Raw genomic sequence first — 114,549 nt, forward strand, 5'->3', positions numbered from 1 at the left:
TAAGCCAAAAGGGGTTCGTTGATCAAATCCGTGGAAGAATTTGCGCTGTTATTCAAGCGAACCGCCACGGCCGGTGCAGCCACAGCAACCACGCGGTCTTGAAAAATCACTTCCCCCTTTAAACGTGGATCGGTCACCGGATGTGCCGTCACGCCGAGATCACAGTGCCCTTCAATCACCATCTGCGCGACTAGCGGACCATCACCGCTGTGCATATGCACGCGAATACCGCTTTCAAGCAAAGGAAGCAACTCTGCTGATAATTTCTCCGCCATAAAATCCGCATGTCCGATGATCTGCAACGTACCACTCACATCCATGGATCGGGCTCGTGCCGATGACAAGGCGGATTCAGCAGTATCGAGTGAGTGGCCTATATCAGCGGCCAAATCGTCGGCAGCGGCAGTGGGTGTTACACCATGAGCCTGACGTTCAAACAGCGGTCGACCCACTGCGACTTCCAGGCCGCTAATGTGTTGCGAAACCGCAGGCTGCGTCAGATTCAGTGCGCGTGCCGCACCGGAAATTGAGCGCTGGCGATACACTTCCATAAACGTTCGTAAGCGAACCAGTGACATAGTGACCCATAAATTATTTTATACCCCTGCCAAAATAGCCTTGTTAGCCGTCAAACACCAGCGCGAGTAAGCTGCCCACATCTTGAAACGCACGGGAAAAAAATCATGTCACTTCAGCAAGAATTACTGCATGTGCTGCACACAATGAAACAGGCTCACCTGCAGAACGAACCTGCTAGCGCCGAACTTCGCCACGATCGCCTATTACGCAGCGTGGCATTAATTCGTGAGAATCATGCCGCGTTTACTGCGGCTATCAGCGCCGATTTCGGTCATCGTAGCGCCTATCAAACCCAGGCGGCCGACCTGATGACCACCATCAGTATGTTGCAGCACTCCGCTGAGCATCTGGAGCAGTGGATGCAGCCGGAGATCGCCGAGGTCCCGGTTGCGGGTATGCAGGCGCGTATCGAACCGCAACCCTTAGGCGTAGTCGGTATTATCAGCCCGTGGAATTTCCCGATTAACCTGGCATTTGGCCCATTAGCCGGTGTGTTTGCTGCGGGCAACACCGCGATGCTGAAACCCTCTGAGCTGACACCTCACACCTCAGCATTACTGGCGGAGTTAGTCCCGCGTTACTTCTCCGCTGATGAGCTCAGCGTGGTTTTGGGTGACGCCAGCGTGGGCCAAGCGTTTAGCGCTCTGCCATTCGACCATCTGGTCTTCACCGGCAGCACCGCCGTCGGTAAGCATGTGATGCGTGCAGCGGCAGAAAATCTGGTGCCTGTTACGCTGGAATTGGGCGGAAAGTCGCCGGTGGTGATTAACGCTGATGCTGATGTGGCAATGGCTGCAGCCCGGACTCTGACCATAAAAACCTTCAACGCCGGTCAAATCTGTATCTCACCGGATTACCTGTTACTTCCGCATGTCGCTGAAGCGGAATTTATCACCGCGTCGCAACAGTTCATGCTGCAGACGTACCCAACGCTGCAAAGCAACGAGGATTACACTGCCATTATCAGCGCTCGACACTATCAGCGACTGATCGATCTGATCGAAGATGCGCGTGTTAAAGGTGCTCGGATCGTTAGCCTGGCCCCTGCGGGCGAGCCGGACTTTGATGCACAAAGCCGCAAAATCGCGCCGCATTTGATCCTCGATGTCACCGAAGAGATGGCGGTAATGCAGGAAGAAATTTTTGGCCCGCTGCTGCCGATCAAAAGCTATAGCGGAGAGGTGAAGGAAGCGATTCGCTATATCAATGCGCATCCACGTCCATTGGCCGCCTACTATTTTGGTCACGATGAACAGCATCAGCAGTTGATGGCCCAGCACACCACTTCGGGTGCACTGGTGATAAATGATGTCATGACCCATGCTTCTCTCGACAGCCTGCCATTTGGTGGCGTAGGTGCTTCCGGTATTGGCGCGTATCACGGGATTCACGGATTCCGTCGTTTCAGCCACGCCAAGCCGATTGTGATCCAGGATAAGGCGGGTACCACAAATTTACGGCTGCGTGCGCCCTATCAGGACAAAAGCGCAGCATTAACCGCATTACTGAATAACCAACATTAATCGAGGACAGAAAATGAAAATTTTGATGGTTCTGACATCGCATGACGAGCTGGGCAACACTGGCAAAAAAACTGGATTCTGGCTGGAAGAGTTCGCCGCACCCTACTTCGTGTTTAAAGATGCGGGCGCCGAAGTGGTCTTAGCGTCTCCGGCGGGTGGACAACCGCCGCTGGATCCAAAAAGTGATTTACCTGAATTCCAGACTGCAATGACCGCACGCTTCAAATCTGATGCGGCGGCACAACAAGCGCTGGCCAATACCGTAAAGCTGGCAGGCATCGATCAGCAGGATTTCGATACCGTCTTTTATCCCGGTGGCCACGGTCCCTTGTGGGATCTGGCGGAGTCAGCAGACTCCATCCAACTGATTGAATCTTTCGAGCGTGCCGGTAAGCCGATTGGTTTTGTCTGCCATGCACCTGGCGCGTTGCGTCATGTAAAAGCAGCGAGCGGTGCCCCGTTAATTCAAGGCAAACAGGTCACTGGTTTCACAAACAGCGAAGAAGCAGCCGTTGAACTCACCGATGTGGTGCCTTTCCTGATTGAGGATGAGTTCATCAAACTGGGCGCGCATTATCAAAAAGGCGCTGACTGGGCACCTTTTGTCGTAGAAGACGGTAAACTGATCACCGGGCAAAATCCGGCCAGCTCAGAAGATGTTGCGAAAGCACTGCTACTGCAACTGGCAGCACAACAGCCTTAATCGCTTTAAAGCACATCACTGCACTGGCGGTGATGTGCCTTCGTCTTATTAGCCATCCCATTTATGAAATTTTCTCATAGGTGCTAGCAGACTGGCGCACCTAATCAATCCCTTCTGCCTTTGTTAAGCTACTCCGCAACCCCTTTTCCATCATTGTATTCAAGTCCTGGCATCGCACAGGTCCTTTCCTTTCCTCATAAAAAGACACTATGGATATCAAAACTGCAACGCATCCTCCGGATATGAAAACCGGCATCGCCTTTATTATTATTCTTAGCGCGCTGATGGCATTTACCTCACTCTCAACCGACATTTATCTGCCGGCCATGCCCGCGATGTCAGCAGCGTTACACGGCGATTCGGAACTGACGGTCACCGGATTCCTGATTGGCTTTGCCATCGCGCAGTTAATCTGGGGCCCGATTAGCGATCAACTCGGCCGAAAAACACCGTTATACATCGGGATGATTATCTTTGCTGTCGGTTCTGCGGGATGCGCACTCTCCAGCGACATGCCTCAGATTGTCTTTTGGCGCGTCATTCAGGCGGCGGGCGCCTGTACCGGCCCGATGCTGGCGCGTGCGATGATCCGCGATCTGTTTACCCGCACGCGTGCTGCACAGATGCTGTCAACGCTGATCATTGTCATGGCGATTGCCCCTATCGCCGGACCATTAATGGGTGGCCAAATCATTCGTTACTCGCATTGGCCGGTGATTTTCTGGTTTCTGGCGGTGGTCGGCGCATTGATGTTCATTTCACTGCTCTGGCTTCCTGAAACACTGCCGGCAGAAAAACGGGTAACGGCGTCACCTCGGCAAGTAATGCACAATTATCGCACGCTGCTGCAAAATAAAAACTTTATGCGATTTACCCTGTGCGTGACTTTTTATTACGTTGCCGCTTACGCATTTATAGTCGGATCGCCTGCGGTGTATATCAGCTATTTCGGTATCGATCCGCAGCATTATGGTTGGCTGTTCGCCATTAATATCCTTGGACTGGTGACGGTCAGCACCGTCAATAAACGTTTAGTGCAAAAGGTCAGGCTTGAGACGCTGCTGAAATCCGCCTCTTTTATCGCCGCGCTGATGACATTAGTGATGTGTTTTGTACTGAAAACGCATCCGGCAGCGTTGGCGGGATTGGTCATCTGTATCTTCATTTTCTTCTCAATGAACGGAGTTATTGCAGCCTCTGCTACCGCAGCCGCGCTGGATGCCGTGCCGAATGCCACGGGTTCAGCCTCCGCGCTGATAGGATCATTGCAATACGGTAGTGGGATTGTCTCCTCACTGCTGCTGGCAGGACTTAACAACGGTACACCCTGGATCATGGTGAGCATTATGACAGTATTCACCCTGCTCAGTTTTCTCATCACTCTTGGCGGTGGGAAATCTCAGCCAAAAATGGCAGAAATTTAATGCTACGGTGAAACATTAAATAGGGTATTAAACATTTGGTGCGGTGAAATCAGCATGCAATTGCTAAATTTAAAATAGTCGGTAACGTCGTGGCTTCATCTGCTAATAACAATCAGCGAGCTTAATTAATGAGCAACATCCAGTCTTCAATCCTTTCTTACACCGTGGACAATGCACCCTTTGAAGGTTATTTAGTTTACGCGACTGATAATAACGCCGCTCAGCCGGGCGTGGTTATTGCACCCAACTGGATGGGTGCCACTGCGGATGCCGCAGAGCAGGCCAAGGCAATTGCGGCCAAAGGTTATGTGGTGCTGGTTGCCGACCTTTATGGTCAGGGCCAACGTCCCACCAACGGCGAAGAAGCCGGTGCACTGATGATGGCGGTGAAAGATACCCCGGCCGAAGTGGCACGTATGCAGGCCGCTTTGGACGCGTTACGTACGCAAACCATCGCGCCAGTGAATGCTGATAAAGTCGCGGCTGTGGGGTTCTGCTTCGGTGGACACTGTGCACTGGAGCTGGCACGCAGTGGCGCAGATATCAAAGCGGCCGCTTCATTCCACGGTACGCTGGATACCAAAGGCGCTTATGATGACAACGTTATTCAGGCTTCACTGCTGGTACTGGACGGCGCGGCCGATCCGCTGGTACCACGTGAGCAGCTAGCGGCCTTTGCCAATGAAATGAACAGCAAAGGTGTTGACTGGCAGCTGGTGAGCTTTGCCGGTGCGGTGCACTCATTCACCGATCCAAAAGCCGATAATGCTGGCGTGTCGCAATACCATCCAGAAGTCACGCAGCGCGCTTTCAAACGCCTGTATCAACTGCTGGACGAAGTGTTCTGATACCGGTGCGGGAGGCCCCATAGCCCCCCGCGTTTTTATCGCCCTCGCAGGATCCCCGCATCAATCGCTGCCACACTGGTTTTGCCACAAAACGCCATCGACAGGTCAAATTCATTACGGATGATGTTCAGCGCAGTGCTCACCCCTTCTTCACCCAGCGCACCTAAGCCATACAACATGCTGCGCCCGATATAAGTGCCTTTGGCACCTAGCGCCATTGCCCGCAACACATCCTGGCCGGAACGAATGCCGCCATCAAAGTGCACTTCTATCCTATCGCCCACCGCAGCCACAATTTCTGGCAACAGCGTAATCGACGATGACACACCATCAAGTTGACGTCCTCCGTGGTTGGAAACGATCAGCGCATCTGCGCCGGCTTCCACAGCCAGCCGCGCATCGGCGACGTCCATGATGCCCTTCACAATTAACTTTCCGCCCCAGCGCTGTTTGATCCACTCAATGTCTTGCCAGGAAAGCCGCGGGTCATATTGTTGCGCGGTCCACTCCACCATGGAATCAATGTTATCCACGCCGCTGACATGCCCGATGATATTGCCGAAGTTTCGATTGCGGGTGGCCAGCATTTTCCCCCACCAGCGCGGTTTACTGGCAATATTAAGCACATTACGCAGCGTCATTTTGGGCGGCGTCGATAGCCCATTTTTAATATCTTTATGCCGTTGACCAAATACCTGCAAATCCATGGTCACCACCAACGCGCTGCAGTTGGCCGCCCTGGCGCGCTCAATCAGATTCGACACAAACTGCCGGTCGCGTAATACATAGAGCTGGAACCAAAAAGGATGCGCGTCCGTTGCCTGCGCCACGGTTTCCAGCGAACAGATGCTCATTGTAGAGAGCGTAAAAGGGATGCCAAATTTCTTCGCCGCACGCGCTGCGTGGATCTCGCCATCAGGATGGATCATGCCTGTCAGTCCTGTTGGGGCAATTGCCACCGGCATCGCCACATTTTGCCCAATCATCTGGCTAGCGGTACTGCGGGTGGTGATATCTACCGCGACACGCTGTCGAAACTCAATGCGGCGTAAATCAGATTCATTGGCGCGATAGCTATATTCGGTCCAGGAGCCTGCATCAACGTAGTCATAAAACATTTTTGGCACACGTTTACGTGCCAGCTGTCGCAACTCTTCAATACAGGTAATCGTCATTTTCCCACCTAATAAAAAGCGGCTAAATAAAAGGGTATTTAGCGCCTGCGATCACGCAAACACACACACAGATTTATTCAGGCTTGCTGTAGTCGGTATACGCATTTTGCAGCACAATATGATCGGCAATATATTTTGCATCATGCCATACGCCATAAATAAATGATGAAGCCCGATTCACAAGATTAGGTAAGCCGAGGAAATAAATGCCACGCTCTGCAGAAATGCCGCGCTTATGGAATGGCACACCCTTTTCATCAAAAGCTTCGACCTGTAGCCAGCTGAAATCAAATTTGAAACCCGTGGCCCAAATGATCGAGGTTATACCGGCGGCGGCCAGATCCAATTGCGTCAACGGATTCTCTAAACACTGGGGATCAGGTAATAATTCCCAGGCCTGTGGCTCGAGAGGAAGATCCAGTCCGTTACGTTCAATATAGGCATCTGCATCGCGCAATACATCGAAATAGGCTTTGTCACCAGCTGCGATGTTTTCAGCCAGGCCATCGGCAAAGCTCAACACGCCGTTATTCCATTGTTGGGTGATGCCCACCAGTGAAATTCCCATGTGGGCCAAACGGCGAAAATCAACGGTCTTACCGCCTTCATATCCGCTGACGGCAAAGGCAACATGCTCTTTTTTCGGTTTGATTTTCACTTCATCCCACAAGCCCAATGCACCCAGCCACCAGCAATAATCACGGTCACGGTAAGCACGCGGCGGACGGTAGTGTTCGCCGACTGACAAATACACCTTGCGGCCTGTTTTGCCCAGTTCTTCTGCAATCTGCGAGCCTGAAGCACCTGCGCCCACCACGAGCACCCCGCCTTCAGGCAGCTGCTGTGGATTCTTGTAAGAAGAAGAGTGAATCTGATGCAGGTTGGCGCTTTCCGGCACGATTTGTGGGAAAGACGGCTTCTGAAACGGCCCCGTAGCAGCCACCACATTATCCGCTTCAAACTCTCCAATAGAGGTCAGCACTTTAAAACCGCTACGTCCCGGCAAACGTTCAACCTGGTGAACATCAACGCCGGTGCGAATCGGCGCATTGAGCATGTGGGCATAATCCTCGAAATACTTTGCCATACGCTCTTTAGGGGGAAACGCTTCCTGAGAAATATTATCAAATTTCATCGAGGGAAAACGATCGTGCCAGGCCGGGCCATTGGCGACCAGCGAGTCCCAACGCTCTGAGCGCCAGCGTTCTGCAATTCGGCTACGTTCAAATACGATGTGCGGTACGCCCATCAATGAGAGATGTTCACTCATGGCAATACCGGCCTGGCCAGCGCCGACAATCACGGTATTAATTTTTTCTACTGACATGTTTGATCCCTAAATAGAGTCGACCTCGATCTTCATCGCTGAGCATAATCAAGTGTCGTATTAATGATAATCAGGATATTTAAATGCAGCGCTTCGGAAAAACCAAAGCGCGTTAATCAATAATTAATGGCTCGCTTCGACGTTGAGCACCTTACCCAAACCTAAATACTTATTAGCAATAATTAACATCCCAGCGGTAACAGCAATATATATCACTGATAACGCGGCCAAGGTGGGATCAGCAAATTCACGCACATAGTTGTACATGGCTACCGGCAATGTTTGCGTTGCCTGAGTGGTAATAAACAGCGAAGCGGTAAATTCATTAAATGAGAGAATTGCAGCAAACATCCAGCCACCAAACAGACCGGGTAAAATTAACGGCACCGTGATAGTCCACACCACCCGCAGAGGCGATGCGCCAAGACTGGCTGCTGCCATCTCAATACGTTGCTCAAGATTTTTCAGCGACACATAAACACTGCGCAATACAAACGGCAACACCAGCACGACGTGACAGAAAATCACCAACGGATAACCGCGCCCCAGGCCGAGTTGTGACACCAACATCAGCAACCCCAAACCAATGGTGAAGTGCGGGATAAACAGCGGTGACAGCAAAATGCCTTCCAGCACTCGCTTGCACGGAAAGGCGTAGCGCTCGATGGCAATCGCCAACGTTGCACCCACGATCACCGCCAGTGATGATGCCCATGCCGTCACAATCAATCCGGAGTAAAAGCCATGACGAAAATCGTCATAGTTCACCGCGCGCTCAAACCAGCGCAGAGACCAGCCTTTCGGTGGGAAGAACAATACCGAGGTGCTGCTAAACGAGGAGATAAACACCACGATAGTCGGCAGCATCACAAAAATCAGAATGGCGGCGACCAGTAAGCGCCCGGCCAGTGTGACCAGTTTATCGGTCATCGAACGAGTCATATTAGTGTTCTCCCATCGCGTGCAGGAAGCGAGTCATTCGTTTCAGCGCCAGCAGCAGCAGCACGGTCAAAATCAAACCGGCAATACTCAGGGCGGCGGCAAACGGGAAGTTCATCGACGAGAAACCCAGTTGATACACCATGGTTGCCACGGTGCTTACGCGTCCACCGCCAATCAGTTGCGGCGTCGCAAAGGCACTGAACGTCCAGGCAAACGCGGTGGTCAGGCTGGCAACGATACCGGGGATGGATAACGGAATCGTCACGGTTAACAAAGTGCGTACCGGCCCTGCGCCCAAGCTGGTAGCGGCTTTTTCATAATCAGGATTGATGTGTGACAACGCCGTGGCCAGCATCAACACCATGATCGGCATCGTGACGTGCACCAGGGCCACCACCACCCCACTTTGGGTGAACATAAATTGAATGGGCTTCGAGATGAGGCCCATTGCCAGTAACAGGCTGTTCAGGAAGCCACTGTTGCCCAACACAATAATCCACGAGTAGGTGCGCACAACTTCACCGAGGAACAGTGGTGTGATGGCAATGATCAAAATCGTGGATTTAATCCATGTTGTGCGTGTCCGTACCAGCGCATAGGCCAACGGGTAACTCATCAACAAGCCAAAAATGGCGGTCTTGGCGCTTAACACTACGGTGTTGATGAACGCATCGGCATAGATGGTTTTCAGCAGTCCGTTGAAGTTTGCCAGGGTAAATCCGCCCACGTCGAGCGAACCGGGAATATAAGCCCGCACGCTAAACTGCATCACCGCGAACATGGCCACAACCAGTCCCAGTGCCGTCAGTGTGGCGGGGATAATGAACCAGGGTAAGAATGTCGGTTTTCTCGTCATAGACGTTGCTGCCTGAATAAAGTGTTGCTTGTGGGCGACCCGCAGGCCGCCCGTGATGAGTCAATCAATGAGACATGATGTTTTCAGAGAACCACTGGCGCCATTCGGCCGTTTTCTCGGCACGCAATTGCGGATCGGTATTGATGGTGGCATTCCACTGTGCCGGCGTGGTCAACATGCCAGGGAGTTTCGCAAGTTCAGGATCGATGTGCGCGTTAGTTACCGTTGGGCTACCGCGATAGATCTTGGCTACCTGCTCCTGAATTTCCGGTTTCAGGGCAATGTTCATAAATTTGTAGGCGAGATCCGCGTGTTTGGTGCCTTTGTTGATGCCGACGGTATCAACACCCAAAATCGCACCCTCTTTCGGGATCGCCAGTTTGATGTTTACCCCTTCCGCAATCATGCTGTAGGCGTTCATCGACAGCATGACCTGCACAGGCGTTTCGCCCGTCGAGATCAACTGCTGGCTGTTGGCGTCATCGGTATAGAAGGATTTGATGTTCGGGATTAATGCTTTCATCTTCGCTTCGCCCTGCTGCCAATGAGCGGCATCCGCACCTGAAAGCTTGGCGGAAACGGCGATGATATGGCTCGGATCCCAATCTGGCAGAGCAGCGTGCCTTTCAGCTCCGGCTTCCACAGATCGTTCCAACTGCTAAAGGTTTCACCTTTTGGTACCAGGTCTGGACGATAACCGATGGTGTACACGTAACCCCAAACACCAAGGTGATACGGGCTCACTTTCGCCTGCTCAACCAGATTCACCGCGTTGGGGATTTTGCTCATATCGAGTTTTTCAAACAGGCCGCTGTTGGCATACAGATATCCGACGTGCGCTGTGGTAAAGGTCACATCTGTTTCTGGGGTGCCACCTGCCAGTTTTGCCTTGTTGAGACGGTCGATGGTGCCACCGGTAACAAACTGCACTTCTACACCGGTCTCTTTAGTAAATTCTTTCGCGATGGTTTCATCGATCAGGTCTTTAAAGCTGCCGCCCCAGGTGCTGACAATCAGCTTGTCGGCGGCCATGGCATTACCTGCACTTAATACACTCGTCGTCAGCAACGTTAAGGCAAAAATCTTACGCAACATATTATCGTCCCCAATGAATGAAATGGCGGTTGGTGCTGTGTGGAACGCAACGCACCAAAACGGTGCGATGGATATTCCCTGGTGTTGAAACGATAATGCCGCTGCGCGTTGATTCGGTAAAACAGCCTTTTCCTCGCCGTTGCATCAGGATTTCTGACGCTAACAATCGTGCTGCTTTGCAACGGATTTTCTTAATCATTGATGAGGAAGAAGCGAATGGGCGTGACCTGACAGGCAGGCGATTATGCTAATAACCGGTCTTTGGCATGATAAATGCAGGATAATCGGCACTATTAGAATGACTGGCGCGACATGAGCGCGTCGGCAATCTCAGGAGAATCTGCATGCTCAGTCGCATCACCCAGCGTCAGCTGGAATACTTTGTCGCTTCCGGTGAGGCCGGAAGTATTATTGGCGCTTCGGAACGCATCCACGTTTCATCGCCCTCCATTTCAGCGGCTATCACACACATCGAATCCGAACTGGGCGTACAGCTCTTTGTTCGCCATCACGCTCAAGGCGTGTCATTGACCGCCATTGGTCATCAGGTTTTAAAAGAGGCGAAGCTGATCCTCGACCAGATGTCGAATTTGTATACCATCGCCTCAGAGTCAATGAATAATGTGCGCGGTCCGTTGCGCGTGGGCTGCCTTGACACGCTGGCCCCGATGCTGACGCCCGAGCTGGTGTTTGGCTTTGGCCGCGCCTTTCCTGGCGTGCGCATCACGCTGGTCGAAGGCAACCACGAGCAGCTACTGAAACAATTGCGTTCAGCGGATATTGATATCGCCTTAACCTATGATTTGGTGCCCGCTAACGATGTGGCGTTTAAATCACTGGCGCAACTTCCGCCGTACGTGATGGTGGGCGAACACCATCCGCTGGCGACACAGTCTGCGGTGACGATCCAGGACCTGGCGACAATGCCGATGGTGTTACTGGATATGCCATGGAGCCGCGAATATTTTCTGAGTTTATTCAGCGAAGCCGGTGTTGCGCCTAACATCGTGATGCGTTCAAGCAATATGGAAGTGGTCCGTGCGATGGTCGCCAATGGCGTGGGATTTGGTATCGCTAACGTGCGCCCGAAGGCGCATTTATCGCAGGATGGAAAACGCTTGATCCGCGTCCGCCTCGCGGGCGTCAACAAAGCGATGCAGCTCGGTTATGCCACCCTCGCCAATACCCAGCACTCGATGGTGGTGAGTGCATTTGCCGAACGTTGTCAGATGTTTATTTCTGATCAATACATTCCCGGCATGGCGGCACCGAGTTATTTCGATCCGCAAGTGGTGCGCGTGGCGTAAGCGTTGTTAATAGCCGCGCTCCGGGAAAACCTGATTCGTCACAGGTTCGCCGCGTGCGGCGCGTTGGATGTTTTCGGCCACCTGCTGGGCAGCGCTGGCAGGAATCGCCACCGAAGCCAGATGTGGCGTGATCAGCACATTTTCCATGCGCCACAGCGGATCTTGTGGCGGCAAAGGTTCGCGGTCAAAGACATCCAAAGTCGCTTCGGCAATGTGCCCCGCTTGCAGTGCAGCGGTCAACGCGGCCTGATCAACTACGGCCCCACGTGAAACATTGATAAACGCCGCCCCTTTTGGCAGCCGCGCCAGACGTGATGCGCTGAGTAAACCCGCGGTACTTGGGGTTAGCGGCAGCATCACCACCAAAATGTCATTTTGGCCGAGGAAATCATCCAGGGATGCCAATCCACTGCAACAGTGAATGCCGGCAAGGGCTTTTTGTGAACGCGACCAGCCACTGACAGTAAAGCCCTGGCGCGCCAGTTCCTGGGCTGCATATGCGCCCAACTCGCCTAATCCCATCACGCCAACACGCACGCTTGATGGCTCACGAGGATGAAGATAGTGCCAGCGCTGTTCACGTTGTGCGCGCTCAAAGGCAGGAATGTCCCGCGCATAACGCAGCACCGCAAACAGCACATATCCGGCCATCATCCTTGCCATGTCGGGGTCAGACAGCCGAATGATTGGGATGTCTGGTAAATCATCGCGGCCCACCAGCGAATCCACACCGGCGCCCAGATTCACTAACAGTTTGAGATTGCGATAAGATGCAAAAAACCCCTGCGGCGGTTTCCACGCCAGCGCAAAATGCACATCGTTAGCGTCCTGAACGTCTTCTGCCCGGCATAGGGTGACGCCGGGCAAATGCGGGGCCAATAACGCCGACCACTCTTCAAAACTGTCAAACTCGCTGTAAAATACCAACGTTGTCATGCCACATCCGCCTTGATTAACGCCACCACCGCATCGATGGCCAGCTCATACCCCAACGCCCCAAGCCCCAGCAATGACGCCGGTTGCGGCTTTAGATACCATCGAATGGTGGCGGAACGGCTCGCGTTTCCAGATATTGCTCATATGCGCTTCGATAATCGGACCCTCAAACATCAGCAGCGCATCTAAAATCGGCACCGAGCGGTAGGTCAATCCCGCCGCATTAATGATCAGCCCCGCTGCGTTTTGGCGCGCTTCCTGAATCCAGTCAACCAGCACGCCTTCATGATTACTTTGGCGAAACTGAAGCGCTACGCCAAGCGACTCAGCCCGACACTCACAACGCTCGCCAATACTGACAAAACTTTCGCTGCCGTAAGTTCCGTTTTTATCCAGGCCATATAAATTGGCGTTAGGTCCGTTAAGAAAATAGATCTGCTGTGACATGCTCACTCCTGATTAAACGTGCGGGCGCGTGGCAGCCATCGCCGGATGCGCATCAAACATGGCAAACCATGCGGCAGTCAGCGGATGGCGGGCGCGCCAGTCGAGTTCGGCAAAACGGAAGTCGAGATAGCCTAATGCACAGCCAATCGCAATCAGTCCAATATCATCCGGATGACGGCTAAAACCGCTGACCTGCCGTTCAATTTCGGCTAGCGCCGCTGAGACTTTTTCAATTGCGCATCCGCCCACTCCTGCCACTGTTTCTCAAGCGGACGTGCGCTAAACTCATAGCGCGCTAATAGCGCAGCATCAATTAATCCATCAGCCAAAGCCTGACGCGTCAGGCTGGTCCAGCGCGCTTCACCTGAAGTGGGAAACAGCGGACCCTGTGATAATGTGTTGAGATACTCACAAATGACGCGGCTGTCATACAGACACAGTCCACTCTCGGTGCGCAGTGCCGGTACTTTCGCTAGCGGATTAAACGCCGCAATACGTTCATCGCGTTCGATAGGATGTGCCGCTGAATCCAGCCGCTCAATGGCTTCGTCGACACCCAATACCTGTGCACACACCAGCACTTTACGGACGTAGGCCGACGTGCTGGCATAAAAGAGTTGCATCATGACGCCACCTGCAGCAGCACTTTGCCGATATTGGCATTGGCTTCAAGGATGCGATGGGCATCAGCAGCCTGCGTTAACGGCAATGTTTGAAAAATGGTGGGGGCGATTCTACCGCTAGCCAGTAACGGCAGCAGGTGTTTACTGATGTGTTGCGCCAGCCGCGCTTTTTCAGCCGCGCTTTTGGGCCGCAAGGTGGACGATGTCAGACTCAGCCCTTTGCGCATCACGCATTGCAGATCGAGTTCTATCTTCGCGCCCTGCATAAACGATAAACTGACATGACGCCCGCCGGATGCTAAAACGCTGAGATTACGCGCGACGTAGTCGCCTCCCACGTTATCCAGTACCACATCCACACCGCGCCCTTGTGTTTCATCGAGGATCACCGCGACAAAATCTTCACTGTGGCGATCAATCGCGCGCCATACGCCCAGTTTTTTCAAGGCGGCAATCTTATCGGCTCCCCCAGCGGTGGCGATGACCTGTGCTCCACACGCCTGCGCGCATTGAATGGCGAAGGTGCCGACACCACTGGCAGCGCCGTGGATCAGTACGCTTTCACCCGGCTGCAGCCGCCCGAGTTCGAATAAATTGTGCCACACGGTAAAAGCCGCTTCCGGAACGCCGGCCGCCTGCGCCAGTGGCAGATTAACCGGCACGATCAAACAGAGTTCAGCGCGCGCCACGCAATACTCGGCGTAGCGCCGCCATTCAGTAATGCCATCACGGGCGTACCGACTGCAGGGAATTCAACCCCCGCACCCAGTGCCACAACGGTGCCTGACACTTCCAGCCCGAGGACGTCGGTGGTCCCCGGCGGCAGCGGCATGCCATTGCGTTGCAGGATATCGGGGCGATTGACCCCGGCACAGCGCACCTGAATCAACACTTCACCGGCAGAGGGTTGTGGAACAGGTCGGGCGACGCATTCAAGGACGTCAGGACCGCCCGGCTGGCGGGCAATAACGGCATTCATCATTTCAGGAATCATCGATTATGCCTGCTCCGCTGCGCTGAAGGCGCAAACGCCTTCATCATCAACACTGACGCCCACGACACTGCCAACTGGCCAACGGGTCAGGGAATCCAGTCCAGACTGGCGGGCAAACAGTGAGGCACTGCCCAATGCCGGCACATCAAGATGGACATCAACATGATCGCCCTGGAATACATGCGTTATCACTGTCGCACTGAATAAAGAATGCGGGCCAAGCGGCGCCAGTTTCAGGTTTTCGGGACGCATATACACATCAACACGCTCGCCCACGGTGGCATTAACGCGCTCTGCTGGCAGGCGCAGCTGATTCCCCCCAATTCGAGCACTGCGGTGCTGTCGCGGCCCGCATAACGACCCGGTAAAATATTCACATCGCCGACAAAACTCGCGACAAAAGGATCCTGCGGGCGACGATAAATATCATCGGGTGTGCCGATCTGGCGTACATGTCCGGCTGACATCACCACCACGCGATCGCTCATGCTCAATGCTTCACCCTGATCGTGCGTGACAAATACCGTCGTGACCCCGAGTTTGCGCTGAATGGCTTTGAGTTCCACCTGCATCGATAAGCGCAGATTTTTATCCAACGCGGAGAACGGTTCGTCCAGCAGCAGGACTTTGGGTCGAATCACCAAAGCGCGCGCCAGTGCGACACGTTGTTGCTGCCCTCCCGACAGCTCACGCGGTTTGCGCTGACCGTAACCTGATAATTTGACCAGCGCTAATGCCTGCTCAACGCGTTCGGCGATTTCCGCTTTGGCTACGCCACGCATGCGCAGGCCGTATCCCACGTTCTTTTCAACGGTCATGTGCGGGAACAGGGCGTAGTTCTGGAAAACGATACCGATTTCACGCTGATAAGGCGGGATTTCAGTGACCAGGTCGCCATCAATGAAGATTTCGCCGCCATCCGCCTCGGCAAAACCTGCCATTAAATTCAGCAGCGTGGTTTTGCCGCAGCCCGACGGGCCAAGCAGGGTGATAAATTCGCCTTCTTCGATGGTTAATGAAATTTTGTGTAGGGCGATAGCATCGCCAAAGCGTTTCAATACGCCATCAAGTTGCACAGCAACATTGGCTTTACTTGCCGCAGGATGCAGCATTTCGGGCTGCGGGAATGAGGTGACTTCTGCACTGACCATGGACTCTCCAAAAAACGGGCTATCTTTGCTTGTTACCAGCATACGGTGAATATGCGCACCATGCGGTTAGTGCTTCCTGAAGCTGGCGTTTGGAAAAGATAAAGCAGGTAATGACCGGCGTTCAAAAAAGTGACGTCGTCACTTTAAACGCACATCCACGCCGCCAAACGCTGTAGCATCGCGTCACAGGCTGCTAGCTGATGGGTGCTGATAAACTCATCAGGTTTGTGGCCTTGTGCCATGCTGCCCGGCCCACAGATCACACTGGGAATTCCGGCCTGATGGAACAAACCGCCTTCAGTGCCAAATGCCACCGTGCTGAAGTCAGCCGATTCGGTCAGATGCGCTATCAACCGTGCGGCAGGACTTTCCGCTGTGGTGTATAAAGCGGGATAGCCACTGATGGGGGTGAAACGTATCGAAGTTTGGCTATTTACCGCCTGCATCTGCGGCAGTAGTTCACGATGTGCATAGCTTGCCAATTCATCAGCACCTGCTGTGCATCATCATGAGGCAGCGTTCGTACTTCAAAATCAAAAGTACACTCTGCGGGCACGATGTTCAGTGCTCGTCCGCCATGAATCACACCCGTTTGCACGGTGGTAAACGGCGGATCGAATCGGGCATCCTGACGTTCTGGCGCAGCCAGTCGTTCACTCATCATTGTCAGCCGATGAATCAGTTTCGCCGCATACTCGATGGCATTGACACCCTGCGGAGCATAAGCTGAGTGGCACGCCGCGCCCTGCACTTCGCAGCGCACGCCCAGTTTGCCTTTATGGCCTAATACCGGTTTGAGTTCTGTGGGTTCACCAATCAAACAGATATCGGGTTTTTCCGGACGCTGGGCTAATGCATCAAGCAATGTTCTGACACCAAGGCAGCCCACCTCCTCGTCATACGAAATCGCCAAATGCAGCGGCTGCGTTAAAGGCTGAGCCAGGAAGTGCGGCACAGCAGCCAACATACAGGCGATAAAGCCTTTCATATCCGCGGTACCGCGCCCGAAAAGCTTGCCATCGCGCTCGGTAAGGGCAAATGGCGGTACGCTCCAATTTTGCCCATCAACCGGCACCACATCGCTGTGACCTGAAAGCATCACGCCGCCGTTTCCCGCCGGGCCAAGCCGTGCGTAAAGATTGGCTTTACTGCGTTCAGCATTATGAATCAGTTCGCAACTCACCCCGAGATCGGTCAGGTAGCGCCAGACAAAATCGATCAGGGCAAGATTGGATTCACGGCTGGTGGTATCAAAGGCCACCAGCTGCGCAAGAATTTGACGACTGCTCACCATGGAATTTCCTTGTATTACTCGTCGCCGGGCACGCCATAACGGGGGGCTTTGGTGGGATCAAGCGCGCGTATCACATAATCCTGCATTTGGGGCTGATAGGCCTGCCACAGCGCATCAAGTGCATCAATAGGGTCTGAATCGGTCCAGTCCACACGCAGATCGACAATCGGCCAAATCGGTTCACCGACTATCGACAGCGCCGCCGAATGCACCGGTCCGGCTTCGCCTCCTGCACTCATACCGGCCTGCATCGCACCAATCAGACGATCGGCCAGCGGGCCCTCACGCTGTTCAAAAGCGTTCACCATGGCAACGATCACTTCGGGGTTGGCCAGCAAATTCCCAGCGGCAACGCAGTCGGTACCGCTCAACGCGTTGTTCACGCCTAGCGTTTTTTCCCCGCTGAAACAGGCTGTTTGCCCATCGGCAGACAGCACGGTTACCTGGCGGTATGGGTGATGATCATCGGATGCCAGTCCCGCCGCTAACGCTGCACTTGCAGATTCACCCTGCTGCAACAGATCGAGGATGCGAGGGCCCAAAGCAGGCAAAGTGATGTTTTGCGTTGAGACGGCACCCACCTGGCTGCGCAGCCACGGACAACGTGCCCCTACCGCAATGCTTGATGAGCTGATGGCGATGCCCATTTGACCGGTTTCAGCGCAGCGTCCAACAATCGATAACGTCATGCTGATGCTCCTGTTTGCGGCTGCCAGTCGTCCGGAATTACGGCGATCACATCAATTTCCATCAGCCACTGCGGCTGGCCCAGGCCGGAAATCACCAGACCGGTTGAGATGGGAAATACGCCCTTCAGCCATTTTCCGACCACTTGATAGACCGGCTCGCGATAACGTGGATCGATGATGTAGGTGGTGGTTTTGACGATGTGTGACAGGTCACTGCCCGCCTCTTCCAGCAGCTGCTTCACGTTCTTCATAGCCTGTTCGGCCTGCGCAGCCGGATCGCCCAATCCCACCAGATTGCCTTCAAAGTCGGTACCAATCTGGCCACGCACATAAACGGTATTACCGGCACGAACGGCCTGGCATAGATCGTTGTCCAGCGACTGGTTCGGGTAAGTTTCTTTGGTATTAAATTTGCGGATGCGCGTATGTGTGCTCATGTCTGCCTGCAAGAGTGGATGGATGTCTCGCAAGGTATACCGCGCAGCGCGCGGCAGACAAAACAGCATTAACCGAGGTGTTGGTTAAGAAAATCCTAACCCATTAATAGAGTGAAGAGTGATCCCTCACCCTTCAATAGAGTGCTGAGTGATCCTTCACCCTTCACGTTCGAACATCATGCTTAGCCGGATGGACCTTGGGAATAACCGGCGAGCGTAGCTCCCCGGCCACCTCAACAATCAACCGTGCAAACAATATAAAAGCACCCACGCCGAATTTATTCGACTTAGCCACGCTCTAAAGATTGTTCATGTTGATTAACGTCTTTAACGCCTTCCGTCAGGTTTTCAATAACGTCTTTTTTAATCACGCGTAAGATCACTGCGGTTAATAGTGCACCCGCGGCAATGGCAAAGAGATACGCCACCACGTGGGTGATAACATTAGGAATAAATAAGACAAACACCCCGCCATGTGGTGCACGAGAAGCACAACCCAGTCCCATTGAAATGGCCCCTGCTAATCCTGAACCCGCACAAATGGCAGGAATAACGCGCAGAGGATCGGACACGGCGTAGGGAATCGCGCCTTCAGTAATAAATGAGAGTCCTAATACATACGTCACTTTACCGGTCTCACGCTCTTGAGCGGTAAACTTCCCTTTAAATAACGTTGTTGCCAATGCAATGCCTATCGGCGGGACCATTCCTGCAGCCATACAGGCAGCGATCGGTTCATAAATTCCTGTAGACATTAATCCGATGGCAAACATACAGACGGTTTTATTCAACGGGCCGCCCATATCAAAGGCGACCATCACGCCAATAATCAGTCCCATCACAGCGGCATTCATATTCCCCATGCTTTGAAGAAACGTGGTTAGCGCTTCCAGCAAAACTTTTATTGGCTGCCCGACCACAAAAATCATTAACGCGCCAGTCAAGAGCACTGACAGCAAGGGAACAATAAGAATCGGTTTGAGGCCCGCCAGAACTTTCGGCAACTGAATATATTTCACAATCAGTAGCGTAATGTACCCGGCGAGAAAACCCGCGAACAGTGCGCCTAAGAAACCCGCGCCAGTATGCACCGCTAACATCCCTCCCACTGCGCCAGAGACAATGCCAGGGTTTCCGCTAATTGATTTACTGATGCCGAGTGAAAGGATCGGGAGCATCAAAGCGAATGCCGCGCCTCCGCCCACGTCTGATAACATTTTAGCAATAGGACTAAAGTTCGCATCGCCGGGGGTCGCGGCAGTAATGCCAAATGAAAAGCTCAGTGCAATAAGAATTCCTCCGGCGACGACAAAAGGAATCATCAGGTTAACGCCCGTGATCAGATGAATATACAGCTGAGAAAAAACAGAATCACCGTGAACAGCGTTAGATGGTTTTTCTGTCGACGCAGTTAAATTATCGCCAGAATATTCGGGTTTAATGGCTCCGGTGAGAATATTATTTAACAGCCCAGTGGCGTCTTTGGCAGCACGTGCCACCGGCACTTTGAAAATGCGTTTTCCTGCGAAACGACGCATATCAATAACTTTATCTGCTGCGATCAATACTGCATCGGCGTTATTAATATCATCATCCGTAAAATGATATTCACTTTCAACGGCACCGTGGGTTTCAACCACAATATCAATACCCATCTTAGCTGCGCTCTTTTTCAGATTGGCTTCCGCAATGTAAGTATGGGCTATGCCTGTTGGACAGGCGGTTATCGCAATCAGTCTCATTGATAAACTCCAGGTGGAAAGTTTATACTCCGGTGTTGTTGACCATTAATCGGTACAGTGCCTCGCGGGTTCCGGCCTGCATCAATTGTTCAACAACTTCTTCGTCGCTAAAAGCAACAGAAACACTGGCTAATACATTTATAAAGACAATGCTGCCATCCATTCTCATCAAAAATAAATTTTTCGAAAATTCGCGCAATCGATTTCATTGAAAAAGTGCTGATACGTAAGCGACGGTTAAATCAAAGTTGTTAATGAATAAAGTTATAAAATAATTCATCTGAAGGTGAAATACTAAATGATGGGCAGTTCGTGGACATAACGCTGTACACTTTACTGTATCTCAATAACAACAAGCCTCATCACAATTAAGTAATAGGCGTCTTTCAATATTCCCCGATGCTAAAAGATGACCCGAACGGCATTTCTGTAATTTATGTTTAAAAGGTGTGATGATTTGAATTCAAAAATGTGAGATTAGCACTGGCACGTTTATACAAAACCCACTACCCATGCCAATGACTCAACCCAGATAACATAAACAATGTTTATATTATTTACCGGGTGATTTGAAGATTAAGGCCGCAGGGCGTGCGACCTTCAGCACATCAGCTTGCCTGCCACTCGGTGACGAAGGTTTTGATCAATTCGCCGGCTGGCATTTCTCGCGCCAGCGCTGCGCCCTGTCCTGCCCACTGCGCGCCAAAACCGTGCTGGTTTTTTGCGGCGGCGGCGGCAGCCAAAGCCTTACCCAGCGAGTAGGTTAATGGGTAATCCGGGATGGTGTGAGCGGCGAAATCACGACTGAAATCGCAGAAATCATTACGTAGGCAGCGAGCCTGGCGACCTGAAATTGCGGCAGTGATGGCGGTGCCGCTTTCACCAGCCTGCTTTAAGGCCGTGCGGTAAGCGCTGTTCGCGGCGGATTCCGGGCACAATACAAAAGCCGTGCCTAACTGCACACCGGTTGCGCCAAGTTGCAGCATAGCGGCGATACCTGCACCATCCATGATGCCACCCGCCGCAATCACCGGATGCGCAGTTTGCTGACGAATCGCCTGCAGCAGCGTGAAGGTCGACATTTGAGGGTCGAAAGCCTGAGGATCAAAATGTCCTCGATGCCCGCCTGCTTCAATCCCCTGCGCCACGATGAAATCAATGCCGCTGCGCGCGATGGCCAACGCTTCTGCCACACTGGTCGCGGTGGCCAGCAACACAATCCCACGTTCCTTGAGTCGTTGAATCACTGCCGCAGAAGGGATGCCAAAATGAAACTCATTGCTGCCGGCGACGCCTGCTCAATCACGTTCAGCATTGCGTCATTATTCTGGAAGGTTTGATAGATCTCTGAGAGAGCTGAAGGTAACTCGGCTTCATAACGCGCAAACAACGGCGCAAAGCGGTCGATCCATGCTTGCTCGCGCTCAACGTCGCGTTTAGCTGGCGCGTGGCAAAAGACGTTAACGTTGATTGGCCCCTGAGTGAGCGCCTGAGTGTTAGCAATCATCATCATCGCCTGTTCTGGCGTGGATGCGCCAACGCCGATGGAACCCAGCGCGCCGGCTTCGGTCACGGCAGCGGCCATCTCTGGCGTGGATACGCCTGCCATCGGCGCCTGAATGATCGGGTATTGCAGCTGAAGCGCCTGGCAAAGAGCGTTCGTCATGTTGTTATTCCTTTGAGTGATCTGTTGGGCAGAACTAAAGTCCCCTTCTGCGGCAGATAAATCAACCCAAAGGTTGGGGGAAAAATGTCAACAGCGTCGGACACAACGCGGAGCGGCAAACTGGGTGGGTAAGGCGGAAAGCAGGTAACCGGAGCAGAAAAAGCAGAGAGGGCAACATCAGCCCTCTGGAGAATTAATAATTAAACTTTCTTTTCTCCTGGTCTTTTGCGTTGGGGGCGGTAATTAACGTCCACAGCGCTTTGCAGAGACGAAGGATACTTTTACCGGGTTTGATGTAAGAATTTTCAATGATGCCGTTACTCACCGCACAGAATATCACATCAATTTTCTTCACATTTCCTTTCGTGCGATGTCTTCCATACGCCTTATGAGGAAGTGCCGTGCGCGCTATCAGATTACAGGTTGACCCTTTCATTTCAGCCTCACAGTATATCCGTGAATTCGTAAGGGAATAATTGCACCACCCCTTGCACCGGTCAACCTGACGCCTAAAGGCAAATAATATGAAAAACCACGATGATAGAACATTTCAGCGAGGAGAACCGCCACATACTATAAAAATCAACAAGTTGGTGAGTTAACATTTTATTCATATCCTTTTCTTATTTTTGTGAAATGGGACATCAATGGTGATTAAATCCCTGTCCATTACACATCCGCGCTTAATTCAAACAATAAAGCCCAGCGCACGATAAATAAGCGCATGGGCTTTACAGTGGATAACGGTTCAAGCTACTGAATTAAGCGCTCGACCTCCCTGCGTCGCTTACGATAATCCGCTGGCGTTTCACCATATTGTTTCCGGAACCACGAAATAAGGTGTGAGGCATCAGAGAAACCACATGACTTCGCTACGCTATTAATACTGACATTACTACTGGTCATTAATTTACGCGCATGATCCAGCCGCATTTTGCGCCAATGTACTGCCGCCGTATCACCGGTGCTATGTAAAAAAGCCTGATTCAATTGGCGCAGATTAATCTGCATAGCGTTGGTCATGTTTTGCAGCGTTTCAGGGGACGCCAGATGCAGCTGCATGTAAGCAATGGTGCGCTGCACTAAATCGTCATCATAGTTTTTTAGCTCCCCGCCAACCGGTGCTCGGCCAGGGCTGGACTGGCGCTTTTTACTCGATTCCATCAACAGATATTTTTGTACTTTTTTGGCGCGCAGTTCGCCGCAGTGTTGCAGGATGATATCCATGGCTAAATCCCGCGCGGTACCCACCGGACAGGAAATGACCCCACCGTCACTGAGGTAGGTTTGGTCAATCACCGGCGTCACCGTGGGGAAGCGCTGCCGAAACTCATCACGCGTAGTGAAGTGAATCGCACACTTTTTGCCTTCGAGCAAACCCGCCTGAGCCGCCATAAAGGTCGCGCTGCACAGGGTGATGATCGGGATTCTTTGCGCCTGCAATTCCCGCATGGCCTGCAGCAACCACGCTGGAGAATCTCGCGTCTCATCGAGCAACCCACCGGCAAACACCACGTAGTCCCATTGATCATTCAGATTGAACGGCGCGGTCGGCGTTATCTGCAATCCACAACTGGATGTGACGGGCTGATTATCGCAACTCATCCACTCCCACTGACAGTAAATCTGCCGGCTGAGAAAGGAAACATCCGCTGCAAAGCGGATCGGTTCAATCAGCACTGAAACGCAGTGCAGCGTGAATTTGTTGATCAGTACAAAGCCAATACGGATATCAGGCCGCACGGGCAATGCCTCTGCGATGTTCAACTGATTGGGGTCATTGTCCATCAGAGCCGCACCTTACCGTGAGAACACCACGGTGCGATTTTCGTACAAGAAGACGCGGCGCTCGGCGTAACAGGAGACCGCATGCGCCAGGGTTAAACGCTCAATATCGCGTCCTTTATCCACCAGATCGTCCGCGTAATCCGCGTGGCTCACCACTTCGACCTTTTGGCTGATAATCGGTCCTTCATCAAGATCTTCATTGATAAAGTGCGCGGTAGCGCCCACCAGCTTCACCCCTTTGTCGTACGCCTGATGGTAAGGCTTGGCCCCTTTGAATCCAGGTAACAGTGAGTGGTGGATGTTAATGGCACGGCCTGAGAGCTTTTTGCACATATCCGCCGACATCACCTGCATGTAGCGCGCCAGCACCACTAACTCGGCACCGGTTTCCTGCACCACCTGCCAAATCTGCTGCTCCTGTTCTGTCCGATTCTCAGCGGACACCGGGAAATAGTGATAAGGCAAACCGTGCCACGCAACTATCGGCTCCAGCAGCGGATGGTTGGAAATCACCGCTTTGATATCAATCGCCAGCTTGCCAGCGCGATGGCGATACAGCAGGTCATTCAGGCAGTGATCGGTTTTCGACACCATGATCACCACCGGCACTTTGTAGCCCGGCTCGGTAAGTTCAAACGACATCGCGAAATCGGCTGCGCGCAGGCTGAACTCATCGCGAAACGCCACCGGATCAAGGGTTTCATTCTGCGGTTCAAACACGGTGCGGATGAAAAAACGTTGCGCACATTTGTCATCAAACTGTGTTGTTCATTGATGTAACACCGCTGCTCTTTCAGAAAGCGCGTCACCACATCCACGCTGCCCAACTTACTCGGGCATTGTGCCGTTAAAATCCAGTTAGCATTATTGCGACTCATAGAAAACCCTCAAAAAAATAGCAGACTGAGCCGAAAGAAGGCGACCTCATGGCCACCTTCACAGCGGGTGATGAGATCAAACCAACACGGTGATGCCGTATTCCGCGCCCGCGTCCAGCAGCCAGCGGTAGCTGTAATCGGCGAAGCTGCGGCGAACCACTAACTCCCAGCGATCTTGCGTCGGGCGACGAAGGATCACGGTGACGGTGGCAAAGCAGGTCATCACGCCTTTGCCCGGTGGGAAGTTTTTCGGATGGACGTCATACACCACCGATTTCTTCAGCACATTGATCGCCTGTTCTCCGCTCAGCTCCAGCAACATCTGCCCGCCGCCCACGCTTACGATGGCGTAATGGGCCGCACCCATTGCAGCGCGTAACTGCTGCTCAATCGCAAACTCCTCGCCCTGTGGCACGATCAGCAGCCACTCATCAGGGGACATCCACTGCGCGCTGTATTCACCGATTTGCGTCAGCGATAAAGGTTGTGACGGCAGTGACAGTTGCAGAACTTCGCGCAGCGCTTTATCCAGTTCAATGGCCGCACCACGGAGTGTCAGATGGGCGAAGTCAGACCGCTCGCGCAGCGTGATACCTGAATTGTTTGCCACCTTCGGCACACCAGTTTGGGCATAGCTCCACACCAGTGGCGATTCGCTGGCCACGGCAGCTGAAGGATGCGCATTAAATACGTTGCAGGTTAAGGTCTCAGACATTCTGGCGCTCTCCTTTGGGATCAACGAACACCGAGCTTACGATTTCGGCTTCAATAAATTTACCGTCAGTGCTGGAAAGCCAGACGGTTTCGCCCATACGGTGATGACCACGTGTCAACACCGCCAGCGCAAAGCCGCTATCGAGCGTTGGGCTGTAGTAGCTGGAGGTGACATGACCGTACATCGGTACAGGAATGGCATGATGAGGATCGAGCACCACCTGCGCGCCCTCTTCCAGCACCACGCTGGGATCCTTGGGTAGCAGACCGACCAGCTGTTTACGATCCTCACGCAGCACATCGGATCGCGTGTGCGATCGTTTGCCGATCCACGAGAACGGTTTGTCGTTGCCGACGCACCACTCCATCCCGAGGTCGTGTGGCGTCATCGATCCATCGGTGTCCTGCCCACCAATAATGAAACCCTTCTCGGCACGTAATACGTGCATGGTTTCGGTGCCATAAGGGGTGAGGTTGTACTTTTTGCCGTGTGCGAACAGCACCTGCCAAACGTGAAGCGCGTAATTGGCTTGCACGTTGATTTCATACGCCAGCTCACCAGTGAACGAGATACGGAACACGCGCGCCGGCACATCGGCCACCTTGCCTTCTCGCCAGTCCATGAACTTGAAGCTGTCACGCGCCAAATCGATATCGCAGAACTCCGCCAGCAGATCGCGGGCTTTTGGCCCGGTGACAGTGATGGTGGCCCAGTGATCGGTGACCGAGTTGAAGTAAACCTGCAGTTCCGGCCACTCGGTTTGATGCCAGAGTTCCAGCCACTCCAGCACGGTGGCGGCATTGCCGGTGCTGGTGGTCATCAGGAAGTGATTCTGGCCGAGACAGCTGGTGGTGCCGTCATCAAACACCATGCCATCGTCGCGGCACATCAGGCCGTAGCGCACACGCCCCACCGGTAGTTTGGCCCACTTATTGGTGTAGACACGTTCGAGGAATTCACGCGCATCCGGCCCCTGAATATCGATTTTGCCGAGGGTTGAGGCATCCAGCACGCCCACGCTTTCACGCACGGCGCGGCATTCACGCACCACCGCCTGATGCATTGTTTCCAGTTGGCCATTCTGGCGTTGCGGGAAGTACCATGGGCGCTTCCACTGCCCGACATCTTCGAACATCGCACCATTCTCCACATGCCACTGATGCAGCGCGGTGTAACGCTCCGGCTGGAACAGTTCATTGCAGTGGCGTCCGGTCACTGCGCCAAAGGCCACAGGCGTATAGTTTGGCCGGAACATGGTGGTGCCGACCTCTGGAATAGTACGGTTCAGCACACGAGCCGCTATCGCCAGGCCATTAATATTGCCCAGCTTGCCCTGATCGGTCCCAAAGCCCATGACCGTGTAACGTTTGATATGTTCAATCGATTCAAAGCCTTCACGCGTGGCCAGCTCAATGGAAGCAGCGGTGACGTCGTTCTGCAGATCGACAAACTGCTTCGGTGCGCGCATGGTGGTTTTCATGTGCGGCACTTGATATAGCGCCAGCGCCGGACCATCGCGACGCGCCCGTGTTTGCGGTAGCGCCATCGTTTGAGGTGCGCCTCCGGTTTCTTCAGCAGCACGCTTTCCAGCCTCGAAACCGCTGCTGAGCACGTCAGGCAAGCTATAGATGCCCTGCGCGCCCCCAACTACCATCATCCCTTTTACCTGCGGCGCTACAAAACCGAGGATATCGTCACGCCACTGCGGGCGCCCGCCGGTATGTGATGCGAGATGGATGACCGGACTGTAGCCACCAGAGCTGGCTACGGTGTCGCACACCAGGCGCGTGGGGCTACCGACCACCTCAAAGCTTTCGCTGTTGATGCGGGCGATATCCACACTGCGCACGCGCGTTGTGCCTTGTGCTTCAATCACCGCGCTTCCGGTCATGAGGGTAATGCCTTTCAGGCGCGCCTGTTTCACCCATTCGCCGTCCGGGCTCGGACGCGCATCAGCTATCGCCACCACTTCGCGCCCGCTCTCCAGCCAATCCAGCGCTGCGCGGTAGCCGTCATCATTGCTAGTGGAAACCACCAGTTTGTTGCCCGGCACGACACCATAGCGATGGATGTAGGTGGAAACCGCACCTGCCAGATAGTTGCCGGGAATATCGTTGCCGCTGTATACCAATGGACGTTCATGCGCACCAGTAGCCAGCACCACCCGCCCGGCACGCACCCGATGCATACGCTGCCGCGCCTGCTTATGACCGTTTTTTACTGGTGCGGTGATCGACAGATGATCGGTTCGGCGCTCAAGCAGCGTGACGAAATTATGGTCGTGATAGCCATTGGCGGTGGTTTTTGCCAGCAGCTGTACGTTGTCCAGCGCCTGCAAGGTTTGCAGCACATCGCGGGCCCACAGCGCGGCACCTTTCTCATCAATGATTTCGCGGCTATCCAGCAGACTGCCGCCCATCTCTTCCTGCTCATCCACTAACATCACGCGCACGCCGCTGCGACCGGCAGCCAGCGCGGCGGCCAGTCCCGCCGGGCCTGCGCCAATCACCAGTACATCACAGTGCTGATTGAAGTGATCGTAAATATCCGGATCGGCGACCGTTGGACTGCGTCCGAGACCCGCACCTTTACGAATATATTTCTCGTAGGTTTTCCACATCGACGCAGGCTGTTTGAAGGTTTTGTAGTAGAAACCCGGCGGCATAAAGCGCCCACCGATCTTGCCTACCACGCCCATCAAATCGCGATCGACATTTGGCCAGCCATTGGTACTGGCCGCTTCAAGTCCCTGATACAGCGCCTGTTGAGTGGCCCGCACGTTAGGAATCTGTTCCTGCTCGGCACCGCCAAGCTGTACCACTGCGTTAGGCTCTTCCGCGCCAGCCGCAACAATGCCGCGTGGACGGGAGTATTTAAAGCTGCGATTGACCACATCAATGCCGTTGGCGATCAGCGCTGATGCCAGGGTGTCACCGACAAAACCTTCCAGCGTTTTGCCATTGAAGGTGAAATTGATCTTGCGGCTGCGATCGACCCGGCCGCCCTGTTTGAGGCGATTGACCTGGCTCATGATGCGCCTCCTGCCTGCACTTTCACGCTTTCATTCGCGGCTTCCCGCGCTTCCTGACGCAGCGGCAAGGTCACCACTTCTGCCTGCACACTTTTGCCTGGCTGCTCACCAATTTTGTAGGTTTCCAGAATCTCGTAGGTCACGGTGTTACGCGTGATGTTGAAGAACTTGCGGCAACCCACCGCATGCACCCACAGTTCGTGGTGCACGCCGCGCGGGTTATCGCGAAAGAACAAATAGTCTCCCCACTCTTCGTCGCTACAGGCTTCCGGATCTTTCGGGCGCGCCAGATGTGCCGGGCCTTTTGCATGAAACTCTTCTTCTGCGCGATGCTCCTGGCACCACGGACAATAAATATGAAACATGTCGTCTTCTCCCGAACAATAATCAGTGCGCAACCGCCGCCGCGCCGTGTTCATCCACTAAGGCACCGGTATGGAAACGGTCAATAGAGAACGGTGCCGCCAGTGGGTGCATCTCACGCTTCGCCAGACTGGCGGCAAACACGTGTGCTGAACCCGGCGTTGCCTTGAAGCCACCTGTGCCCCAGCCGCAGTTGAAATAGAGACCTTCAACGTTGGTTTTCGAGATGATCGGGCTGGCATCCGGCGTGGTATCCACGATGCCGCCCCACTGGCGGTTCATGCGCACGCGCGAGAAGGCCGGGAACATCTCAACAATCGCCTGTAAGGTGTGCTCGATAATCGGATAGCTGCCGCGCTGGCCGTAACCGGTATAGCCATCAATGCCGGCACCAATCACCAGGTCGCCTTTGTCGGACTGGCTGATATAGCCGTGCACGTGGTTGGACATCACAACGGTATTGACCACGGGCTTGAGCGGTTCAGAGACCAATGCCTGCAGAGGATGTGATTCCAGCGGCAATTTGATCCCCGCCATATTGGCCAGCACACCTGAATTGCCCGCGACGACACAACCGACGGTTTTCGCTTCGATATCACCGCGATTGGTGTGCACGCCATAAATCTGACCGTCACGAATCATCAATCCGGTGACTTCTGTTTGTTGCAGGATATCCACGCCGTGGGCATCCGCACCGCGCGCAAAGCCCCATGCCACAGCATCGTGACGCGCCACGCCACCGCGCGGCTGCCAGGACGCGCCCATAATCGGGAAGCGTGCGCGGGCGGAGCAGTCCAGCAGCGGCTCAAGATCCTGAACGCCGCGCGCATCCAGCACTTCACCGTCGATGCCGTTCAGGCGATTGGCATTCACTCGGCGCTGAATATCACGCATATCTTGCAGCGTGTGGCCGAGGTTGAGCACGCCACGCTGCGAGAACATCACGTTGTAGTTCAGCTCCTGTGTCAGCCCCTCCCACAATTTCACGGAGTGTTCAAACAGCGCGGCCGCTTCATCCCACAGGTAATTCGAGCGCACAATAGTGGTATTACGCGCGGTGTTACCGCCGCCTAGCCAGCCTTTCTCGATCACCGCTACATTGCGGATACCAAACTCTTTTGCCAGGTAATAAGCCGTGCCTAATCCATGTCCACCTCCGCCGATAATGATCACGTCGTAAGACTTCTTCGGCGTGGGATTGCGCCACATGCGCTGCCAGTTTTCGTGATAACTCAATCCGTGGCTAATCAGCCCAAAGCCAGAAAAACGTTGCATACTCGTCTCCTAAAACGCCCGGCAAGCACCGGGAAAAATGGTCAGGCAATGGCTTTTTTAGCGATAACCTGCTGCGGGTGTTCGCCATATACCGGATGTCTGGCACACAACTCTGAAACGTTAAAACGCACCCAGGCTTCGATGTTGTCGCTGTTCTGCTTGAGGGCCAGCACATCGAGGATGTCGCAAATCCAGCCTGCCAGGGTTTCGCACTCTTTCTCACCAAATCCACGGGTGGTTACCGCTGGCGTGCCGATGCGTAAGCCGGAGGTGACAAACGGACTCTGCGGATCATTAGGGACTGAGTTTTTGTTAACGGTGATATGGGCACGACCCAGCGCGGCATCAGCTTCTTTGCCCGTAATTTCCTGACCAATCAGTGAGACCAGGAACAGATGGTTGTCGGTGCCACCTGATACGACGTCATAGCCGCGTTTGATAAACACCTTCGCCATGGTTTTGGCGTTATCGATGACTTTGGCTTGATAGTGAACAAAGTCCTGTTCCATCGCCTCGCGGAATGCCATTGCTTTGGCGGCAATCACGTGCATCAACGGGCCACCTTGTTGGCCAGGAAACACCGCGGAGTTGAGTTTTTTGTACAGCGCTTCATCACCGTTGGCTGAGAGAATCAGGCCACCGCGCGGCCCGCGCAGGGTTTTATGCGTCGTGGTAGTGACCACATGCGCATGGGGTAACGGGTTGGGATAGCAGCGAGCCGCCACCAGACCGGCGACGTGCGCCATATCGACCATCAGCCAGGCCCCGACGCTATCGGCGATATCGCGGAAGCGTTTCCAGTCAACAATGCGCGAATAGGCGGAGAAGCCGGCCACAATCAGCTTGGGCTGATGCTCTTTCGCCAGGCGCTCGACTTCCTGATAATCAATCTCACCGGTTTCCGCGTTTAAACCATATTGCACCGCGTGATAGTGCTTACCGGAGACATTTGGCGCAGCGCCGTGGGTTAAGTGTCCGCCGTGCGCCAGGCTCATCCCCAGAATGGTGTCGCCAGGTTTAATCAGTGCCATAAATACCGCGGCGTTAGCCTGGGCACCTGAATGTGGCTGCACATTGGCATAATCGGCACCGAACAGCAGGCAGGCACGCTCAATCGCTAAACGTTCGATGGTATCGACATGTTCACAACCGCCGTAATAACGCTTACCCGGATAACCTTCAGCGTATTTGTTCGTCAGCTGACTGCCCTGCAGAGACATCACCTGCGTGCTGGCATAGTTTTCCGAGGCGATTAATTCGATGTGTGTTTCCTGTCGTACCAGCTCACCCACAACTGCTGCAAACAGCTGTGGATCTGCACTGTTCAAATCATTTGCATTCATTGCTGCACCCTCATCATCAGGATTAGTGGCCAATTTCATTACGTTTTCACACTACTGAAAATGCAGGCGCATAAGCTTGAACGTTTGCGACAATTAACATGACAAATTCGCGACAAGCCATATAAATCAATAAGTTAACTTTTCATTAACTATTGTATTATTTGAACTTAATCACGATTAAATAAGAAAATATGATGGATGCAATAGCGAGAGGCACGCCGCAGCGTGGTAAATGATGATTAAAATCAGCGATTAAGGAGACGAGGCGAATTGAGGAATAGCGCGAGGGCGTGAGAATCAACGCCCTTCAATGGTGCTATCAATATGAATAAAGAATGGGTCAACGTGTTGTTGGTCACGCAGTGCCGCCTGTTTACGCGCCAGGCTCGGCGGATAACCAAAGGCATCACGAAAATGACGGGAAAAATGAGCGGTATCAGAAAAGCCGCAGCGTTCACCTATTTCTGTCACGGTTTTCGCGCTGTACAGCAGCAACCACAAGCCGTAACGCAAACGTAAATCGCGGGCGAAACGTTGTGGACTGACTCCCAATTCTTCTTTGAATTTTCGCTCGATATTGCGCCGCGAGGTATTTAAGCGCTGGGCCAACTGTTCAACCGAAATCACCTCTCCCATATGTTGAGAAATCAAATCGACCGCATTGCGCACCATGCGATCTTTTATCTTCTCAAAGATCACCGGCTGAGGTTGCGGATGATGCGTGGTGCGCGCCTCATCAATCAGCATGATGTGCAGACTTTTTATCGCCCATGCTCGCCCCAAATGACGCTCGATCAGATAGGCCGCAACATCGGCCGCCGCCACGCCGCCCGCACAGGTGATCAGTTTGCCTTCATCAACAAAAATGCTGTCAGCGACCGGGGTGATATCAGGAAAGCGCCGCTGTAAATCGCCGTGGTGATACCAGCTGACGCAGCACTGCTTGCCCTTCATCACCCCGGCCTGAATCAACGCAAATACCCCGGTACATAAACCGACCAGCGGCGTGCCAAACTGCGCGGCCAGGCGAATATAATCCAGCGCGCGATGGTCGATTTTTATCTTTTTCATCTTGCACGCCACCAATCACCACGATGTAGTCAAAGTCTTCAGGGTTCTTTAACGCTTCACACGGCGAAATCACAGCGCCACAACTTGAGGTTGCCTCGTTGCCCGAGCTGGACATAAAGGTCCAGCTGCAGCGCAGTTGGCGGCTGCGGTCACCCTCATCGGCAGCCAGGCGCAGGCAATCAACAAACGCGGCAAACGGCAGCAGCGTAAATCGGTTCAGCAGGACGAAGCCCACTGACAGCGGCGTCGCCTGTTCGTTTGTTTTGTTACGGGAAATCATGGTGAAGTCCTTGATCCATCACAGTGATGCCGTCGCAAAAGCACCGGGCGTGACGCCAAAATGGGCGCGAAACTTCTTGATAAAGTGGCTTTGATCAAAGAAGCCCACCTCACTGGCGGTATGGGCAGCATCGAAGCCTTGTGACAACAGCCGTTTGGCACGCATCAGGCGAATCTGCGTGAGATATTGATGCACTGATAAGCCGGTGAGTTTAGAGAAGGTGCGCATAAAGTGGTATTCGCTCAATCCGGCGACGGCAGCGATGTCACTGACCGCCAGCGGCTGATGGTAGTCGCTGTGCAGAAAGTCGATGGCATGGCGAATGTCGGTGCGCACGGCACTGCGCTGGCCGCCTTTCAGGGTACGCTCGCCGTGTTGACATATCAGCGTGCTGAGCACCTGAAACAGTGCGCACTCCTTTTCGACCGCGTCCGGGCTTTGCTGCATCACGGCTGAAGCGTGCAGCATCTGCTGGGCCAACAGCGGATCATAGCGCATCCCTTCCGCACCAAAATTGAGTTCGCCCGTACCGCCAATCTGTGACTCGGCAATCTGGTTCACCAACGCCGCCGAAGGATAAAACGCACAGTAATCCCAACCTTCCTCACGCTGCACCGCTTCGCCGGTGTGTACTTCTCCGGGCAGGATCACCATCACCGTGCCTGCGGCAGCAATGCCCTGCTGACGGCAAATGCGGGTGCGCTGTGCACCGCGGGCAAACGCCGCGATCACGAATTCATCGTGGAAATGGGGCGGATAGCTGTGTTCGTAGCAGCGCGCCCGCAGGATTTCCATGCCGCCGTGCATTCCACGGTCACGCCACAATTTGATGTCATCACGTTTTGTCTGCATCACAAATCCTTCGCTGATGTTCTCCGGGAGCAGGATTTTACTATAGCCTTGCGTCCTGTGGCTTAATATTGGTGCATCTGTTGAGAAGGTTTGGAAAATTGTTATGTCGTTGAAGAGTCAAACCCTGCCCAAACACAGCGATCCGCTGAGTTTTCGCGCAGGCTTTATCGCCTGTTTACCCACCGTGCCGGGTTATCTGAGCATTGGTTTCGCCGCCGGTGCCATTGGTACGCTGGCCGGTTTTTCCGTACTGCAAACGGCGCTATTGGCGACGTTGCTGTACACCGGTTCGGCCCAGTTTTTATTTTATTCACTGTGGGCGTCCGGCGCAGAAATGACCTCGGTGGTGCTGAGTGTGATGTTGGTTAACCTGCGTTATTTGTTGATGAGTTCGGCTATTAGCGTGTTTTTCCGCGGGCAAAGCGGCTGGCAGAAAGTCGTTAGCGGCCTGCTGCTCACCGATGAAACCTTTGGGGTGGCGGTGCAGCACGGCAGCCAGCACGGCAAAATCAACTTTGCCTGGATGTTTGGCCTCAATCTGCCGGCCTGGCTGAACTGGATCCTCGCCTGTGTCATTGGCGCCTATGCCGCTTCTGCCGTACCTGAATCACTGATGGCCGGATTGAGCTTCAGCCTGGTCTCGATGTTTATTGGCCTGATTTTAATGACATGGTTTGCCAGCCGTCGTAAATGGCTGGAAACGCTGGCGATTGTTGTGGCGGTATCGGTGACGTACTTCTCGGCGGGACAGGTCGATCTCAGCGTCGTGGTGATTGTTGCCGCATCCATTGCCGCGAGTTTAGCCACGCTGGTATTCCGTATGCAGCACAAGGAGGGAAAATAACATGGAACGTAATGTCCTGATCACCATCGTGGTCGCCGCACTGGTCACGGCGGTCATGCGCGTGGGCCCGATTTTACTGCTGTCACGTTTTCGTCTCGCTCCGCTGGCGCAACAATGGCTGAGCTTTATTCCGGCCGGAATTATGGCGGCGATTGTAACGGCCGAACTGATTGAAAAACCGGCCATGACCCCTTCGGGCTTAAGTTTGTCGCTGCTGGCCGCGTTGATTGCGGCGCTAACCGGCATTATAACGCGCGGGTTGTTTGCCACCGTATTAGCGGGCATGGTGGCGTATACCGCACTGCGTTACGGGTTTGGACTGTAGTAAAAATATGAGGTGCGGCTCGATGGCCGCATCCCATTATCAGCCTGCTTCTGCTGCGGGTGCACGCTTGCCCTTCAGCACATTTCTCAACGCGGGCTCAAGGTATTTGGTGATAAACCAGGCCAGATAATACAGCACCGTGGCCACCACAATCGGCATGAACAACATCATCCATTCGCTTTTGATAGTCACATTCAGTTTGATCAACAGGGCAATCATCAGGTTTTCATGAATCAAATAGAACGCATAACTGGCAAAACCGATAGCGGTAAAGAAACGCAGCGATAATAGACGTTCCATCTGTTTTGAATAAAAACTGGCAATAAAGAACAGCATCACGATCAGCAGTGGGATCACCGTCATCACGCCGGCATTCTTAACGTAATAACTGAAATTAATCAGCATAGCAAAAGCCACTATCGCATAATGAAGTGCTTTATCACGGCCATGCATTCTCTCATACACCAGGCAACCGACCATAAACCAGGCGTAATGAATAAATCCAAACTTAGAGATAACATCAATAAAAACAGGATGACCTAATGATTTTAATACCGAGGATGCGGAGAGCAGTAACATGGGCACCAGCAATCCCGGCAAACAATATTTTCGGCCCAGCGAAAAGTAGATAGCACCGATAATCAGGTAGAACACGGCCTCAACGTACAGCGACCAAAATGAACCCGCCATCGATTTAAATTCAATACCCGTTATTTGCGTCAGGGTTTCAGGATTGGTGAAGATCAGCCCAGGCAGCAGATTCCTGACATACGGCGTCATGGCCGACCATTCTGGGAAAAACCCACCCACAAAATAGAGTAGCAGACTGGCGATCAGCATCGCCGGGAACAGGCGTAGCCAGCGTTTCTTTAGGAAGCTGATATAGCTCTCCGATTTATCCAGCGTCATAAATATAACAAAGCCGGAAATCATGAAAAACAATTCTACGCCGAGCCAGCCATAGGAAAAAATTGGAATATGTTGTGTGATATTGGCAAAAGGCAATAATTCTGGCCAGCGTGCATAAGCGTGGTAGCCAATCACTAATAAGATCGCTAAGCCGCGCATTCCGTCAAGATGTTTGATGCGTGCGTGCATAATTCCCTCAGGAAAGATGTCCGGATGTGTAAACTCAACTTAGCACTGACACATCTTTACTCACAATAAGACTTAATCTGATTAAAAAATCATTTATCGCGAGTTTTATTAATCAGTGAAGGCTTGAATAAACACTTTTCAATGGACTGGCCAGCCCATTCTGGAATAGGCGTTAACCCTGATATTTATCAGCGCCCGCAAGGCTAATATTTAACGATAGCCGCGTTTATTTGACAATAAAAAACCAGCCATGATCAGAGTCATGGCGGTTTTGAATAACGGTGTTCACCAGCTGTGCTAATGGATTGAAAAAAACGCCGCGAGTACGTTCATTAATTATTGCGGCGGCTGCGCCTGCAAAATACGCTGCGCGTCTTCAGCCGTCAGCTCAAAATCGTAGAACTGACGATAAAACGCCTGCGTTGCGCTAACCAAATCCAGCTGGGTAAACAGCGTCGGATGCAACTGTTTTGCCGCCCATTGAATCTGTAACGCCACCTCGGTGCCGTAGCGATCCCATGGAAACACACCCGCCGGATTCTGCCACACGCGATGTTGCTGGACGGCTTTCACGCTCGCAAACAACGTCTGATACTCTGAATCTGCCAATGAACCGGCACCCGCGCCGATGATAATCACATCGGGATTCCAGCGAATCACCTCTTCCGGCGAAATCGGCTTCATATTGCCGTCAATGCCAGCAGCCACATTGCGGCCGCCGGCGAGTTGAATCCAGGTATCAATGAGCGTATTACGCCCATCGATTTTCAACGGATGCAACGATTGGATATGCAACACGCGCGGGCGTTGCGCATCACTTAAAGCCGCCGTTTTTTCGCTGATAGCGGCGATGTGCTCATCAAGATAACGATTGTAGGCTTGCGCGCGTGCCGCTGCTTCTGGCGTGCCCACCACTTGTGCGGTGGTGGCTAGCGAGCGCTTCATCGAGGAGAAATCGTCAAAATTCATTGCCAACACCGGAATGCCCGCGAGTCGATATGACTCGGCATCAGGATCGTTGGCGGGCACAAAAATGGCGTCAACGTGACGCACCACCAGTGCCTCGCTGGCAAAGGTTTTACCCTTCACCTGCAATGCCTGCTGCAATGACGGCTGGACTTTAAACATCCACGGATGATCGGCAGGATGGTTCACGGTGGCGACAATGCGATCCCCTGCTCCCAGCGTCATTAGCAACGAATGATGCGCAAACCAGGCGTCAGCAATATGCATCGCCGGTTGGCTGATTTTGACAGAATTGCCACTGTCATCGATCACCGTTTGGGCTGAAGCCAGTGCACTTAGCATCCACAACGGCAATAGCCATCGCCACGTTTTGCTCATCATTCATTCCCTCAGAAGTTAAGTTGCATGGAAACCTGCACCATCCGCGGCGCGCCCAGCGATGCGCTGGCATAGCCTGCACCGCTATACCCATTCAACCCGCCGGGCACAATATTGGTCCAGTAATGGCGGTTGGTCAGGTTGGTGACATCGAGTCGGAAAGTGGTGGCGGTATCAAACAGACGCGTTTTGTAGGCGGCACCGGCATCCAGCGTGGTATAGCTGCCCACCCAGCCGTCATTCTGATTGTCGGTCGTGCGGCGGCCGACATAGTGAACGCCACCGTGAATATCGGTGCCGCTGAGCATCGGTAAATCGTAGGCCGCAAACAGGCTGGCCGTGTAGCGCGGCAGTCCGACAATCTGCTTATCATCGGTTTCTGTGCTGGCGGTATCCAGCAGGCGCGGATCTAACCACGTCATGCCGCCAAACAGATGCAGACGATCGGAGACGTCACCGTCCGCCATCAGTTCCAGCCCACGGTTACGCTGTTCACCATCAATAGCATAATCACCACTGGCAGTGGTGTAGGCAAACGGGCGTTTAATCTGGAACAGTGCAGCGGTCAATAGCAGTTTATCCACCACCAGCTTGCTGCCGACTTCGACCTGGCGGCTGCGATAAGGCGCCAAAATCGCGCCAGCATTATTGGCCGTCGCGGGGGCGGTATCTCCCTGCTGCAGGCTATCGGCGTAAGTGACATACAGCGTCAGCGGATCGACAGGTTTGTACATCAAACTGGCAGAGCCGCTAAAGCCGTTATTCGAGGAATCGCTGCTGCGACTGCCGGTTTACTGTAATTAGACGAGCTGAGCAGGCTTTCGCTGCCGGCTAACAGCAGGCTCCATTGAGGAGAGAACTGCAGGTTATCACTCAGCAAGAATGCGTGCTGGGTGGCAGTGGCAGAATGATAGCGGTCAGTAAAATCAGGGTAATCCGGTTCGGCAAATGCCTGAGGATTGTCCAGCGACGCGCTGCCCAGCGTCGAGGACGCGCCGTTACGCGGATTGTAATTCTTCCAGACAAAACCGCGAATTCCGGTTGAAATCTGATGATGAAGCCAGCCGGTATCCACTTCGCCGTTGAGATTGGCCATATAGCTGTTGATCGTAAAACGGCTGGCCGTGGCTGAGGAGGTGGTTGTGGTGTAATCGCCACGGCTGTTGGTAAAGGTATTGGTCACCGCCGTGGATTCACGGTCTGCTATTTGGCGTAACACGCCCACTTCACCCTGCCAGTTTCCGTTGAAATCATGTTTAAGATGCATCCCGGCGGTCAGCGTATGGTTGTCATCGCCAGCGTAGGATTGACCTAAATGAGCGCTTTTAGGATCGGGCGCCGAGGGGAACGACAAACCACTGCCGAGGGCAAATTTACCCGGCAACCCTTTGTCATAGAAATGGTAATAACTGAAGTTGGTTTCCAGTACCGTTTGATCGGTCAAATTGGCGTCCAGCGCGAGGCTAAACAGCTGACGGCGTATTTTACTGCCTTTCACATAACCATCGCCTTCATCATCCAACAGGTTCAATCGGTAACGCAGTCGATCGTTACTATCCAGCGGACCACTAAAATCCCCTGCCAGCTGATGACTTAACCCGGTGCCCGCGCCCACCGTCACGCTGTTTTGCGGTGTATCACTGGCGCGTTTGCTAACGAAATTAAACAAGCCAGCAGGATTGGCAGGGCCATACAACGACCCGGCAAGACCATTCAGCACCTCAATATGATCAAACTGTTCAGCGGCGTAATCGGTGGTCGACACCACGTTCAGCCCATCGATCATACTGTTTTGCACCACACTTCCCTGCACGCCACGCGTTTGTGGACGCGCGCCATCCCCTTGTACCGAAGGCAAATAGCGATAAAGATCGCTGACGCTTTTCAACTGCTGGCGTTTCATTAACTGCGGCGAGACGGTCTGTACCGACCATGGGGTGTTACGGACTTCCTGTTTGCCGAGATTGCCCAAGGTGGCTTTTTTATCCGTTTCCAACGGGGCAGAATTCGGCGAAGCGGTAACGGCAAGCGTTGGTTGCTCTGATGCGGCATACAGCGGAACGGCGGACAATAACATGGCGCTGGTGAAACCTGTTTTCACCAGGGTGATACGCTTGATAAACATGACTTTTCCAGGATGGCTGACGAAAGGGTTAGCGCGTTAAGCTAGCGCTATATTTTCGATTATATATCGATAAAATTCGTCAACCTATTGTTTATCAGCGTTATATTACTGACCCGTCACCGTTTTCTCAGGCGAAAGGCCCGGGCCCGATGGATTCACGCATCATGATTTCACCGGCGAAGATTTGGCGGTTACGCATTTCACCCCCGTCGAGCATCGAGATCAGCCGGGCGAGCGTTTCCTGAATCATGTCGGTCACCGGCATTTTCACGCTGGAGAGCGATGGAACAGTAAACGGGGCCAGCGGGATATCATCGAAGCCCAACACAGAAACCTGCGCGGGCACAGCAATATTGTGTGATGCCAGCGCTTTCAACGCCCCAACCGCCATATCGTCGTTACTGGCGACCAGCGCGCTGAAACTGCTGCACTGTTTTAGCAGCGTTTCCACCGCCGCCACGCCGTTTTGCGCCTGCCACTTACCTTCAATGATTAACGATTCCTGCAACGGAATCTGATGCTGTGCCAGCGCCGACTTATATCCTGCCAGACGTTCCCGGCCAGTGGGCGAGTCCAGAGAACCGGTGATGAACGCGATGTCACGGTGGCCCAGCGCGATCAGCTTTTCCACGGCCACGGCGCTGGTATGCTGCTGATCGGAGTAAATGCAGTAGCTGTCATGCTGACGCAGACGGCGGTTAATCACCAGAATGGGATGTTGATGCTGAGCAATAATGGCATCCATTTCATCGATGGTAAGAAAGCGCGGATAAATGATGACGCCGTCACAGCGCAAATCGAGCAGAAATTGAATCGCAGCACGCTCTTCTTCTGCACTGTGTTTGCCATCCACTAACAACAATTGCCGGCCCTGCTGCTCCATTATCCGCGCTGAGTGTTGCATCAGTTCGGTAAAATAGCTGCCGGAATAAAGGGTGTTCGTGATCACCAATCCAATGGTTTGGCTCGACTTGGTGGCCAGATTTCGCGCCAGCAGATTCGGCCTAAAGCCAGTTTCAGCGATGGCCTGAAACACTTTTTCGCGCTTCTCTTCACTGACATAACCCTTGCCTGACAGCACACGTGACACCGTGGCTTTGGACACGCCCGCGACTTTTGCCACCTCAATGATGGTTGCCATATTTCACTCTGATTTACGCTGATATACTGGCAGTGTACCTAAGTGACCAATAATGCGGAGATTTTTCTCAACCTAACAACGCCTTTGATCTTCCCCGCATCCGATCGATATCACATTTCTAAACATCCATTTTTAAATATCTTGCCTGATATGAGATTCATATTCATGATTTTGTGAAACCGGTTTCTCACGACTCGCAGTGACAATGCGAGCGCCCGTACCCTACTGCAAAACTAGAGACCTACAATCCATGGCTAAAAATTATGCTGACGTTTCACGAGCCATTGTGGCTTCGCTCGGCGGCTTATCGAATATCGAGGCGGTCACACACTGCATGACGCGCTTGCGCTTCGTGCTAAAAGACACGGCGTTGATCGATAACGTGACGCTAAAAACCATCCCAGGCGTGATGGGCGTGGTGCACAGCGATACCCAGTGTCAGGTGATCATTGGCAATGACGTCAACCTCGCCTATCAGGAAGTCCTCAAACTCGGCACGCCCAACAGTGACCATAGCGCTCCGGTGACGCGCAAAATCACCCTGCGCCGCGTCGGTGCGGGCATTCTTGATGCCCTGGTCGGCACCATGTCGCCTTTGATCCCGGCGATCATCGGCGGATCCATGGTGAAACTGCTGGCGATGATGCTGGAGATGAGCGGCGTATTGGAAAAAGGTTCATCGACTCTGGTGATCCTTAACGTGATCGGCGACGGCGCCTTTTTCTTCCTGCCGGTGATGGTGGCTGCGTCGGCAGCGCTAAAATTTAAAACCAATATGTCTTTGGCGATTGCGATTGCGGGCGTACTGGTGCACCCCAACTTTATTGATTTGATGGCCAAAGCGGCGCAAGGCCAGGCCGTCGAGTTTGCTTACATCCCGGTGACGGCGGTGAAATACACCTATACCGTTATCCCGGCGCTGGTGATGACGTGGATCCTGTCGCACATCGAATATTGGGTGGATCGCTTTACCCCTGCAGTCACCAAAAACTTCCTTAAACCGATGCTGATTGTGCTGATTGCCGCACCGATCGCCATAGTGCTGATTGGCCCGCTCGGTATCTGGATTGGTAGCGGTATTTCTAAGCTGGTGTACACCATTCATGGCTATCTGGGTTGGTTGTCCGTGGCGATCATGGGCGGACTGTGGCCGCTGCTGGTGATGACCGGGATGCATCGTGTTTTCACCCCTACCATTATTCAGACCATTGCTGAAACCGGTAAAGAAGGCATGGTGATGCCATCTGAAATCGGTGCCAATCTGTCGCTCGGCGGCTCATCGCTGGCTGTGGCCTTTAAAACCAAAACCCGGAACTGCGTCAGACCGCGTTTGCCGCAGCGGCCTCGGCGATTGTGGCCGGGATTTCGGAACCTGCGCTGTATGGTGTCGCGGTGCGCCTCAAGCGTCCGCTGATCGCCAGCCTGATCAGTGGATTTATCTGTGGCGCAGTGGCGGGTATTGGCGGGCTCGCCAGCCACTCCATGGCCTCACCCGGCTTGTTTACCAGCGTACAGTTCTTTGATCCCGCTAATCCAATGAGCATCGTGTGGGTCGGCGGTGTGATGGTGTTATCCGTGGTGCTCTCTTTCGTTCTCACCCTGATTCTTGGCTTCGAAGATATTCCGGTTAGTGAAACAGCACAGCCCAAACCGGTTGTGGATGCCGCTAAAACCGTTAACGCGAATTGATTAACTGAGGTTTTTTTATGTCTGCAGTGACATTTCCTGAGGGATTTTTATGGGGCGGCGCGCTAGCCGCCAATCAGTCAGAGGGGAGCTATCTGGCGGGAGGTAAAGGCTTAACCACGGTGGATATGATTCCGCATGGCGAACACCGTATGCCGGTCAAACTGGGGCTTGAGCCGCGTTACTCCCTGCAGGATGAAGAATATTATCCCAGTCACGATGCCATCGATTTTTATCGTCGCTACAAAGATGACATCGCGTTAATGGCGGAGATGGGATTTACCGTGTTCCGCACCTCCATTGCCTGGAGCCGAATTTATCCCAACGGCGATGAGTTAACGCCTAATCCAAACGGCATCGCCTTTTATCGCAGCCTGTTTGAAGAGTGTCAGAAATATGGCATTACGCCGCTGGTGACATTGTGCCATTTCGACGTGCCAATGCATTTGGTCACCGAATACGGTTCATGGCGTAACCGCAAGATGATCGAATTCTTTACCCGCTATGCCCGCACCTGCTTTGAAGCATTCAACGGGTTGGTGAAATATTGGCTGACCTTTAATGAGATCAACATTCTGCTGCACAGCCCGTTCTCGGGCGCCGGGTTAGTCTTTGGCCCAGAGGATAATCACGAGCAGGTGAAATATCAGGCCGCGCATCATGAGCTGGTGGCCAGTGCGCAGGTGACGAAAATCGCCCACGAGATTAACTCCGAGAATCAGGTCGGCTGCATGCTGGCGGGTGGCAATTTCTATCCGTGGTCCTGCAATCCTGAGGATGTCTGGGCGGCACTGGAGAAAGATCGCGAAAACCTGTTCTTTATCGATGTGCAGGCGCGTGGTGCATATCCCTCTTATGCCGCACGGGTGTTCCGCGAAAAAGGCATTGAGATTGAATGGCAGCCCGGTGATGCAGAAATACTGCGTCATACCGTAGATTTTGTCTCATTCAGCTATTACGCCTCGCGCTGTGCTTCCGCCGACATGAACGAGAAAAACAGCAGTGCGGCAAACGTGGTGAAGTCGTTAACCAATCCCCATATCCCGCGCAGCGCATGGGGTTGGGGTATCGATCCACTTGGCCTGCGCATCACGATGAACATGATGTATGACCGCTACCAGAAGCCGCTGTTCCTGGTGGAAAACGGTTTAGGTGCACGCGATGAAATCGAAGCCAACGGCGAAATTCACGATGATTATCGCATCAGTTATCTCAGGCAGCATATTCAGGCGATGGGCGAAGCGATTGCCGATGGTATTCCGGTGATCGGGTATACCACCTGGGGCTGTATCGATCTGGTGGCGGCTTCAACCGGAGAAATGAGTAAACGCTATGGCTTTGTTTATGTGGATCGTGACGATCACGGTAAAGGAACACTGGCCCGCACGCGCAAAAAATCATTCTGGTGGTACAAAAAGGTCATTGCCAGCAATGGCCAGGATTTAACTGACTAATTCCTCACCACATTGCCGGACAGCCTGAAAGCCTCCCGGCAATGTCGCCTGAAACTCTATTTATAAACGGATCGGATTGTTCTATTGAGCTAAATAATCGCCCCTTCCTTTGATTGAACATCTGTACTCTTTTATAAATGCCGATGGTACTATTTCCGCGTTCAACCCAGCGGAATGGCAGCATGATACGTTTTGACCTACGGCTTCACTTTGGTGAAGGTTTAATTCTTTTTTTGCGCAGCTTAAAGCGATTTTGACCTGCTTTATAGCGCTGGCGCTATTGCTATTGCCGCTATCACTGCCCGCCGCTGCCGCGCAAAATGCGGCCACCAAAGACGACAAAGCCAATCGCATTGTCAGCGGTATTATCAGTTTTACTCACTGGCCAGCTTTAAACTCCGCGCCGCAGCTGTGCGTGTTTAACTCCGCCCGCCATATCAATTTCCCCGCCAGCACGATGGCAACATCGCTGCCGTTTAGCGTGGTCTATCTCAATAGCGAGGCCGAGCTGGCCAGCAACCGCTGTGATGCGCTCTATTTTGGCGATCAAACCCCGCAGCAGCAGACCGAGTTACTGGCCCTGGAAAAAAGCCAACCGGTGCTGTCGCTGGCCGAAAACAATCCAGATTGTGCGATAGGTGCCGCCTTCTGTTTGATCTTCAATGCCGATCATCCGATGTTTTCCGTCAACCTTGATTCGCTGGCGCGTAGCGGTGTTCGTGTAAGTCCGGATGTGTTGTTGCTGTCGCGCAAAGGAAGCCAATAAGATGAAAATTTGAAAAAAATAAAAATGAAAAGTCATCTATCCGTATCAAGCTGCGCAAAATCAGCATCATTAACTCAGCGGTTATTTTGTTGCTGTGCTGGTTGCTGCTCACATCGACATCGTTATTGTTTATAAAGCGCTATGAAAAACGCAATCTGGAGCTGATTGCCGCCACGCTGAGCAACAGTCTGACGGCAGCCACGGTATTTGAAGACAGTTACGACGCCCATAAAAAGATTGCCATGTTGGGCAACGAAGGCATGTTTGCCTCCGCTAAATTGATGACCAGTGACCAGACGGTGCTGGTTGACTGGCAAGATCAACAGCAACAGAGCGGCTGGTATCAAAACTTTCTGCGTGAATGGATTTACCTGCGACCGCTGAGTGTGAATATTAATCACGCCGAAAGCGTGGTTGGAACCTTGACGCTGGCTGGCACCGTCACCGGTGCGGCCGAATTTATTCGTTACTCGGTGATCATTTTATCCAGCGGCATGTTGTGCGTGTTAATCGTCTCATTCTTGCTGAGCGCTTTCCTGCACAGCGGTATTTTGGTGTCGCTGCGCAATATCACCAGTTCGATTCACTATGTTATTCACTCCGGTGATTTTTCCGTACGAATTCCTGAAAGTCCGACCAAAGAATTCCAACTGTTCTCCGAGGATCTCAACTCTCTGCTCGCGGAGATGCAGTCATTACAAACCTCATTGCTGCGTGATAACCGCTCACTGGCCGCCAAAGCGCTGGAAGATCCGCTGACCGGGCTGGCAAACCGCGCCGCCTTTGTAAGCCGACTGAACACCTTACTTGATGCGCAGCTGGCGCAAGAGCGTTTTGTTTTATTGTTCCTCGATGGCGATCGCTTCAAAAGCATCAACGATAACTGGGGCCATGCCGCAGGCGATGAGGTGTTGAAAGCCATTGGTTCGCGCCTGGCGGCATTGGCCTATAAGCAGGATATGGTTGCACGCCTCGGCGGTGATGAATTCGCCATGCTGATCACCAGCCGCGCGACCGAATCGCAGCTGCAACTTTTGACGGAAGACATTCGCGCAGCCATTGCGAGGAAGATCATGATCGCCGAGGGTATGCCGATCACCACCTCAGTCACTATTGGCTATGCCTGGTCACAACATGGCGACACGGTAGAGTCGATTCTCGAGCGTGCGGATATGCACATGTACAAAAACAAAGGGATAAGTAAGGTACGCGCATGAAAATAAAACTCTTTCTGCTGGTGTGTATTCTGGCCTGTGTGGGCTGCCAGTCCAAAGGTCGCTTCAGTGCTGCACAAATTGCGGCCATGCAAAATGCCGGTTTCACTGAAAACATGGAAGGCTGGGGTTTAGGTTTATCGGATAAGATTCTGTTTGGCGTCAATGAGTCCGAACTGACTGCCATCAGCAAAGCGAATATCGCCACCATGGCGAGGAACCTCTCAGCCACCGGCATCCAGCATGTACGTATTGATGGTCATACGGATAATTACGGCAAGGCGGATTACAACCAGCAGCTGTCATTAAAACGGGCAGATGCCGTCGCAGAGCAATGGGCGTTGGGCGCTGCGGTGCCGCGCAGCAATATCATGACCCGAGGAATGGGGATGAGTACGCCGGTTGCCAGTAATAATAGCGCACAGGGGCGGGCACAGAATCGTCGCGTGGCGATTGTCATCACCTCGCCGTAATCCCTCTTCCCTTTTAAATTGGGCAGAATCTTCTGCCCGGATTTATTATGAATTCCACATCTCGCTGCGTACTTCCCCTACTCTTTCCCCGTCAGTGAATAGTGATATAAACGATCGCGCGCCAGATTTTTCATTTTCACTTCGCACATAATATCGAAGTCTTTAAATGAAAGTGCCCAGTCGTTTAAGTCCTGATTGAAATAGTAATCGGAATGCGCACGCAGTTTGGTTTTTGCCACCGCTAAATCCTGTTGATCCGGTAAACCCGCTTCAGGAATCAACCCCTCCAGCGCGATGGAATAATGCAATACCGGACGCACACCGCGCCATGATGCAATAATCAACGGAATACGATCGTCATCGGCTTTGATAAATTGATTCTCTTTCACCCAATGATGATGGATATCCAGCACCACCGGACAGAGATCGCGCGCCTGTAAGACATCGTCGAGCGAACAGGAAATTTCATCATTCTCTACTGTCAGCATATTGCGTGCTTCAGGAGAAAGGCGCTGAAACGCTGCGCGGAATCCATCGATGCCCTTTTTGCCGTTCATATGGATATTAATTTTGAAGTCCTGGAACTGGCGACCATAGCCCATTAACACGGCACACAGCGCATGGTACTCCACATCCTCAATCGCCCTATCCACCACGCCTTCGTTATCGGATGCGAGCACGGAATATTGTCCAGGATGGAATGACAGACGAATGTTGTGAGCGCGAGCCATGTCGCCACAGCGCGCCAGCAGCGGCTGTAAGTCGGGCATCAATTCGCTGTAGATGGCGGTGGCCTCTGGCACGGTATACAGCGGCAACAGGTCGCTGCCAATGCGCATCATGCGCAGCGCATCCGGCTGTTTCGCCAATTGCTCCAGTGTCAGGTAGAGGTTGTTGAGGTTATTGGTCGCCAGCTGCGCCAGCAATTCTGTGCGAACCGGGTGGTCCAGACCAAGGAAACGCGTACGCGTGGTGATTTTAAACGGAAAAGGCTGCTTAGCCTGTGCATCAAAGTATTTACACGCGAAACCCAATTTCATCTCATTCCCCTTTTAGAGCAGCCTGATAGTGTAGCTGGCTACGGGGATTGTGCACGGACAGCGACATTTCTGCCGCTGTCCTGCAAGTTACATGCTTGGGTAGGTGATATTGCTGCCCGGTGCTTCACGATGTAAATGGATAAAGTTCAGGTGACGTTCGTACTGATCGAGAATATCGATAATCACCTGCTCCTTGTTGTAATCCATCAAATCGTTGCCCTGACTGCCTTCCAGTAGGAACGTTTCCAAACGGTAATAGGTGGATTTACCGCTGCGTGCACGATAGGTAAAGCCCGGCACCGAATACTGCTGTGGCCAGATCTGATACAGGAAGTCCTGCTCTTCTCCCAGCAGCACTCGCAAGTCCAGATAACCTAGCGGATGGCCCTCTTCCGGCTCGACGCGCTCCAGCGAAACACGACCGCCACGTAACTCCAGCTCCTTAGCCACATCCTGCATCGCGGGGTACAACACGTTCTCCATCATTTGCTGGGTGTAGCGCGTGCCAGGATAGTTCATCAGACGTGACAAGCGTTTCTTCCAGCTCAAACGATCGTTGCTGGCTGGAATGTAAGGGGCCGTTTCACGGCTGGCGCTGGCGCGGCGATGGTCTTCCACTTTGAGTGACTTATACAAACCGGCCATAACAAAGAAGATCACAAAGCTGAACGGCAGACCCATGATCACCGTGGCGTTCTGCAGCGCAGAGATACCGTTGGTCATCAGCATGCCCATGGTCAGGACACCAATCGCGATCGACCAGAAGATACGCAGCCAGTTTGGCGCATCGCTGTTGATGTCTTTCAGCTTCGAGGTGAAGTTACCTAACACCAGTGAACCGGAATCCGCTGAAGTCACATAGAACAGCATGCCGGTGATGGTGGCCACTGAAGCACTTAATTTAAAGGCCGGGTACTGCGCCAGCAGGCTGTAGAAACCGCGTTCCGCATGCGCCATCACTTCCTGGGCAAAACCCGCATCACCGTGGATGATTTCATACAGCGCCGCGTTACCAAACACCGACAGCCACAGCAGCGTAAAGGTGAACGGAATAATCAGCGTGCCGAGCACAAACTCACGAATGGTACGACCGCGTGAAATACGCGCCAGGAACAGGCCGACAAACGGTGACCATGCCACCCACCATGCCCAGAAGAACAACGTCCAGCTGTTCATCCACTCTCGCGGCTGATCGAAGGCAAAGGTGTTAAGCGTCATGCCCATAAAGCGGGTGATGTAATCGCCCACGTTCAGTACCAGCGCATTCAGCAGGAAGTCGGTTTTGCCCATGAACAGCACAAACAGAATCAGCCCAAGCGCCAGTGCAACGTTCAGCTCAGACAGAATTCGAATGCCTTTATCCACGCCGGACGTAACAGAAATGGTGGCGATAATCACCGACAGCACAATCAGCGCCGCCTGCGCGGTGAAGCCTTCCGGAATATCGAACAGCACGTTCAGGCCGTAATTGAGCTGCACAACCCCAATACCTAAGGTGGTGGCAATACCAAAGATGGTGCCGATCACCGCCGCGATATCCACGGTATGACCAATTGGGCCGTTAATACGCTTGCCGAAAATCGGATACAGCGCAGACCGGATGGTGAGCGGCAGATTGTAGCGATAGCTAAAGTAGCCGAGCGCAATGCCCATCAGCGCATACATCGACCAGCCGGTGACACCATAGTGGAACAGCGTCCACACCATCGCCTGGCGGGCGGCTTCCATGGTTTGTCCGGCACCTTCCGGCGGCTGCATGTATTGCGTGACCGGTTCGGCGACCGAGAAGAACATCAGATCGATACCGATACCGGCAGCAAACAGCATAGCTGACCAGCTTAGTAAGCTGAACTCCGGTTTGGATTGCTCAGGCCCGAGTTTGATGGCGCCATAGCGTGAACACGCCATGTAGATAACGAACACGATGTACAGCGTGGCAGCCAACATGTAGTACCAGCCAAAGGTAGCAGTAACCCAGTTAACTGCGGTTTGGATCCAGCTGGCAGCGAGTTCGCTGTAGAAGATAGTGACAAGTGAAAATGTCAGAATCAGTCCGGCTGAGGTAAAAAACACCACAGGATTGATTCTGTCTTTTTCACTGGCAGGTGGATTAATCATCGATGACCTCTGGTTAATTTCCTGTAATAACTCAATGGATTAGCGTGACCCGTTTACCAGGCCTTGTTGTTGTTGGTTCCCCTGTTTTCCCTCCATACCGTGCTTTTCACTGACGATGTCCCGCATAGCCCGGTTCACCGCTGTGCTTTTGTAACAATCGAAGCACAGTATCCTAACAAAATTCTTTTTTATATTGAACGTGCAATCAAAAAAAGTTTTAATGGTGCTCTGACATTGTGGTGGAGTGGAGTCATGCCAAAGGTGGGAATGCAGCCGATTCGTCGTCGGCAACTGATTGATGCAACCCTCGATACCATTAACGAAGTAGGGATCAATGACGCCACGATTGCGCAGATTGCGCGCCGTGCTGGCGTCTCGACAGGCATCATCAGTCACTACTTCAAAGACAAAAACGGCTTGCTGGAAGCCACGATGCGCGACATCACGCGCCAGCTGCGTGATGCCGTCGCCTTCCGGTTAAAACCGCTTTCTGAGGCCAACACGGAAGCGCGCCTGCTGGCGATTGTTGAAGGCAACTTCGATGACACGCAGGTGCACAGCGCGGCGATGAAAGCCTGGCTGGATTTCTGGGCCAGCAGCATGCATCAACCGCAGCTCGGTCGTTTAGAACGCGTCAGTAGCCGTCGCTTGTTTTCGACCCTCGCCGCCGAGTTCCGGCGCGAGCTGCCGCGTGAACAGGCGCGCCTGGCAGCACACGGTTTGGCTTCACTGATCGATGGCTTGTGGCTGCGCGCCGCGCTGAGTGGCAAGCCGTTCAATCTGGATGTGGCGAAAACGCTCACCACCCAATTTATTCGTCAGCAACTCGCTGGCGCACTGAATCACTGAGGAAGGAGGAATCATGTCCCGATTCACAGAACAGCAGCTTTATATCGATGGTCAATTTGTTGCAGCCAACGCAGGCAACACCTTCCAGACCATTAACCCGGCCAATGGCGAAGTGCTGGCCGATGTCCACGAAGCCGAGCAGGCTGATGTAGATCGCGCCGTTGCAGCCGCAAGAAAAGGCCAGAAGATCTGGGCCGCCATGACCGCCATGGAGCGTTCACGCATTCTGCGCCGTGCGGTGGATATTCTACGTGAGCGCAACGACGAGTTAGCCGCGCTGGAAACCCTCGATACCGGCAAGCCCCTCAGCGAAACCCAATATGTGGATATCGTGACCGGTGCCGACGTGCTGGAATACTACGCTGGGCTGATCCCGACGCTGGAAGGTCAGCAGATCCCACTGCGTGATACCGCATTCGTTTATACCCGCCGCGAGCCGTTGGGCGTAGTGGCCGGTATTGGCGCGTGGAACTACCCGATTCAGATCGCCTTGTGGAAATCCGCGCCAGCGCTGGCGGCAGGCAACGCGATGATCTTCAAGCCAAGTGAAGTCACCCCGTTGACCGCCCTGAAATTAGCGGAGATCTACACCGAAGCCGGCGTGCCTGCGGGCGTCTTCAACGTGTTGAACGGCCGCGGTGCGGTGACCGGCCAACTGCTCACTGACCATCCGGGCATTGATAAAGTTTCCTTCACCGGCGGCGCGGCCAGCGGGAAGAAAGTGATGGCCAACGCAGCGGGCTCAACGCTGAAAGACGTGACCATGGAGCTGGGCGGGAAATCGCCGCTGATTATCTTCGATGATGCCGATCTCGATCTGGCGGCCGACATTGCGATGATGGCTAACTTCTACAGCTCAGGTCAGGTGTGCACCAACGGGACGCGCGTATTCATCCCGACCGCGTTGCAGACCGCGTTTGAAGCGAAAATTGTTGAGCGTGTTGCCCGCATCAAGGCCGGCGATCTTAACGATCCGGCCACCAACTTTGGTCCGCTGGTGAGCTTCCCACATCGCGACAACGTGATGCGCTATATCGAATCCGGCGTCAACGAAGGTGCGCGTCTGCTGTGCGGCGGTAAGCGCCTGAGCGGCGGAGATTTCGACCAGGGTGCCTGGGTCGAACCAACGGTGTTCACCGACTGCCGTGACGAAATGACGATTGTGCGTGAAGAGATCTTCGGGCCGGTGATGTCAATCCTCACCTACGAGAGCGAAGAAGAAGTGGTACGCCGCGCCAATACTACCGATTTCGGTCTGGCCGCGGGCGTGGTGACGCAAAACCTGAACCGTGCGCACCGCGTTATCCATCAGATCGAAGCGGGGATCTGCTGGATCAATACCTGGGGCGAGTCTGCCGCAGAAATGCCGGTGGGAGGCTACAAGCATTCCGGTATTGGCCGTGAGAATGGCCTGATGACCTTGCAAAATTACACCCAGGTGAAATCGGTGCAGGTCGAGTTATCCCGTTTTCAGTCCGTATTTTAATTCAGCTTTAACCTGAGGAGCGACTAATGGAATTTGATTACATCATTATCGGAGCCGGATCCGCAGGGAACGTTTTGGCAACAAGACTGACCGAAGATAGCAGCGTCAGCGTGCTGCTTTTAGAAGCTGGTGGTCCTGACTACCGCTTCGATTTCCGCACACAGATGCCTGCAGCGCTGGCTTACCCGTTACAGGGCAAACGCTATAACTGGGCGTATGAAACCGAGCCAGAACCGCATATGAATAATCGCCGCATGGAGTGCGGACGAGGTAAAGGATTGGGTGGCTCATCGTTGATTAACGGCATGTGCTACATCCGCGGTAACGCCATGGATCTTGATAATTGGGCGCAACAGCCTGGCCTGGAAAGCTGGAGCTACCTGAACTGCCTGCCCTACTATCGTAAATCCGAGACGCGCGATATCGGTGCCAATGACTATCACGGTGGCGAAGGCCCGGTGAGCATCACCACCTGCAAACCCGATAACAATCCGCTGTTTGCCGCGATGATTGAAGCCGGTGTTGAAGCAGGCTATCCGCGCACGGAAGATCTGAACGGTTATCAGCAAGAAGGTTTTGGCCCGATGGATCGCTTTGTCACGCCGAAAGGCCGCCGATCCAGCACCGCGCGCGGTTATCTCGATACCGCCAAAGTGCGCCCGAATCTGAAGATCGTCACGCATGCCACCACCGATCGCATCCTGTTTGAAGGTAAACGTGCAGTGGGCGTGCAGTATCTGCAAGGATCCAGCAACAGCTCACATCAGGTGCATGCGCGTCGTGAAGTACTGCTGTGCGCGGGCGCAATTGCCTCGCCGCAAATTTTGCAGCGTTCGGGCGTGGGCGCTGCTGCGCTGCTGAATAAGTTTGATATTCCGGTGGTACATGATTTACCGGGTGTCGGCGAAAACCTGCAGGATCACCTTGAAATGTACCTGCAGTACGAGTGCAAAGAGCCGGTGTCACTCTATCCGTCATTGAAATGGTGGAACCAGCCGAAGATTGGCGCCGAATGGCTGTTCAACGGGACGGGCGTCGGTGCCAGCAACCACTTTGAAGGCGGTGGCTTTATCCGCAGCCGCGAAGAGTTTACCTGGCCGAACATCCAGTATCACTTCCTGCCGGTGGCGATCAATTACAACGGGTCCAACGCCGTGGAAGCGCATGGTTTCCAGTGCCACGTGGGTTCGATGCGTTCACCAAGCCGTGGGCACGTGCAGATTAAATCGCGCGATCCGCGTCGTGATCCTGCCATTTTGTTCAACTACATGGCGCATGAGCAGGACTGGCATGAGTTCCGTGATGCGATTCGTATCACGCGTCAGATCATCAATCAGCCTGCGCTGGATCGCTATCGCGGTGCGGAGATCAGTCCGGGCCTCGATTGCCAGACGGATGAGCAGCTGGATGAATTTGTGCGTAACCATGCCGAGACCGCCTATCACCCGTGCGGTACCTGTAAAATGGGCAGTGATGACATGGCGGTGGTGGATGGCGAAGGTCGTGTGCATGGATTGCAGGCCCTGCGCGTAGTGGATGCATCGATTATGCCGCTGATCATTACTGGCAATCTGAATGCCACCACTATCATGATCGGTGAAAAGATTGCGGATAACATTCGTGGTCGTCAGCCGTTGCCGCGCAGCGAAGCGGATTACTTCGTCGCTGGAGAGTTGCCGGTACGCCGCGAGCCTAAGCGCGCTTAACCGTTCTATACCAGGGTGGCATCTCGTCACCCTGCTCTTTTCCCGCTAGCTTTGCAGATAGGCCATAATCAACCGCTGTAGCTCGGTCTTGATATCCTCTGCACCCAGTTCATCGCGTCTCGACGCATCATGCACCACCCCTTCCACGGCAGAGGCCAGCACTTTAGCCATTACAGGTGCACGTGCTGAATCGCTCACTGATGTTTGCTCCACAAACTGCAGATAAAACGCCGCATACTGACGCTCAAAATCTTCATGAGCATGACGTTCCGAAAGTGGCACCTCATCCAGCAAGACACGATGCAAATTGGGATCGATCAAATGCGCCGCAATAATGCCCTCAATTAAGCGATCAATCCGTGCCACCAGTGAAACGTCTTCTGTTGCCGCCTCTGCGAGCACCTGCAGAATGGCCGCCAGATGTTTTTGACGTATCGCCTCCGCCAACGCCAGCTTGTTAGGAAAATATTGATACAGCGAGCCAATACTCACGCCCGCAATGCGCGCCACTTCATTGGTATTGAACTTTGCCCAGCCACTCTTTGCCAGGACGCGAGCCGCCGCCTGCAAAATAATGTCCACCATCACCTGCGAACGGCGCTGGCGTGGTGCTTTACGCATCGAACGCGATGCGTCAGTAACACGAGTATTCATTAAGGACCCTCCGCCTGATAATACGAGTATTCACTCACATATGGAGGAAAACCGTGATGTTACCTGAAAATTTGCACAGCAGGGAAATTCGCCTTGCACAACGCAGCCAGGGCATGCCCGCCAGCGAAAATTTTACCGTGGTGGAAACCTCACTGCCAAAACCGCCAGGCAGTCCACTGCTGGTTAAAATCGTTGGTTCCGCGTGTCTATCTCAACCCGTTTAATGATGAGTGTTGAGGCTGAAGCGGTAAAAGGCATTCCGTTCCCACCTTTACAAATCGGCGATACGCTGGCGGATGCTGCGATAGGTGAGGTCATCAGTGCCCCTGCTAACAGCGCTTTTGCTGCCGGTGATATGGTGATGCACCCTTACGGCTGGCGCGAGCATGCGTGGGTCGAGCAGCAGCAGTGCGTGCGATTAGCCAAACCCTTACTTGATCCAGCGGCCTACCTCGGTCACGGCTGGACAGCCTATGCTGCCCTGACGCACGGGATTTCGGTGCGCGATGGCGACACGGTCTTTGTCTCCAGCGGTGCAGGCGCTATCGGTTCGATGGCTGGACAAATCGCGCGTAAATTAGGTGCTACGCGAGTCATTGGCAGCACCGGTTCAGCTGATAAAGCGCTATGGATGTGCCAGCAGCTCGGTTATGACGCGACCATCGAGCGCGGCAAGGGCCCGATTGCCGAGCAGTTGCGCCACGCCGCGCCAGAAGGAATTGATGTGTTGGTGGATATCGTCGGCGGAGAGCAATTAGCGGCGGCGGTATCACAAGCACGGGAACACGCTCGTTATGTACTGCTGGGTGCCCTTTCCGCCGAGTTAGCCGCGAGTCATTCCAGCAAAATTGCGCCGGTTGAAATCGACGGCTTTGACCTGATCGTTAAAGGCGTCACCTTAAAAGGCTACAGCGCCGATGAGAACCCGGAAGCGTTTACGCAATGGATGCATCAACTGACGCAGCCCGGCTGGGGTGATATGCATTTTGCCGCCAGCGCCTATCAAGGATTGGAAGCTGCGCCCCAAGCGCTGGCGGATGCGTGTTCCGGCAAGGCGCGCGGCGTGGTGATTGTGGCGCTTTAAACGAAGATGGGTAGCGGTCTGCACTGCAAGGTCGTCGCTAGTGACGACCGATCCTCTCAATACTGGTCAACGCAGTGCGCACCGATGTCAAAATTTGCGCTCAGTAGGGTGCAGAAAGTATGTTGTAACTAGTAACAGGTTTATTTAACGTCTTGCGGTAAAACTCACTCCCGCTCAAGCGCCTGCAGAAATTGCTCAAGAATGGCATTCTGGCTCCGCCCTTTCCGCGTGACCACGGCGATTTTACTGGTGAAATGAAAGCGTTCTGGTGCAATGGCGCGCATCAATCTTTTTTCTACCCATTGCGCAGCATAGTGATCGGGTAAAAAACCAATAAAGCGCCCGGTGAGGATCAAAAAGGCGATGCCTTCACGATCGGTCGCCGTGGCGTTGCAGTTGAGCTTCTGGTGCATGGCGATAGCTTCTGCTGTCATGCGGAAGGCGGGCGCGATAGCATCGCACTGCTTCAATTGTTCATCGTCTGGTGAATGCGTAAAGAGCGGGTGAGTATCACTGCAGAACAGTTGCGATTTTTCGTTGTAAAGCGGCAGGTAATCCAGCCCGGAAATCGGTGCTGTCTGCGGCAGCGCGCCGACGTGCAAACGACCATCCATCAGCCCTCTTTCAATCTCAGCTGCCGTCATCATGCTGATGTTTAGCCGAATATCAGGCCCCAGTTGATGTAATTTTTCCAGCGCATGGGTGATTTTCATCTGCGGCTGGGTGACCAGATTATTGATAATGCCGATATTCAAATCACCGCGCAGCTGCTTGTGCATCTGGTTAACCTGCAGGCGGAACTGTTCGATAGCCGCCATCATACTTTCGCTATGGCGCAGGATTTCACGCCCTTCATCCGTGAGCGCAAAACCCGCCCGCCCACGTTGGCACAATCGCATACCCAGACGTTTTTCCAGATCGCCCATGTGCAGGCTGATGGCCGAACGCGTCATCCCCAACAAACTTTCTGCCGCAGAGAAGCTGCCGCTCTCATTAACGGTTTTGAACAGGCGTAATAATTTGAGATCAAAGTCGGTGACCTGCGCGAGCGATTTGCTTTTCATATAGGTGAGTAAATCAATAACTGAAGATGAATTAATAGGGATTTAACTTAACTAACCGTTAAATGCAAACTCTTCATACACCCGTCTGGAGAAACATCATGTCTGATGCTGTCAACACTACCGATCTCAATCTGCAAGCGCACTGGATGCCGTTTACTGCCAACCGTAACTTCCAGCGCGATCCGCGTTTCATTGTCTCTGCACAGGGACGCTGGCTGACCGATGATAAAGGACGGCAGATTTTTGATAGCCTCTCCGGTTTGTGGACCTGCGGTGCAGGACACTGTCGCAGTGAAATCCAGCAGGCGGTAGCGAAACAGCTGGGCACACTCGATTATTCGCCCGGCTTCCAGTACGGCCATCCACTGTCATTTCAGCTGGCAGACAAGATTGCCCAACATATGCCGGGGGATCTGAACCATGTGTTCTTTACCGGTTCGGGGTCGGAGTCAGCGGATACCGCGGTGAAAATGGCACGCGCTTACTGGCGTATCAAAGGCCAGCCGGCGAAAACGAAATTTATTGGTCGCGCCCGCGGCTACCACGGCGTGAATATCGCCGGAACCAGCCTTGGCGGTATTGGTGGCAATCGCAAAATGTTTGGCCAGTTTATGGACGTTGACCATATTCCGCACACGCTGCAAGCCGAACTGCCCTTCACTGCTGGGCAGGCCGAAACCGGCGGTGTGGCATTGGCCAATGAGATGCTCAAACTGATTGAGCTGCATGATGCTTCCAACATCGCCGCCTTGATTGTTGAACCTCTTTCCGGCTCTGCGGGTGCCATCATCCCGCCGGTAGGCTATCTGCAACGCTTGCGTGATATCTGCACCCAGCACGATATTTTGCTGATCTTCGATGAGGTCATTACCGGTTTTGGCCGCATGGGCCGCTGGAGCGGCGCAGAATACTTCTGCGTCACGCCTGATATCCTTAATTTCGCCAAGCAGATCACCAATGGCGCGGTACCGCTGGGTGGCGTGGTCGCCAGCAGCGAAATCTACCGCACCTTTATGGCGCAAAAATTGCCAGAACACGCGGTGGAATTTGCTCACGGCTACACCTACTCTGCCCATCCGGTGGCCTGTGCGGCGGGCCTGGCGACGCTGGACTTGCTGGAAAACGAGGCGCTGATTGCGCAATCCGCCGAGCTGGCACCGCATTTCGCTCATGCACTGCATGCGCTGCGTGATTGCCCGAACGTCATCGACATTCGCAACTGCGGGCTGGTGGGAGCCATCCAGCTTGCTCCGCGCGACGGCGATGCCACCATTCGCCCGTTTGATGCGGGGATGGCACTGTGGAAAGCCGGCTTTTATGTGCGCTTCGGTGCCGATACATTGCAGTTTGGCCCGATGTTCATTACACAGCCTGCCGAGTTGGATCGTTTGTTTGACGCTGTAGGTGAGACATTGCATCACATAGCGTGATGGCACGCCGCCCGCGCAGTGAACGGATTAATCAAAGCTGCGGGCAGCAAATGTCCAAAAGGCGTCCAGCGCGGGCGAAACTTCCCGACCCGCAGCGCGAACCAAACCAAAACGCCTCACCGTGAGCGGCTGGATTGGCATGGCAACGACGCCTGTCATGTTATCGGGTAACGTGGATTCCGGCACTATTGCCACGCCCATGCCTTCTTTCACCAGCGCGTACGCGCTGGCCCAATCTCGCACCGTAATTCGCACATCGGTTAACGTTAATCCCGCGGCTTCCACCAGGCTCTCACCATTCACTTTGCAACCCCCGGTGGCCAAAATGAAAGGTTGCTGATGGAGTTCCTGTAGCGTGATACCCGCGCGGTGGCTGCGTACCTGTCTATGCTGAGCAGGCATTAGCGCCATCCAGCGATCTTGCCCGAGCAGGATGGCGTTATCTTCAAGTCGAGGATTTAACACCACGCCCACATCCACCTCATCGCGCTGCAGCCAGGTGACGACTTCCTCGTCACTGCCCTCAATGACACTCAAATTGACGCCGGGAAAATCGTGCGCGAACTGCTTTATCAAATCAGGTAACAAGACTGACACCACCGAAGGAAAGCACGCCAACCGCACGCGACCTTGATCAAGACCCCGCGTCTGGTGAGCCAGCGAACGAATAGCGTCTAAGTGATCAAGCATTTGCTGCGCCTGTTGCACCACTTCACGGCCTACCTCCGTCAGGGAGATGGCGATACGACTGCGATGGATCAACGTGACGCCGAGGGATTTTTCGAGTTGCGTAATGGCCTGGCTGGCGGCTGATTGCGTCATGCCAATGGCGGCCGCCGCACGGGTTAAGTTCTCGTGCGCGGCGACCGCGACTAAAAGCCGCCAATGAGTAAGATTCATCATGTCAGTAGCTCAGCTAATGATGAGGTAATTGAACATTAATTTTACTGACAACGTGCGCGTAAGCAAGATGCATGCAGACAACAGCAACCAGGATTTGCGATGAAACTCTATTTTGCCCCTGATACGTGTTCATTAGCGCCACATATCGTTCTGCGTGAACTGGCTCTGCCTTTCACGCTGGTACGTGTCAACAACCAGTCAAAAAAGACCGAAGACGGACAGGATTTTTATCACATCAATCCCAAGGGTTATGTCGCTGCGCTGGAGATAGATGAGGGTTCGATCCTGACGGAAGGCCCCCCGATTTTGTTGTACCTCGCCAGTTTACAACCCACCGCACCGCTGTGCGTGGCACCCGGCGGGATGGATTACATCCGGCTGCTGGAATGGCTCAATTTTCTTGCCACGGAATTGCATGCAGGGATGGCGCCGCTGTTTAATCGTGCCTTACCCCAGCCGGTACGTGAGGGATTTGAACAGCGTCTTTTTCAACGTTTTGCTTATTTAGAAAATACGCTAAGGCCAGGCCTGTTTTTACAGGGCGAAACCCTCGGTCTGGCTGATATTTATCTGTATGTTCTTTGCGGATGGTGCAAATTCTTCGCGATCGATTTAGCACAATGGCCTGCACTGCACGCGCATTATCATCGCATTCATGCGCGACCAGCCGTGCAAGCGGCACTTTTGGCGGAGCAATAATTGATGCGTTTTCACATATAATCCAACATCTTCTTCATACTCTCTGCCGATTCTTCTGCTTCAATATCGCTTTGGATTCAGTCTGGATCGGCCATGCATCGTCGCCACTTTCTTACCGGCTTACTGCTCTCCCCCTTAGTCGCCCGCAGCGGCATTAGTCTGGCCGCCTCCGCGCCAAATCCCGCGCAAGTGTTGCCATTGTGGTCAAAACAACCGCCTGGCGGCGGCGGCCCTTTAGGGGCAATGGCGTTTAGCGCCAAAGGTACACAGCGCAATATTGCCATGCCAACGCTGACCGTATTCAAGCCGGCTCAGCCGAATGGACGCGCCGTGCTGGTTGCCGCAGGTGGCGGCTATACGCGTATTGAAATGGGCAAAGAAGCCTGGCCTGCTGCAGCGTGGCTGGTCGCTCAGGGCTACACGGCCTATGTGCTGAGTTATCGCTTGCCGCAGGAAGGCTGGAAAGATGGCGCGCTGGTGTCACTTCAGGATGCGCAGCGCGCGTTGCGCGTTGTCCGTCATCGCGAAAATAATGTCAGCGTATTAGGCTTTTCGGCCGGCGGACACCTGCTGGGTATGGCGGTCAATCGACCCGGATTTCATGCTTATCAGGCCAGCGACGAACTGGACAATCTCCCCGCAACCGCCGATCGGGCGGCGCTGATCTATCCCATCATTACGCTGGAGCCGCCTTACGCCCACACTTCCACGCACAAAGTGTTGGTGGGGAAAGGCGCGTCACTCAGCGCCGATACGGCCTGGTCGGTTCAGTCCTACGTTACTCCGCAGTCACCGCCATTTTTCCTTGTGCAGGCCGAGGATGATCCGGTTTCCGATCCGCACAACACCTTGATCATGGCTGCCGCCTGTCAACAAGCGCATGTGCCGGTGGAGATGTATCGCTATCCCAGCGGCGGCCACGGTTTTGGAATGGGCAAGCCCGGCACACTCACTACAGAGTGGCCGGGGCATTATCTGCACTGGTTAAACGGTTGACGCTGCGGAGGGTTGAGCCAGGCCAGCCAGCAACGTTTCCGAGCTGGCCACCGCACCAAAAATGCCGCCCTGCATATGAATCATGCTCAGCGCCGCTTCATGGTGTTTTAGCTCAGTGGCGGCGCAACAGTCAGACAGCACCAGGCACTCAAATCCGCGATCGTTGGCTTCGCGCAGCGTGGTGTGAACACAGACGTCGGTGGTGATACCCGTGATGATCAGATTGCGGATCCCCTGGCTACGCAGGATCAGTTCGAGATCGGTGGCATAAAAAGAGCCTTTGCCCGGCTTATCAATGATGGTTTCACCGGGTAATGGTGCCAGTTCCGGGATGATCTCCCAGCCCGGTTCTCCCCGCACCAGAATCCGCCCACAGGGACCGGGCGCGCCGATCTCCGCCTGCATCCGCTTTGAACGCCAGCGTTTATTGGCCGGCAAATCACTCAAGTCAGGACGATGACCTTCACGGGTATGAATGATTGGGAAGCCCCACTCTCGCATGCGTGCCAACACACGCTGCAACGGCGCAATTGGGGGGCGGGTCAATGCGATGTCATAACCCATGCTATCGACGTAGCCACCCTTGCCACAAAAATCGGTTTGCATATCAATGACGATCAGCGCGGTATCGGCAGGCGAGCACTGTCCATCATACGGCCAGGGATAAGGCGTGGAATCAAAAGTAAACTCAGGCATTTTTCTGCTCCATCAGGCTTGCGCTGTTTTCGCGTTTCAGTTTGACAATCAATGTGTAACTGACTGCAGCCGTTACCAAACCAATGACCGCTTCACCAAACTGTGGGAATTCAAGGTGGGCAATCACCGCGCACAAGCTGCCAATCGCCCAGGCCGCGAACGCACTGCCGCGCAGGCGACGGGTTTTGCGCTGCTCACTGATTTTTGCCATGAAGATCAAATCAACGATCATCACCGCGCCAAAAGGCGGCACCACGATGCCCAGCAAACTCAGCCATTCGAGGAAGTAGGACCAGACGCCTGCCAATGCCAGCGCCCCGCCAACCGCCCCGAGAATCAATGTCCAGATACGCATTTTGCTGCTGAACAGATGGCTGAAGCCCACGGCACCGTTGTACAAACAATGGGTGCAAACCGAGCCAAGATTAATGAAGACAAACAGGAAAGCGATGATGGAGAGTAACGTGCCGTGGTTCATCAGCATCGGCAGGAAATTGCCGCCATTATTCACCGGATCAACCGCCGCACCGACTGCCACAATCACTACGCCAAACAAATAAGAGATCACATTCGCCAGCGGGAAAGCGGAAAACGCGGCGATAACTGCAGATTTACCGTCTTTTGACCAACGGGTGAAATCCGCTGTCATGGTGCCCGAATCAGCGAATCCCGCCACCACCATGGTCACTGCCGTTCCCATACTCATAGCGCCGACGGCACTGGCACTGCCCTTGAACTGGGTGATGGTGCTGAAATCATGGTCCTGTCCAATCAGCCACAACGCGACCAAACCGAGCACGACAAAAAGTGGCGCGGCAATCATTCCCAGAATCGACAACGCACGAACGCCGAGGAAGGTAACGCCGGTGTACAGCACCATAGCGATGGCGGTTACCGCAAGTGCGTTCCAGCCAAAGGTTTGGTTGATTACCGTGCCGGTTAATCCGGTTTGAAACGCATACCAGCCAATCACCACCGTCGAGAGGAAACCGGAAACCAGGATATAGCCTTTGGTGCCGAAGGTACGCTTTGCCTGCAGCGCGAAGTTCATCCCAGTATTACCCGCCAACCAGCTAAGTGCACCAACATAAGCGAACAGCACCAGATTGCCGAGCAGGATGGCAATCAGCGCCGGCCAGAATCCCAGGTGCCAGGTAATGATGCCGCCAAATAACGCATTGGTGAGGATCATCGGGAAACCAAACCACACAGCAGACACCGAGCGCGTTGAGTGACGATGACTTAAAGGAACCGGCTCGTGTTCAAATTCCTGCTCTAATGCAGGGGACGATTTATGACTCATGGGCAACTCCGATAGAGGCAGGATAAAGGTGATTCCACGGTTGGATGCGCTCAAAAGCGGCACTTGCCGCCAGCACCAGGCCATCGTCCAGGTGACGACCCACGATTTGCAGACCAATCGGCAAACCGCTGGCGGTGAAGCCCGCAGGGATTGAGGCCGCCGGTTGGCCAGTGAAATTGAACGGATAACAGAACGATAACCAGTGATCGCTGCGTACCATGCGCCCATCAATGATTTCCGGTCCCTGCATGTTGAGCGGGAACGGCGGCACTGCTAGCGTGGGCGTTAATAACAGGTCGTAACGCTGCATAAAGCGCCACAGTTGATTACAGATTTTCTTACGTGCGGTATTGGCGTCGGTAAAGTGCTCAGCGCGCCATTCACGTTGCAGCATGGCGCTAAGATGCGGTGACATACGTGAACCCAAATCGGTTTGCATCTGGCGCATGCCGGTTAGGTCGCTTTCAAACGCCACCAGCGCAGCAAAGGTGGCTCCCTCATCGGCAATGCCGGGATCCACTTCTTCTAATTCCGCCCCCAGTTCTTGCGCAAAAAGTCGCGCGGCTTTAGTGACAACGTCACGCACCTCGGGATCCATGGCAACATAACCAAAGTCGGCGCTGAAGGCGATGCGCAGTCCGTTTAGCGGTTTGTCCAGTGCGCCAAGCCAGTCAACATCACTGCAGGGAATGGAGTGCCGATCGCGCATGTCCGGCCCCGCCATCACAGACATCATTAATGCACTGTCACGCACCGTGCGCGTCATTGGACCAATGTGCTCCAGCGATTCCCAACTCGAAACGCCGGGATAACGCTCATCGCGACAGCCTGGCCATAACGGCACACGTCCCATGGAAGCTTTGAAGCCATACACGCCACAGTGCGCTGCCGGAATGCGTACCGAGCCACCGCCGTCACTGCCCAGTGCGATCGGACAAAGTCGTGCTGCCAGTGCCGCGCCAGAACCCGCACTCGATCCGCCCGGTGTTTTGCTCAAGTCCCACGGATTACGCGGCGAGGGAAATAGCGGATTGTGGCCAACGCCGCTGTAGCCAAACTCTGGCGCAGTGGTTTTACCGAGCAGCACCGCATCGGCGGCCAGCAGGCGTTCCACCGTAATGTCGTCATCTTCTGGCATAAAATCGGCATATGCCGCAGACCCCGAGGTCGTCTTTACCCCAGCAGTGCAAATCAAGTCCTTTACCGCCAGCGGTACCCCGGCAAATGCCCCCAGCTTTTCACCCCGCCCACGTTTCGCATCCACAGCCGCCGCCTGCTTAAGTGCCAGCTCCGGCGTTGCCGTGCAAAAGGCTGAATGTGTGGCTCGCGCTGATCCATACGATCTAACGCAGCTTGAGTCAGCTCACGCGCAGAAATCTCACCCTCGCGGATTAACGCCGCCAATGCCGTGGCATCGCCATCCAGTAATGCATCCAACATGCTTAAACTCCCGATTTGGTCACTTAACGGGATTAATGCAGTTTACGTGCCAGTTGATCTATAACAGAGCCGCAAAAGGGATGACATCAGGTGGGATACGGGCTTGGATACAAGATCGAATACTTATGTTTCTTTACGATGCGGGGGATAATGCGTGAAGCACAAAAATGGCGCATCGCTGCGCCACTTTGGTCCACAGAGTGTTCAACAGCGGGTTTAACGTAAAAGCTGGGCCAACGTGCGGGCGAAGACATCGACCTGATGAGCAGCAAAATCCGCCACGGTGATGCGCAATCCGTTGACCTTCGGGTCTAGCCCAAAGACTTCACCGCTGCGAACCAGCCAGCCATAGGTCGATAATTGCCTGACCAGGTCTGCGCTATCGTATTTCAGCGGTAGCCAGATATTTAAACCATCATGCTTAAGTGACATTGTCACGCCATGATTCACTAATGCGTTATTCAATGCACCGCGCCTGCGTTGATACTGGTCACGTGCCTCACTGATTTCGCTGCGTATCTCCGCAGATTGCAATGCTGCTAACGTGAGATCTTGCAGTAGATGACTGACCCAGTTGCTCCCTGCGTTGATACGCATCGCTAAACGCTGGGCGCTTTCCTCATCGCTGGCTATCAGCGCGAGGCGCATATCTGGCCCGAGAATCTTCGATACCGAACGTATCAATGCCCAGCGGCGCGTTTGTGGTGGGATGACATGGTAATAGTCATGCGTTGAGAGCAGTGAAAAGTGGTCATCAACGATAACCAACACCTGCGGATAGTTCGCCAGCACATCCCGAATCTGCGCGGCGCGTGTCGCACTGAATCCCCATCCGGTGGGATTGTGGGCACGTGGCGTGATGATGACGGCCTGTACACCGGACATCAGTGCCGCTTCTAATTCTCCGGCACAGATCCCCTCTTCATCTATCGTCACGCCCACGGCGTTCAGCCGACAATTGTTGAGCGTGTTAATGCTGCTGAGGAAGCAAGGGTCCTCGACCACAACCCGATCGCCACCGATCAAATAGCTGGTTAACAGGCGTTCAAGCGCATCAACGGCTCCGTTAGTCAGGCTGAGGCTGAACGGCCCTGGTAAATCGCCGCCCATCCACTCGCGCCCATAGTGTTCCAACTGCGGGTTGATGGCCGGTTCGCCATACACGCGATGACGAAACGGTAATTGACTCAACACGCGGCTGAGATCTGGTAGCAGTGAAACGGAAGGATTGCCCCCCGCAAGATCAATCAGCGTTAATCCCGGTGGCGAACCCTCTTGCGCAGCGCGCTCAGCCAGGGCGCGGATCACCGTGCCATTGCGCCCACGTGACTCCGCAAATCCCGCTTCGATTAATCGTTTGTACGCTGCAGCGACGGTATTGCGATTCACCTCTAACGCGACTGCTAACTCCCGCACCGGCGGTAAAGTATCACCCGGTAAATAACCGCCCGATTGCATGCCCGCTCGGATCTGTTCAAAGATCTCGCCTGCCGTTTTACCTGAAATCATAATTGACCTATGACAAAAGCCCGAAGCGATACTACTTTCCTCGTGTTCTGATGTCCATGTGTTGATCTCGTGCCAATCAGCCTTCGGGGTGAATTGAAGAGATGTCATCATGACCACGTACGCTTAAACACGCTATGATCACGGATTAATATGACTAGCATAGGATGATATCGATGAATGGATATATATATCTCGCCATCGCCATTGTGGCTGAAGTTGTGGCGACCACCTCGATGAAGGCCATTTCGGGCTTGAGTAAACCGTTACCGCTGATATTAGTGATTGTTGGCTATGGCGTCGCGTTTTGGCTATTAACCCTGGTGGTGCAAACCATACCGGTGGGCATCGCTTATGCGACATGGGCCGGGCTCGGGATTGTGCTGGTGAGCGTGGCCTCTTACTTTATCTATGGTCAGAAACTGGATATTTACGCACTGGCCGGCATGGGACTTATTATTGCCGGAGTGGTCGTGATGCAGGCCTTTTCAAAGAGCGTCGGGCACTAAACACTTCATCAACGGCGTTCCGAATAGGATAAAACTTATCACAGCTAAAAAGAAAAATGTGTCAGGTTAAGACGGATATTTTAAGACTGACTTTTCCATTATTCTTTTTAGGGGTGAACGGGTGAATTATTTCGACGTATCCATTCTGGCGGTGATTCAGGGCCTGGCGGAACTGCTGCCCGTCTCCAGTTCCGCGCATGTCATTATGACCGAAAAGCTTCTCGGCCTGGATCCAGCGGCACCTGACATGACGCTGCTGTTAGTGATGTTACACACTGGCACGATGTTCGCGGTGATTGTCTACTTCTGGAAAAACTGGCGCGAGACCTATTTCAGTTCGACCCATGCCTTCAAGAAAAATGTATTTTTAATTATTCTCGCCACCTGTGTGACCGGTGTGGTGGGATTGGCACTGATGAAACTGATTAAATATTTTTTCGCCGCCAACGCCGACACATTCGAAATAGAATCATTATTTAGCAACAGTAAAATAATCGCCACAGGCCTGGCAGCAGCTGGACTGTTAATAATCGTTTCTTCACGCTTAAAAGAAAAAGATCGCGGCGAACTGTCCCTATTAAGCGCCGCAGGGATTGGCTTAATTCAGGGTTTATGTCTGCCGTTTCGCGGTTTCTCCCGTTCGGGCGCCACAATTTCAACCGGGTTAACGCTGGGTGTCGCGCGCAAGCGTGCAGAGGAGTTCAGTTTCGCTTTAGCGGTGGTGCTAACACCGGCGGTGATTATCAAAGAGGGATTACGCGCCTTTGGCGGAGGGACGGCGGCAACCGCTGCAGTCAGCAGTGGTGTGATCGTGCCCAGTCTGGTCGGCATGCTATTGAGCTTTATCGCCGGACTCTTAGCATTACGTTGGCTTTCGCGTTGGCTGGAGCACGACCGCTGGCATCTGTTTGGCGGTTATTGCCTGTGCGCCGCCGCGCTGATCGGTTGGCTGGGTTAAAAAAGCGTAGGTGTCTGATGGGTGGCGCATCTCTGCGCCAGGTTATGCGCGCACAATAACGCTCAACTGTCCCGCTTAGGGGCTATCAACATGGCTTGTAAACAACCTCTGACGGGAGAGTCAAACCATCCGGTCAGAGGTAGCCATCTGTTGTCAGCATCGACGGTTATGCCGCCGGACAATATTATTAGCTCTGCGCACTCACTAAACGCACCGCAAAGCCAAAGAACAGCATGCCGGTCAGCATATTCCCGAGCTTAACCAGACGGGTACGATTTTTCAGGAAGCGCACCATCACACTCCCCGCCATGAGTAATACCAGATAATAGCTCAGGCTCATCAGCTGAATCATCGAACCCAGCACCGCAAAGGCCGGTGCCGTGTGCGTGACTGCCGGATCAATAAACTGAATGAAAAAGGAGACGTAAAACAGGATGGCTTTGGGATTGGTAACGCCCAACAGCACCGCACGCAGAAAGTAGTTTTCCACTTTCACGGCTTCAGTAGGCTGGCTGGCCTCACGTTTACGCAGTGCACCCAGGATAATTTTCACGCCTAAATAGAGCAGGAACATCGCCCCTAAATACTTCACCACCATAAAGATATGTGGGCTGGTACGAATCAGCGTTGCGACGCCTGCCCACGCCAGGAAAATCAGAATGAGATCGCCCATCATGACCCCGGCGATAGCTTTTGACGCGGCTTTTACGCCGCGACTCATCCCGGTACGCAGCACGTACAAACTGTTAGGACCCGGCAGCAGAATAATCACCAGCGCGCCCGCCAAAAACGTCCAGACATTAATAATACCCACATCGTGCAACATAACAGCCTTCACTCCACAGTCATGCCGCTTGATCGCCCGATGACTATTGTTATTGATTTGACAGGTGAAAATAAGCAGCGGATCGCGCTGCAATTGGGCCGATATATTAGCAGATGACACTGAGGGCTGTCGCCAGACAACTGCAGGCAAATGAAACAGTCGTAGGCTGCGGCAGATCAGCGCTATATAATCCGATGCATTACGCTAACGGGAATCCCTATGAACACCACTTTCAACCGCCTTATTCTGGCGGGCTTACTCACGTTAACCTCAATGCACAGCTATGCCAGCCGCGTGGTGACCGACCAGATTGGCCGTCAGGTGACGATCCCGGATCAGGTGGACCGCGTGGTGGTGCTGCAGCATCAAACCCTCAACCTGCTGGTGCAGCTGAATGCGACCGATAAAATCGTCGGTATTCTGGCGAATTGGCAACAACAGCTGGGTGATGGCTACGCGAAACTCGTGCCGGAATTGACGCATAAAGCCATGCTGGGCGACCTTACCCATGTTGATTTGGAAAAGCTGGTAGCGCTGCATCCACAGGTGGTGTTTGTCACTAACTACGCGCCAAAAGAGATGATTGACCAGATTTCGGCGTTGGGTATTCCGGTGTTGGCGATCTCATTGCGACATGATGATGCTGGCGAACAAGGCAAAATCAATCCCAGCATGCAGAATGAGAACCAGGCCTACGATCTCGGCATCAAAGAAGGCATTACCTTGATTGGCGAGGTCGTGAACAGGCAGCAGCAGGCTCAAGCCTTGATTAGCGCTGCGTTTGCCGGACGCAAGCTGGTCAGCGATCGCCTCAAAGCGTTACCCGAGCAACAGCGCGTTCGCGCCTATATGGCTAATCCTGACCTCACCACCTACGGTTCGGGTAAATACACGGGATTGATGATGTCGCACGCGGGTGCGTTAAACGTGGCGGCAGCTACCGTGCAGGGTTTCAAACAGGTCAGCATGGAACAAGTCGTGGCGTGGGATCCTCAGGTGATTTTTGTCCAGGACCGCTATCCCCAGGTCGTGAATGACATAAACCAGGACCCGCGCTGGCGCACTATCGCCGCCGTCAAAAATCATCAGGTCTGGCTGATGCCGGAATACGCTAAAGCGTGGGGCTATCCAATGCCTGAAGCGATTGGATTAGGCGAATTGTGGATGGCGAAGAAACTCTATCCAGAGAAATTCCGCGACATTGATATGCAGCAGCAAGCCAACCGCTGGTATCAGCGCTTTTATCGGACTTCTTATCATGACAACGCTACGCCTGCTGGCAGCCGGTAGTTTACGCAGCGTCTGGCCGCCGTTAATGGCGGCGTTTAGCGCGCAATCCGGCCTGCGCACGGAGACAGATTTTGGCCCAGCCGGCTTACTGCGGCAGCGGATTGAACAGGGTGAAAACTGCGATCTGTTTGCCTCAGCCAATCTTCAGCATCCGGCCAAATTAGTGCAGCAGCGCATCGCCATGAATATGGGGAGATTTGCCGCTAACGCATTATGCCTGACCGTGAAACGTGACGTTGTCACTAACAGTGATAACTGGCTGTCACTGTTGCTGCGTGACGATTTACGTCTGGCCACCTCAACTCCGCTGTGCGATCCGTCGGGTGATTATACGTGGCAGCTATTCAACAATATCGAGTTGGCACATCCTGGTTGCGGTGAAAAGCTGAAACAAAAAGCCCGCACGCTGGTGGGCGGACCGGACAGTTTACCGCTGCCGCCGGAGAGTTAGCGGCCCGATGGCTCATCGACCACCAGCACACCGAGATGTTTATTGGCTATGCCAGCTATGCACCGCGCCTCGTTTGTCATTCGCAGTTGCAGGTCTTTGCTATCCCGGATCCTTTCAACGTGCAGGCTGAATATGGTTGGGCAACCCTCACACCTGCAGCAGAACCCCTGGCAACGTTTTTGCACTCAGCGTCGGCACAGACTCTGTTGAAACAGCATGGTTTTACCTGAGGCCCTGTTCATGCGGGCCTTCAGCGTAACAAACTGCGCACCACCATCCGTGCGCCAAGCCATTCCAGCTTTAGGCGGTTAGCGACTCGACGATAGCGGCTTGAACGTTCAGTGGACGCCAGCACCCGGCGTAACAGGATGCAGTAATCCATCACCAAGCCGGGCGTCCATGTCATGCCTTCCGCCCGACTGCGCACCAGACTCAGCAGCCAAAAATCAGGATTCAGCAAAACCCATAATCCTTTTAATCCGCGCTCACCAAGCAGACCTTCGGTGGCGACATCTAGCGCCTGCATCACGCTGGTGGAGCAATTACGCGATGTAAGGTTATAGCGGGTATCTGATGCATTGGTGCGCCAATAATTGCGCAATGCAGCTTGATTGAAATGGGTTAACACCAGACGTTTATCCGGGCGACACCACATCTTTATTTCTTTCTCCAGTGAAGGCAGGTAGCAGCCTTCTACATCGAATTCCTCTTTGGCGCGCAGCGTCTGCAGGAAACCACGAAAATCACGCGATACGTCATCAGCGGGATATAAGCTGATATACAGTTCTTCGCCCATTTCCAACGACGTGTGACCGGTTGAAACCTGACCACGATGATCAATGGCCGCGACCCAGCGGTCAAACCACGGACGGCGGCCAGAAACATCGCCGGATCCCACCGGCGTCCAGATATAGATGTTTAGCGGCGCGCTGACCGACTCCGCGTTAAGCGGCGGGTGCACATAATCCAACCCATGCGGTGCACGCAGGCCCTTGTGCGTAAACAGCGGCAGCGCGGCTACGCTGCTGTGTTCCGGCAGGGCATGAATTTGCGCCGCCATAATCAACAAATTAATCCCCCATCCGGCCAGCAGCAGCGCAAAACACAGCGGCACGATGACCTGCGGGGATAACGGCCAATTGGTGGCAATCAGGATACTGAACAGAATTTCGGCGCTACCCAGCATCAGTTTGCGCGTCCAGCGACGGCAGCGCATCAAACTACAAGAGATGATACGGAAACCACCATCAAGCAGGAAAACCAGCGCATAGGCCAACGAGAAGCACAAACCGCTATCATGTGGCGCCAGAAACACTATTCCGCCGAATAACATCAACACGGCTGATTTCGCAAGCGGTGGCCAGGCAATGCCCGCAGGCGCGTAAATCGCACCCATGGCCTCTGCCAGCCCTTCCACCGCGAGAAACACACCTAACGCATGCAGCGGAAACGATAAGCTGCCATGTTGCAGCAGATCCATAACGATCCCTGCGCTGGCCGCAACACAGGCTAAGCCCAACGCAGCCAGGTAAGGCCAACCCGCACGCAGTGCCGGTCCACCCATTAACAAAAATAATAGTCGCAGCAAATACTCTCTCCAGCGGATAACAGACAGCTCAGCACGCAATGTAGACGCGAATCAACAACAGGAGTTCGGTTGCTCACTGGCTATCCTTTCTTCGTTTACTGATGGTTGTCACTGTGAGGGCACTCTACGTGGCGAAGATTAAAATTGGCTTAATGGTAAAGTAAATACTGGCTTATTTTTTGAGCAGTTCAATGCAGGGTTTATGGCGATTTCAGGCTGAAACTGCACGCGAGAATCTTGTTAGCTCGCTGCTAATTGATTGAATATATTAGATGAATGCGATCGTCAGCAGAATAATATGCGGCTGGCGCGCAGGCTGTTGCGTTCGCTAACATGGAATCAGCAGTTTCATAAACCTTTGAGAAAGGGATTTCGTCTGGTTCGGCTCCTCGCCTGTACAACATTCTCCTGAGTCGAATCCGCCCATGGCTTGCACACCCCACCATCCAATATTGGATTTGCAGTGGTAAAGGCTTTAGAGTCTTGCAGCTTATTGGGAGGATACTATGTTATCGACGTTTCTGATTCTTTTACCGATTTTCGGTTTGATTGTGGCGGGATATGGTTGTCGGATGTTGGGCGTGTTAGGTCCAACATCGGCGACTGAACTGAATAAATTTGTCGTTTGGCTGGCGCTACCTGCGCTGTTGTTTGACATCATGGCGCATACGCCGTGGCACATCATTTATCAGCCGGGCTTTTTCTGGGCATTTGCCCTCTCTTGCGCGGCAGCGTTTGTCATCGTTTTCTTGTTCCAGAAAAAAGTTAAAGGTAAGTCCACCGCCGATGCCAGCGTGGATGGCGTAGCCGCCGCCTATCCCAACACCGGTTATCTCGGGTTTCCATTATTATTGCTGATCTTTGGCAAAAGCAGCCTGATTCCGACCACCACCGCCACCATTGTGGTCGCCTGTATTTTGTTCGCGATTGCTATTGCGATGATTGAGATTGGTTTGCAGAGCGAACGCGAGTTTCATCGGTTGGCGATTAAAGTGGTACGCGCCATTATCAAAAACCCCCTGATCATTTCGCCGTTGCTGGGCGCTGCCTGTTCGAGTGCGGGATTAACCCTGCCAGACAGCCTCGAAACATTCCTGAAAATGTTGGGCGGCGCAGCAAGTCCTTGCGCGCTGGTGTGTCTAGGCGTGTTTCTTGCCAGCCGGCAAAAAGCCAAAGCCAGCGAAGTGCCTTCCGGCGCGAAGATGAGTTTTACCACCGTGGGCCTGGTCGTGGTGGCCAAACTGGTGTTGCAACCGCTGCTCACCTGGGTGTTAGCGGTATGGTTGTTCCATCTACCCGATGATTTGACCAAAATGGCGATCCTGCTGGCCGCTCTGCCCACCGGCACCGGGCCTTTTATGCTGGCAGAATATTATCGCCGTGACGCGCAAATCACCTCAGCAGCGATCCTGATTTCCACCGTGCTGTCGATTGTCACGCTGGTCGCGATTATGCATTTTATGCAGGTCACTCCCCTCGCCTGATTCCTTACCTCACCACAAGGAGGTGGTCACCCGCTGCATAAAGCGTGCAAGCCGCCTCCTCTTTTTCACGGCATTGCTCGCAAAAGGCTAAGGCATCTCTGCTGCACCGCATCGAGAAACAGACGCAGCGCGGCCGGCTGGCGTTCGCGGGACATGTACAAACCATAAATGCCGAGGGTTTTGGGCGCAAAATCAGGCAGTACGCACTGCAACTGCCCGCTATCGAGACCGGCGCGGGCCTCCATTTCAGGCACCATGGCCAGACCACATCCGGCGATGGCGGCATCGCACAGCACCGAGGAAATGCCCGCACTGAAGTTGCCGCTCACCGCCGCCGTCACGGCATCACCGCTGGCATCGCTAAACTGCCAACTCTGACCCGCAAAACGGCTGTAGTGCAGGCAATTATGATGGCTGAGATCGTGCGGCGTTGTCGGAATACCGTGCTCGCGCAAATAAGCCGGTGAGGCGCAGACCACTGAAACGCATTCGCCAAGACGGCGAGCAATCGCGCCCGGTTCAGGATTGTCAGTGATGCGTACCGCCACATCAATGCGCTCACCCACCAGGCTGACCGGCTGATTGTTGATTTCTAATTCGATGCGCAACAATGGATAGCGCGCCAGAAAAGCCGGGATCATCGGACCCAAAATATGTGTGGCCGTGGAGTGCGCACAGGCAATACGCAAGATACCTTGCGGTTCCCCCGGCGCGCCTTGTCCGGTAATTTCATCGGCCAGACGTGCCAGCATGCGGGTTTTTTCGAGGACTTTCTCCCCCGCGGGCGTGATGGTCAGGCGACGCGACGACCGGTGCAGCAAACGCGCTCCCGCCCACTTTTCCATCTCATCGAGGTATCGGCTGACCATCGGTCGCGAGATATCCAGCGCGCGTGCCGCGGCGCTCAGGCTGCCCAGTTCGCAAATGCGATTAAACACCGATGCTGCTGTCACTCTATCCATTACCACTCCATCTGATCGTTTTATGAAACTGATCATCTCTATTTGCGGGAATTCTAGCAGACGACAAAATCCTTACAATGGTGCGCTTAACGGCCATGTTGCCACTGAAAGGAAAATGAGATGAAGATGAAGTCATTGACGCTAACGTTAGCGCTGGCAGCCAGCCCAGCATTTGCTGCCCCCCTGCATTTGGCGGTATACAATCCACAGGAGCAAGGGGTGTTTCCGGTATCTTCAACCCTGATTTCTGGCCCGCATGAAGCGATATTGGTGGATGCCCAATTCAGCCCTAAAGATGGCGAGAAACTGGTGGAGATGATTAAAGCCAGCGGTAAAAAACTCACGCAAATCGTGATTACCTCAGGCGATCCTGACTTCTACTTCGGACTTGAGCCCATCGTCAAAGCCTTCCCGCAGGTGAAAATTGTCGCGGCGCCCACGGTGGTAGAGCATATCGAAGCCACTAAAGCCGCCAAACTGGAATACTGGGGCCCGAAAATGCCAGGTGGCGCCCCCACTCAGTTGTATGTACCGCAGATTACGCATCAGACCTCATTTAGCGTGGATGGAGAGCGTGTAGAATTGCGCCATGCAGGTGATAAATCAGCTTATCTGTGGATCCCCGCCAACAAAGCCGTGTTGGGCGGAACCGCCATTGCGGCTGGCATCCACGTTTGGACGGCAGATACGCAAACGCCAGCCAGCCGTGAGCAGTGGCGCAACGTCCTCACTGAAATTCAGCGGCTTAATCCCAAGGTGGTGATCCCCGGTCATTACATCGGCGCACGCCCTTCCGGCGATAATGCAGTCACCTTCACGCTTAACTACCTGCAAAGCTTTGAAAAAGCGCTGCAACAGCATAAGGGTTCTGCGGCAGTGATTGAGACAATGAAGACCGCTTATCCCAATTTACCGGATGAAAGCTCACTGGAATTAAGTGCTAAAGTGAATACTGGCGAAATGAAGTGGTAATTTAGCCGACTTCATCAATGAAAAGGTCGTTAGGAATAACGGCCTGGTGTTATCAGCACCATCCTCGATTAATATCCGCTTTACGGCAAACCAATGCCACTTTAGTTAATAGTCAAATCTATACCCGACTGATAATTTCCCTGAGCCTGCAATAACGTTATTATTCTCTCAAAAGGGTTCGCGAAATGAATGTATTACGGCGCTTGAGTCGGATTTTATTTATTACACTAATGGGAACGCTTAGTCTTATTTCAGCGCATGCTGAAACGCCACAGAAAGGCGGGACGTTGACACTGATTTTACCCAGTGAGCCTTCAGCTCTGGTGGCGCTGGCAACGGTCGCACAGCCGGTGATTGCCACCAGCGCCAAGGTCAATGAAGGATTGTTGACCTACGACTATAATCTCCACCCGCTGCCACAATTGGCCACCTCGTGGGATATCAGTCCAGACGGCAAGCGCTATACCTTCCACCTGCGTAAAGGGGTGAAATGGCATGATGGGCAGCCCTTTACCTCTGCAGATGTGGCCTTCTCACTCGATTTGCTGAAGAAAACCCATCCGCGAGCCAAATCGACCTTTGCTAATGTTGCCAGCATCGAAACGCCGGACGATCTCACTGCGGTGCTGGTGCTTAGCCATCCGGCGCCTTATCTGATCACCGCTTTTGCCGCCGGAGAAACGCCGATCCTCCCTAAGCACATCTATGAAAACGGAGATGTGCTGAAGAACCCTAACAACAATGCGCCGATAGGTACCGGGCCGTATATTTTCGATAAATGGGAACGCGGCAGCTACATCCTCTATAAGCGCAATCCGCACTACTGGGATGCGCCCAAGCCTTATATCGACCAGCTGGTAGTGAAATTCTCAACCGATCCCACCGTGCGTTCACTGGCATTACAAACCGGTCAGGCGGATATTGGCTATCGTACGCCGATCGCGCTTAGCGAGCTGAAACGCCTGCAGGAAAACCCCAGGTTAGAATTTGAAACTCAAGGCTACAACTACTCCAATAGCGTGGCATCAATCCACTTCAACCTCGATGACAAACTGTTTAAAGACCTGCGCGTGCGCCAGGCCATCGCGCACAGTATCAACCGTAAGGCGCTGTTGAATGTGGTTTATTTTGGCTATGCCACACCCACTGAAACCCCAGTTGGGCCTAACCTGAAAGCGTTCCACAGCACTAAGCCTTCTCCTTATCAATACGATTTGGCAGCGGCAAACGCCTTGCTGGATGAGGCGGGCTATAAGAAAGGCGATGACGGCGTGCGCCTGCGCGTGACGCTGGATTACAACACCTTTGACGATACTTTCCGTCGTAACGCCGAGTTTGTGCGATCGGCCTTAGCGCGCGTGGGCATTGCCGTGACGCTGCGCTCGCAGGATCTGTCAACCTATGCGACTCGCGTGTTTACTCAACGCGATTTTTCTTTCTCCATCGATCAATATGCCAACCTGTACGATCCTACCGTCGGTGTGCAGCGCCTGTATTGGTCAAAGAACTATCGTCCAGGAGTGCCCTTCACCAATATCTCTCATTACCAGAATCCTCAGGTTGATCAGTTGCTGGAAGCGGCCCAGACCGAGAACGACTCAGCGAAGCGCGTGGCGGAATTCCAGCAGTTCCAGGACATCGTGCAGCAGGAACTGCCGGATATTAATCTGGCCTCTCCGCAATTTATTACCATCCGCAGTAAACATGTTCATGATGACTCGCCTACCGCCGACGGTCTGGAAGGTAATTTATCCAGTGTGTGGCTCGATAAGGCAGCCAAATAAATCCTCACTCGTAATAATAAATAAACCGGTTAATCAACGCTGCCGGTTTTCTTTATCAGAAAAGCGCAAAACTTTTGCGCTTTTAATTCATTCTGCCTGCCAGCCCCCTTTGTTAACGTCAATCCTCATTATGCCTTTCGGTATTTTCAGGGATCCCAATCATGACGCAATCCACACACCAACCAGCCACCATTGGCATTCTGATGGTCAAAACCGCATTTCGTCGCTACCAGGGCGATATTGGTAATCCGCAAACCTGGCCCTTCCCGGTGCGCTATCAGGTGGTGGACGAGGCCATCCCTCAGCGCATGGGCCATTTGGGTGAGCACGCGCTGCTGGAGCCGTTTAAACGTGCGGCTCAGACCTTGATTGATCAGGGCGTCGATGGGCTCACCACCAGCTGCGGCTATCTTTCGTGGTATCAACAGGAACTGGCGGCCTGGTCACCGGTACCCATCGTTACCAGCAGCCTGTTGCAGTATGTCAGCCTGCGCCAGATCTTGCCGGCTAACCGCCCTCCACTGATTCTGACGTTTGATGAGAGCACCTTAAAGGCGGATTACCTCACCCGTGTGGGCATTCCTGCAGAGGCGCAGGTGGCCGGTATGCCAGCAGATTCTGAGTTTGTGCGCTCTATCCGCGAAGGCGACAGCAGCGTGAACTGGGCAACGCTGGCCGATGAAGTGCTTAGTGCGGCGGCCAGCGCTCTACAACGCTTCCCCAACAGCGGCGCACTGCTACTGGAATGCACCAACCTTGCGCCATTTAGCGCGCTATTGCAGGCGCGCTTTGGCTTGCCGGTTTATGACACGCTGACGCTGGTAAACAGTTTTCAGGCGGCGCTGCGCCCTGCGCATTGGGATCGGGGGGCACAATGGACCCTTTGATGTCGCGCAGCCACGCGTCCGATCGCCAACCCGTACGTCCGCTGTCACGCACTACCCGGCGCGTACTTTATGCATTGCGTGATGCACTGATCCAGGCTCTTCCCGCTGCGTTGGGGATCGTACTGGTGGTATTCGTTTTACTGCAACTGGTACCCGGCGATGTGGTGGATGTGATGGCCAGCCAGTCTGGCAGTGCCTCCGCCGAAACCATGGCGTGGCTGCGAGCCGAATACGGTCTCGACCAGCCGGTTCTGACGCAGTTCTGGAACTATCTGTGGCACCTGGCGCACTTCAGCCTCGGTTATTCTCCACGCTTTGGCACCGATGTCACAGGGCTGATACTCGGCCGTTTACCCGATACGTTATTGCTGATGCTGCTGGCACAAGCCATGGCGTTGGTGGTCGGGATTGGCTTCGGTATCGTCATGGCGGTCTGGGCCAATAAATGGCCGGATCGTCTGCTAACGCTGGTGAACCTGCTGCTGTATTCCCTGCCCGGCTTCTGGATTGGATTGTTGGTGTTGCTGCTGTTTTCAGTACAGCTCAACTGGCTGCCCAGCGGCGGCAACCAAACGATCGGCGCCAATCTCTCGGCGGGTGGCGCGTTGCTGGATAAACTGCAACATGCACTGTTACCGGTGCTGGCGCTTAGCAGTTACTTCATCGCGATTTACGCCCGCCTGACCCGCAGCGCATTGCTGGACGTCGCCGATCAGGATTTCATTCGCACCGCACACGCCAAAGGTCTGTCACCGTGGCGCATCGTGCTGCGTCATATGCTGCGCTGCGCGCTGACCCCGGTGACCACCGTTGCAGGGTTATATTTTGGCAATCTTTTGGGGGGTGCTGCCGTGATTGAAACCGTGTTCAGCTGGCCAGGATTAGGCAGCCTGGCGATGGAAGCTATCGTGGCGCGTGATTTCAATGTGGTGCTCGGCATATTGCTGCTGTCGGCCTTTATGGTGGTGATAGTGAATGTGCTGGTCGATGTGCTGCAAAGCCTGATCGACCCGCGTATGGAGGGCCGCGCATGAAGGCCCTCACACTCTCATTCACGCCATTATCCGCCTGGAGTCGTTGGTTTCGATCGCTGGAAGTGGTGCTGGGCAGTCTGCTGCTGGCCATCGTGCTGCTGATGGCGTTACTGGCCGGTTGGTTGTATCCCGGTGACCCGCTGGAAATGGTGGCTCAACCGTTTCTCTGGCCGGGTGATGATGCGCAGTTTCCGCTTGGCACTGATTCTCTCGGGCGCGATGTGGCCGCAGGAATATTTCATGGCGCGCGGGTTTCACTGCAAATCGGCACTATCGCGGTGGTGGTGAGCGTGGTGATTGGCCTGATTGCAGGGGCCAGCGCTGGGTATTTCGGTGGTAAAACCGATCGCATCGTCACGCGTATCAGCGAGCTGTTCCAGACCTTCCCGGCTTTTTTACTGGTGGTGGTGCTGGTCGCGATTGGACATCCCACGGTGAATTATATTGCTGGCGCGATTGGCGTAGCGAGCTGGCCGATGATTGCGCGGCTGGTGCGGGCGGAGTGCCGTCTGCTGCGTCATCAGGAATTTGTGCTCGCGGCACAAACGCTGGGTTACAGCCCGCTGCGCATATTAGTGCGTGAGGTGTTGCCCAATCTGCTGCCTACTTTGATCGTCACGCTGTCGGTGATGATGGCCAGTGCCATTTTGACCGAATCCTCATTGGGTTTTCTTGGCTTTAGCGATCCTAATCGCATCAGTTGGGGCGGCATGATTGGCGATGGTCGTCAGTCGTTGCAGAACGCCTGGTATCTGGCCGTGCTGCCCGGCAGTGCATTGGCCGCGACCATACTGGCTTTGAATTTATTGGGCGATGCACTCAATGACTGGCTCAATCCGCGTCGTAAAGGAGCTTCCCAATGAGCGCAATACTGGAATTTCGTCACTTCTCCGTCCGTTTTGGTGATCGTTATGCGGTACAGGATCTCAATCTTAGCGTGCAACCCGGCGAGATGCTGGCATTGGTTGGCGAATCGGGCAGTGGCAAATCAATCAGTGCCCTGGCAGCGTTACGTTTAACGCCGCCAGCCGCCACGCTGGAAGGTGAGATTCACTACCAGGGGTTAAATCTGTTGGCACAGCCGGAGGCCACATTACGTCGGCTGCGTGGCAAATCCATCGCCATGATCTTTCAGGATCCGATGACCTCGCTGAATCCGGTGCTGACCGTCGGACAACAGTTAGCCGAAAGCGTGCAGTTGCATCTTGGGTTGAACCGGCATGAGGCGCGCCAGCGTGCCATTAGCCTGCTGGAACAAGTGAACATCGCTCACGCGCAACAACGCGTTGATGATTATCCACACCATTTCTCTGGCGGCCAACGCCAGCGCATCATGATTGCCATGGCAATGGCCTGCGAACCGCAGCTGTTGATTGCCGATGAACCCACTACCGCGTTGGATGCCACCGTGCAGCGTCAGATTCTGGAGCTGCTGGATCGCCTGCGCCATGAACTTGGCATGAGCGTGCTGTTTATCACTCACGATCTCGGATTAGTCGAGCAATATGCCGATCGCGTGGCGGTGCTATATCGCGGCGTGAAAGTCGAAGAGAGCCCTAAAGCCGCGCTATTCCACCAGCCGCAACACCCTTATAGCCGTGGATTGCTGGCGGCTTCGCTGCATGCGGGGGAAACACCCCATTATCGTCAACGTCGCCTGACAGAGATTGTGCATCAGCCGGACGGTCCGCCGCGCCTTGTGACGCCCGAAGCCCCCACGCTACCGGCGATTGATGCGCAGGCAGCGCCGCTGCTGGCGATTGATGACTTGCAGTTTCGTTATCCTTCCATGCCAGCGGGCAGCGCTTCAGTGCGCGATGTCTCATTGCATATTCAACCCGGAGAGACACTTGGCTGGTGGGTGAATCTGGCTGCGGTAAATCAACACTGTCGCGCCTGCTGTTAGGATTGCTGAAACCGGATGGCGGTCAGATTCACTTCGCGGGGGAGCGGATCGATCACCTCAACAACCGGCAGCGTGCGGCCTGGCGACCGCGCATCCAGATGATCTTTCAGGATCCGTTCTCCTCACTCAATCCACGCCACACGGTGGAAGAGATTCTGCTCACGCCTTTGCGCGTGCATGCACGAGGTTCACGTACGGAGCAACGGCGGGCGGTGCACGAGATGCTTGAGCAGGTCGGCTTGCCGTTCAATGCGCTGAAACGCCATCCGCATGAGTTTTCCGGTGGGCAGCGTCAGCGCATTGGCATTGCTCGCGCGCTGATACTTAACCCGGACTTGCTGATTTGCGACGAACCGGTGTCCGCGCTGGATGTGTCGGTTCAGGCGCAGATTTTGAATCTGCTGGTGAGTCTGAAACAGCAGCGCAACCTGTCGCTGCTGTTTATCTCCCACGATCTGGCGGTGGTCCGTTACATCGCGGATCGGGTATGGTGATGTATCAAGGCGAGATAGTGGAGCAAGGCGACCACCAGCAGATCTGGCAGCGGCCGGTGCATGCCTACACGCAGCAGTTGCTGGCGTCGGTGCGCCCTGCCACGGCACCGCCATTGCTGACGGCGACAGGGTGATCAACTCAACCGGGATAAAGGAAAAACTTATACTTCCATCCCTGCACGGTACTGGCCCCACTTCAGCACCGAGTTAACGCCAATCGACAGGAAGGGCTCCGCTGGCGTGAGATTTGGACCCGGTGATTGGGTGAGAAAATCGATCAACTCGTTTTTCTCGCCCGCGATCATATCTGCAATCAATTTGCCGGTTGCCGTACCACGCGTAATCCCCAAGCCGTTGCAGCACAGTGCGCCATAGACGTTAGGCGCCAGCTTGCCGAAGAAGCCCTCGTGGTTTTCTGACAGGCAAATTGCCCCGCTCCAGGTGTATTCGAAATCCACCTGCGGCAGCATCGGGAAGCGACGTTCAAACGATTTACGGTGATTTTCCAGATACTGCTTCAGGTACTTCTCACGCGGTCTGCCGTCTGGCTGGAAGCTGAAGCTATTGCGTACCAGAATACGATTATCCACGGTGCGGCGAATGGTGCTGCCAAACGGATGCGCGGGAATCACGCCCCACACTGCTTTCCCCCCTAAGCGCGCCTGCTCGTCTTCAGTCAGCTGGCGCGACAGGCTGCCATAAAGGAAGGTCGGCAGCAGACGGCGCTGCAGGAAACCAAAGTGCGAGGCAAAGCCGTTGTTAGCGAGGATTAGCGTGTCTGCGGTGATGCTGCCCTTATCGTGCACCAGCGTGACTTTATCACCGTAATCGATTGAGGTAATCGGCGTGTACTCGTAGAGCGTGACGTTTGCTGGCAGATTATCTGCCAACCCTTTCACTAACGCTGAAGGTTGCAGCAAGATGGTGCCAGGAATGTACAGCGCCTGTTTGTAGTAAGAAGTGCCAATGTGATCTGGCAAGTCTTGACCGGAAATCATCTCCGACTCGCGACCAATTTTTGCCAGTCCGCTGCGGTAGGCTTCGAGTATCGCAGTACCTTGCTTGCCCACGGATGCCTGATACTTGCCAGATTCCGTCATCTGGCATTCGATACGATGGTCTTGCACGATCTGGCGCAAATAGTTCTGCCCCAGCGTATTCAGTTTGAGAATTTTATTCGCAATCGTGACGTCGCCGATATAGTCCTTTGCCCCGATATCGTGCGGTACATCGATAGCGAAACCGGCATTGCGTCCTGCCGATCCATAGCCCACCTCCTGCGCCTCAATTAACACCACTTCATCGTGGGGGAAATTCAGCGCCAGCTGCCGCGCCGCCGCCAAACCGGTTAAGCCCGCGCCCACAATGGCGAAACGCACTTTTTTCTGACCGATATGCGCCGGACACGGCGTGCGTGCTGCGCTGGTGTGGAACCAGCCAGGCATCGAATCATCGGCAGGCAGAGAGGTGATCTTTTGCAATTCCGTTACTCCAATACACGTTATTCGTTTTTTGTACCCGCCAATTGGCCAGCACAACGTAGGGTTTGTTAGCGGTGTAGAGCGTAAGCATTTAGTGCATTTCACAGGTATTTACCATGTATACCTGATGTATAAAGTTTTACTGAATCTCATGAAATGTTGTCAATATGATCGCGATATGATTGTGTTATGGATCGCAAAATGAGGGGGAGTTTTCGAGATGAACGCCTTTCATCACGGGTGAGATGTCACGGCGTTGTTTGGGCAAGTGTGTAAAATAATATTGAGATAAACGTTGCTAAAAGGATTTGGCTATGTCTTAATGCGTCACCGGTTTGGAATACAGACCTTATGCACGCAGTTTTAGTAAAGCAGTCCTCAGTTCAGGTGTTATCAATAGATACCCTTCTCAATGAGCCTCCTCCTAAGTGCCACATAAGTCACTCTCAAATTACAGGCCATCATCGCCACACTTAGTGGCTCATTAATTAAGGAATTTTCTATGTCTAACAAAATGACTGGTTTAGTAAAATGGTTCAACGCTGATAAAGGTTTCGGCTTCATCACTCCTAACGATGGCACCAAAGATGTATTCGTACATTTCTCTGCTATCCAGAGCGACAACTTCAAGACTCTTGATGAAGGTCAGCAGGTTTCTTTCACCATCGAGAATGGTGCTAAAGGCCCAGCAGCAGCAAACGTAACTGCTCTGTAAGTTGAGCTTGTTATCAGTGGCGCTTACAAACGCGATGAAGACAAAAGTCTGAGCAGTTAAGCAATACTGATAAAAAAACCCGCCTTGAGCGGGTTTTTTAATGCCTGTAGATCACCACCTAAGCTTATTTATTCTTGCTTAACATCGACTTCAAATCCGCAAACGGATTATAGGTTGCTGCATCGATATCCTTCTGCGCATCCTCGCCCGCCACCACGGTGGTTCCATACTGGTCAGCTTCAGTGTACTTGGAGTGTTCATGGTCATGGCAATACAGACACAGCAACTCCCAGTTACTGCCATCTTCCGGGTTATTGGTGTGGTCGTGATCGATATGGTGAACCGTCAACTCACGTAGGTTGGAATACACAAACTCCCGCGCGCAGCGTCCGCATACCCATGGATAGATTTTGAGTGCTTTCTCACGGTAGCCGCTTTCTAAACGCGAGTAGTTTCTAGGGATCAGAGCCATTGCCGATATTACCTGTAGAAAAGTGATGATGTTAAGATTCTGAGTTCAATAGACCCCCGCAATGCAACGGGCGGTGAATTCTGATAAGAATCCTATTTTTTGTTAGAGCAGTCAAAGCCCTCGGCCTCAACACGCGTATTTTTCTCATGATCGCCGCCTTACCACGCTGCGTCCTGGCACAGCCAGTACAAATCCAGCTATAATCGCGCAGATTATTTACCAGATTTGGAAACGAAGATGACAAAGCTCACCTTACAAGAGCAGATGCTTAAAGCGGGATTAGTCTCCAGCAAGAAAATGGACAAAGTGCAACGCACCGCCAAGAAGTCACGCGTGCAGGCGCGCGAGGCCAGAGAGGCGGTTGAAGAGAACAAAAAAGCGCAAATCGAGCGCGATAAGCTGCTGAGCGAACAGCAAAAGCAAGCGACGTTATCCAAAGAGTATAAAGCGCAGGTTAAGCAACTGATTGAAATGAATGCTATTACCGTGGCTAAAGGCACCATCGATTTTAACTTCACCGATAATAATTTAATAAAGAAAATCGCGGTGGATAAAATCACGCAAGCTCAGCTGATCGGCGGTCGTCTGGCGATTGCGCGTTTAGCAGTTGATAACAAAGGTGAAAGCAAGTACGCGATTATTCCCGCCAGCGTAGCCGATAAAATCGCGCAGCGCGACGCGGACAGTATTGTGCTGAACAGCGCATTGAGTCAGGAAGAGCAGGATGAGGACGATCCGTACGCCGACTTTAAAGTACCTGATGATCTGATGTGGTAAACCGTTCAGCCCGTGTCAAAACGGGCTGGCATTGTGCGCTGCGATCTTCTCTCCGCTCACCGGATGCTCAAAATGCAGCTCGCTAGCATGAAGCATCAGCCGTGGCGTTTTCTCGGTCCCCGGCTGCTGCAGGCCACCATACAGATCACAACCCAAAATCGGGTATCCGAGTTGCTGGCAGTGAATACGCAGCTGATGGGTGCGTCCGGTTTCTGGCATTAACTGCACTCGCGTGAGTGACAGCGTTCTGCCCTCTTCCAGCTGGCGTGAAAAGCGTTCAACCACCTGATAGCGCGAGCGCGCAGGCTTGCCGCTCACGGTGCAAATCGACATCAAGGGAAACAGCGCGGGATCTTTAGCAATCGCTGCATCAATCACGCCCTGATCCGAGTTGAGATGCCCGCAGAGTAGCGCACTGTAAACTTTGGTGACACTGCGCTGGCTAAACTGCTGACACAGCACGGCGTTAGTGGCTTTATTGCGCGCCACGACCATCAATCCGGACGTGCCAAAATCCAGGCGGTGCACCAGTGTGCAGCCATGGAAAATCTTGACCAGTCGATGATGCACCGAATCGATATTTTGCGGATTTTTGCCTGAAAGGCTGAGCAGTCCGGCCGGTTTGTTGATCAATACCAGATGCTCGTCCTGATAAAGGATCTCGATCTCGTCAGAACATGGCGGAGCAATGAAGGTATCGATAATCGTAGACATCAGAATGACCGGCTGGAAAGTGGGTGCGGATGATAACCAATTTTCCGTGAACTGACGAATTTTGCCGCTTCACCCTGCCGCACACTCGCTTAGCGCAAAATTATCGTCCAGACTTAAAGCAAAGGCGTGGTCTGCGCAGGCAATGTGCATTACACTGCGCGCTGCAAAAAACTGATTAGATTAACGATTAAGTAGGCGGTAATGGCGATGAACGGAACAATCACGACCTGGTTTCAAGATAAAGGTTTTGGATTTATCAAAGATGAAAACGGAGATAACCGTTATTTTCATGTGATTAAGGTCGCCAACCCTGATCTGATCAAAAAGATGCGGCAGTAACATTTGAACCCACCACTAACAACAAGGGTTTGTCCGCTTTTGCGGTGAAAGTCGTGCCGGACAGCAAATATATCTTTATTGCGGGTGAGCGCCTGAAGCTGACCTCAATCAAGTCGTACGTGGTTTACAGTGAAGAAGAGCCTGTTGAAACACGGATTAATAAAGAAAACACCGTGTTGTCTGTCGGCATCCTGATGAACAGCATCAAGCCTAAATCTGCCACTGAAGTGAACGAAATGCGCTCGGTGAAGAAACTGGCGGTGACCACCTTCCAGGGTACGACCCTGATCTTCACGGAAGATGAAGTCGATATTGATGCAGCAGTGAAAATGCTCAAGGTCTGATGATCAATCCTTTCCTTCCGCGCCAGATTATCTCAGCCATATTGGGCTACAGCATTTCTTTGGGAACACATGATGAATAATGAAATTGACCTTAAATATTTTGATATCGCCGATGAATACGCGACAGAAAGCGACATTGAAGTCAGCGAAGCGGAACGTGAACCGTTAGCACGCTATTTCCAGCTGCTGTTGACCCGTTTGATGAACAACGAAGAAATCAGTGAAGCGTCGCAGCAAGAGATGGCCCAGGAATCAGGCATTCAAGCGCAGCGTATCGATGAGATCGCTAACTTCCTGAATCAGTGGGGCAACGAGTAAGCGGCTTTATATTCTGAGGTCAAGGCGTCTGTGGGCGGCCTGAAGGCCGCCGCGACCCGCGGCGGTCACCTAAGGTGACTGCACCAAATCATCTGCTTTCAAACCCTGTGGCGCGATAAAGATTTCCATATTTTCCCGCGACAAATCCCAATGCTCAAATACCAAATCCACCACTTTCTGTTCATCACGCGCTTCAATCGCGCTGATAAAAGCATCGTGATGGTCGGCAGCCAGCTGTAAGCGTTGTTCCATATCTGCATTTTGTGGGCGGAAGAAGGTGTGACCAATTCGGCAATGGTCGATCAGCAAACGGCCCAGACTCGGCTGCAAATAAGGATTGGCGGCCATTTCACCCATGATCTCGTGAAAACGATTGTTCTCCAGCGCCAGCGCTTCGGCGTCACGGGTTTGCACCGCTTTCCGGAAACGCTTTTGCGTCTCTTTCAGCGATTTCAGCTGTGAGGGTTTGAAATTCTGCACCGCCAGCCGACCGGTTGCCGCATAGATCATGGGCGCCACCAGGAAGAAGTTACGCAGCGTGGAGTGGCTCATCGGGATAACGCGTACCCCGCGTTTCTCGACAATCTCGAGGAAACCTTCCCCGGCCAGACGCTGGAACACCTCACGCACCGGCGTGCGCGAAAGACCATATTGTCCGGTCAGGCTGGCTTCATCCAGCAGTTCGTCAGGATCCAGTTCCATGGTCAAAATAAGGCGTTTTAAATCTTCGTATAACGCAGCTTTTCCCGATCTCAATGTGACCTCCTGTAATGTCATTACGCACTCAATTCCTGCTTAACCTACAGAAAAAGTGTGTATACAGCAAAAATAAATATGGGATATTTTGTGCATTCTGCGGTTGATCACAGAACAGGCTTTGACGGGATAACAAAGAGTTACAGCAGAAAAGATGAGTAGAAGATTATTCTATTTGTCATTGCGCCCGCCATCCGTAGCGGGCATTGACGTTACTCGGCAGGCACATCAATCCAGATGGTTTTTAATTCGGTGTACTGATCGAGCGCGAAAACAGATTTATCGCGGCCGCCGAAGCCAGATTGCTTATAGCCGCCGAACGGCGTAGTGGCATCGCCTTCGCCAAAGCAGTTGACCGTCACGGTTCCGGCACGTACCGCGCGAGATACGCGGATGGCACGGCTGAGTTTACCGGTGTACACCGAGGCCGCCAGACCGTAATCGGTGTCATTGGCCAAAGCGATCGCTTCAGCTTCAGTTTTGAAGGTGGTGACAGACAGCACCGGTCCAAAAATTTCCTCGCGGAACAGTGCGCTTTTTGGCGTCACGCCATCAACGATGGTCGGCTGCACGTAGATACCCCGGTCGGTGAATCCGCCCTGAATAATGCGTAATCCTTCTTTGCGTGCGGTTTTCAAATAGTCACTCACTTTGCAGAAATGCTCAGTAGTGATCATCGTGCCAAGGCGATTCTCAGGATCGAGCGGATTGCCCATGCGCCATTCGCCGATCTGCTCGGCGATATGTGCCAGCAGTTTGTCCTTAATGCCTTCCTGCACCAGCAAACGTGATGTCGCCGAGCAGTTCTCACCCATGTTCCAGAATGCGCCGTTAAGCACATTGGCGGCAACACTGGCCAAATCATCGGCATCATCAAACACCAGCGCCGGGTTTTACCGCCGCACTCCAGCACGATCTTCTTCAGATTTGATTCTGCCGAATAGTGCAGGAAGCGGCGGCCGGTGGCGGTTGAACCGGTGAAACTCACCATATCGATGTCGTGATGCAGACCAATCGGCTCGCCTACGTCTTTCCCGGTGCCGGTAACAATGTTGAGTACGCCAGCTGGTACACCTGCTTCGTGCGCCAGTTCTGCTACACGAAGTGCCGTCAGAGAGGTTTGCTCTGCGGGTTTCACAATCACCGAGCAGCCAGCCGCCAACGCCGGGCCGATCTTCCAGGCCAGCATTAGTAACGGGAAATTCCATGGGAGCACGCAGCCCACCACGCCAATCGGTTCACGTACGATCATCGCCATCGCAGCGCTGCCTGTTGGCGCAGTTTGATCGTAGAGCTTATCGATGGCTTCAGCATGCCAGCGGATCACGTGAATCGTCTCAGGTACATCCACCGCCAGACATTCGCTGACCGGTTTACCGCTGTCGAGACTTTCCATCACCGCCAGTTGCACAACTTCGTTTTCCAGCAAATCAGCGAGCTTGAGTAATACGGCTTTACGCTCGCCGGGATGAAGCTGGCTCCAGCTACCTGCGTCGAACGCATGACGTGCACTCTGCACTGCCACGTTCACATCAGCACTGCTGCAAGCGGCGATATGCGTCAAAATATCACCGGTCGCTGGATTGGTGGTTTCCAGCGTGTTGCCAGAAATGGCCGGGGTAAAACGACCGTTAATGAATGCCTGATCGGGGAATCGCAGCTCACGCGCTACGTTGACCACATCGCTTAGCGTTTGAATCTGTTTCATACGCACTCCTTACAGCACGGCCACAGCTGCCACATTACGTTTCACACCGTCGATCACGGCCTGCAGCTGTGCTTTTTCTGCTTCTTCCAGCGCCTGCAGTGGTGCACGTACCGGACCCGCTTTCAAGCCTGCCAACTCGGCACAGTGCTTGATGGATTGCACAAACTTGCCGCCGTCGAGGAAGTTCATCAATGGCATCATCGCCGCCATGATCTTGCGCCCTTTGTCGAAGTCTTTCTCAACAACGCACGCGTTGTACAGCGCCACATGTTCACGTGGGATGAAGTTAGAGCCAGCACAAACCCAGCTGCGTGCGCCCCAGGCAAAGAATTCCAGCGCCTGATCGTCCCAGCCACAAGAGAGTGCGATATTTGGGAATTGACACGCCAGCAGATGCAGATTGTTGAAATCACCTGAGCTTTCTTTAATCGCGATCACGTTTTTAGAGCGGCTCACTTCGCGGAAGTAGGTTTCACCCATGGAGATTCCCATGCGGCCGGGATAGTTGTAGAGCATGATCGGCAACTGAGCGGCTTTATCGATGGTCAGCGCATGATGGGCATTTTCCAGCTCGGTCGGCAACGCATACGGCGGTGAGGTCACCAGAATCGCATCGGCTTTGTGGTCACGTGCATGAGTCGCGAACGCCACAGCATCTTCGGTGCGAATCGCGCCGGTGCCAACAATCAGTGGCAGGCGATTGCCAATCACTTTACGTGCATGTTCAACCAGAGAAAGACGCTCTTCCGCGCTTTGTGCATAATACTCGCCGGTGGAACCACCAATGATGATGCCGTGGACTCGCGCTTCAATCAGTGACTCCAGTACGTTAGCAAATGCAGCGTAATCGATGCTGCCGTCTGCAGCGTAAGGAGTAATAGCAGGGGTGTAGATACCTTCAAAAGTCATCACGAAATCTCCAGGTGAATTCAGGACCAAATGCAACGCCGTCTGGTTGCGTTTGTTAACAATTTGCATACCGTACGCAGCAAGGTCAATCGGGATAAGTTTTTTGTATACTTTAAAAATACAAAGGAAATACGGCCGGGTGGAACATTCTTACCGACAAATGATAATTTATTTATTACTTTCAATATTTTAATTTATTTTCATCGCTGTAATAATTTTCTAAATGAATTCAGATAACGATCACATTCCACAACTATCGGCATCCGCCATGTCTTTACACGGCGTGTCAGTCGGCATAGTTTTAACCTGGATTTAACAGGTAAGCTTCCACCAGCGTTTCAGGTGAACATTGTGTATAAGAGGTAGCGGGTGATGCCCCAAAAGAAAGCGACGCTCATAGGTTTGATTGCCATCCTGTTATGGAGCGCGATCGTGGGATTAATCAAAAGCGTCAGTGAAGGCTTTGGCCCGATCGCAGGCGCAGCGTTGATCTACAGCTGCAGTGCCATTTTGCTGCTCTTCAGCGTGGGCTTTCCCAATCTGCGTAAATTCCCGCGTCAGTACATCATCATCGGTAGCCTGCTGTTTGTCTGTTATGAACTCTGCCTGTCGCTCTCGCTCGGATTCACCCACAGTGGGCGGCAGGCCATTGAGGTGGGCATGGTGAATTATCTGTGGCCCAGCATGACGATTGTATTGGCGGTGATTGTTAACCGGCAGAAAGTCAGCCCGCTGATTATTCCCGGCGTCATTCTGGCGGTGGCGGGCATTTGTCGTGTGCTCGGTGGCGATCAAGGTTTTTCGATCGATGAAATGATCCATAATATTATGGACAACCCATTGAGTTATGGCCTGGCATTTACTGGCGCGGTCATCTGGTCAATATATTGTGTGGTCACCAAGAAAATTGCCAACGGCAGTAATGGCATCACGCTGTTCTTTATATTAACGGCATTAACGCTGTGGGTTAAATACTTTACCTCACCGCAGCCACCGTTTGATACCTCGGTACAAACATGGATATCTCTGGCCCTGGCGGCGATGGCAATGGGATTTGGTTATGCGGCATGGAATGTGGGAATTTTGCATGGCAATGTCACGATGCTGGCAGCGGCATCGTACTTTATCCCGATTATTTCATCTATTTTAGCGGCATTTATCCTCAATTCTCACCTCACCCTGTCATTTTGGCAAGGCACGGCGATGGTCAGCCTGGGTTCGCTGGTGTGCTGGTGGTCAACCCGCACCGTGGTGAGTAAAACGGTGAACAGTAACGTTTCTGAATAAATTTTAAATCATCGCTACAGGTTTTTTATTTATCTGGCGTCCTAATGAAGTTAAGCATTCACCGCTCAGAGTGCTGACTTCATTCGTATTGGCGTAAGGGTTTTTCACCTCGCCAAATAGAGACTGGAGTAAAACATGTCCAATAACATGTCTGTTGAAGATGTTCCTATTAACCGTTTCCACCGTTTATTAACGGTGCGTTCTGGTGGCGGCTCTTTCGTCGATGGCTATGTGCTGAGTATTATTGGCATAGCCATGACGAAAGTGTCGCCGGCATTAGGACTGAGCCCATTATGGGAAGGTTTAATTGCGGCTTCCGCCCTGATCGGTATTTTCTTCGGCGGCTTTATGGGCGGAGTCCTCACCGATCGACTGGGTCGCCGCATGATTTATTTCGTAGGTCCGACTTTATTCATTCTCTGCTCGCTCGCTCAATTCTGGGTGCAAAGTGGTGAAGTATTATTCGCGCTGCGCTTCATGACGGGTATCGCGGTAGGAATAGAATATCCGGTTGCCACCGCCTTTCTGGTTGAATTTATGCCGAAGAAGTCGCGCGGACCTTGTCTGGCAACTCTGACCATTTTGTGGTTTGCCGGTGCTGCGACCGCATATCTGGTTGGAGAAGCACTTCTCAATTTCGGTGGTGCGGAGGCGTGGCGTTACACGCTGGCGAGCACGGCAGCGATCGGTGCCCTGCTGTTAATAATACGCATGGGCACGCCAGAATCACCGCGTTGGCTGATCAGTAAAGGACGGCATCAGGAAGCCGAGGCGGTTATCCGTCGCGTCTACGGCAGCAGTTTCAGCTTGAAGAATTTGCCTGAGCAAGCGGAAAACAAACATTTGTCTTTCGGCAGCCTGCTGCATTCAGGCTATGGCAAGCGGATGGCATTTGTAACCCTCTTCTGGACCTGCTCGGTGATTCCGGTATTTGCCGTCTACGCCTTCGCACCGAAAGTGTTGCAGGCGCTGCATCTGAGCGGCGATTGGGCCTCCTACGGTTCGATAGCGATCACGCTACTGTTTGTGGTGGGCTGTGTTATCGGTACGCGTCTGGTTAATTCACTGGGACGCCGCAAACTGCTGCTGCACAGCTTCCTGTGGTCTGGCCTGGCGCTGCTGTTGCTGGGCGCCTGCGCGATGGGCCATCGATGATCATTCTGCTGATGTTTGGCGCTTACGCCCTGTTTATTGGCGGTGCGCAGGTGCTGCAACTGGTGTATCCGAATGAAATCTTCCCGACTGAAATTCGCACTGGCGCGGTGGGCATCGGCACATCAATGTCACGCATTGGCGCAGCGTCGGCACCTATCTGGTACCCATTTCACTGCAAACCATCGGCATTGGTTCCACTATGTATATCGCGGCAGGCATTACGTTTATCTGCCTGACTGTTTCCTGGTTCCTCGCCCCTGAAACCGCCTCACGCAATCTGAACGATGCCGCCTCGCTGGATGAAGAACTCCCACCGCAGTCGGTCACTCGCACGCTGTCGAAGCACTCGCAGTAATGCAAAAAGGGGCCAACCGGCCCCTACTCCTTCACCAATCTCTCCACCACTCGCCGCCGTTTGCGAAACGAGCTTGGCGTTTCGCCATACTGTTTACGGAACCAGGCAATGAGGTGTGAGGCATCGGCAAAACCGGTGGCGGTGGCGATAGCGTTGATGCTGTTGCTGGAATCGGCCATTAACTTGCGCGCTTGCTCCAGTCGCATACGGCGCCAGTAAACAGCAGCAGAATAACCGGTGCATTTGGTGAAAATCAGATTGAGCTGGCGGAACGTCACGCTGGCAAACTCTGCCACATCCGCCAGCGGCACCGGCGAATCAAGGTGATGCTTCATAAACTCGATCACCTTATTCACCAAGTCGTTTTCATACACATCCGGCTCGTTAAGATTGTTTTTCTGCTGTGTTTTTTTCACCGGCGCGGCCGGTTCTTCCACCAGCAGATATTTCAGCACTTTTTGCGAGCGCACTAAGCCACAGTGCTGCCGAATCAGATCGGCGGCCAGATCGATCGCGGTCCCACCTGGACACGAGATGATGCCGCCATCTTTGATGTAGGTCTTGTCGATCACCGGGATCGCTTTGGGGAAACGCAGGCGAAACTCATCGCGCGTGGTGAAATGAATCGCGCAATGACGTCCATCCAGCAAGCCCGCGTTGCCCGCGACAAAAGCGCCGCTGCACAGCGTGATAATGGGAATATTACGCGCGTGTAAATCGCGCAGCGCTTGCAGCAACCACGGCGGTGACTGGCGCGTTTCTTCCAGCAATCCCCCCGCTACCACGAAATAATCCCAGCCCCTGGCGAAATCGAGATTCGCAGTCGGCGATACCGGTAAACCACAGCTGGCGGTGACGGGTTGGTTATCGCAGGTCATCCACTCCCAGCGGCAGAAAATCTGGCGACTGGTGAACGATTCGTCCGCCGCAAAGCGCAGCGATTCCACCAGCCCGGCAACAGAAGCCAGTGTGAAACTTTTCATCAACAAAAAGCCGATGGTGAGATCCGGTTTCGGCTCTCCGTGCTGCTCGGCATGGGTTGTTTGCGGCATGTTATTCAGGTTCCTGCAATCCGCCCAGCTTGCTTAATAAGCGCTTCAGGTCCGCGATATCCTGGCTGTCCAGCCCTGCGGTAATCATCTTCTCCGCACTTTTGGCCTGTTCCACCATTCGATTCATCATCACTTCCCCTTCAGCGGTCATGGACACCAGTTTACGGCGACGGTTATTGGTGTCCGTCACGACATTCAGTAAACCACTTTTAGTCATGCGATCAATGACATAGGTTCCTGTGGCTTTATCAAAGCCAGCGCGTTGTCCCAGGGTTTGCTGATCACACGCTGTTTCTTCGGCCAGCACCACCAGAATCGCATACTGCACTGCCGAAAGACCGGTCTCTACGCACTGGGACCAACAAAATGTCGAGTGCTGTCCGGCACGGCGCACAAGGTGCATTAACGAACAATCGCCGTGCGGCCACAAGGGGGCAGCGAGAATTAAGTCAGGATTTTGTGACATTGATGCACTTGACTCCTCTAATCGTCAAAACTATAGTTCGAACACAAACAGTTTGAACTCAAACTATATAATAAATCGGAATGCTTATGAAGATTGTTATCGGGATGACGGGCGCAACGGGCGTGCACTTTTGTCTTTTCGGAAACGTCTTACAGTGTACTGAGAGTCGGCCCACTGGGTAACGCCTTTTGTAACCCTCATCAACCATACCCTGTCACGCATTCTCGATCAGTTCGGCCTCGACAACAATGTGACCCAACGTTGGACCGGATCACGTTCCACTACTACGGCTTAAGGAGAGCTTGATGAAATATTACGGGGATTTACGCAGTTTTATTAGCGCGCTCGATGAAATGGGCGACATCATGCATGTGCATCGCGAGGTGGATGGCGATTATGAGCTAAGCGCGATAACGCGTCGCAGTTATGAAATTCAGTCACCGGCACCGCTGTTCCACAAGGTCGCTGGGGTGGCATCCGGTTTTCGTCTGTTTGGCGCACCGGCGGCTTTATCTTCTCGCAGTGAGATGCCTTACGCCCGCGTGGCGATGTCACTGGGTCTGGCACCCGAGTCCACTGGCCCTGAAATCATCGAAGCCCTGTATCAGGCCCGCTTAAAACCTGGCATTCCGCCTGTGCGCGTGGAGTCCGCTCAAGCCGAGTGCCAGCAGAATATTTTACGTGGCGATGACGCCAATCTTGATCGCTTCCCCATTCCTTTCGCCCACGACAAAGACGGCGGCCGCTACGCCAACACCTGGGGCACGCTGATTGTTAAAACGCCCGACGGTAAATGGGTCAACTGGTCGATTGCGCGCGTGATGAAAGTGGATGGCAAGCGCATGGTGGGCTTAATTGTACCCAGCCAGCATATTGGTCAAATCTGGACACAGTGGGTCGCACGCGGTGAGCCAATGCCCTATGCGCTGGTGCAAGGGCCCGCGCCGGCCATTTCCTGCATTTCCGGCATCCCGATTCCCGCTCATGCCGATGAGGCAGATTATATTGGTACGCTGGCGGGCGAGGCGGTTCCGGTGGTGAAAGCCATCAGCCTTGAGCTTGATGTCCCGGCAACGGCAGAAATCGTGATTGAAGGGCACGTGTCGATTGAGCGCGATTGCCAGGAAGGTCCTTACGGCGAATACGGCGGTTATCTCGGTGAGGGTTCATCGGCACAACCTACCTTCCACGTTGAGACCATTACGCATCGCGACGATCCGATTTGGCCGATGTCGATCACCGGTCGTCCTACCGATGAGTCGCATACATTGTGGGCGATGGGCTTAGCGGCAGATGCCCTGACGCATTTGCGCCAGGCTGAAATACCGGTTAAAACCACGTGGATTCCGGAGGATTCAACCGTGCACTGGCTATTGGTGGTGATGCCAGAAAACTGGCGTGAACAGTTGCCGGGCGTCAGTAGCGAAGAGTTGACGCAACGTATCGGTGAAGTGCTGTTTAAAACCGATGCGATGGTGTTTATCCCGAAAGTGTACGTGGTGGATGATGACTTTGATCCTACCCATCTGCGTGAAGTGGTGTGGGCTTTATCCACCCGCGTTCATCCAGTGGGTCGTCGTGCCGTATTTGACGATCAGCGCGTGATTCGCCTGCCACAGTGTTATGACGAAGCGGAGTACGTTGCCGGCAAAGGGGCCAAAGTGGTGTTTGATACCTTGCAGACTCAGCGCCATTTGCACGCCTCGTTCGCGCAGGGTTATCCAGAAGATGTGCGCCAACGCGTACTGGATAATTGGCCTGAATAAGCTTGCAGACTACCGGGTAAACATTTTGCGGTACATCGATGGCGTCATACCGGTAACTTTCACAAATGCCCGGCGTAATACGTCGGCACTGTGATAACCACAGGCAGCAGGGATGGCTTTCAGCGGTAGCGTTCCCTGCTCCAATAAACTGCGCGCATGTTCAATGCGCGCATTCTCCAGCCAACTGCCGGCCTGGACATCCATCTCCTGACGAAACAGTCGTGCCAAATGGCGTGCGCTGATTTGCATATGTGCAGCCATATCGTGCAACCCGTTAATCTGTGCCAGATTAGCCAGTGCCCAGCGCTGCATTTCCTGAAACGTGCTGCGTCCCGCCAGCGAAACTTGCCGCTTACGCGCAAAGTGCCCCTGCGTGACCGGTCGCTGAAAGAACATCACTAAATTGGCCGCAATGTCCTGTGCCAGCTCACGTCCCAGATCCTCTTCCACCAGCCGCAACGCCATATCCAGTCCGGAGGTCACGCCAGCAGCCGTGCGCAATTTACCATCGGCAACATACAGGGCATCCGCTTCCACGTGCGCATCCGGAATCTGCTCGGCCAGCGCCGCAGCACATGCCCAGTGTGTCGTGACTTTTTACCTCGCAATAAACCGGTTTGCGCGAGTAGCAGCGCGCCCGTGCACACCGAACCATAACGCTGGCTTCCCTGGCAAAGTTGGATCACCTGTTCGATTTGCGTCGCGGTTAATGCCAGTTTCATGGCATCAGGCGCACCGGCAATCAGAAAAGTATGTGGCTGATGCTGATCTGCCAACATCATATCCGCCAGCAATCGCACACCGGAGGAACACTGGACGGTGGCTGAATCAAGCGACATCACACGCAAGTGATAGACCGTGCGATTCAGCACCCGATTAGCTTCGGCGAACACATCCAGCGGACCCGATACATCCAGCAACTGTGTGCCCGGCACCGCCAGTAGCGTGATCTGATGATTCATTCTGATCTTACCGTCTGCATTGGTCTAAATGTCCAGATTCATCGTTAAACATCAATTCAAGACATTCTGCGCTCGCGTTAAGCTAATTTCAACTTCACTGAACCGCGAGAAACCTCATGAAATTTTCAATTAACGGCATCAACATTCCCGACAGCCAGATGACGCGCGACGCAACCCACTTTGTACGTGATACAGAATCCGACCTGCTGTTCCATCATTCCAGCCGCGTCTATTACTGGGCTGCACTGGCCGGTCAGCGTCTCAATCTCAATGTGGACAGGGAGTTGTTGTACGTCGGTTGTATGTTCCATGACATCGGCCTGACGCACGAACACTGCAGCTGTGATAAGCGCTTTGAAGTGGATGGTGCCAACGCGGCGCGCGACTTTTTACAAGGTTATGGCGTGCAGCAGGCAGATATCGACAAAGTGTGGACCGCTATTGCCCTGCACACCACACCTGGCATCCCACAATTTATGGCACCGGAAATTGCCCTGGTCACCGCAGGCGTGGAAATGGATGTGTTGGGGATCAACTATGAACAATTCGCCGATGCAGAACGTGAAGCGGTCGTGCAACAGCATCCCCGTCCGGCGCAATTTAAAGAAGAGATCATTCAGGCCTTCTATGACGGCATCAAACATAAACCGGATACCACCTTTGGCAACGTCAAAGCAGACGTTATTGCCGATAAACAGCCCACGTTCTCACCGCTGAATTTTTGCAGTGTGATTCGGCAGTCACGTTGGGTGAGTTAAGGGAAAAGGCACGGCTTATGTGGCAAACAGATAATTAATATTTATATATATCTGCCGCCTGCCAGACGATAAACGTCACGGCAGCCGGGAAAATCGCTCTTTCTTGCCGCTTCGCTGAGCATTTGTAAACATCAGAATAACATTGCCGTCACAAATATAACGTTTATCAAATCAGCAAAATTAAATCATCGAACATTTTCTGTACCGCGTCACTATCGTTGCTACTATAGTGACGCAACACACAGCAATGCGTTGCCTACGAGAATTTTTTCCTTGGTTTAATTACCCCGCCCGCTTAGCGGGCTTCTTTTTGTCCATTTTTGACGCCAACAAACGCACAACTCGCACGCGATCAGAATAGACCCGGAGTTTATCTGGTAGACTCGCGCGGGCGATGAATGGATAAGGGAACGAATGAGGTGACAGCATGAACCATCAACTGGATGAGCAATTACAAACCGAACTGGACAGGATCAACGGAGCAGAGAAGCGTAACGACCGTCCTTACTTTGATATCTCGTTTATTAAAAATTACCCCGGTTTGTTTAGCCTGATGTGGATCCTGTTTGCCTTGACCATGACGCTGCTGATGTACTCAGACTCTTTTGGCACCATCGAGTATGTTGTTTGCATTCTTATCTTTGCCGTGTGTAATTTCTTCTTCTTTTTCCACGTTAACCCTTCCTACCGGGCTAAAGATATTGATAAAGGCGCGTGGAAAAACTGTTACACCGGCGACTGGTACATGGAAGTCCATGTGCGTGAGGGGTTTATTGATAGTTTAATGGACGGCAATGTACTGACGGACAGTGAGAAAAACCGCTTAGCCGAGATGCGTGCTAAGAAGGGATATCTCTATTTTGCAGATATTTATCGTTTAAGACATTAGACCTTGGTAGCGCGGATTAACGTCAACGCGCTACACATCAAAGGCGTGCATAAACTTCGTTATCGAGTCAGTCTTTCTTTTCTGCTAATCCATATACCTCGGCCGCTCAGTTCTAAAACCTAAGCCAATCAATCTGCCAAAAAGATGGCGCAGGAAGGGAAAGCGGCCAATCATTTGTGGCACTTTGCTGGGTGTGGTGCGTTTACGTTTGTTGCTGCTCATTTTGATTTGCAGGAATTGCGTGGCAACCGTTGGAAACTGTCGGCGCTGCTGGACCTTTTGCAAATCACGCAGAGTGACATGACCTTTTTTCAATGGCGGGATGAGGTAATTAGCTGCGGCGACAGCATCCTGAATCGCCAGGTTAACGCCTACGCCGCCAATGGGTGACATCGCATGTGCGGCATCGCCGATGCATAGCACGCCGGGCTTCATCCAGTGATCGAGTCGGTCAATACGAATCGACAACAGCTTCAATTTGTCCCACGCATCCAGCTCCGCCATGCGCGTCGCGCTGAACGGGGCCACTTGCGCCATGCTGTGCTTTAACGCATCCAATCCGGCCAATTTCAGTTCATCCCATTGACCTTTCTGAATGGTATAACCGCACTGCCAGTAATCACCACGATCGATGACAATGAAATTTTGCTTCGGTCCTTTGTGTCCCATGCCCCATTCAGGATCATCAGCGACTTTATCGAGGCGAAACCACAGCACATCGCGCGGTGCACCAAAACTTTTGCCCCGTAATCCGGCCTTAGTGCGGACTTGCGAATGACGCCCATCAGCGCCGATCACCAGTGAAGTACGGATGGTCAGTGACTCGTTACCCTGTAACGTCTTCACCCCTGCCACGACATCCTTTTCATACAGTAAATCGTCGAACGCGGTGGATTGCAGCAACGTGAAGCCTGTAAACGCAGCCGCTTTTCGGGCGAGAAAATTGAGGAAATCCCACTGTGGCATAAAGGCGATAAAACGGCACTGAACTGGCAGTCGGGAAAAATCGGCCATAGTGACCTCTTGCCCAGCCACCTCAGCCTGCAACTTTTCGGCGCGCTGATGTGGCAACGTCAATAATTCATCCAAAAGACCCAAGTGGCGCATGATTTCCAGCGTTGAGGGATGAATGGTATCGCCTCGAAAGTCACGTAAGAAGTCAGGGTGCTTTTCAATCACCACCACGCTTAATCCTGCTCGGGCCAGTAAGTAACCGAGCATAAGTCCTGCTGGCCCACCACCGACAATACAACAGTCGGCGGTGAGCTGTTTTCCCTCTGTAGTCTGCATCCTGACCTCAGCACTAATCAATAGATGATAATCGTTATCATTTATAGCATGCAGCGGGCCATATCGCGTGAGAATTTATCTCATATGCGCACTCAGGCGTTTGGGCTGGATGACAGCCTTAATGGGAGGAAATAAAGACTGACGCGGGCTGTGCCGGCGGCACGGCGAAATTACGTTGCATGCGTTTAATCTCTTCCGCTGGCGGTAGCCCAAACAGGCGTTTGAATTCACGGTTAAACTGCGATGCGCTTTCATACCCTACCGAATGGCTCGCCGCTGCCGCCGTCATCCCCTGGCGCACCATTAACATTCGCGCCTGATGCAGCCGTACCGATTTCACATACTGCATCGGCGACTGCTGGGTGATGGTTTTAAAATGAGCGCTGAAGGTCGGGATGCTCATTCCTGCCGATCCTGCCAACTGCGTTAACGTTAAGGCCTGCGCGTAATCTGCATGAATGAGACGCAACGCTTTACCCACTTTGCCGAACTGTCCCTGCAAAGTCAGTGCCGCTCGTAATGCCTCTCCTTGCGCGCTGGTCAACACGCGATAATAAAGCTCGCGCACCAATGCCGGACCAAGCATCACCGCATCAAGCGGATGATTGAGCACCGTCAGAAAACGCAGCACCACCTCCCGCAGCGTGGTATCCATTGGGCTGGACATCATGCTTTGCGCCGCGCTAACTTGCAGCGGCACGTCCTGCTGTTCCAGCTCCAGCAGCAGTTGTGTCGCCAGGCTGAAATCAAGATGCATGTAAATTGCCAGCAATGGATGTTCTGCGGTCGCCGTGGTTTCCATGGTAAATGGCACCGGAACGGAAACCGCCAGATAGTGCTGCTCATCATAGAGATAGATTTGATCGCCAAAAATCCGCGTTTGCTGCCCTGACACACAATCACAATGCCGGGATCGTAAAGCACTGGTGTTCGCGCTAACGGCCGATCGGACCGCAATATGCGGACGTCGGGCAGCGCCGTCAGATTGTATCCTTCCTGCGGTGCCAGCGTTTTCAGCCGCTGCACCATGAGTTCCTGAACATCACTTTGGGTCATCATGCAATCCCCAGATCATAAGATTAGGCAATAAATGCAGCAGAAAGGGTCTTATTGCCTCCACCTGACAATAATAATATGCATCCTCCCCCTATTTTTGGAGAACAGCAATGTCGAGTATGAAAACCCTAATGATCACCGGAGTAAGTAGCGGATTTGGCCGCGCGCTGGCGCAAGAAGCATTGGCAAAGGGTTATCGTGTCATTGGTACCGTGCGCAACACTGAAGCCAGGGTGGCTTTTGAAAATTTGCATCCCCAACTCGCCTTGGCATACCTGCTTGATGTCACTAATTTCCCTGCTATTGATGAAGTTATTAGCGATATTGAAGCAAATGTTGCACCAATTGATGTACTGGTGAATAACGCCGGGTATGGGCACGAAGGCATCATGGAAGAGTCGTCATTGGAGGAGATGCGCCACCAGTTCGACGTCAATGTGTTCGGCGCGGTTGCTATGATCAAAGCCGTCTTACCTCACATGCGCAAACGGCGTGCTGGGCGCATTCTCAATATCACTTCAATGGGCGGATTTATCACCCTGCCCGGCATCAGCTATTACTGCGGCAGTAAGTTCGCGTTGGAGGGGATCTCTGAAACTCTCAGTCAGGAGTTGGCGCCATTTAATATTCGCGTCACCGCTATAGCGCCGGGCTCGTTTCGCACCGATTGGGCAGGACGCTCAATGCAGCGTAGTGCACGCAGCATCGCGGATTACGATGCATTGTTTGATCCGATTCGTCAGGCACGAGAAGAGAAAAGTGGCAAACAGCTGGGCGATCCACAAAATGCCGCGCGCGCCATGCTTGAAGTCATCGAGAGTGAAAATCCACCCGCGCATTTGCTACTCGGCAGCGATGCACTGAAGCTGGTGAAAGATAAGCTCGCCAGCTTTAGTGCAGAGATTGATGCGTGGGAAAAGTTAACCCGTTCGACGGACGGTTAAACGTCTCAGATGGTTTAGTCCGAGGGGATCGCTATCAGGTCCCTTTTCAAAACAGAATATCGAGACCTTTACGCTCAATAATATTCAGCAACCGCAGTGCTGCACCGTTGGGTTTTTTTTCATCACGCTCCCACTTAACGATCGTGGCAACAGACATACCCACATAAGCCGCCAACATTGCCTGGCTCAACCCGAAACGTTCTCGTAATACCTTAATCGCCTCGCCAGACATCATTTGCATCACTGGCAGCGCCGCCCGGAGTTCGCGCAATCTAGCACGTGAATCAATTTTCTCTTTTAACTCATCGGAAACAACGCCAATTTCATTGAAATCATTAGCAATTTCCTGGATATCTTTTAGATGATTAACCATCACATTTCACCTCTCGCATTTTCCCGAATCGGATAGCTAGTCTTACTTGCTCAGATGTCATGCTAAACATCTGTTTAGCGAGTTGTTTATAAAGCTGAAGATCAGACTCAGAAATCTCTCTGCCAGCGTGCCTAACTGCTGATTTTGCATATCCATTGACGAAATAAAGATGACTATCCATTTTGAATGCCACGATTGCCCTGGCACCGCCACTTTTACCTGCGTCTAAGCGAATCCTCTTCTTGTAAACGCCCCCGCCAAAATTTGCTTCGTAAACACCAGACATGATTTCCAGCGCAGCAACACACAGCTTAGCGTCATCTATATTGTCCACTTTTGTATTTCTATCGAATGGCTTTAATACATAAATAGCCATAAGGCCTCCCTATTATGTTTCGACCAGGACTGTCCGTGTCCTCATATGAAAACCTATAGTACCCAGTACAATAGCTGCTCTCAATATTAATTATTTCGTTTAATAAAATCATCAAGGCAAGTCAAAGAGTTAAGTATTTACTTAAGAAGTGCGAAACTAAAATAAGCACTTTTTGCAAAAACAGGCCCGCTAATGTTTCGCATATTCCTGTACAGCCTATTCAATTTTGTATAACTTTAGCGGGCCTTGTGCTCATAAGTTAACCTGGAGGATGGAACCATGCGTCAGGATCGAAACCTTTCGAAAGCTACGGATGCCATTGAACGCTACTTCAACAAAGCCTCTCTGCCTTCACAGCAGGAAACACTGGGGCAAGTCGTGGTTGAGATTCTGCGGTCTGGCCGTTTACTGAGTCGTAAGACACTGTGTACTAAACTGATTTGCAGGCTGGAACAGGCCAAAAGCAAGGAAGAAGAACTACACTATCAACAGTTAATTGGACTGATGTTTACCTCGGAGCAGGAATCCTGAAACCCTTCGTTGCCGATCTGACATCGAACCAAGTGGCTTCCGCCTCATAAGTTTTAATGACATAAGACTGAATCCACTTTGTTATCTGTCGCAGGTCTGCCGCGATAACCAGAGAGTGCGTATGTACAGAAGTGAAGAAGAACGTCTTGCGGATATCGTCCTGGGCGATGCCGTACTACAACTGCTGCATAAAGCGGGGCCGGTGAATAACAATGCCTTGCTGGATAAGCTTCGTGCCATGGCATCGATGGAGTTCAATCCCACTCGCCAAAAAAGCTTTGCGACGCGCCATGGCAGAAGTCATGAATAATATGCAGTCCAAAAACAGTGACAGCGTGGCATTGAAGGATACTGATAACGTCACGCATATTTTTCGCAATCGTGATAACACGGGCAAAGATACACAGCATTAATCACGGGGCCATTCGGCCCCGTTCTTCCTTCTCCGCTCAGTCACCAACATTCACATGTCCCCGCGCGCGATAACACCTTTTTACATTCCCGGCTTTTACACTTTCCTGTCCATAACCTGCTGGATTATAGGAATTGATGTGTTAACGTTGGGCTTCATTTGTAATTTGTTGCGAGTTGCTTATGTTCGGGTTTATGACGTCCACCACAGAGACTACCACCACCGCATTAGGCGGCGGCGTGCGTGCATCTGTAGCGATAACCTAAACCTGCAGATGACTCGCCCCGCCCATCACTGGACGGGGATAATCTCCGTTCATGGCACTGTGAAAGGAGACACACCATGCAATCCCCAGGTAAAAAAGCGCTGTTGATTATCGATATGCAGCACGGGCTATTTTTTGCGCCTCAGCAACCGTTCGCAGCTGAAATCACGCTGGCCAACGTCAATATCTTGATTGAACACGCGCGTGGCAAAAATATACCCATTTTTGCCGCACGTCATACCGGGCCAGAAGGCTCTCCCTTCGCTGAAAACAGCCCATTGACCCAGTTGATTCCGCAAATGGCAATAAATGCCGAACGGGATGCCATGTTTGTTAAGCGATATCCCAACTGTTTTCGCGACACTACGCTGCTGGCATCGCTGCAACAGGCTGGCATTGAGGAATTGGTGATCGTGGGGATGAAAACAGAATTTTGCGTGGATACCACTTGTCGCGCGGCGGCAGATTTAGGATTTAGAGTAACGCTGATTAGCGATGCGCATACCACCGTGGATAACGGGCAGATCAGTGCTCAGCAGATCATTGCCCATCATAACCAAACCCTGGCCGGCCCGTTCGTGCAATTGGCAACCGCTGCCGATTACCCATTTTAAATAATGTGGCACGGCGCGATCGGCCGTGCCACATTATTACTGCACATCAGGAAACTCACATCAGGGCGATACCAAAGCGTTTGAGCAGTGTTGCCCAAAGGATAAACAACACGATGGTTAATAAACAACTCGCCACCAGCGTCGGCCAGAATCCCCAGCGTTGATAAAGAAAGGGAAAGGCGACAAACATGGGCAGTGTGGGGACGACATACCAAAAGGTGTACCACGCGTGGCTGGCGATTTTCGCCTGACTTTGCCCTTCAAGCTTCATCCAGATTAGCACCAACACCGTCACTAAAGGCAGGGCAGCAATCAGTCCCCCGAGACGATCGCTGCGTTTAGCCACTTCAGAAATCAACACCACCATACCCGCCGTAATGGCGTACTTCGCAATCAGCCACAGCATCGTTCGCTCCTATTTCAGATATGAACGGATAACGCTGACGATCTCTTCGAGATCCTGACTGCGTTCCGCTGGCGTGGCGGATTCATTCATCAAATGTTCTTTGATATGGCCTTCAAGCAGTTCAGCCATTAATCCGTTTACCGCACCGCGCACTGCGGCTACCTGTTGCAATACTTTTAGACACTCTTCACCCGATTCCAATGCCGTCTCCAGCGAGGCAGCCTGCCCTTTGATGCGTCGCACGCGGGTGAGCAGGCTTTTCTGATGCTTCAGCGTATGGCCCATTGTTAGCTCCCGTTGATCTTTATGTATACTGGGGTATAGTATATTCATCTCAATTCAATGTCACAATTTTCCAGTAGCGTTCTCTCTATGACCAACAAATCACCTTGTATTGATGTCTGTATTTTTGAAGGTAAAAATGGCTGGTGCCGTGCCTGCGGCCGTACGCGCAAGGAAGCCCAGGAGTGGCGCAAAATGTCGCCCTATCACCGGAAAGCGATTGAGCGCGCACTAAAAGATCGGATAGCAACGTTGCAGGTGTAGCATTCACGTGATTACAGGGAGGTATCAGGGTGCCCGTTTAGCCAGCACCCTGAATAATTTAATGACGGATAGCGCACCCGCATTGTGTCATCTCACCCGGCACATGTTTACCGAGATGCGAGTGACGTACCTGCAGTTCGCCTTGCTGCCAGGCGTTACTCTCATCGATACGCTTTTCAAGAAGACGGGTCAATGCTTCGGCCACCAGCAAATCCCGCCGCAAGGCCCAGGTGGTGAGATGCCAGGTTGAAGCGCGCGCTTCATCGACATCGTCAAAACCCACGACCGCGACATGTGCGCCTTGACCAAAATCGCGCACGGCCTGCAATGCACCAAACGCCAACACATCGCTCTCACACAGCAGCGCATTGATGCGTTCCGCCGCACGGGTTTTCTTCAGATACGCCATCATCGCCTGATAAGCAAGCTCACGATCGTTTGCACCCGCAGCAAGGTGAACTCTCAGTTCTTTGTGTTCCGCTTCCAGGCTCGACACCACACCTGCCAGCTGTCGTGCAGGCGTCGCGTTCTCTTGCCCCTGCATAAAGCCAAAGCGCTGATGCCCTTGCGCTAGCAACAGTAACCCCATCTCAGCACCGGCATCGAAACTATCAGCTATCACCACGTTGGCACTGGCATCACGCCCTGGACTTAAATGCACCGTTGCTACATTGGGTAATATGTCCGCAGCGGTGTGCAATTCATCGTCGTAAAGTGAGGCGAGAAATATCAGCCCCGCCATCGGCAAAGGCGCGGCATGGCGTAACGCAGATTGATAGCTTTCGCGTGAATCCACATTTATTAACAGCGTGACCAAACCGCGCGCATTTAACTGCCGCGTGACTTCGTTCAGCATTGTGACGGTATTCGGATTGGTCAATTCATCGCTGACGATACCGATGATGTTGGGGTTAACTGCCATGGCTGAACTCTCCTGCAACTTAGCGTGCGGTAATTATTTTGTAGGTAACGTTAGGCATTTCACGTTACCCGAATAATCCGCCAGCGCCAATCACCGAACAGGCCGCTTCAATTATTTTAACGCCTGGTCATGGCCAGACGGATTCCCAAACCAATGAAGTTTATGCCAACGATACGATCCAGCATCTTCTGTAGCGTGGCATTGCGTGATACCGCACTTGCCGCACCGCCGGCCAACAGCGCAAAAGCCACATCAGTGATCAATCCAATGACAGCATACGTCAAGCCCAAAAGCAGAAATGAACTTGCGTGATGTTCACCCGTTACCACGACAAATTGCGGGAAGAATGAAATGAAAAACAGCAGTACCTTGGGATTTGTTATTGAGGTAATGAATCCACGGACTAACAGACTCCGTGTATTGGTGCGTGGGGCGTCAATGTTATCGCAGCTTTCAGGCTTTTTAGCGATGAAAGTATCCCATATCATTTTGCTGCCCAAATAAACCAGATAAGCAGCACCGACATATTTAATCACGGTAAATAATGCAGGTGAGGCGGTAATCAATGCGGTCAGGCCAATTGCACTGGCCAGTGCATGAGTACAACTACCAAGCGCCACACCGCTAGCTGATATCACTCCGCTTCGGCGCCCATTCGCCATGCTTTGCCCGACAACATAAGCAAGATCGGGCCCTGGCGTAATACACAAGAGGAATACAGAAGCGAGAAACAGAGGGAAATGAATGATATCCAGCATACTAACTCCTTGTCGATATGGAATTTGATTGTATCGCGCAGCGCTTAAAGATCCATGATTATCGAGAGAGACATTCGCAGAGTATTTCGCATCACAGCGGGTTTGTTGCTGATCATCGTAATAAACCAGCGGCGCAATAATTTTGCGCCGCTATAGGCGAGGATAATGGGCTGGATTGCGACTATTCAGACCATTAGCACTTTCACAATTCCAGCAGCACCGAAAAGCCACCGTAAATCATTCGCTTGCCATCGAACGGCATATTCTCGCCCATTTCTTTCATACGCGGATCGGCCATCATTTTCTGATTGGCGGCATCGCGGACCTCGCGCGAGGGGTATTCAATCCAGCTGAACACCACCGTTTCGCCCTCTTCTGCTTTAACCGACAGATAAAAATCCGTGAGCTTTCCTTCAGGCACATCGTCCGCCCAGCACTCGACAATACGGGTGGCGCCAAACTCTTTAAACAGCGGCGCCGCTTTCGCCGCCATCGCGCGATAATCCTCCTTATTGACTTCGGGAACCGCGACAACAAAACCATCTACGTACGACATAGGCTATTCCTCCGTCGTGTTGTTTACGGCCGACTCTGACCGCAAAATAAAGTGTACAAATAACACACAAACCTTGAGCGAAAGCTCGCCTGAAACTGCGTGGTGACTCGCAGATTCCTTTCTCCGTCATAATTTGCGTTACACTGTGGGTCCACGATAGTTACGCCATCAGGATAGTTATGCGCATTACCATTGATGCGGCCGATCAGCCGTTTATTTATCGTCTGCTGGGTGAAGAGATTGAGCAGATTGACACTCACGCCGGTGACACACGTTTACAGCAAGCCCTTGCTACCGCTCGCCAGCAGAAAAATCATGAAGCGGAGCTGGATTGGAAACGCAATGCGGTGTTTCTGGTGCTGTTTATCTTTCTCTATGCCGTATTAGGCGCGTCCCTGACACTGGATCTCACGGCACAAGTGCCGAGCCATAAAAGTCTGGTTTACGCTCTTGAAGCCGTTCCGGTGCTGATCGCCTTTTCTGGCCTGTTTGTGTCGTTATTGTTCCTGTTTTTTACCCGCAGCAGCGCGCGTCGCCTGCGCAGTTGGGATCAGGGCATCTTCGTGCTGGAGAAATATACCGGGGCTAATCTCTTTCAGCAGATTAACGAGATGGGTGCTCGCACCACCAACTATTCACAGTCCGCCATTAACGTTGCCCTGGCGCTGTTTATTTGTGTGACCTGGGTGGTGATGTACAACTACTTTACCTTCACCACCAGCGGCGTCATTGGCAGCGTAATCTCGCTGTTTATTACCACCATGACCTATGTGATTCTCGATATTCAGTTATTGAAATCGGGCACCTCTATTGCGATTGATGAGCCGCTGGTCCCGGCTGATGAAGAAAAAGATAAAAAATAACGGCCTCTATCTGGCGGCCTGCAGGCCGCCTCGATTCCTATTGCCTATAATGATTGCCACGCATTTCCTTCACGGATCAGGACTGATTAAGGAGTTGTCATGAAGTTATGGCCCATCGCCGCACTCGCCGCGTTATCGTTGACGCTTGTGGCGTGTAAATCCCCCACGCCACCGAAAGGCGTCACCCCCATCCGCCCCTTTGATGCCAGCCGCTATTTAGGTAAATGGTATGAGGTTGCCCGACTCGACCACCGCTTTGAACGCGGTAAAGATCACGTCACCGCCACCTATGCGAAACGGAGCGATGGCGGCATTGGCGTAATCAATCGTGGATACGACCCGGTGAAAAAAGAGTGGAGTGAAAGCGAAGGGAAAGCCTATTTCACCGGGCAAACGGACACCGCAGCGCTTAAGGTTTCGTTCTTTGGTCCCTTTTATGGTGGCTACAACGTCATCGCGTTAGATGATGCGTACCAGTATGCGCTGGTAAGCGGCCCCAATCGCGGTTATCTGTGGATTTTATCGCGCCAGCCCACTATCCCGGATGATGTCAAGCAGCACTATGTTGCTGTCGCCAAACAGCTAGGATTTGCGGTGGATAAGCTGATATGGGTTGATCAACGTTAAAAGGGTTTAAACGGTGGGCCTAATATTTGGCATTAGGCCCACGAATGATGTTACGCCGATTATTTCAGCACCAGCAGTTGGTAAGTTCCGTCTTCGTTCTCAATCCCGTGGGTATCATGCGTAAACCCAGGGAATGACGCATCAAACCGTTCCAGCGCATTGAGATAGCTCAATAAAGCCCCATCGGCAGTCCCCGCATTTTCGCCTGGCATCAGTAACGGAATACCCGGTGGATAAGGCACAATGCCTGTCGCCACTATGCGTCCGGCAGCCTCAGCTAAGGTCACAAGTTCGACATCGTTTCTGACCAGTTTTTCATACGCCTCAACAGGACTGAACACCGCTTCGGGCAGAATGCCAAACGCCTGGGCCATCAGCGAGGTGGTTTTTGTCGATTTCATGGCGGCGAAAATTTCAACCGTCAGGTCTTTCAACCCCATGCCCGCATAGCGTTGCTTGTTCGCTGCCAATAAATCCGGCAAGCAGAGTTCCAGTTCAAGGTTCTCGTCGTAATCACGTTTGAAATCGAGCAGCGCGTTAACCAGCGTGCCCCATTTACCCTTAGTAATCCCGATGGAGAACAGGAACAGAATGGTGAAATCCGTGGTTTTTTCGACCACAATTCCCTGCCTGCCCAAATAAGCACTGAGCACACAAGCCGGAATGCCGAAATCTTCAAGCTGGCCGGTATCGCCCATGCCTGGGGTTAATACCGAAACTTTGATCGGATCGAGCATACAGTAACCGTCTTCGATCGCGCCGAAGCCATGCCAGACTTCATTCGGATGCAGCACCCAACAATTCGGTTCTGTTTTCAATACGGTAGGATTGACATCATGGAACGGTGTTGGCTGACCGTTGATTTCGACAGTGGGCGGCTGCCAGCAAGTAAAGAACCAATCGTCCTGGGCGTGCATATCACTGTGCATGCGTGAAATCACCTGACGAAACGCAATCGCCTCTTCAATCGATTCGGTGGTGAGAATTTCTCCGCTCGGCGCTTCCATCATCGCTGCACTGACATCACAGGACGCCATAATCGCGTAGTTAGGTGAGGTCGAAGCATGCATCATAAAGGATTCATTGAATCGGCCATGAGGAATGGGATTGCGCCCATCACGCACATGAATCATAGAAGCCTGAGAGAGTGCCGCCAGCAGTTTGTGCGTTGACTGTGTCGCGAAAACAGTGGGTCCGGATGCATCGTGATCTTTCGGATTGCCGTGCATGGCAAAGCGTTCACGATAAAGCGGGTTAAAGCGTGCATAACCATACCAGGCCTCATCGAAATGCAGACGGTCAACGCTTTGTCCCAGCAACTCCTCAACCCGCGTGACGTTATAAGTCAGGCCGTCATAGGTTGAGTTGGTGACAATGGCATGAATCGGTGTTGGGTCAATATCCTTCCCGACCAGAGGATTGTTGTGGATGGCCAGCTTCACACTCTCCGGACTTAATGTCTCGGGAAGAATGGGTCCGATAATGCCATAACGATTACGTGTGGGTACCAGATAGGTTGGAATCGCACCCGACAACGTCATCGCGTGTTCCGCTGACTTATGACAGTTCCTATCGCACAGCGCGATTTGATTGCGAGTGACGCTGGCCATCAGGATCACACGGTTGGACGTCGAAGAACCATTGGTCACATAGTACGTTCGATGAGCGCCAAAGACCTTCGCTGCATAGCGTTCCCCTTGTCCTATTGGGCCGCTGTGGTCGAGCAGCGATCCCAACTCACCCACCGAAATTGACAAGTCAGAGCGAAACAGATTTTCACCGAAAAAGGCATAAAACGCTCTGCCCGCCGTACTTTTCAGAAATGCCGTTCCGCCGGCATGACCAGGCGTGTGCCATGAATACTCGTAAGTCCTGGCGAACTTGAGCAGAGCCCCCAGCATCGGCGGCAGCACGGCTTCGCGGTAGCGCTCTATCGCCGCCAAAATGCGGCCGCTGATGAATCGACTGGTATCTTCGGGTAGCCAAATAAAATCGTCCGCGTGCTGCATCACCACAAGGGGGATTGTCGCAGCCGTGGTTCTGTCGCTGATTAAAAACACCGGTAAGCGGGTATTCCGCTGCCGCAGGTCCGTCAGTAGGCGAATACAATCGGCATGACCTTCACTTTCATCCAGCTCCCAACGCAGTAAGACGCATTGTACCGCGGGTTCAGCATGAATAACCGAAGACGCATCTTCCAGATTTTCTACCGTGGTCACCGTGATTTGCCGATCTTCCACATCACTGATTAATTGCATCAGGCCGCGGCCCACCACGGTGTGATTGTCGGGTGGTCGACTGATAAGCAAAGCCAGCATGCCAAGGGGTTGTCTTGCAGTGATCATTTCAAAACCTCACGGGTCGCGGGAAGTGAATTTACAGGAAGGGGCCGTTCACTCAGGTGTTGTGCGCTGATAGTTTGAACGGGAACACTGCGATTATGCGCTTCGATTCGGATCAGACGGTTGTTAACGAAGCCGAACAGCGTGTAACCGAAAATGGTGGCAAGACCGCCGAGCATCAGTGCCTGCTCACCTGAGCTGTAAAGCGCCAGATAGCTGTAAGCCGCCGCCACCCAGGCAATGATGTTGCTGGTGAGCGCTTTGCTAATCGGCACATTCGAGACTTTTTGTAACGTCATGAGTGACGCCATCGAGAGGATGTAAGGCACCAGATTTGTCACGACCGCAAGGTTCACCAAGGTATCAAACTGTTTGGTCAAATCCGGGCTAATGGTTAATAGCCCTAGCGCCGTTTGACCGGCGAGCAGCACCAGCATGCCAACAATCGGTGTGCCGGCTTTGTTCGCGCGGGCAAAGATAGGTAAGAAGTAGCCGGTATCGGCTGAACTTTTGAATACCTGAGCGATGGTAAACTGCCAGCCCAGCAATGAACCAATACAGGCGATCACCATCAAGGCCATCACCACGTCACCAATCATTGGATTGAACATTTTGGCAAACACCAGGCCAAAAGGTGCCGTTGAGGCAGCCAGTTCTGGATTCGCAACAATGCCGGCGATGACGTTGGTCGAAACGATGTAAATCACTGCGGCACCGAGAGTTCCGCCCAGCACCGCTATCGGCACATTACGCTCGGGATTTTCGACGGCATCCGTGTTGGCACAAGCAGACTCGAGCCCAAGGAAAGCCCACAGGGTAATGGCAACGGAAGCACCTGCGGCATCCAGCCAGCCCATATTGTGTGGGTTCCAGCCTGCAGCATAAATACTGCTGTCAAACCAGAACCACCCCAGCGTCGACACGATAACGACCGGTGCAATAACGCCCCAAACGGTCACCGCACCAATTTTCCCGGTGATGCTAGCGCCACCAAAATTGGCGAAGGTGGTAATCCACAGTAAGGAAATGGTGGCGAGGCAAACCTGGGTGGCACTCAGTTGGGTATGAAAGAGTTCTTCAATGTATCCGACTGCGGTAATACTGATGGCAACATTGGCAATAAGAAGAGAGAGGCCGTAAGTATAATTGGTAATGTAGTTCCCGCCCTTACCAAAGGTATACTCGGCATATCCCCCCATTCCTCCGGTCTTTCGGCTGAGCATGCCACACCGTGCAAAAGCATAAGCGAGGGCAAGAGAACCTGTTGCGGTAATAAGCCAGGATAAAATAGATATTGAACCGACTTCAGCAAGTTTGGTGGGTAATAATACAATCCCGGAACCCAACATATTAACGGCAGTGAGCATAGTTAATTGAACCACGCTCATTTTTTTAGTCGTAGGCATTATGCGTTTGTCCTAAAAAAACCAGGTAGATCAGATATAGCGTTAATTGATAATTCAGCAAGATAACAATCACGGATAAAATCTAACGCATTGAAATTGCATGATTTTTAACCATTAAAACACTTAATTAAATTTAACTAATTGATAAAATTGATTTTTTCATCAATTGGTAAAACGGCAGGACAACTGAAGATGCGCAAAACAGATCACCTCGGAGGGATTACGGCCTTCGTTACCACAGCGCAGCACGGTAGTTTTACGGCAGCTGCGGAAAGACTCGGCCTGACCAAATCAGCCGTGGCAAAAAGTGTGGGTCGCCTCGAAGATCGTTTGGGGGTCAAACTGTTTCTGCGATCAACCCGCCGTCTCAGCCTGACCGATGAGGGTGAGCGGTTCCTGGAAAGCAGCCAAAGCGCCATAGAAATTTTAGAGCAGGCTGAGGCAGTACTGACGTCTCATATTATCGAGCCCTCAGGGCGATTAAGAGTGGATCTGCCGGCGGCATTTGGGCGGCAACGCATTCTGCCCCATCTGTTGAAGGCGCTGCGTCAATTTCCTGAACTGTCCTTGACCGTAACATTCAGTGAGCGCTTCGTGGATCCGATCGAAGAAGGTATTGATTTGGTGGTCCGTATTGGCGATCTCGCGGATAGCAGCGGATTGGTTGCACGCCGTCTGACAACGCAGAAACTGGTGATCTGCGCTTCACCTGCTTACCTGCAACAGTACGGCGCACCCGAACAACCCGCAGATATCAATCATCACCACTGCATTATTGGTTTGCGCCGCAACCAGCCAAAAATATGGTTGTTAAACAATGGTGTGGGAGATGTGACCCGTTTGACGCCACCGCCAACGCATGAGTTTGCTGACGGCGATGCCATGTTGGCCGCTGTATTGGCAGGATGTGGTTTGTCGCAGCTGCCACTGTGGCTGGTAGGTAAATACCTTGCCACTGGGGAGTTGGTTGAAGTAATGAAACCTTATGCCGGCGGTGAGATGCCGGTGAGCGCGCTATGGCCGAAAAATCGGCAGCTGCTGCCCAAAATTCGCTACATGGTCGATATGCTGGTCAACGCTGCAAAAGAGGGGTTGTTAGACTAACCAGGCCTGTTTTCGGCGGCTGTCAGGCCGCCGACAAGTCTACTAACGGGCACTTAATTCTGTTTTACCTGACGGTCACTTCTCTGCTCCATACCGTTAACAGCACCGTCAGCACGCAGCTTAATATGGATGCTGAGGAAGGCTAGTAAGGCAAAAATAATGCTGCTCAGCACCACAGAGTGCGTCCCGAACTCCGCAATAAACCAGCCGCCGGCCAACGAACCGATGGTAATGCCCAGATTAGAGAACGACATATAAAGACTGTTGGCGAACTCAGGTGCCTGAGTGGCTTCACGCATCAACCATGTCTGGCTGATCACTAAACCGGAGGAGTGAAACGCGCCCCAAAACACCATCATCAATCCCATAGCCAGCACCGAATTGCCCGTTAACCAGATCAGGAGTAGTACCAGCACAAACAACAAAGGATACAGATAAGTGGTTTTCACCACGTTTTTCTGCAGCAAGCTGCTAAAGATGAAGTTACCGATAAAACCGCAGATGCCAAATAACAGCAGCATGCCGCTGATGGTGTTGTTATCCAGGTGAGTAATCCCTGACAGATAGTCGGCGACGTAACTAAAGCTGGAAAACATCGCCGCAAAGATCATGGTGACGGTGACAATCGTTAACCAGAGTTTGCCGTTACGTAATACCCTAAGTTGGCTGGCGAAAGACACTTTCTTTTTGGCTGGCATCGAGGGAACAAACAACAGAATGCCAGTAAACGCCACCATGCAGGCAACAGCAGCAAACCAAAATGCCGCCGCCAGCGAAATATGTTCTGCCAGCAGAGTGTTAAGCGGTACGCCCAACACCAACCCAATGGCGACACCGGCAAATATTTTTGCCGCCGCTCCAGCACTCTTCTCTTTCGGCACGGAATCGGTCGCCACCACCAGCGCTACAGCAAAGAATACAGCGTGCGTCAGTGCGGGCAGGATGCGAAAAATAAGCATCATGTTGAATACATCGGTGGTGGCATAAATCAGGTTTGAAATAACAAAAACTAAAAGAATAACCAATAGCACATGTTTTTTATTCAGACCTGACACTAGCAAAGTAATAAACGGCCCGGTAACCGCCACAACCAGCGCATAAATGCTGACGAGAAAACCGACCTGCGTAGCCGTGACGTGGAGTTGTGAAACCAGCTTCGGCAGCAAACCGATAATCCCAATTTCCGTGGTGATGACGCCGAAAACAGCAACAGAAAGCGTCAGTAAAAGTAGCGAACCTTTGGTTTGCATAGCATGACCCATAATAATTAAAGTTATCGATTTATTAAGCAATGAGCGCCATACCACACACAGGCAGGTGATTTGACTGTCAGGGTATTTCGCGGGATTTATTCTTATGGAATTTTATGTACTCGGAAACCGCTCTATAGGCGCTTCATAGGCGACATAACGTCGCCAATACAGGTTAGCCAGCCACTCAATATGGACTTATACCCCCTAATCGGCAGCCTCCAGGCCAGAGTTTAATGAACCGCTCGGTTCTGTTATTGTCTGTGTATTAACGGGTGAGGAAGATAAATGCGTACGCTAACAGAACAAAAAAAACGGAAATTCTTAACGCCGCATCATCGGTTTTTCTCGAACAGGGATATGAACGGGCTTCAATGGAGAGTGTTGCTAAGCGAGCCGGTTGCTCTAAAGCGACGCTATATAATTACTTCCCCTCCAAAGAAAGTCTGTTTGAGGCAGTCGTCAGAACGTTTAGCACGATCTTTCTCACCCATGCAGCCAATGAACTTCATTGCGTGAAAAATGAAACCTTATCGCTCGCAGAAAAACTCCAGCGATTTGGTGAGGGCATGCTCGGCGCGATGACCTCAGACTGGAAGGCACTCCAACTCTATCGCATGGTTTTAGGTGAAGCGGGCCACTCCAGCATTGGCGAACTTTTCTATCAGTCCGGCGTGCGTGAGAGCATGAATGCCCTGACAAACGTGATGGAAAGGTATACCGAAAACGGTGAGTTATCGCC

114 protein-coding genes and 9 pseudogenes (2 of these 123 cut by a window edge) are annotated in these 114,549 nt (G+C 53.0%); 53 read left to right on the forward strand and 70 right to left on the reverse strand.

Annotated elements, in window-relative coordinates; genetic code table 11:
• Window positions 1-578 carry the 5' portion of a LysR family transcriptional regulator gene (locus tag HA45_RS05810; protein WP_100703812.1) on the reverse strand. The gene continues 313 nt to the left of window position 1, outside the view, so 578 of the gene's 891 nt are visible here — the first part of the coding sequence; its start codon is at window positions 576-578; its stop codon lies off the left edge, out of view.
• A gap of 105 nt (window positions 579-683) precedes the next feature.
• Between HA45_RS05810 and HA45_RS05815 the strand changes: the two genes are divergently transcribed.
• The 4 genes from HA45_RS05815 (at window position 684) to HA45_RS05830 (ending at window position 5,077) form a co-directional block, all read left to right on the forward strand.
• Entirely contained in the window at window positions 684-2,102 is a 1,419-nt protein-coding gene (locus HA45_RS05815) for a coniferyl aldehyde dehydrogenase (RefSeq protein WP_100703811.1), read from the forward strand.
• Between the two features lie 13 nt (window positions 2,103-2,115).
• Entirely contained in the window at window positions 2,116-2,805 is a 690-nt protein-coding gene (locus tag HA45_RS05820; protein ID WP_100703810.1) for a type 1 glutamine amidotransferase domain-containing protein, read from the forward strand.
• Window positions 2,806-3,014: 209 nt separating this feature from the next.
• Window positions 3,015-4,229 carry a multidrug effflux MFS transporter gene (locus HA45_RS05825; protein ID WP_100703809.1) on the forward strand — a complete coding sequence of 405 codons (1,215 nt, stop codon included), beginning with the start codon at window positions 3,015-3,017 and terminating at the stop codon, window positions 4,227-4,229.
• Between the two features lie 128 nt (window positions 4,230-4,357).
• Entirely contained in the window at window positions 4,358-5,077 is a 720-nt protein-coding gene (locus tag HA45_RS05830) for a dienelactone hydrolase family protein (RefSeq protein WP_100703808.1), read from the forward strand.
• A 35-nt stretch (window positions 5,078-5,112) separates the two neighbouring features.
• On the opposite strand, the gene HA45_RS05835 is transcribed toward HA45_RS05830, so the two are convergent.
• The 6 genes from HA45_RS05835 to HA45_RS28630 form a co-directional block, all read right to left on the reverse strand.
• On the reverse strand, window positions 5,113-6,252 hold the full coding sequence (locus HA45_RS05835; RefSeq protein ID WP_100703807.1) for an alpha-hydroxy acid oxidase: 1,140 nt from the start codon (window positions 6,250-6,252) through the stop codon (window positions 5,113-5,115).
• A gap of 73 nt (window positions 6,253-6,325) precedes the next feature.
• The gene (locus tag HA45_RS05840; protein ID WP_100703806.1) at window positions 6,326-7,579 is read right to left on the reverse strand and encodes a flavin-containing monooxygenase; all 1,254 of its coding nucleotides are present in this window, start codon (window positions 7,577-7,579) and stop codon (window positions 6,326-6,328) included.
• Between the two features lie 123 nt (window positions 7,580-7,702).
• Entirely contained in the window at window positions 7,703-8,521 is an 819-nt protein-coding gene (locus tag HA45_RS05845; protein WP_100703805.1) for an ABC transporter permease, read from the reverse strand.
• A 1-nt stretch (window position 8,522) separates the two neighbouring features.
• On the reverse strand, window positions 8,523-9,377 hold the full coding sequence (locus HA45_RS05850) for an ABC transporter permease (RefSeq protein WP_100703804.1): 855 nt from the start codon (window positions 9,375-9,377) through the stop codon (window positions 8,523-8,525).
• A gap of 64 nt (window positions 9,378-9,441) precedes the next feature.
• Entirely contained in the window at window positions 9,442-9,990 is a 549-nt protein-coding gene (locus HA45_RS28625) for an ABC transporter substrate-binding protein (RefSeq protein ID WP_280174502.1), read from the reverse strand.
• Window positions 9,897-10,472 carry an extracellular solute-binding protein gene (locus tag HA45_RS28630; protein WP_280174500.1) on the reverse strand — a complete coding sequence of 192 codons (576 nt, stop codon included), beginning with the start codon at window positions 10,470-10,472 and terminating at the stop codon, window positions 9,897-9,899. The genes HA45_RS28625 and HA45_RS28630 overlap by 94 nt, the downstream gene beginning before the upstream one ends.
• A 344-nt stretch (window positions 10,473-10,816) precedes the next feature.
• On the opposite strand from HA45_RS28630, the gene HA45_RS05860 reads away from it, so the two are divergent.
• A complete protein-coding gene (locus HA45_RS05860; protein WP_100703802.1) occupies window positions 10,817-11,779 on the forward strand; it encodes a LysR family transcriptional regulator in 963 nt (320 codons plus the stop codon).
• 6 nt (window positions 11,780-11,785) lie between these two features.
• On the opposite strand, the gene HA45_RS05865 is transcribed toward HA45_RS05860, so the two are convergent.
• The 24 genes and pseudogenes from HA45_RS05865 to HA45_RS05960 all read right to left on the reverse strand — a co-directional run bounded on the left by HA45_RS05865 (window position 11,786) and on the right by HA45_RS05960 (window position 33,354).
• On the reverse strand, window positions 11,786-12,715 hold the full coding sequence (locus HA45_RS05865; protein ID WP_100703801.1) for a 2-hydroxyacid dehydrogenase: 930 nt from the start codon (window positions 12,713-12,715) through the stop codon (window positions 11,786-11,788).
• A gap of 45 nt (window positions 12,716-12,760) precedes the next feature.
• Window positions 12,761-13,162, reverse strand: a complete 402-nt coding sequence (locus tag HA45_RS05870; RefSeq protein ID WP_244563396.1) for a type II 3-dehydroquinate dehydratase — start codon at window positions 13,160-13,162, stop codon at window positions 12,761-12,763.
• A 12-nt stretch (window positions 13,163-13,174) separates the two neighbouring features.
• Window positions 13,175-13,411: a glutathione S-transferase family protein gene (locus HA45_RS27980; RefSeq protein WP_244563397.1), complete on the reverse strand. Its 237-nt coding sequence runs from the start codon at window positions 13,409-13,411 to the stop codon at window positions 13,175-13,177.
• Window positions 13,372-13,788 carry a glutathione S-transferase N-terminal domain-containing protein gene (locus tag HA45_RS05875; protein WP_244563398.1) on the reverse strand — a complete coding sequence of 139 codons (417 nt, stop codon included), beginning with the start codon at window positions 13,786-13,788 and terminating at the stop codon, window positions 13,372-13,374. The genes HA45_RS27980 and HA45_RS05875 overlap by 40 nt, the downstream gene beginning before the upstream one ends.
• A complete protein-coding gene (locus HA45_RS05880) occupies window positions 13,785-14,474 on the reverse strand; it encodes a zinc-binding dehydrogenase (protein ID WP_244563399.1) in 690 nt (229 codons plus the stop codon). Before HA45_RS05880 ends, HA45_RS05875 begins: the two co-directional genes overlap by 4 nt.
• Window positions 14,450-14,767, reverse strand: a complete 318-nt coding sequence (locus HA45_RS27985) for an alcohol dehydrogenase catalytic domain-containing protein (protein WP_244563400.1) — start codon at window positions 14,765-14,767, stop codon at window positions 14,450-14,452. Before HA45_RS27985 ends, HA45_RS05880 begins: the two co-directional genes overlap by 25 nt.
• A 15-nt stretch (window positions 14,768-14,782) precedes the next feature.
• Window positions 14,783-15,031, reverse strand: coding sequence for a TOBE domain-containing protein (locus HA45_RS29300; RefSeq protein WP_436404997.1), 249 nt, complete (start codon window positions 15,029-15,031; stop codon window positions 14,783-14,785).
• Entirely contained in the window at window positions 15,013-15,930 is a 918-nt protein-coding gene (locus HA45_RS05885; RefSeq protein ID WP_436404998.1) for an ABC transporter ATP-binding protein, read from the reverse strand. The genes HA45_RS29300 and HA45_RS05885 overlap by 19 nt, the downstream gene beginning before the upstream one ends.
• A gap of 143 nt (window positions 15,931-16,073) precedes the next feature.
• A pseudogene (argE, locus tag HA45_RS05890) lies at window positions 16,074-17,224 on the reverse strand (acetylornithine deacetylase).
• Window positions 17,225-17,238: 14 nt separating this feature from the next.
• Complete coding sequence (locus HA45_RS05895; RefSeq protein ID WP_100703796.1) at window positions 17,239-17,913, reverse strand: DUF1028 domain-containing protein; 675 nt, start codon at window positions 17,911-17,913, stop codon at window positions 17,239-17,241.
• The gene (locus HA45_RS05900) at window positions 17,910-18,350 is read right to left on the reverse strand and encodes a RidA family protein (protein ID WP_100703795.1); all 441 of its coding nucleotides are present in this window, start codon (window positions 18,348-18,350) and stop codon (window positions 17,910-17,912) included. The genes HA45_RS05895 and HA45_RS05900 overlap by 4 nt, the downstream gene beginning before the upstream one ends.
• A 287-nt stretch (window positions 18,351-18,637) precedes the next feature.
• On the reverse strand, window positions 18,638-20,092 hold the full coding sequence (locus HA45_RS05905; RefSeq protein WP_100703794.1) for a PTS fructose transporter subunit IIC: 1,455 nt from the start codon (window positions 20,090-20,092) through the stop codon (window positions 18,638-18,640).
• 22 nt (window positions 20,093-20,114) lie between these two features.
• Window positions 20,115-20,291 (reverse strand): PTS sugar transporter subunit IIA, encoded by a 177-nt coding sequence (locus tag HA45_RS27275; RefSeq protein ID WP_128598902.1) that lies wholly within the window; start codon window positions 20,289-20,291, stop codon window positions 20,115-20,117.
• A 409-nt stretch (window positions 20,292-20,700) separates the two neighbouring features.
• A pseudogene (locus HA45_RS05915) lies at window positions 20,701-21,758 on the reverse strand (NAD(P)H-dependent flavin oxidoreductase).
• 193 nt (window positions 21,759-21,951) lie between these two features.
• Window positions 21,952-22,113, reverse strand: a complete 162-nt coding sequence (locus tag HA45_RS27280; RefSeq protein ID WP_158087308.1) for a hypothetical protein — start codon at window positions 22,111-22,113, stop codon at window positions 21,952-21,954.
• Between the two features lie 398 nt (window positions 22,114-22,511).
• On the reverse strand, window positions 22,512-23,546 hold the full coding sequence (locus HA45_RS05920) for a GlxA family transcriptional regulator (protein ID WP_100703792.1): 1,035 nt from the start codon (window positions 23,544-23,546) through the stop codon (window positions 22,512-22,514).
• 12 nt (window positions 23,547-23,558) lie between these two features.
• The gene (locus HA45_RS05925) at window positions 23,559-24,266 is read right to left on the reverse strand and encodes a formyltetrahydrofolate deformylase (RefSeq protein WP_244563401.1); all 708 of its coding nucleotides are present in this window, start codon (window positions 24,264-24,266) and stop codon (window positions 23,559-23,561) included.
• A 234-nt stretch (window positions 24,267-24,500) separates the two neighbouring features.
• A complete protein-coding gene (locus tag HA45_RS05930) occupies window positions 24,501-25,139 on the reverse strand; it encodes a sarcosine oxidase subunit gamma (RefSeq protein WP_100703790.1) in 639 nt (212 codons plus the stop codon).
• On the reverse strand, window positions 25,132-28,170 hold the full coding sequence (locus HA45_RS05935) for a sarcosine oxidase subunit alpha family protein (RefSeq protein ID WP_100703789.1): 3,039 nt from the start codon (window positions 28,168-28,170) through the stop codon (window positions 25,132-25,134). Before HA45_RS05935 ends, HA45_RS05930 begins: the two co-directional genes overlap by 8 nt.
• Window positions 28,167-28,535 (reverse strand): sarcosine oxidase subunit delta, encoded by a 369-nt coding sequence (locus HA45_RS05940; protein WP_100703788.1) that lies wholly within the window; start codon window positions 28,533-28,535, stop codon window positions 28,167-28,169. The genes HA45_RS05935 and HA45_RS05940 overlap by 4 nt, the downstream gene beginning before the upstream one ends.
• Window positions 28,536-28,557: 22 nt before the next feature.
• Window positions 28,558-29,808 (reverse strand): sarcosine oxidase subunit beta family protein, encoded by a 1,251-nt coding sequence (locus HA45_RS05945; protein WP_100703787.1) that lies wholly within the window; start codon window positions 29,806-29,808, stop codon window positions 28,558-28,560.
• A 41-nt stretch (window positions 29,809-29,849) separates the two neighbouring features.
• Complete coding sequence (gene glyA / locus HA45_RS05950) at window positions 29,850-31,151, reverse strand: serine hydroxymethyltransferase (RefSeq protein WP_100703865.1); 1,302 nt, start codon at window positions 31,149-31,151, stop codon at window positions 29,850-29,852.
• Window positions 31,152-31,448: 297 nt separating this feature from the next.
• Window positions 31,449-32,222, reverse strand: coding sequence for a GlxA family transcriptional regulator (locus tag HA45_RS05955; protein WP_244563402.1), 774 nt, complete (start codon window positions 32,220-32,222; stop codon window positions 31,449-31,451).
• A gap of 298 nt (window positions 32,223-32,520) precedes the next feature.
• Window positions 32,521-33,354 carry a helix-turn-helix transcriptional regulator gene (locus tag HA45_RS05960; RefSeq protein WP_100703785.1) on the reverse strand — a complete coding sequence of 278 codons (834 nt, stop codon included), beginning with the start codon at window positions 33,352-33,354 and terminating at the stop codon, window positions 32,521-32,523.
• A 103-nt stretch (window positions 33,355-33,457) separates the two neighbouring features.
• Between HA45_RS05960 and HA45_RS05965 the strand changes: the two genes are divergently transcribed.
• On the forward strand, window positions 33,458-34,198 hold the full coding sequence (locus HA45_RS05965; protein WP_100703784.1) for an AzlC family ABC transporter permease: 741 nt from the start codon (window positions 33,458-33,460) through the stop codon (window positions 34,196-34,198).
• 1 nt (window position 34,199) lies between these two features.
• Entirely contained in the window at window positions 34,200-34,523 is a 324-nt protein-coding gene (locus HA45_RS05970) for an AzlD domain-containing protein (RefSeq protein ID WP_100703783.1), read from the forward strand.
• Between the two features lie 39 nt (window positions 34,524-34,562).
• On the opposite strand, the gene HA45_RS05975 is transcribed toward HA45_RS05970, so the two are convergent.
• From HA45_RS05975 to HA45_RS05990, 4 genes and pseudogenes are all read right to left on the reverse strand, one after another.
• Window positions 34,563-35,621: an acyltransferase family protein gene (locus tag HA45_RS05975; protein WP_100703782.1), complete on the reverse strand. Its 1,059-nt coding sequence runs from the start codon at window positions 35,619-35,621 to the stop codon at window positions 34,563-34,565.
• A gap of 336 nt (window positions 35,622-35,957) precedes the next feature.
• Window positions 35,958-36,965, reverse strand: coding sequence for an ABC transporter substrate-binding protein (locus HA45_RS05980; protein WP_100703781.1), 1,008 nt, complete (start codon window positions 36,963-36,965; stop codon window positions 35,958-35,960).
• Window positions 36,966-36,976: 11 nt separating this feature from the next.
• Window positions 36,977-39,042: pseudogene (locus HA45_RS05985) on the reverse strand (TonB-dependent receptor).
• Between the two features lie 175 nt (window positions 39,043-39,217).
• Window positions 39,218-40,231: a LacI family DNA-binding transcriptional regulator gene (locus tag HA45_RS05990; protein WP_100703780.1), complete on the reverse strand. Its 1,014-nt coding sequence runs from the start codon at window positions 40,229-40,231 to the stop codon at window positions 39,218-39,220.
• A 250-nt stretch (window positions 40,232-40,481) separates the two neighbouring features.
• On the opposite strand from HA45_RS05990, the pseudogene ascF reads away from it, so the two are divergent.
• From ascF to yfiB, 5 genes and pseudogenes are all read left to right on the forward strand, one after another.
• Window positions 40,482-41,920: pseudogene (ascF, locus tag HA45_RS05995) on the forward strand (PTS cellobiose/arbutin/salicin transporter subunit IIBC).
• A gap of 17 nt (window positions 41,921-41,937) precedes the next feature.
• The gene (locus tag HA45_RS06000; protein WP_100703778.1) at window positions 41,938-43,371 is read left to right on the forward strand and encodes a 6-phospho-beta-glucosidase; all 1,434 of its coding nucleotides are present in this window, start codon (window positions 41,938-41,940) and stop codon (window positions 43,369-43,371) included.
• Window positions 43,372-43,624: 253 nt separating this feature from the next.
• Window positions 43,625-44,137 carry a regulatory sequestration protein YfiR gene (gene yfiR, locus HA45_RS06005; RefSeq protein WP_244563404.1) on the forward strand — a complete coding sequence of 171 codons (513 nt, stop codon included), beginning with the start codon at window positions 43,625-43,627 and terminating at the stop codon, window positions 44,135-44,137.
• A gap of 38 nt (window positions 44,138-44,175) precedes the next feature.
• Window positions 44,176-45,354, forward strand: a complete 1,179-nt coding sequence (gene dgcN, locus HA45_RS06010) for a diguanylate cyclase DgcN/YfiN (RefSeq protein ID WP_128598904.1) — start codon at window positions 44,176-44,178, stop codon at window positions 45,352-45,354.
• Window positions 45,351-45,824: an outer membrane lipoprotein YfiB gene (gene yfiB / locus HA45_RS06015; RefSeq protein ID WP_100703775.1), complete on the forward strand. Its 474-nt coding sequence runs from the start codon at window positions 45,351-45,353 to the stop codon at window positions 45,822-45,824. Before dgcN ends, yfiB begins: the two co-directional genes overlap by 4 nt.
• Before the next feature lie 77 nt (window positions 45,825-45,901).
• On the opposite strand, the gene uvsE is transcribed toward yfiB, so the two are convergent.
• Both uvsE and HA45_RS06025 read right to left on the reverse strand, forming a co-directional pair.
• Entirely contained in the window at window positions 45,902-46,864 is a 963-nt protein-coding gene (uvsE, locus tag HA45_RS06020) for a UV DNA damage repair endonuclease UvsE (RefSeq protein ID WP_100703774.1), read from the reverse strand.
• Window positions 46,865-46,951: 87 nt separating this feature from the next.
• Window positions 46,952-48,982 carry a choline transporter gene (locus HA45_RS06025; protein ID WP_100703773.1) on the reverse strand — a complete coding sequence of 677 codons (2,031 nt, stop codon included), beginning with the start codon at window positions 48,980-48,982 and terminating at the stop codon, window positions 46,952-46,954.
• 252 nt (window positions 48,983-49,234) lie between these two features.
• Between HA45_RS06025 and betI the strand changes: the two genes are divergently transcribed.
• The 3 genes from betI to betA are packed head-to-tail and all read left to right on the forward strand — an operon-like array spanning window position 49,235 to window position 53,023.
• Window positions 49,235-49,831 (forward strand): transcriptional regulator BetI, encoded by a 597-nt coding sequence (betI, locus tag HA45_RS06030; protein ID WP_100703772.1) that lies wholly within the window; start codon window positions 49,235-49,237, stop codon window positions 49,829-49,831.
• Window positions 49,832-49,844: 13 nt separating this feature from the next.
• Window positions 49,845-51,317: a betaine-aldehyde dehydrogenase gene (gene betB / locus HA45_RS06035; protein ID WP_100703771.1), complete on the forward strand. Its 1,473-nt coding sequence runs from the start codon at window positions 49,845-49,847 to the stop codon at window positions 51,315-51,317.
• A gap of 26 nt (window positions 51,318-51,343) precedes the next feature.
• Window positions 51,344-53,023, forward strand: coding sequence for a choline dehydrogenase (gene betA, locus HA45_RS06040; RefSeq protein ID WP_100703770.1), 1,680 nt, complete (start codon window positions 51,344-51,346; stop codon window positions 53,021-53,023).
• Window positions 53,024-53,068: 45 nt separating this feature from the next.
• Here betA and HA45_RS06045 read toward each other — a convergent pair whose 3' ends face one another.
• The gene (locus HA45_RS06045) at window positions 53,069-53,677 is read right to left on the reverse strand and encodes a TetR/AcrR family transcriptional regulator (RefSeq protein WP_100703769.1); all 609 of its coding nucleotides are present in this window, start codon (window positions 53,675-53,677) and stop codon (window positions 53,069-53,071) included.
• A 56-nt stretch (window positions 53,678-53,733) separates the two neighbouring features.
• On the opposite strand from HA45_RS06045, the gene HA45_RS27990 reads away from it, so the two are divergent.
• Both HA45_RS27990 and HA45_RS06050 read left to right on the forward strand, forming a co-directional pair.
• Window positions 53,734-53,901 (forward strand): hypothetical protein, encoded by a 168-nt coding sequence (locus tag HA45_RS27990; protein WP_244563405.1) that lies wholly within the window; start codon window positions 53,734-53,736, stop codon window positions 53,899-53,901.
• The gene (locus HA45_RS06050) at window positions 53,880-54,761 is read left to right on the forward strand and encodes an MDR family NADP-dependent oxidoreductase (RefSeq protein WP_244563406.1); all 882 of its coding nucleotides are present in this window, start codon (window positions 53,880-53,882) and stop codon (window positions 54,759-54,761) included. The genes HA45_RS27990 and HA45_RS06050 overlap by 22 nt, the downstream gene beginning before the upstream one ends.
• 164 nt (window positions 54,762-54,925) lie before the next feature.
• On the opposite strand, the gene HA45_RS06055 is transcribed toward HA45_RS06050, so the two are convergent.
• Window positions 54,926-55,825, reverse strand: coding sequence for a LysR family transcriptional regulator (locus HA45_RS06055; RefSeq protein WP_100703767.1), 900 nt, complete (start codon window positions 55,823-55,825; stop codon window positions 54,926-54,928).
• A gap of 98 nt (window positions 55,826-55,923) precedes the next feature.
• Between HA45_RS06055 and aptA the strand changes: the two genes are divergently transcribed.
• Window positions 55,924-57,255: an omega-aminotransferase AptA gene (gene aptA / locus HA45_RS06060; RefSeq protein WP_100703766.1), complete on the forward strand. Its 1,332-nt coding sequence runs from the start codon at window positions 55,924-55,926 to the stop codon at window positions 57,253-57,255.
• Window positions 57,256-57,282: 27 nt separating this feature from the next.
• Here aptA and HA45_RS06065 read toward each other — a convergent pair whose 3' ends face one another.
• Window positions 57,283-58,158, reverse strand: coding sequence for a LysR family transcriptional regulator (locus HA45_RS06065; RefSeq protein WP_100703765.1), 876 nt, complete (start codon window positions 58,156-58,158; stop codon window positions 57,283-57,285).
• 99 nt (window positions 58,159-58,257) lie between these two features.
• Between HA45_RS06065 and HA45_RS06070 the strand changes: the two genes are divergently transcribed.
• Both HA45_RS06070 and HA45_RS06075 read left to right on the forward strand, forming a co-directional pair.
• Entirely contained in the window at window positions 58,258-58,857 is a 600-nt protein-coding gene (locus HA45_RS06070; RefSeq protein ID WP_100703764.1) for a glutathione binding-like protein, read from the forward strand.
• A gap of 93 nt (window positions 58,858-58,950) precedes the next feature.
• A complete protein-coding gene (locus tag HA45_RS06075; RefSeq protein ID WP_100703763.1) occupies window positions 58,951-59,853 on the forward strand; it encodes an alpha/beta hydrolase in 903 nt (300 codons plus the stop codon).
• Here the strand turns inward: HA45_RS06075 and biuH are convergent.
• The 4 genes and pseudogenes from biuH to ptsJ form a co-directional block, all read right to left on the reverse strand.
• Window positions 59,842-60,549 carry a biuret amidohydrolase gene (gene biuH / locus HA45_RS06080; protein ID WP_100703762.1) on the reverse strand — a complete coding sequence of 236 codons (708 nt, stop codon included), beginning with the start codon at window positions 60,547-60,549 and terminating at the stop codon, window positions 59,842-59,844. The two genes, HA45_RS06075 and biuH, sit on opposite strands and share 12 nt — an antisense overlap.
• The gene (locus HA45_RS06085; protein WP_100703761.1) at window positions 60,542-61,852 is read right to left on the reverse strand and encodes a purine-cytosine permease family protein; all 1,311 of its coding nucleotides are present in this window, start codon (window positions 61,850-61,852) and stop codon (window positions 60,542-60,544) included. The genes biuH and HA45_RS06085 overlap by 8 nt, the downstream gene beginning before the upstream one ends.
• Window positions 61,842-63,292: pseudogene (locus HA45_RS06090) on the reverse strand (amidase). The gene HA45_RS06085 and the pseudogene HA45_RS06090 overlap by 11 nt, the downstream one beginning before the upstream one ends.
• Before the next feature lie 216 nt (window positions 63,293-63,508).
• Window positions 63,509-64,801 (reverse strand): MocR-like B6 salvage transcription factor PtsJ, encoded by a 1,293-nt coding sequence (ptsJ, locus tag HA45_RS06095; RefSeq protein ID WP_100703759.1) that lies wholly within the window; start codon window positions 64,799-64,801, stop codon window positions 63,509-63,511.
• A gap of 173 nt (window positions 64,802-64,974) precedes the next feature.
• On the opposite strand from ptsJ, the gene HA45_RS06100 reads away from it, so the two are divergent.
• Entirely contained in the window at window positions 64,975-65,307 is a 333-nt protein-coding gene (locus HA45_RS06100) for a DMT family transporter (protein WP_100703758.1), read from the forward strand.
• Between the two features lie 121 nt (window positions 65,308-65,428).
• A complete protein-coding gene (locus tag HA45_RS06105) occupies window positions 65,429-66,265 on the forward strand; it encodes an undecaprenyl-diphosphate phosphatase (protein ID WP_100703757.1) in 837 nt (278 codons plus the stop codon).
• 187 nt (window positions 66,266-66,452) lie between these two features.
• Here the strand turns inward: HA45_RS06105 and leuE are convergent, their stop codons facing one another.
• Entirely contained in the window at window positions 66,453-67,091 is a 639-nt protein-coding gene (leuE, locus tag HA45_RS06110) for a leucine efflux protein LeuE (protein ID WP_100703756.1), read from the reverse strand.
• Between the two features lie 219 nt (window positions 67,092-67,310).
• On the opposite strand from leuE, the gene HA45_RS06115 reads away from it, so the two are divergent.
• Window positions 67,311-68,381: an ABC transporter substrate-binding protein gene (locus HA45_RS06115; RefSeq protein WP_100703755.1), complete on the forward strand. Its 1,071-nt coding sequence runs from the start codon at window positions 67,311-67,313 to the stop codon at window positions 68,379-68,381.
• Window positions 68,350-69,062 (forward strand): annotated as a pseudogene (locus HA45_RS06120) (substrate-binding domain-containing protein). Before HA45_RS06115 ends, HA45_RS06120 begins: the two are co-directional and overlap by 32 nt.
• A 20-nt stretch (window positions 69,063-69,082) precedes the next feature.
• Here HA45_RS06120 and HA45_RS06125 read toward each other — a convergent pair.
• Window positions 69,083-70,420, reverse strand: a complete 1,338-nt coding sequence (locus tag HA45_RS06125; RefSeq protein ID WP_100703753.1) for a DUF4105 domain-containing protein — start codon at window positions 70,418-70,420, stop codon at window positions 69,083-69,085.
• A 506-nt stretch (window positions 70,421-70,926) separates the two neighbouring features.
• Here HA45_RS06125 and HA45_RS06130 point away from each other — a divergent pair.
• Complete coding sequence (locus HA45_RS06130) at window positions 70,927-71,904, forward strand: AEC family transporter (protein ID WP_100703752.1); 978 nt, start codon at window positions 70,927-70,929, stop codon at window positions 71,902-71,904.
• Between the two features lie 65 nt (window positions 71,905-71,969).
• Here HA45_RS06130 and HA45_RS06135 read toward each other — a convergent pair whose 3' ends face one another.
• The gene (locus HA45_RS06135; RefSeq protein WP_100703751.1) at window positions 71,970-72,866 is read right to left on the reverse strand and encodes a LysR family transcriptional regulator; all 897 of its coding nucleotides are present in this window, start codon (window positions 72,864-72,866) and stop codon (window positions 71,970-71,972) included.
• Window positions 72,867-72,986: 120 nt separating this feature from the next.
• On the opposite strand from HA45_RS06135, the gene HA45_RS06140 reads away from it, so the two are divergent.
• The 8 genes from HA45_RS06140 (at window position 72,987) to HA45_RS28005 (ending at window position 80,077) form a co-directional block, all read left to right on the forward strand.
• A complete protein-coding gene (locus tag HA45_RS06140) occupies window positions 72,987-73,838 on the forward strand; it encodes a Vmh family MBL fold metallo-hydrolase (RefSeq protein WP_100703750.1) in 852 nt (283 codons plus the stop codon).
• A gap of 185 nt (window positions 73,839-74,023) precedes the next feature.
• Window positions 74,024-75,622 carry an ABC transporter substrate-binding protein gene (locus HA45_RS06145; RefSeq protein WP_100703749.1) on the forward strand — a complete coding sequence of 533 codons (1,599 nt, stop codon included), beginning with the start codon at window positions 74,024-74,026 and terminating at the stop codon, window positions 75,620-75,622.
• A gap of 161 nt (window positions 75,623-75,783) precedes the next feature.
• Window positions 75,784-76,509, forward strand: a complete 726-nt coding sequence (locus tag HA45_RS06150; protein ID WP_100703748.1) for an aspartate/glutamate racemase family protein — start codon at window positions 75,784-75,786, stop codon at window positions 76,507-76,509.
• Window positions 76,509-77,543, forward strand: coding sequence for an ABC transporter permease (locus HA45_RS06155; protein WP_240629274.1), 1,035 nt, complete (start codon window positions 76,509-76,511; stop codon window positions 77,541-77,543). The genes HA45_RS06150 and HA45_RS06155 overlap by 1 nt, the downstream gene beginning before the upstream one ends.
• On the forward strand, window positions 77,540-78,406 hold the full coding sequence (locus tag HA45_RS06160) for an ABC transporter permease (RefSeq protein WP_100703747.1): 867 nt from the start codon (window positions 77,540-77,542) through the stop codon (window positions 78,404-78,406). Before HA45_RS06155 ends, HA45_RS06160 begins: the two co-directional genes overlap by 4 nt.
• Window positions 78,403-79,449, forward strand: a complete 1,047-nt coding sequence (locus HA45_RS27995) for an ATP-binding cassette domain-containing protein (RefSeq protein ID WP_244563407.1) — start codon at window positions 78,403-78,405, stop codon at window positions 79,447-79,449. Before HA45_RS06160 ends, HA45_RS27995 begins: the two co-directional genes overlap by 4 nt.
• Window positions 79,401-79,943 (forward strand): ATP-binding cassette domain-containing protein, encoded by a 543-nt coding sequence (locus tag HA45_RS28000; protein WP_244563408.1) that lies wholly within the window; start codon window positions 79,401-79,403, stop codon window positions 79,941-79,943. The genes HA45_RS27995 and HA45_RS28000 overlap by 49 nt, the downstream gene beginning before the upstream one ends.
• On the forward strand, window positions 79,937-80,077 hold the full coding sequence (locus HA45_RS28005) for a hypothetical protein (protein WP_240629272.1): 141 nt from the start codon (window positions 79,937-79,939) through the stop codon (window positions 80,075-80,077). The genes HA45_RS28000 and HA45_RS28005 overlap by 7 nt, the downstream gene beginning before the upstream one ends.
• A 27-nt stretch (window positions 80,078-80,104) precedes the next feature.
• Here HA45_RS28005 and HA45_RS06170 read toward each other — a convergent pair whose 3' ends face one another.
• Window positions 80,105-81,424 (reverse strand): NAD(P)/FAD-dependent oxidoreductase, encoded by a 1,320-nt coding sequence (locus HA45_RS06170; protein ID WP_100703746.1) that lies wholly within the window; start codon window positions 81,422-81,424, stop codon window positions 80,105-80,107.
• A gap of 502 nt (window positions 81,425-81,926) precedes the next feature.
• On the opposite strand from HA45_RS06170, the gene cspE reads away from it, so the two are divergent.
• The gene (gene cspE / locus HA45_RS06175) at window positions 81,927-82,139 is read left to right on the forward strand and encodes a transcription antiterminator/RNA stability regulator CspE (RefSeq protein WP_100703745.1); all 213 of its coding nucleotides are present in this window, start codon (window positions 81,927-81,929) and stop codon (window positions 82,137-82,139) included.
• Between the two features lie 124 nt (window positions 82,140-82,263).
• Here the strand turns inward: cspE and yajD are convergent, their stop codons facing one another.
• The gene (gene yajD / locus HA45_RS06180; RefSeq protein WP_100703744.1) at window positions 82,264-82,611 is read right to left on the reverse strand and encodes an HNH nuclease YajD; all 348 of its coding nucleotides are present in this window, start codon (window positions 82,609-82,611) and stop codon (window positions 82,264-82,266) included.
• Window positions 82,612-82,848: 237 nt separating this feature from the next.
• Here yajD and HA45_RS06185 point away from each other — a divergent pair, with 237 nt between their 5' ends.
• Complete coding sequence (locus HA45_RS06185) at window positions 82,849-83,388, forward strand: DUF2058 domain-containing protein (RefSeq protein ID WP_100703743.1); 540 nt, start codon at window positions 82,849-82,851, stop codon at window positions 83,386-83,388.
• Between the two features lie 15 nt (window positions 83,389-83,403).
• Here the strand turns inward: HA45_RS06185 and HA45_RS06190 are convergent, their stop codons facing one another.
• The gene (locus tag HA45_RS06190) at window positions 83,404-84,102 is read right to left on the reverse strand and encodes an RluA family pseudouridine synthase (protein ID WP_100703742.1); all 699 of its coding nucleotides are present in this window, start codon (window positions 84,100-84,102) and stop codon (window positions 83,404-83,406) included.
• 201 nt (window positions 84,103-84,303) lie between these two features.
• On the opposite strand from HA45_RS06190, the pseudogene HA45_RS06195 reads away from it, so the two are divergent.
• Both HA45_RS06195 and HA45_RS06200 read left to right on the forward strand, forming a co-directional pair.
• Window positions 84,304-84,785: pseudogene (locus HA45_RS06195) on the forward strand (cold-shock protein).
• A 72-nt stretch (window positions 84,786-84,857) separates the two neighbouring features.
• On the forward strand, window positions 84,858-85,103 hold the full coding sequence (locus HA45_RS06200) for a DUF2543 family protein (RefSeq protein WP_100703740.1): 246 nt from the start codon (window positions 84,858-84,860) through the stop codon (window positions 85,101-85,103).
• Window positions 85,104-85,172: 69 nt separating this feature from the next.
• On the opposite strand, the gene HA45_RS06205 is transcribed toward HA45_RS06200, so the two are convergent.
• The 3 genes and pseudogenes from HA45_RS06205 to HA45_RS06215 all read right to left on the reverse strand — a co-directional run bounded on the left by HA45_RS06205 (window position 85,173) and on the right by HA45_RS06215 (window position 88,476).
• Entirely contained in the window at window positions 85,173-85,859 is a 687-nt protein-coding gene (locus HA45_RS06205) for a GntR family transcriptional regulator (RefSeq protein ID WP_100703862.1), read from the reverse strand.
• Between the two features lie 212 nt (window positions 85,860-86,071).
• Window positions 86,072-87,567 (reverse strand): annotated as a pseudogene (locus HA45_RS28930) (aldehyde dehydrogenase).
• 9 nt (window positions 87,568-87,576) lie between these two features.
• A complete protein-coding gene (locus HA45_RS06215) occupies window positions 87,577-88,476 on the reverse strand; it encodes a dihydrodipicolinate synthase family protein (protein ID WP_100703861.1) in 900 nt (299 codons plus the stop codon).
• A 372-nt stretch (window positions 88,477-88,848) separates the two neighbouring features.
• On the opposite strand from HA45_RS06215, the gene yddG reads away from it, so the two are divergent.
• The 4 genes from yddG to HA45_RS29310 all read left to right on the forward strand — a co-directional run bounded on the left by yddG (window position 88,849) and on the right by HA45_RS29310 (window position 91,273).
• On the forward strand, window positions 88,849-89,763 hold the full coding sequence (gene yddG, locus HA45_RS06220; RefSeq protein ID WP_100703738.1) for an aromatic amino acid DMT transporter YddG: 915 nt from the start codon (window positions 88,849-88,851) through the stop codon (window positions 89,761-89,763).
• Window positions 89,764-89,898: 135 nt separating this feature from the next.
• Complete coding sequence (locus HA45_RS06225; protein WP_436404999.1) at window positions 89,899-90,918, forward strand: MFS transporter; 1,020 nt, start codon at window positions 89,899-89,901, stop codon at window positions 90,916-90,918.
• Window positions 90,915-91,154 carry a hypothetical protein gene (locus tag HA45_RS29305; protein WP_436405000.1) on the forward strand — a complete coding sequence of 80 codons (240 nt, stop codon included), beginning with the start codon at window positions 90,915-90,917 and terminating at the stop codon, window positions 91,152-91,154. The genes HA45_RS06225 and HA45_RS29305 overlap by 4 nt, the downstream gene beginning before the upstream one ends.
• Window positions 91,118-91,273, forward strand: coding sequence for a hypothetical protein (locus HA45_RS29310; protein WP_436405001.1), 156 nt, complete (start codon window positions 91,118-91,120; stop codon window positions 91,271-91,273). The genes HA45_RS29305 and HA45_RS29310 overlap by 37 nt, the downstream gene beginning before the upstream one ends.
• Window positions 91,274-91,296: 23 nt before the next feature.
• Here HA45_RS29310 and HA45_RS06230 read toward each other — a convergent pair whose 3' ends face one another.
• Together HA45_RS06230 and HA45_RS06235 are read right to left on the reverse strand one after the other, a co-directional pair.
• A complete protein-coding gene (locus HA45_RS06230) occupies window positions 91,297-92,325 on the reverse strand; it encodes a GlxA family transcriptional regulator (protein ID WP_100703736.1) in 1,029 nt (342 codons plus the stop codon).
• Window position 92,326: 1 nt separating this feature from the next.
• Window positions 92,327-92,791 (reverse strand): MarR family winged helix-turn-helix transcriptional regulator, encoded by a 465-nt coding sequence (locus HA45_RS06235; RefSeq protein WP_100703735.1) that lies wholly within the window; start codon window positions 92,789-92,791, stop codon window positions 92,327-92,329.
• Window positions 92,792-93,096: 305 nt separating this feature from the next.
• Between HA45_RS06235 and HA45_RS06240 the strand changes: the two genes are divergently transcribed.
• Entirely contained in the window at window positions 93,097-94,557 is a 1,461-nt protein-coding gene (locus HA45_RS06240; RefSeq protein ID WP_100703734.1) for a UbiD family decarboxylase, read from the forward strand.
• 9 nt (window positions 94,558-94,566) lie between these two features.
• Here HA45_RS06240 and HA45_RS28935 read toward each other — a convergent pair whose 3' ends face one another.
• Both HA45_RS28935 and HA45_RS28940 read right to left on the reverse strand, forming a co-directional pair.
• Window positions 94,567-95,094: a GlxA family transcriptional regulator gene (locus tag HA45_RS28935; RefSeq protein ID WP_366557319.1), complete on the reverse strand. Its 528-nt coding sequence runs from the start codon at window positions 95,092-95,094 to the stop codon at window positions 94,567-94,569.
• Entirely contained in the window at window positions 95,037-95,519 is a 483-nt protein-coding gene (locus HA45_RS28940; RefSeq protein WP_366557320.1) for a DJ-1/PfpI family protein, read from the reverse strand. Before HA45_RS28940 ends, HA45_RS28935 begins: the two co-directional genes overlap by 58 nt.
• A 116-nt stretch (window positions 95,520-95,635) precedes the next feature.
• Between HA45_RS28940 and HA45_RS06250 the strand changes: the two genes are divergently transcribed.
• Together HA45_RS06250 and HA45_RS06255 are read left to right on the forward strand one after the other, a co-directional pair.
• Window positions 95,636-96,277 (forward strand): HD domain-containing protein, encoded by a 642-nt coding sequence (locus HA45_RS06250; RefSeq protein WP_100703732.1) that lies wholly within the window; start codon window positions 95,636-95,638, stop codon window positions 96,275-96,277.
• A 427-nt stretch (window positions 96,278-96,704) separates the two neighbouring features.
• Complete coding sequence (locus tag HA45_RS06255) at window positions 96,705-97,166, forward strand: YlaC family protein (RefSeq protein WP_100703731.1); 462 nt, start codon at window positions 96,705-96,707, stop codon at window positions 97,164-97,166.
• Window positions 97,167-97,250: 84 nt separating this feature from the next.
• Here HA45_RS06255 and HA45_RS06260 read toward each other — a convergent pair whose 3' ends face one another.
• The 3 genes and pseudogenes from HA45_RS06260 to HA45_RS28950 all read right to left on the reverse strand — a co-directional run.
• The gene (locus HA45_RS06260) at window positions 97,251-98,456 is read right to left on the reverse strand and encodes an FAD-dependent oxidoreductase (RefSeq protein WP_100703730.1); all 1,206 of its coding nucleotides are present in this window, start codon (window positions 98,454-98,456) and stop codon (window positions 97,251-97,253) included.
• A gap of 118 nt (window positions 98,457-98,574) precedes the next feature.
• Window positions 98,575-99,042, reverse strand: a complete 468-nt coding sequence (locus tag HA45_RS28945) for a helix-turn-helix domain-containing protein (protein WP_366557324.1) — start codon at window positions 99,040-99,042, stop codon at window positions 98,575-98,577.
• Window positions 99,040-99,515: pseudogene (locus tag HA45_RS28950) on the reverse strand (AraC family transcriptional regulator); the annotation flags it as partial. The gene HA45_RS28945 and the pseudogene HA45_RS28950, both read right to left, overlap by 3 nt.
• 107 nt (window positions 99,516-99,622) lie before the next feature.
• Here HA45_RS28950 and HA45_RS06270 point away from each other — a divergent pair.
• The gene (locus HA45_RS06270) at window positions 99,623-100,456 is read left to right on the forward strand and encodes an oxidoreductase (RefSeq protein WP_100703728.1); all 834 of its coding nucleotides are present in this window, start codon (window positions 99,623-99,625) and stop codon (window positions 100,454-100,456) included.
• A gap of 46 nt (window positions 100,457-100,502) precedes the next feature.
• Here HA45_RS06270 and HA45_RS06275 read toward each other — a convergent pair whose 3' ends face one another.
• The gene (locus HA45_RS06275; protein ID WP_100703727.1) at window positions 100,503-100,829 is read right to left on the reverse strand and encodes a helix-turn-helix domain-containing protein; all 327 of its coding nucleotides are present in this window, start codon (window positions 100,827-100,829) and stop codon (window positions 100,503-100,505) included.
• A complete protein-coding gene (locus HA45_RS06280; RefSeq protein ID WP_100703726.1) occupies window positions 100,822-101,205 on the reverse strand; it encodes a type II toxin-antitoxin system RelE/ParE family toxin in 384 nt (127 codons plus the stop codon). The genes HA45_RS06275 and HA45_RS06280 overlap by 8 nt, the downstream gene beginning before the upstream one ends.
• Window positions 101,206-101,484: 279 nt before the next feature.
• On the opposite strand from HA45_RS06280, the gene ycgZ reads away from it, so the two are divergent.
• The 3 genes from ycgZ to HA45_RS06295 all read left to right on the forward strand — a co-directional run bounded on the left by ycgZ (window position 101,485) and on the right by HA45_RS06295 (window position 103,027).
• Window positions 101,485-101,736, forward strand: coding sequence for a regulatory protein YcgZ (gene ycgZ / locus HA45_RS06285; protein WP_100703725.1), 252 nt, complete (start codon window positions 101,485-101,487; stop codon window positions 101,734-101,736).
• Between the two features lie 121 nt (window positions 101,737-101,857).
• Window positions 101,858-102,046 (forward strand): hypothetical protein, encoded by a 189-nt coding sequence (locus tag HA45_RS28010; RefSeq protein WP_244563409.1) that lies wholly within the window; start codon window positions 101,858-101,860, stop codon window positions 102,044-102,046.
• Window positions 102,047-102,490: 444 nt separating this feature from the next.
• Window positions 102,491-103,027 (forward strand): cysteine hydrolase family protein, encoded by a 537-nt coding sequence (locus HA45_RS06295; protein ID WP_100703723.1) that lies wholly within the window; start codon window positions 102,491-102,493, stop codon window positions 103,025-103,027.
• Between the two features lie 55 nt (window positions 103,028-103,082).
• Here HA45_RS06295 and HA45_RS06300 read toward each other — a convergent pair whose 3' ends face one another.
• Both HA45_RS06300 and HA45_RS06305 read right to left on the reverse strand, forming a co-directional pair.
• A complete protein-coding gene (locus tag HA45_RS06300; RefSeq protein WP_100703722.1) occupies window positions 103,083-103,433 on the reverse strand; it encodes a DUF3147 family protein in 351 nt (116 codons plus the stop codon).
• A 9-nt stretch (window positions 103,434-103,442) separates the two neighbouring features.
• Window positions 103,443-103,718 carry a metal/formaldehyde-sensitive transcriptional repressor gene (locus HA45_RS06305; protein WP_100703721.1) on the reverse strand — a complete coding sequence of 92 codons (276 nt, stop codon included), beginning with the start codon at window positions 103,716-103,718 and terminating at the stop codon, window positions 103,443-103,445.
• An 87-nt stretch (window positions 103,719-103,805) separates the two neighbouring features.
• Between HA45_RS06305 and HA45_RS06310 the strand changes: the two genes are divergently transcribed.
• Entirely contained in the window at window positions 103,806-103,979 is a 174-nt protein-coding gene (locus HA45_RS06310) for a DUF1289 domain-containing protein (protein ID WP_100703720.1), read from the forward strand.
• A 58-nt stretch (window positions 103,980-104,037) separates the two neighbouring features.
• Here the strand turns inward: HA45_RS06310 and HA45_RS06315 are convergent, their stop codons facing one another.
• The 3 genes from HA45_RS06315 to HA45_RS06325 all read right to left on the reverse strand — a co-directional run bounded on the left by HA45_RS06315 (window position 104,038) and on the right by HA45_RS06325 (window position 106,215).
• Window positions 104,038-104,901: a substrate-binding domain-containing protein gene (locus tag HA45_RS06315; protein ID WP_100703719.1), complete on the reverse strand. Its 864-nt coding sequence runs from the start codon at window positions 104,899-104,901 to the stop codon at window positions 104,038-104,040.
• Between the two features lie 116 nt (window positions 104,902-105,017).
• On the reverse strand, window positions 105,018-105,659 hold the full coding sequence (locus tag HA45_RS06320; RefSeq protein WP_100703718.1) for a LysE family translocator: 642 nt from the start codon (window positions 105,657-105,659) through the stop codon (window positions 105,018-105,020).
• Between the two features lie 202 nt (window positions 105,660-105,861).
• Complete coding sequence (locus HA45_RS06325; RefSeq protein WP_100703717.1) at window positions 105,862-106,215, reverse strand: DUF1428 domain-containing protein; 354 nt, start codon at window positions 106,213-106,215, stop codon at window positions 105,862-105,864.
• A gap of 179 nt (window positions 106,216-106,394) precedes the next feature.
• Here HA45_RS06325 and HA45_RS06330 point away from each other — a divergent pair, with 179 nt between their 5' ends.
• Both HA45_RS06330 and blc read left to right on the forward strand, forming a co-directional pair.
• Window positions 106,395-107,078, forward strand: coding sequence for a RipA family octameric membrane protein (locus HA45_RS06330; RefSeq protein WP_100703716.1), 684 nt, complete (start codon window positions 106,395-106,397; stop codon window positions 107,076-107,078).
• A 99-nt stretch (window positions 107,079-107,177) separates the two neighbouring features.
• Complete coding sequence (blc, locus tag HA45_RS06335) at window positions 107,178-107,705, forward strand: outer membrane lipoprotein Blc (protein ID WP_100703715.1); 528 nt, start codon at window positions 107,178-107,180, stop codon at window positions 107,703-107,705.
• A 59-nt stretch (window positions 107,706-107,764) separates the two neighbouring features.
• Here the strand turns inward: blc and HA45_RS06340 are convergent, their stop codons facing one another.
• Both HA45_RS06340 and potE read right to left on the reverse strand, forming a co-directional pair.
• Entirely contained in the window at window positions 107,765-110,050 is a 2,286-nt protein-coding gene (locus HA45_RS06340) for an Orn/Lys/Arg family decarboxylase (protein ID WP_100703714.1), read from the reverse strand.
• Window positions 110,047-111,435 carry a putrescine-ornithine antiporter gene (potE, locus tag HA45_RS06345; RefSeq protein WP_420849078.1) on the reverse strand — a complete coding sequence of 463 codons (1,389 nt, stop codon included), beginning with the start codon at window positions 111,433-111,435 and terminating at the stop codon, window positions 110,047-110,049. Before potE ends, HA45_RS06340 begins: the two co-directional genes overlap by 4 nt.
• Before the next feature lie 210 nt (window positions 111,436-111,645).
• On the opposite strand from potE, the gene HA45_RS06350 reads away from it, so the two are divergent.
• On the forward strand, window positions 111,646-112,557 hold the full coding sequence (locus HA45_RS06350; RefSeq protein WP_100703712.1) for a LysR family transcriptional regulator: 912 nt from the start codon (window positions 111,646-111,648) through the stop codon (window positions 112,555-112,557).
• 53 nt (window positions 112,558-112,610) lie between these two features.
• On the opposite strand, the gene HA45_RS06355 is transcribed toward HA45_RS06350, so the two are convergent.
• Window positions 112,611-113,807: an MFS transporter gene (locus HA45_RS06355; protein WP_100703711.1), complete on the reverse strand. Its 1,197-nt coding sequence runs from the start codon at window positions 113,805-113,807 to the stop codon at window positions 112,611-112,613.
• A 374-nt stretch (window positions 113,808-114,181) separates the two neighbouring features.
• Here HA45_RS06355 and HA45_RS06360 point away from each other — a divergent pair, with 374 nt between their 5' ends.
• Window positions 114,182-114,549, forward strand: the 5' portion of a protein-coding gene (locus tag HA45_RS06360) for a TetR/AcrR family transcriptional regulator (RefSeq protein WP_366557321.1). Its footprint extends 169 nt past the window's final position; 368 of the gene's 537 nt are visible here — the first part of the coding sequence; it begins with the start codon at window positions 114,182-114,184; the stop codon falls past the right edge of the window.

This window comes from Pantoea rodasii (assembly GCF_002095465.1).
Classification (GTDB): Bacteria; Pseudomonadota; Gammaproteobacteria; order Enterobacterales; family Enterobacteriaceae; genus Pantoea; species Pantoea rodasii.

Coding starts and splice junctions, on each gene's coding strand:
- HA45_RS05815 (WP_100703811.1), top strand. CDS start 684: ATGTCACTTCAGCAAGAATTACTGCATGTGCTGCACACAATGAAACAG.
- HA45_RS05820 (WP_100703810.1), top strand. CDS start 2,116: ATGAAAATTTTGATGGTTCTGACATCGCATGACGAGCTGGGCAACACT.
- HA45_RS05825 (WP_100703809.1), top strand. CDS start 3,015: ATGGATATCAAAACTGCAACGCATCCTCCGGATATGAAAACCGGCATC.
- HA45_RS05830 (WP_100703808.1), top strand. CDS start 4,358: ATGAGCAACATCCAGTCTTCAATCCTTTCTTACACCGTGGACAATGCA.
- HA45_RS05835 (WP_100703807.1), bottom strand. CDS start 6,252: ATGACGATTACCTGTATTGAAGAGTTGCGACAGCTGGCACGTAAACGT.
- HA45_RS05840 (WP_100703806.1), bottom strand. CDS start 7,579: ATGTCAGTAGAAAAAATTAATACCGTGATTGTCGGCGCTGGCCAGGCC.
- HA45_RS05845 (WP_100703805.1), bottom strand. CDS start 8,521: ATGACTCGTTCGATGACCGATAAACTGGTCACACTGGCCGGGCGCTTA.
- HA45_RS05850 (WP_100703804.1), bottom strand. CDS start 9,377: ATGACGAGAAAACCGACATTCTTACCCTGGTTCATTATCCCCGCCACA.
- HA45_RS28630 (WP_280174500.1), bottom strand. CDS start 10,472: ATGTTGCGTAAGATTTTTGCCTTAACGTTGCTGACGACGAGTGTATTA.
- HA45_RS05860 (WP_100703802.1), top strand. CDS start 10,817: ATGCTCAGTCGCATCACCCAGCGTCAGCTGGAATACTTTGTCGCTTCC.
- HA45_RS05865 (WP_100703801.1), bottom strand. CDS start 12,715: ATGACAACGTTGGTATTTTACAGCGAGTTTGACAGTTTTGAAGAGTGG.
- HA45_RS05870 (WP_244563396.1), bottom strand. CDS start 13,162: ATGTCACAGCAGATCTATTTTCTTAACGGACCTAACGCCAATTTATAT.
- HA45_RS05875 (WP_244563398.1), bottom strand. CDS start 13,788: ATGATGCAACTCTTTTATGCCAGCACGTCGGCCTACGTCCGTAAAGTG.
- HA45_RS27985 (WP_244563400.1), bottom strand. CDS start 14,767: ATGATGAATGCCGTTATTGCCCGCCAGCCGGGCGGTCCTGACGTCCTT.
- HA45_RS29300 (WP_436404997.1), bottom strand. CDS start 15,031: ATGCGTCCCGAAAACCTGAAACTGGCGCCGCTTGGCCCGCATTCTTTA.
- HA45_RS05885 (WP_436404998.1), bottom strand. CDS start 15,930: ATGGTCAGTGCAGAAGTCACCTCATTCCCGCAGCCCGAAATGCTGCAT.
- HA45_RS05895 (WP_100703796.1), bottom strand. CDS start 17,913: ATGACGTTATCGATTGTTGGACGCTGCGCTGAAACCGGTCAAATGGGC.
- HA45_RS05900 (WP_100703795.1), bottom strand. CDS start 18,350: ATGAGCACACATACGCGCATCCGCAAATTTAATACCAAAGAAACTTAC.
- HA45_RS05905 (WP_100703794.1), bottom strand. CDS start 20,092: ATGAGACTGATTGCGATAACCGCCTGTCCAACAGGCATAGCCCATACT.
- HA45_RS05920 (WP_100703792.1), bottom strand. CDS start 23,546: ATGGACAATGACCCCAATCAGTTGAACATCGCAGAGGCATTGCCCGTG.
- HA45_RS05930 (WP_100703790.1), bottom strand. CDS start 25,139: ATGTCTGAGACCTTAACCTGCAACGTATTTAATGCGCATCCTTCAGCT.
- HA45_RS05935 (WP_100703789.1), bottom strand. CDS start 28,170: ATGAGCCAGGTCAATCGCCTCAAACAGGGCGGCCGGGTCGATCGCAGC.
- HA45_RS05940 (WP_100703788.1), bottom strand. CDS start 28,535: ATGTTTCATATTTATTGTCCGTGGTGCCAGGAGCATCGCGCAGAAGAA.
- HA45_RS05945 (WP_100703787.1), bottom strand. CDS start 29,808: ATGCAACGTTTTTCTGGCTTTGGGCTGATTAGCCACGGATTGAGTTAT.
- glyA (WP_100703865.1), bottom strand. CDS start 31,151: ATGAATGCAAATGATTTGAACAGTGCAGATCCACAGCTGTTTGCAGCA.
- HA45_RS05955 (WP_244563402.1), bottom strand. CDS start 32,222: ATGAAAAAGATAAAAATCGACCATCGCGCGCTGGATTATATTCGCCTG.
- HA45_RS05960 (WP_100703785.1), bottom strand. CDS start 33,354: ATGCAGACAAAACGTGATGACATCAAATTGTGGCGTGACCGTGGAATG.
- HA45_RS05965 (WP_100703784.1), top strand. CDS start 33,458: ATGTCGTTGAAGAGTCAAACCCTGCCCAAACACAGCGATCCGCTGAGT.
- HA45_RS05970 (WP_100703783.1), top strand. CDS start 34,200: ATGGAACGTAATGTCCTGATCACCATCGTGGTCGCCGCACTGGTCACG.
- HA45_RS05975 (WP_100703782.1), bottom strand. CDS start 35,621: ATGCACGCACGCATCAAACATCTTGACGGAATGCGCGGCTTAGCGATC.
- HA45_RS05980 (WP_100703781.1), bottom strand. CDS start 36,965: ATGAGCAAAACGTGGCGATGGCTATTGCCGTTGTGGATGCTAAGTGCA.
- HA45_RS05990 (WP_100703780.1), bottom strand. CDS start 40,231: ATGGCAACCATCATTGAGGTGGCAAAAGTCGCGGGCGTGTCCAAAGCC.
- HA45_RS06000 (WP_100703778.1), top strand. CDS start 41,938: ATGTCTGCAGTGACATTTCCTGAGGGATTTTTATGGGGCGGCGCGCTA.
- yfiB (WP_100703775.1), top strand. CDS start 45,351: ATGAAAATAAAACTCTTTCTGCTGGTGTGTATTCTGGCCTGTGTGGGC.
- uvsE (WP_100703774.1), bottom strand. CDS start 46,864: ATGAAATTGGGTTTCGCGTGTAAATACTTTGATGCACAGGCTAAGCAG.
- HA45_RS06025 (WP_100703773.1), bottom strand. CDS start 48,982: ATGATTAATCCACCTGCCAGTGAAAAAGACAGAATCAATCCTGTGGTG.
- betI (WP_100703772.1), top strand. CDS start 49,235: ATGCCAAAGGTGGGAATGCAGCCGATTCGTCGTCGGCAACTGATTGAT.
- betB (WP_100703771.1), top strand. CDS start 49,845: ATGTCCCGATTCACAGAACAGCAGCTTTATATCGATGGTCAATTTGTT.
- betA (WP_100703770.1), top strand. CDS start 51,344: ATGGAATTTGATTACATCATTATCGGAGCCGGATCCGCAGGGAACGTT.
- HA45_RS06045 (WP_100703769.1), bottom strand. CDS start 53,677: ATGAATACTCGTGTTACTGACGCATCGCGTTCGATGCGTAAAGCACCA.
- HA45_RS27990 (WP_244563405.1), top strand. CDS start 53,734: ATGTTACCTGAAAATTTGCACAGCAGGGAAATTCGCCTTGCACAACGC.
- HA45_RS06055 (WP_100703767.1), bottom strand. CDS start 55,825: ATGAAAAGCAAATCGCTCGCGCAGGTCACCGACTTTGATCTCAAATTA.
- aptA (WP_100703766.1), top strand. CDS start 55,924: ATGTCTGATGCTGTCAACACTACCGATCTCAATCTGCAAGCGCACTGG.
- HA45_RS06065 (WP_100703765.1), bottom strand. CDS start 58,158: ATGATGAATCTTACTCATTGGCGGCTTTTAGTCGCGGTCGCCGCGCAC.
- HA45_RS06070 (WP_100703764.1), top strand. CDS start 58,258: ATGAAACTCTATTTTGCCCCTGATACGTGTTCATTAGCGCCACATATC.
- HA45_RS06075 (WP_100703763.1), top strand. CDS start 58,951: ATGCATCGTCGCCACTTTCTTACCGGCTTACTGCTCTCCCCCTTAGTC.
- biuH (WP_100703762.1), bottom strand. CDS start 60,549: ATGCCTGAGTTTACTTTTGATTCCACGCCTTATCCCTGGCCGTATGAT.
- HA45_RS06085 (WP_100703761.1), bottom strand. CDS start 61,852: ATGAGTCATAAATCGTCCCCTGCATTAGAGCAGGAATTTGAACACGAG.
- ptsJ (WP_100703759.1), bottom strand. CDS start 64,801: ATGATTTCAGGTAAAACGGCAGGCGAGATCTTTGAACAGATCCGAGCG.
- HA45_RS06100 (WP_100703758.1), top strand. CDS start 64,975: ATGAATGGATATATATATCTCGCCATCGCCATTGTGGCTGAAGTTGTG.
- leuE (WP_100703756.1), bottom strand. CDS start 67,091: ATGTTGCACGATGTGGGTATTATTAATGTCTGGACGTTTTTGGCGGGC.
- HA45_RS06115 (WP_100703755.1), top strand. CDS start 67,311: ATGAACACCACTTTCAACCGCCTTATTCTGGCGGGCTTACTCACGTTA.
- HA45_RS06130 (WP_100703752.1), top strand. CDS start 70,927: ATGTTATCGACGTTTCTGATTCTTTTACCGATTTTCGGTTTGATTGTG.
- HA45_RS06135 (WP_100703751.1), bottom strand. CDS start 72,866: ATGGATAGAGTGACAGCAGCATCGGTGTTTAATCGCATTTGCGAACTG.
- HA45_RS06140 (WP_100703750.1), top strand. CDS start 72,987: ATGAAGATGAAGTCATTGACGCTAACGTTAGCGCTGGCAGCCAGCCCA.
- HA45_RS06145 (WP_100703749.1), top strand. CDS start 74,024: ATGAATGTATTACGGCGCTTGAGTCGGATTTTATTTATTACACTAATG.
- HA45_RS06150 (WP_100703748.1), top strand. CDS start 75,784: ATGACGCAATCCACACACCAACCAGCCACCATTGGCATTCTGATGGTC.
- HA45_RS06155 (WP_240629274.1), top strand. CDS start 76,509: ATGTCGCGCAGCCACGCGTCCGATCGCCAACCCGTACGTCCGCTGTCA.
- HA45_RS06160 (WP_100703747.1), top strand. CDS start 77,540: ATGAAGGCCCTCACACTCTCATTCACGCCATTATCCGCCTGGAGTCGT.
- HA45_RS27995 (WP_244563407.1), top strand. CDS start 78,403: ATGAGCGCAATACTGGAATTTCGTCACTTCTCCGTCCGTTTTGGTGAT.
- HA45_RS28005 (WP_240629272.1), top strand. CDS start 79,937: ATGGTGATGTATCAAGGCGAGATAGTGGAGCAAGGCGACCACCAGCAG.
- cspE (WP_100703745.1), top strand. CDS start 81,927: ATGTCTAACAAAATGACTGGTTTAGTAAAATGGTTCAACGCTGATAAA.
- yajD (WP_100703744.1), bottom strand. CDS start 82,611: ATGGCTCTGATCCCTAGAAACTACTCGCGTTTAGAAAGCGGCTACCGT.
- HA45_RS06185 (WP_100703743.1), top strand. CDS start 82,849: ATGACAAAGCTCACCTTACAAGAGCAGATGCTTAAAGCGGGATTAGTC.
- HA45_RS06190 (WP_100703742.1), bottom strand. CDS start 84,102: ATGTCTACGATTATCGATACCTTCATTGCTCCGCCATGTTCTGACGAG.
- HA45_RS06200 (WP_100703740.1), top strand. CDS start 84,858: ATGAATAATGAAATTGACCTTAAATATTTTGATATCGCCGATGAATAC.
- HA45_RS06215 (WP_100703861.1), bottom strand. CDS start 88,476: ATGACTTTTGAAGGTATCTACACCCCTGCTATTACTCCTTACGCTGCA.
- yddG (WP_100703738.1), top strand. CDS start 88,849: ATGCCCCAAAAGAAAGCGACGCTCATAGGTTTGATTGCCATCCTGTTA.
- HA45_RS06225 (WP_436404999.1), top strand. CDS start 89,899: ATGTCCAATAACATGTCTGTTGAAGATGTTCCTATTAACCGTTTCCAC.
- HA45_RS29305 (WP_436405000.1), top strand. CDS start 90,915: ATGATCATTCTGCTGATGTTTGGCGCTTACGCCCTGTTTATTGGCGGT.
- HA45_RS29310 (WP_436405001.1), top strand. CDS start 91,118: ATGTATATCGCGGCAGGCATTACGTTTATCTGCCTGACTGTTTCCTGG.
- HA45_RS06230 (WP_100703736.1), bottom strand. CDS start 92,325: ATGCCGCAAACAACCCATGCCGAGCAGCACGGAGAGCCGAAACCGGAT.
- HA45_RS06235 (WP_100703735.1), bottom strand. CDS start 92,791: ATGTCACAAAATCCTGACTTAATTCTCGCTGCCCCCTTGTGGCCGCAC.
- HA45_RS06240 (WP_100703734.1), top strand. CDS start 93,097: ATGAAATATTACGGGGATTTACGCAGTTTTATTAGCGCGCTCGATGAA.
- HA45_RS28940 (WP_366557320.1), bottom strand. CDS start 95,519: ATGAATCATCAGATCACGCTACTGGCGGTGCCGGGCACACAGTTGCTG.
- HA45_RS06250 (WP_100703732.1), top strand. CDS start 95,636: ATGAAATTTTCAATTAACGGCATCAACATTCCCGACAGCCAGATGACG.
- HA45_RS06255 (WP_100703731.1), top strand. CDS start 96,705: ATGAACCATCAACTGGATGAGCAATTACAAACCGAACTGGACAGGATC.
- HA45_RS06260 (WP_100703730.1), bottom strand. CDS start 98,456: ATGCAGACTACAGAGGGAAAACAGCTCACCGCCGACTGTTGTATTGTC.
- HA45_RS28945 (WP_366557324.1), bottom strand. CDS start 99,042: ATGCTTGGTCCGGCATTGGTGCGCGAGCTTTATTATCGCGTGTTGACC.
- HA45_RS06270 (WP_100703728.1), top strand. CDS start 99,623: ATGTCGAGTATGAAAACCCTAATGATCACCGGAGTAAGTAGCGGATTT.
- HA45_RS06275 (WP_100703727.1), bottom strand. CDS start 100,829: ATGGTTAATCATCTAAAAGATATCCAGGAAATTGCTAATGATTTCAAT.
- HA45_RS06280 (WP_100703726.1), bottom strand. CDS start 101,205: ATGGCTATTTATGTATTAAAGCCATTCGATAGAAATACAAAAGTGGAC.
- ycgZ (WP_100703725.1), top strand. CDS start 101,485: ATGCGTCAGGATCGAAACCTTTCGAAAGCTACGGATGCCATTGAACGC.
- HA45_RS28010 (WP_244563409.1), top strand. CDS start 101,858: ATGTACAGAAGTGAAGAAGAACGTCTTGCGGATATCGTCCTGGGCGAT.
- HA45_RS06295 (WP_100703723.1), top strand. CDS start 102,491: ATGCAATCCCCAGGTAAAAAAGCGCTGTTGATTATCGATATGCAGCAC.
- HA45_RS06300 (WP_100703722.1), bottom strand. CDS start 103,433: ATGCTGTGGCTGATTGCGAAGTACGCCATTACGGCGGGTATGGTGGTG.
- HA45_RS06305 (WP_100703721.1), bottom strand. CDS start 103,718: ATGGGCCATACGCTGAAGCATCAGAAAAGCCTGCTCACCCGCGTGCGA.
- HA45_RS06310 (WP_100703720.1), top strand. CDS start 103,806: ATGACCAACAAATCACCTTGTATTGATGTCTGTATTTTTGAAGGTAAA.
- HA45_RS06315 (WP_100703719.1), bottom strand. CDS start 104,901: ATGGCAGTTAACCCCAACATCATCGGTATCGTCAGCGATGAATTGACC.
- HA45_RS06320 (WP_100703718.1), bottom strand. CDS start 105,659: ATGCTGGATATCATTCATTTCCCTCTGTTTCTCGCTTCTGTATTCCTC.
- HA45_RS06325 (WP_100703717.1), bottom strand. CDS start 106,215: ATGTCGTACGTAGATGGTTTTGTTGTCGCGGTTCCCGAAGTCAATAAG.
- HA45_RS06330 (WP_100703716.1), top strand. CDS start 106,395: ATGCGCATTACCATTGATGCGGCCGATCAGCCGTTTATTTATCGTCTG.
- blc (WP_100703715.1), top strand. CDS start 107,178: ATGAAGTTATGGCCCATCGCCGCACTCGCCGCGTTATCGTTGACGCTT.
- HA45_RS06340 (WP_100703714.1), bottom strand. CDS start 110,050: ATGATCACTGCAAGACAACCCCTTGGCATGCTGGCTTTGCTTATCAGT.
- potE (WP_420849078.1), bottom strand. CDS start 111,435: ATGAGCGTGGTTCAATTAACTATGCTCACTGCCGTTAATATGTTGGGT.
- HA45_RS06350 (WP_100703712.1), top strand. CDS start 111,646: ATGCGCAAAACAGATCACCTCGGAGGGATTACGGCCTTCGTTACCACA.
- HA45_RS06355 (WP_100703711.1), bottom strand. CDS start 113,807: ATGCAAACCAAAGGTTCGCTACTTTTACTGACGCTTTCTGTTGCTGTT.